114 protein-coding genes, 2 tRNA genes, 1 other RNA gene, 2 pseudogenes and 3 other annotated features (1 of these 122 only partly in view) are annotated in these 115,343 nt (G+C 35.8%); of the genes and pseudogenes, 91 read left to right on the top strand and 28 right to left on the bottom strand.

The features are described 5' to 3' along the window. Window positions 1-106: 106 nt before the first annotated feature. Window positions 107-400: a hypothetical protein gene (locus IGJ02_RS11980; RefSeq protein ID WP_430602132.1), complete on the top strand. Its 294-nt coding sequence runs from the start codon at window positions 107-109 to the stop codon at window positions 398-400. Window positions 401-650: 250 nt separating this feature from the next. Here IGJ02_RS11980 and IGJ02_RS11975 read toward each other — a convergent pair whose 3' ends face one another. Further along, entirely contained in the window at window positions 651-1,541 is an 891-nt protein-coding gene (locus IGJ02_RS11975; RefSeq protein WP_430602131.1) for an NlpC/P60 family protein, read from the bottom strand. 366 nt (window positions 1,542-1,907) lie between these two features. Between IGJ02_RS11975 and IGJ02_RS11970 the strand changes: the two genes are divergently transcribed. From IGJ02_RS11970 to IGJ02_RS11950, 5 genes are all read left to right on the top strand, one after another. Next, window positions 1,908-2,489, top strand: a complete 582-nt coding sequence (locus tag IGJ02_RS11970) for a TetR/AcrR family transcriptional regulator (RefSeq protein WP_430602130.1) — start codon at window positions 1,908-1,910, stop codon at window positions 2,487-2,489. Between the two features lie 143 nt (window positions 2,490-2,632). Continuing rightward, window positions 2,633-3,724: an ABC transporter permease gene (locus IGJ02_RS11965; protein WP_430602129.1), complete on the top strand. Its 1,092-nt coding sequence runs from the start codon at window positions 2,633-2,635 to the stop codon at window positions 3,722-3,724. Window positions 3,725-3,728: 4 nt separating this feature from the next. Further along, window positions 3,729-4,400, top strand: coding sequence for an ABC transporter ATP-binding protein (locus IGJ02_RS11960; protein WP_010762975.1), 672 nt, complete (start codon window positions 3,729-3,731; stop codon window positions 4,398-4,400). Window positions 4,401-4,579: 179 nt separating this feature from the next. Beyond that, a complete protein-coding gene (locus tag IGJ02_RS11955; protein WP_430602128.1) occupies window positions 4,580-4,870 on the top strand; it encodes a hypothetical protein in 291 nt (96 codons plus the stop codon). Between the two features lie 141 nt (window positions 4,871-5,011). Beyond that, window positions 5,012-5,980: a tetratricopeptide repeat protein gene (locus tag IGJ02_RS11950; protein WP_010762977.1), complete on the top strand. Its 969-nt coding sequence runs from the start codon at window positions 5,012-5,014 to the stop codon at window positions 5,978-5,980. Between the two features lie 559 nt (window positions 5,981-6,539). Here the strand turns inward: IGJ02_RS11950 and IGJ02_RS11945 are convergent. Further along, window positions 6,540-6,611: transfer RNA gene (locus tag IGJ02_RS11945), tRNA-Arg, on the bottom strand. A gap of 59 nt (window positions 6,612-6,670) precedes the next feature. Here IGJ02_RS11945 and rpoN point away from each other — a divergent pair. Next, entirely contained in the window at window positions 6,671-7,996 is a 1,326-nt protein-coding gene (rpoN, locus tag IGJ02_RS11940; protein WP_430602127.1) for an RNA polymerase factor sigma-54, read from the top strand. 60 nt (window positions 7,997-8,056) lie between these two features. Here the strand turns inward: rpoN and IGJ02_RS11935 are convergent, their stop codons facing one another. Both IGJ02_RS11935 and IGJ02_RS11930 read right to left on the bottom strand, forming a co-directional pair. Next, entirely contained in the window at window positions 8,057-8,551 is a 495-nt protein-coding gene (locus IGJ02_RS11935) for a GNAT family N-acetyltransferase (RefSeq protein ID WP_430602126.1), read from the bottom strand. An 85-nt stretch (window positions 8,552-8,636) separates the two neighbouring features. Continuing rightward, a tRNA-Thr gene (locus IGJ02_RS11930) sits at window positions 8,637-8,709 on the bottom strand. A gap of 193 nt (window positions 8,710-8,902) precedes the next feature. Between IGJ02_RS11930 and IGJ02_RS11925 the strand changes: the two genes are divergently transcribed. The 7 genes from IGJ02_RS11925 to IGJ02_RS11895 all read left to right on the top strand — a co-directional run bounded on the left by IGJ02_RS11925 (window position 8,903) and on the right by IGJ02_RS11895 (window position 16,738). Next, window positions 8,903-9,163, top strand: a complete 261-nt coding sequence (locus tag IGJ02_RS11925; RefSeq protein ID WP_430602125.1) for a zinc-ribbon domain-containing protein — start codon at window positions 8,903-8,905, stop codon at window positions 9,161-9,163. Between the two features lie 66 nt (window positions 9,164-9,229). Further along, window positions 9,230-9,464, top strand: a binding site (T-box leader). 93 nt (window positions 9,465-9,557) lie between these two features. Next, window positions 9,558-9,809: a binding site (T-box leader), on the top strand. A 67-nt stretch (window positions 9,810-9,876) separates the two neighbouring features. Next, entirely contained in the window at window positions 9,877-10,725 is an 849-nt protein-coding gene (locus tag IGJ02_RS11920) for a MetQ/NlpA family ABC transporter substrate-binding protein (RefSeq protein ID WP_010762981.1), read from the top strand. Continuing rightward, window positions 10,722-11,792, top strand: a complete 1,071-nt coding sequence (locus IGJ02_RS11915) for a methionine ABC transporter ATP-binding protein (RefSeq protein WP_430602124.1) — start codon at window positions 10,722-10,724, stop codon at window positions 11,790-11,792. Before IGJ02_RS11920 ends, IGJ02_RS11915 begins: the two co-directional genes overlap by 4 nt. A gap of 26 nt (window positions 11,793-11,818) precedes the next feature. Further along, the gene (locus tag IGJ02_RS11910; RefSeq protein ID WP_430602123.1) at window positions 11,819-12,499 is read left to right on the top strand and encodes a methionine ABC transporter permease; all 681 of its coding nucleotides are present in this window, start codon (window positions 11,819-11,821) and stop codon (window positions 12,497-12,499) included. Window positions 12,500-12,522: 23 nt separating this feature from the next. Further along, the gene (locus IGJ02_RS11905; protein ID WP_430602122.1) at window positions 12,523-13,356 is read left to right on the top strand and encodes a MetQ/NlpA family ABC transporter substrate-binding protein; all 834 of its coding nucleotides are present in this window, start codon (window positions 12,523-12,525) and stop codon (window positions 13,354-13,356) included. A gap of 15 nt (window positions 13,357-13,371) precedes the next feature. After that, window positions 13,372-14,568 (top strand): amidohydrolase, encoded by a 1,197-nt coding sequence (locus tag IGJ02_RS11900; protein ID WP_430602121.1) that lies wholly within the window; start codon window positions 13,372-13,374, stop codon window positions 14,566-14,568. Between the two features lie 631 nt (window positions 14,569-15,199). Next, a complete protein-coding gene (locus IGJ02_RS11895; protein ID WP_430602120.1) occupies window positions 15,200-16,738 on the top strand; it encodes an ABC-F family ATP-binding cassette domain-containing protein in 1,539 nt (512 codons plus the stop codon). Between the two features lie 44 nt (window positions 16,739-16,782). Here the strand turns inward: IGJ02_RS11895 and IGJ02_RS11890 are convergent, their stop codons facing one another. From IGJ02_RS11890 to IGJ02_RS11875, 4 genes are all read right to left on the bottom strand, one after another. Beyond that, window positions 16,783-17,712: a metal ABC transporter substrate-binding protein gene (locus tag IGJ02_RS11890; protein WP_430602119.1), complete on the bottom strand. Its 930-nt coding sequence runs from the start codon at window positions 17,710-17,712 to the stop codon at window positions 16,783-16,785. Beyond that, the gene (locus IGJ02_RS11885; protein WP_010762988.1) at window positions 17,709-18,566 is read right to left on the bottom strand and encodes a metal ABC transporter permease; all 858 of its coding nucleotides are present in this window, start codon (window positions 18,564-18,566) and stop codon (window positions 17,709-17,711) included. The genes IGJ02_RS11890 and IGJ02_RS11885 overlap by 4 nt, the downstream gene beginning before the upstream one ends. Next, window positions 18,563-19,318: a metal ABC transporter ATP-binding protein gene (locus tag IGJ02_RS11880; protein WP_010762989.1), complete on the bottom strand. Its 756-nt coding sequence runs from the start codon at window positions 19,316-19,318 to the stop codon at window positions 18,563-18,565. The genes IGJ02_RS11885 and IGJ02_RS11880 overlap by 4 nt, the downstream gene beginning before the upstream one ends. 145 nt (window positions 19,319-19,463) lie before the next feature. Next, window positions 19,464-20,648 (bottom strand): serine hydrolase domain-containing protein, encoded by a 1,185-nt coding sequence (locus IGJ02_RS11875; RefSeq protein ID WP_430602118.1) that lies wholly within the window; start codon window positions 20,646-20,648, stop codon window positions 19,464-19,466. Window positions 20,649-20,892: 244 nt separating this feature from the next. Between IGJ02_RS11875 and IGJ02_RS11870 the strand changes: the two genes are divergently transcribed. The 5 genes from IGJ02_RS11870 to mnmA all read left to right on the top strand — a co-directional run bounded on the left by IGJ02_RS11870 (window position 20,893) and on the right by mnmA (window position 25,869). Next, window positions 20,893-21,858, top strand: a complete 966-nt coding sequence (locus IGJ02_RS11870) for a ribose-phosphate diphosphokinase (RefSeq protein WP_010762991.1) — start codon at window positions 20,893-20,895, stop codon at window positions 21,856-21,858. A 132-nt stretch (window positions 21,859-21,990) separates the two neighbouring features. Continuing rightward, window positions 21,991-22,887, top strand: a complete 897-nt coding sequence (rarD, locus tag IGJ02_RS11865; protein ID WP_430602117.1) for an EamA family transporter RarD — start codon at window positions 21,991-21,993, stop codon at window positions 22,885-22,887. An 84-nt stretch (window positions 22,888-22,971) separates the two neighbouring features. After that, window positions 22,972-24,117: a cysteine desulfurase family protein gene (locus IGJ02_RS11860; protein ID WP_010762993.1), complete on the top strand. Its 1,146-nt coding sequence runs from the start codon at window positions 22,972-22,974 to the stop codon at window positions 24,115-24,117. A gap of 82 nt (window positions 24,118-24,199) precedes the next feature. Continuing rightward, on the top strand, window positions 24,200-24,541 hold the full coding sequence (locus IGJ02_RS11855; RefSeq protein ID WP_010762994.1) for a DUF1831 domain-containing protein: 342 nt from the start codon (window positions 24,200-24,202) through the stop codon (window positions 24,539-24,541). Between the two features lie 203 nt (window positions 24,542-24,744). Further along, window positions 24,745-25,869, top strand: coding sequence for a tRNA 2-thiouridine(34) synthase MnmA (gene mnmA, locus IGJ02_RS11850; RefSeq protein WP_010762995.1), 1,125 nt, complete (start codon window positions 24,745-24,747; stop codon window positions 25,867-25,869). A gap of 23 nt (window positions 25,870-25,892) precedes the next feature. Here mnmA and IGJ02_RS11845 read toward each other — a convergent pair whose 3' ends face one another. Next, the gene (locus IGJ02_RS11845) at window positions 25,893-26,288 is read right to left on the bottom strand and encodes a hypothetical protein (protein WP_430602116.1); all 396 of its coding nucleotides are present in this window, start codon (window positions 26,286-26,288) and stop codon (window positions 25,893-25,895) included. A gap of 222 nt (window positions 26,289-26,510) precedes the next feature. On the opposite strand from IGJ02_RS11845, the gene IGJ02_RS11840 reads away from it, so the two are divergent. Then, complete coding sequence (locus IGJ02_RS11840; RefSeq protein WP_010762997.1) at window positions 26,511-26,876, top strand: DUF1033 family protein; 366 nt, start codon at window positions 26,511-26,513, stop codon at window positions 26,874-26,876. A gap of 44 nt (window positions 26,877-26,920) precedes the next feature. On the opposite strand, the gene IGJ02_RS11835 is transcribed toward IGJ02_RS11840, so the two are convergent. The 3 genes from IGJ02_RS11835 to IGJ02_RS11825 form a co-directional block, all read right to left on the bottom strand. Next, complete coding sequence (locus IGJ02_RS11835; RefSeq protein WP_010762998.1) at window positions 26,921-27,298, bottom strand: hypothetical protein; 378 nt, start codon at window positions 27,296-27,298, stop codon at window positions 26,921-26,923. Then, complete coding sequence (locus IGJ02_RS11830) at window positions 27,295-27,504, bottom strand: helix-turn-helix transcriptional regulator (RefSeq protein WP_010762999.1); 210 nt, start codon at window positions 27,502-27,504, stop codon at window positions 27,295-27,297. Before IGJ02_RS11830 ends, IGJ02_RS11835 begins: the two co-directional genes overlap by 4 nt. Window positions 27,505-27,651: 147 nt before the next feature. Then, window positions 27,652-28,365 (bottom strand): DsbA family oxidoreductase, encoded by a 714-nt coding sequence (locus IGJ02_RS11825; protein ID WP_430602115.1) that lies wholly within the window; start codon window positions 28,363-28,365, stop codon window positions 27,652-27,654. A gap of 189 nt (window positions 28,366-28,554) precedes the next feature. Here IGJ02_RS11825 and IGJ02_RS11820 point away from each other — a divergent pair, with 189 nt between their 5' ends. From IGJ02_RS11820 to cydC, 8 genes are all read left to right on the top strand, one after another. Continuing rightward, window positions 28,555-30,636: a DNA topoisomerase III gene (locus IGJ02_RS11820; protein ID WP_430602114.1), complete on the top strand. Its 2,082-nt coding sequence runs from the start codon at window positions 28,555-28,557 to the stop codon at window positions 30,634-30,636. Window positions 30,637-30,767: 131 nt separating this feature from the next. Further along, entirely contained in the window at window positions 30,768-31,244 is a 477-nt protein-coding gene (locus IGJ02_RS11815; protein WP_430602113.1) for a nucleoside deaminase, read from the top strand. 26 nt (window positions 31,245-31,270) lie between these two features. Further along, window positions 31,271-31,570 carry a hypothetical protein gene (locus IGJ02_RS11810; RefSeq protein WP_010763003.1) on the top strand — a complete coding sequence of 100 codons (300 nt, stop codon included), beginning with the start codon at window positions 31,271-31,273 and terminating at the stop codon, window positions 31,568-31,570. A gap of 84 nt (window positions 31,571-31,654) precedes the next feature. Next, complete coding sequence (locus tag IGJ02_RS11805) at window positions 31,655-32,092, top strand: hypothetical protein (RefSeq protein ID WP_010763004.1); 438 nt, start codon at window positions 31,655-31,657, stop codon at window positions 32,090-32,092. Window positions 32,093-32,499: 407 nt separating this feature from the next. Continuing rightward, window positions 32,500-33,918, top strand: coding sequence for a cytochrome ubiquinol oxidase subunit I (locus tag IGJ02_RS11800; protein WP_010763005.1), 1,419 nt, complete (start codon window positions 32,500-32,502; stop codon window positions 33,916-33,918). Beyond that, window positions 33,915-34,940 (top strand): cytochrome d ubiquinol oxidase subunit II, encoded by a 1,026-nt coding sequence (gene cydB, locus IGJ02_RS11795; RefSeq protein WP_430602112.1) that lies wholly within the window; start codon window positions 33,915-33,917, stop codon window positions 34,938-34,940. The genes IGJ02_RS11800 and cydB overlap by 4 nt, the downstream gene beginning before the upstream one ends. Further along, a complete protein-coding gene (gene cydD / locus IGJ02_RS11790) occupies window positions 34,937-36,667 on the top strand; it encodes a thiol reductant ABC exporter subunit CydD (RefSeq protein WP_430602111.1) in 1,731 nt (576 codons plus the stop codon). The genes cydB and cydD overlap by 4 nt, the downstream gene beginning before the upstream one ends. Continuing rightward, window positions 36,667-38,427 (top strand): thiol reductant ABC exporter subunit CydC, encoded by a 1,761-nt coding sequence (gene cydC, locus IGJ02_RS11785; protein WP_430602110.1) that lies wholly within the window; start codon window positions 36,667-36,669, stop codon window positions 38,425-38,427. The genes cydD and cydC overlap by 1 nt, the downstream gene beginning before the upstream one ends. An 86-nt stretch (window positions 38,428-38,513) precedes the next feature. Here the strand turns inward: cydC and IGJ02_RS11780 are convergent, their stop codons facing one another. Beyond that, entirely contained in the window at window positions 38,514-39,494 is a 981-nt protein-coding gene (locus IGJ02_RS11780) for a polyprenyl synthetase family protein (RefSeq protein ID WP_010763009.1), read from the bottom strand. 118 nt (window positions 39,495-39,612) lie between these two features. On the opposite strand from IGJ02_RS11780, the gene IGJ02_RS11775 reads away from it, so the two are divergent. The 7 genes from IGJ02_RS11775 to IGJ02_RS11745 all read left to right on the top strand — a co-directional run bounded on the left by IGJ02_RS11775 (window position 39,613) and on the right by IGJ02_RS11745 (window position 49,617). Further along, window positions 39,613-40,518, top strand: coding sequence for a prenyltransferase (locus IGJ02_RS11775; RefSeq protein WP_430602109.1), 906 nt, complete (start codon window positions 39,613-39,615; stop codon window positions 40,516-40,518). A gap of 31 nt (window positions 40,519-40,549) precedes the next feature. Next, complete coding sequence (locus IGJ02_RS11770) at window positions 40,550-41,761, top strand: NAD(P)/FAD-dependent oxidoreductase (protein WP_430602108.1); 1,212 nt, start codon at window positions 40,550-40,552, stop codon at window positions 41,759-41,761. Between the two features lie 334 nt (window positions 41,762-42,095). Further along, window positions 42,096-43,484: a Na+/H+ antiporter NhaC gene (nhaC, locus tag IGJ02_RS11765; protein ID WP_430602107.1), complete on the top strand. Its 1,389-nt coding sequence runs from the start codon at window positions 42,096-42,098 to the stop codon at window positions 43,482-43,484. A gap of 111 nt (window positions 43,485-43,595) precedes the next feature. Continuing rightward, window positions 43,596-45,965: a DNA translocase FtsK gene (locus IGJ02_RS11760; RefSeq protein WP_010763013.1), complete on the top strand. Its 2,370-nt coding sequence runs from the start codon at window positions 43,596-43,598 to the stop codon at window positions 45,963-45,965. Between the two features lie 279 nt (window positions 45,966-46,244). Then, complete coding sequence (locus IGJ02_RS11755) at window positions 46,245-46,946, top strand: GntR family transcriptional regulator (RefSeq protein WP_430602106.1); 702 nt, start codon at window positions 46,245-46,247, stop codon at window positions 46,944-46,946. Window positions 46,947-47,054: 108 nt separating this feature from the next. Then, complete coding sequence (locus tag IGJ02_RS11750) at window positions 47,055-47,804, top strand: ABC transporter ATP-binding protein (protein ID WP_430602105.1); 750 nt, start codon at window positions 47,055-47,057, stop codon at window positions 47,802-47,804. Next, window positions 47,794-49,617 carry an FtsX-like permease family protein gene (locus tag IGJ02_RS11745; protein WP_430602104.1) on the top strand — a complete coding sequence of 608 codons (1,824 nt, stop codon included), beginning with the start codon at window positions 47,794-47,796 and terminating at the stop codon, window positions 49,615-49,617. Before IGJ02_RS11750 ends, IGJ02_RS11745 begins: the two co-directional genes overlap by 11 nt. 191 nt (window positions 49,618-49,808) lie before the next feature. Here the strand turns inward: IGJ02_RS11745 and IGJ02_RS11740 are convergent, their stop codons facing one another. Beyond that, window positions 49,809-50,315 (bottom strand): nucleoside 2-deoxyribosyltransferase, encoded by a 507-nt coding sequence (locus tag IGJ02_RS11740; protein WP_430602103.1) that lies wholly within the window; start codon window positions 50,313-50,315, stop codon window positions 49,809-49,811. A 200-nt stretch (window positions 50,316-50,515) separates the two neighbouring features. Here IGJ02_RS11740 and rlmN point away from each other — a divergent pair, with 200 nt between their 5' ends. Then, a complete protein-coding gene (gene rlmN, locus IGJ02_RS11735) occupies window positions 50,516-51,586 on the top strand; it encodes a 23S rRNA (adenine(2503)-C(2))-methyltransferase RlmN (RefSeq protein WP_010763018.1) in 1,071 nt (356 codons plus the stop codon). 46 nt (window positions 51,587-51,632) lie between these two features. On the opposite strand, the gene IGJ02_RS11730 is transcribed toward rlmN, so the two are convergent. The 3 genes from IGJ02_RS11730 to IGJ02_RS11720 all read right to left on the bottom strand — a co-directional run bounded on the left by IGJ02_RS11730 (window position 51,633) and on the right by IGJ02_RS11720 (window position 54,303). Further along, window positions 51,633-52,562, bottom strand: coding sequence for a LysR family transcriptional regulator (locus IGJ02_RS11730; protein ID WP_430602102.1), 930 nt, complete (start codon window positions 52,560-52,562; stop codon window positions 51,633-51,635). A gap of 193 nt (window positions 52,563-52,755) precedes the next feature. Then, window positions 52,756-53,523, bottom strand: coding sequence for a DeoR/GlpR family DNA-binding transcription regulator (locus IGJ02_RS11725; protein WP_010763020.1), 768 nt, complete (start codon window positions 53,521-53,523; stop codon window positions 52,756-52,758). A gap of 15 nt (window positions 53,524-53,538) precedes the next feature. Continuing rightward, complete coding sequence (locus tag IGJ02_RS11720; RefSeq protein WP_010763021.1) at window positions 53,539-54,303, bottom strand: hypothetical protein; 765 nt, start codon at window positions 54,301-54,303, stop codon at window positions 53,539-53,541. Window positions 54,304-54,500: 197 nt separating this feature from the next. On the opposite strand from IGJ02_RS11720, the gene ulaG reads away from it, so the two are divergent. Beyond that, window positions 54,501-55,565, top strand: coding sequence for an L-ascorbate 6-phosphate lactonase (ulaG, locus tag IGJ02_RS11715; protein ID WP_430602101.1), 1,065 nt, complete (start codon window positions 54,501-54,503; stop codon window positions 55,563-55,565). A gap of 106 nt (window positions 55,566-55,671) precedes the next feature. Here ulaG and IGJ02_RS11710 read toward each other — a convergent pair whose 3' ends face one another. Continuing rightward, on the bottom strand, window positions 55,672-56,856 hold the full coding sequence (locus IGJ02_RS11710) for an IS110 family transposase (protein WP_430602100.1): 1,185 nt from the start codon (window positions 56,854-56,856) through the stop codon (window positions 55,672-55,674). A gap of 318 nt (window positions 56,857-57,174) precedes the next feature. On the opposite strand from IGJ02_RS11710, the gene IGJ02_RS11705 reads away from it, so the two are divergent. From IGJ02_RS11705 to IGJ02_RS11630, 16 genes are all read left to right on the top strand, one after another. Continuing rightward, a complete protein-coding gene (locus tag IGJ02_RS11705; protein ID WP_010763023.1) occupies window positions 57,175-57,633 on the top strand; it encodes a PTS sugar transporter subunit IIA in 459 nt (152 codons plus the stop codon). Window positions 57,634-57,648: 15 nt separating this feature from the next. After that, window positions 57,649-59,127 (top strand): PTS ascorbate transporter subunit IIC, encoded by a 1,479-nt coding sequence (locus tag IGJ02_RS11700; RefSeq protein WP_430602099.1) that lies wholly within the window; start codon window positions 57,649-57,651, stop codon window positions 59,125-59,127. A 190-nt stretch (window positions 59,128-59,317) separates the two neighbouring features. Next, window positions 59,318-59,617: a PTS sugar transporter subunit IIB gene (locus tag IGJ02_RS11695; protein ID WP_010763025.1), complete on the top strand. Its 300-nt coding sequence runs from the start codon at window positions 59,318-59,320 to the stop codon at window positions 59,615-59,617. A 75-nt stretch (window positions 59,618-59,692) separates the two neighbouring features. After that, window positions 59,693-60,331 carry a 3-keto-L-gulonate-6-phosphate decarboxylase UlaD gene (locus IGJ02_RS11690; RefSeq protein ID WP_010763026.1) on the top strand — a complete coding sequence of 213 codons (639 nt, stop codon included), beginning with the start codon at window positions 59,693-59,695 and terminating at the stop codon, window positions 60,329-60,331. 5 nt (window positions 60,332-60,336) lie between these two features. Further along, window positions 60,337-61,197, top strand: a complete 861-nt coding sequence (locus IGJ02_RS11685) for an L-ribulose-5-phosphate 3-epimerase (RefSeq protein ID WP_430602098.1) — start codon at window positions 60,337-60,339, stop codon at window positions 61,195-61,197. Between the two features lie 16 nt (window positions 61,198-61,213). Further along, on the top strand, window positions 61,214-61,897 hold the full coding sequence (locus tag IGJ02_RS11680) for an L-ribulose-5-phosphate 4-epimerase (RefSeq protein WP_430604108.1): 684 nt from the start codon (window positions 61,214-61,216) through the stop codon (window positions 61,895-61,897). Window positions 61,898-62,064: 167 nt separating this feature from the next. Continuing rightward, complete coding sequence (locus tag IGJ02_RS11675) at window positions 62,065-63,396, top strand: APC family permease (protein ID WP_010763029.1); 1,332 nt, start codon at window positions 62,065-62,067, stop codon at window positions 63,394-63,396. A gap of 552 nt (window positions 63,397-63,948) precedes the next feature. Next, on the top strand, window positions 63,949-64,911 hold the full coding sequence (gene comGA / locus IGJ02_RS11670; protein WP_010763030.1) for a competence type IV pilus ATPase ComGA: 963 nt from the start codon (window positions 63,949-63,951) through the stop codon (window positions 64,909-64,911). Next, a complete protein-coding gene (gene comGB / locus IGJ02_RS11665) occupies window positions 64,865-65,911 on the top strand; it encodes a competence type IV pilus assembly protein ComGB (protein ID WP_430602097.1) in 1,047 nt (348 codons plus the stop codon). The genes comGA and comGB overlap by 47 nt, the downstream gene beginning before the upstream one ends. Next, entirely contained in the window at window positions 65,908-66,192 is a 285-nt protein-coding gene (gene comGC / locus IGJ02_RS11660) for a competence type IV pilus major pilin ComGC (RefSeq protein ID WP_010763032.1), read from the top strand. The genes comGB and comGC overlap by 4 nt, the downstream gene beginning before the upstream one ends. A gap of 2 nt (window positions 66,193-66,194) precedes the next feature. Continuing rightward, the gene (gene comGD / locus IGJ02_RS11655; protein WP_034682620.1) at window positions 66,195-66,644 is read left to right on the top strand and encodes a competence type IV pilus minor pilin ComGD; all 450 of its coding nucleotides are present in this window, start codon (window positions 66,195-66,197) and stop codon (window positions 66,642-66,644) included. Window positions 66,645-66,690: 46 nt separating this feature from the next. Further along, on the top strand, window positions 66,691-66,942 hold the full coding sequence (locus IGJ02_RS11650; protein WP_244264858.1) for a type II secretion system protein: 252 nt from the start codon (window positions 66,691-66,693) through the stop codon (window positions 66,940-66,942). Then, window positions 66,908-67,381: a competence type IV pilus minor pilin ComGF gene (gene comGF, locus IGJ02_RS11645; protein WP_430602096.1), complete on the top strand. Its 474-nt coding sequence runs from the start codon at window positions 66,908-66,910 to the stop codon at window positions 67,379-67,381. Before IGJ02_RS11650 ends, comGF begins: the two co-directional genes overlap by 35 nt. Next, on the top strand, window positions 67,374-67,712 hold the full coding sequence (comGG, locus tag IGJ02_RS11640; RefSeq protein ID WP_010763036.1) for a competence type IV pilus minor pilin ComGG: 339 nt from the start codon (window positions 67,374-67,376) through the stop codon (window positions 67,710-67,712). The genes comGF and comGG overlap by 8 nt, the downstream gene beginning before the upstream one ends. A gap of 267 nt (window positions 67,713-67,979) precedes the next feature. Then, complete coding sequence (locus IGJ02_RS11635; RefSeq protein WP_430602095.1) at window positions 67,980-68,987, top strand: class I SAM-dependent methyltransferase; 1,008 nt, start codon at window positions 67,980-67,982, stop codon at window positions 68,985-68,987. Between the two features lie 25 nt (window positions 68,988-69,012). Then, on the top strand, window positions 69,013-70,200 hold the full coding sequence (locus IGJ02_RS11630; RefSeq protein ID WP_010763038.1) for an acetate kinase: 1,188 nt from the start codon (window positions 69,013-69,015) through the stop codon (window positions 70,198-70,200). 54 nt (window positions 70,201-70,254) lie between these two features. Here IGJ02_RS11630 and IGJ02_RS11625 read toward each other — a convergent pair whose 3' ends face one another. From IGJ02_RS11625 to IGJ02_RS11610, 4 genes are all read right to left on the bottom strand, one after another. Beyond that, a complete protein-coding gene (locus IGJ02_RS11625; protein WP_430602094.1) occupies window positions 70,255-70,731 on the bottom strand; it encodes a universal stress protein in 477 nt (158 codons plus the stop codon). 98 nt (window positions 70,732-70,829) lie between these two features. Further along, on the bottom strand, window positions 70,830-71,108 hold the full coding sequence (locus tag IGJ02_RS11620) for a hypothetical protein (protein WP_010763040.1): 279 nt from the start codon (window positions 71,106-71,108) through the stop codon (window positions 70,830-70,832). Between the two features lie 69 nt (window positions 71,109-71,177). Next, window positions 71,178-71,371, bottom strand: a non-coding RNA gene (gene ssrS / locus IGJ02_RS11615) — 6S RNA. Between the two features lie 62 nt (window positions 71,372-71,433). Then, window positions 71,434-72,723, bottom strand: coding sequence for a replication-associated recombination protein A (locus tag IGJ02_RS11610; protein ID WP_010763041.1), 1,290 nt, complete (start codon window positions 72,721-72,723; stop codon window positions 71,434-71,436). Between the two features lie 203 nt (window positions 72,724-72,926). Here IGJ02_RS11610 and IGJ02_RS11605 point away from each other — a divergent pair. The 8 genes and pseudogenes from IGJ02_RS11605 (at window position 72,927) to IGJ02_RS11570 (ending at window position 81,320) form a co-directional block, all read left to right on the top strand. After that, window positions 72,927-73,626 (top strand): annotated as a pseudogene (locus tag IGJ02_RS11605) (DNA-3-methyladenine glycosylase). After that, entirely contained in the window at window positions 73,562-74,047 is a 486-nt protein-coding gene (locus IGJ02_RS11600) for a DUF3013 family protein (protein WP_010763043.1), read from the top strand. The pseudogene IGJ02_RS11605 and the gene IGJ02_RS11600 overlap by 65 nt, the downstream one beginning before the upstream one ends. A 14-nt stretch (window positions 74,048-74,061) precedes the next feature. Beyond that, window positions 74,062-75,009 carry a 50S ribosomal protein L11 methyltransferase gene (gene prmA, locus IGJ02_RS11595; RefSeq protein ID WP_010763044.1) on the top strand — a complete coding sequence of 316 codons (948 nt, stop codon included), beginning with the start codon at window positions 74,062-74,064 and terminating at the stop codon, window positions 75,007-75,009. A gap of 1 nt (window position 75,010) precedes the next feature. Then, a complete protein-coding gene (locus IGJ02_RS11590; RefSeq protein ID WP_430602093.1) occupies window positions 75,011-75,760 on the top strand; it encodes a 16S rRNA (uracil(1498)-N(3))-methyltransferase in 750 nt (249 codons plus the stop codon). Between the two features lie 17 nt (window positions 75,761-75,777). Continuing rightward, entirely contained in the window at window positions 75,778-76,425 is a 648-nt protein-coding gene (locus IGJ02_RS11585) for a hypothetical protein (protein WP_010763046.1), read from the top strand. A 338-nt stretch (window positions 76,426-76,763) separates the two neighbouring features. Beyond that, the gene (locus tag IGJ02_RS11580; protein WP_010763047.1) at window positions 76,764-78,977 is read left to right on the top strand and encodes a RelA/SpoT family protein; all 2,214 of its coding nucleotides are present in this window, start codon (window positions 76,764-76,766) and stop codon (window positions 78,975-78,977) included. Window positions 78,978-78,988: 11 nt separating this feature from the next. After that, the gene (gene dtd / locus IGJ02_RS11575) at window positions 78,989-79,435 is read left to right on the top strand and encodes a D-aminoacyl-tRNA deacylase (protein ID WP_010763048.1); all 447 of its coding nucleotides are present in this window, start codon (window positions 78,989-78,991) and stop codon (window positions 79,433-79,435) included. Window positions 79,436-79,559: 124 nt separating this feature from the next. Continuing rightward, window positions 79,560-81,320, top strand: a complete 1,761-nt coding sequence (locus tag IGJ02_RS11570; protein WP_430602092.1) for a choline/carnitine O-acyltransferase — start codon at window positions 79,560-79,562, stop codon at window positions 81,318-81,320. Between the two features lie 64 nt (window positions 81,321-81,384). On the opposite strand, the gene IGJ02_RS11565 is transcribed toward IGJ02_RS11570, so the two are convergent. After that, complete coding sequence (locus IGJ02_RS11565) at window positions 81,385-82,317, bottom strand: aldo/keto reductase (RefSeq protein ID WP_430602091.1); 933 nt, start codon at window positions 82,315-82,317, stop codon at window positions 81,385-81,387. A gap of 193 nt (window positions 82,318-82,510) precedes the next feature. Here IGJ02_RS11565 and folB point away from each other — a divergent pair, with 193 nt between their 5' ends. The 7 genes from folB (at window position 82,511) to aspS (ending at window position 89,117) form a co-directional block, all read left to right on the top strand. Further along, the gene (gene folB, locus IGJ02_RS11560; protein ID WP_430602090.1) at window positions 82,511-82,876 is read left to right on the top strand and encodes a dihydroneopterin aldolase; all 366 of its coding nucleotides are present in this window, start codon (window positions 82,511-82,513) and stop codon (window positions 82,874-82,876) included. After that, on the top strand, window positions 82,873-83,361 hold the full coding sequence (folK, locus tag IGJ02_RS11555; protein WP_430602089.1) for a 2-amino-4-hydroxy-6-hydroxymethyldihydropteridine diphosphokinase: 489 nt from the start codon (window positions 82,873-82,875) through the stop codon (window positions 83,359-83,361). The genes folB and folK overlap by 4 nt, the downstream gene beginning before the upstream one ends. Before the next feature lie 4 nt (window positions 83,362-83,365). Next, window positions 83,366-83,932 carry a GTP cyclohydrolase I FolE gene (folE, locus tag IGJ02_RS11550; RefSeq protein ID WP_010763053.1) on the top strand — a complete coding sequence of 189 codons (567 nt, stop codon included), beginning with the start codon at window positions 83,366-83,368 and terminating at the stop codon, window positions 83,930-83,932. A gap of 3 nt (window positions 83,933-83,935) precedes the next feature. After that, window positions 83,936-84,532: a non-canonical purine NTP pyrophosphatase gene (locus tag IGJ02_RS11545; protein WP_430602088.1), complete on the top strand. Its 597-nt coding sequence runs from the start codon at window positions 83,936-83,938 to the stop codon at window positions 84,530-84,532. Between the two features lie 7 nt (window positions 84,533-84,539). After that, window positions 84,540-85,340 (top strand): dihydropteroate synthase, encoded by an 801-nt coding sequence (gene folP, locus IGJ02_RS11540; RefSeq protein WP_430602087.1) that lies wholly within the window; start codon window positions 84,540-84,542, stop codon window positions 85,338-85,340. A 93-nt stretch (window positions 85,341-85,433) separates the two neighbouring features. Continuing rightward, window positions 85,434-85,642, top strand: a binding site (T-box leader). A gap of 373 nt (window positions 85,643-86,015) precedes the next feature. Further along, complete coding sequence (gene hisS, locus IGJ02_RS11535) at window positions 86,016-87,314, top strand: histidine--tRNA ligase (protein ID WP_430602086.1); 1,299 nt, start codon at window positions 86,016-86,018, stop codon at window positions 87,312-87,314. Window positions 87,315-87,347: 33 nt separating this feature from the next. Continuing rightward, the gene (gene aspS, locus IGJ02_RS11530; protein WP_430602085.1) at window positions 87,348-89,117 is read left to right on the top strand and encodes an aspartate--tRNA ligase; all 1,770 of its coding nucleotides are present in this window, start codon (window positions 87,348-87,350) and stop codon (window positions 89,115-89,117) included. A gap of 184 nt (window positions 89,118-89,301) precedes the next feature. Here aspS and IGJ02_RS11525 read toward each other — a convergent pair whose 3' ends face one another. Beyond that, on the bottom strand, window positions 89,302-90,201 hold the full coding sequence (locus IGJ02_RS11525; RefSeq protein WP_430602084.1) for an ROK family protein: 900 nt from the start codon (window positions 90,199-90,201) through the stop codon (window positions 89,302-89,304). A gap of 111 nt (window positions 90,202-90,312) precedes the next feature. Between IGJ02_RS11525 and IGJ02_RS11520 the strand changes: the two genes are divergently transcribed. After that, complete coding sequence (locus tag IGJ02_RS11520; RefSeq protein WP_010763059.1) at window positions 90,313-91,050, top strand: MurR/RpiR family transcriptional regulator; 738 nt, start codon at window positions 90,313-90,315, stop codon at window positions 91,048-91,050. Window positions 91,051-91,138: 88 nt separating this feature from the next. Continuing rightward, window positions 91,139-91,930 carry an ankyrin repeat domain-containing protein gene (locus IGJ02_RS11515; protein WP_430602083.1) on the top strand — a complete coding sequence of 264 codons (792 nt, stop codon included), beginning with the start codon at window positions 91,139-91,141 and terminating at the stop codon, window positions 91,928-91,930. A 21-nt stretch (window positions 91,931-91,951) separates the two neighbouring features. Here IGJ02_RS11515 and IGJ02_RS11510 read toward each other — a convergent pair whose 3' ends face one another. Further along, a complete protein-coding gene (locus IGJ02_RS11510) occupies window positions 91,952-93,295 on the bottom strand; it encodes a PTS sugar transporter subunit IIC (protein ID WP_430602082.1) in 1,344 nt (447 codons plus the stop codon). Further along, window positions 93,295-94,749, bottom strand: a complete 1,455-nt coding sequence (locus IGJ02_RS11505; RefSeq protein ID WP_430602081.1) for a glycoside hydrolase family 1 protein — start codon at window positions 94,747-94,749, stop codon at window positions 93,295-93,297. Before IGJ02_RS11505 ends, IGJ02_RS11510 begins: the two co-directional genes overlap by 1 nt. A 229-nt stretch (window positions 94,750-94,978) precedes the next feature. Between IGJ02_RS11505 and IGJ02_RS11500 the strand changes: the two genes are divergently transcribed. The 8 genes from IGJ02_RS11500 to IGJ02_RS11465 all read left to right on the top strand — a co-directional run bounded on the left by IGJ02_RS11500 (window position 94,979) and on the right by IGJ02_RS11465 (window position 104,003). Then, entirely contained in the window at window positions 94,979-95,854 is an 876-nt protein-coding gene (locus tag IGJ02_RS11500) for a YitT family protein (protein WP_010763063.1), read from the top strand. A 333-nt stretch (window positions 95,855-96,187) separates the two neighbouring features. After that, entirely contained in the window at window positions 96,188-97,225 is a 1,038-nt protein-coding gene (locus IGJ02_RS11495) for a sugar-binding transcriptional regulator (RefSeq protein ID WP_430602080.1), read from the top strand. A gap of 40 nt (window positions 97,226-97,265) precedes the next feature. After that, window positions 97,266-98,267, top strand: a complete 1,002-nt coding sequence (gene gap, locus IGJ02_RS11490) for a type I glyceraldehyde-3-phosphate dehydrogenase (protein ID WP_010763065.1) — start codon at window positions 97,266-97,268, stop codon at window positions 98,265-98,267. A gap of 135 nt (window positions 98,268-98,402) precedes the next feature. After that, window positions 98,403-99,596, top strand: a complete 1,194-nt coding sequence (locus IGJ02_RS11485) for a phosphoglycerate kinase (protein WP_010763066.1) — start codon at window positions 98,403-98,405, stop codon at window positions 99,594-99,596. Between the two features lie 171 nt (window positions 99,597-99,767). After that, complete coding sequence (tpiA, locus tag IGJ02_RS11480; RefSeq protein WP_010763067.1) at window positions 99,768-100,523, top strand: triose-phosphate isomerase; 756 nt, start codon at window positions 99,768-99,770, stop codon at window positions 100,521-100,523. 158 nt (window positions 100,524-100,681) lie between these two features. Continuing rightward, window positions 100,682-101,980 carry a phosphopyruvate hydratase gene (gene eno / locus IGJ02_RS11475; RefSeq protein WP_010763068.1) on the top strand — a complete coding sequence of 433 codons (1,299 nt, stop codon included), beginning with the start codon at window positions 100,682-100,684 and terminating at the stop codon, window positions 101,978-101,980. A 165-nt stretch (window positions 101,981-102,145) separates the two neighbouring features. Then, window positions 102,146-102,544 (top strand): hypothetical protein, encoded by a 399-nt coding sequence (locus IGJ02_RS11470; RefSeq protein ID WP_430602079.1) that lies wholly within the window; start codon window positions 102,146-102,148, stop codon window positions 102,542-102,544. 73 nt (window positions 102,545-102,617) lie between these two features. Next, on the top strand, window positions 102,618-104,003 hold the full coding sequence (locus IGJ02_RS11465; protein ID WP_430602078.1) for an aldehyde dehydrogenase family protein: 1,386 nt from the start codon (window positions 102,618-102,620) through the stop codon (window positions 104,001-104,003). A gap of 56 nt (window positions 104,004-104,059) precedes the next feature. Here IGJ02_RS11465 and IGJ02_RS11460 read toward each other — a convergent pair whose 3' ends face one another. After that, a complete protein-coding gene (locus IGJ02_RS11460; RefSeq protein WP_430602077.1) occupies window positions 104,060-104,551 on the bottom strand; it encodes a DUF3955 domain-containing protein in 492 nt (163 codons plus the stop codon). Window positions 104,552-104,894: 343 nt separating this feature from the next. Here IGJ02_RS11460 and IGJ02_RS11455 point away from each other — a divergent pair, with 343 nt between their 5' ends. From IGJ02_RS11455 to IGJ02_RS11395, 13 genes and pseudogenes are all read left to right on the top strand, one after another. Continuing rightward, a complete protein-coding gene (locus IGJ02_RS11455) occupies window positions 104,895-105,602 on the top strand; it encodes a DUF975 family protein (RefSeq protein WP_010763072.1) in 708 nt (235 codons plus the stop codon). A 185-nt stretch (window positions 105,603-105,787) separates the two neighbouring features. After that, window positions 105,788-106,747, top strand: coding sequence for a DUF4822 domain-containing protein (locus tag IGJ02_RS11450; RefSeq protein WP_010763073.1), 960 nt, complete (start codon window positions 105,788-105,790; stop codon window positions 106,745-106,747). A gap of 78 nt (window positions 106,748-106,825) precedes the next feature. Further along, the gene (locus IGJ02_RS11445; RefSeq protein WP_430602076.1) at window positions 106,826-108,289 is read left to right on the top strand and encodes a sensor histidine kinase; all 1,464 of its coding nucleotides are present in this window, start codon (window positions 106,826-106,828) and stop codon (window positions 108,287-108,289) included. A 13-nt stretch (window positions 108,290-108,302) separates the two neighbouring features. Continuing rightward, window positions 108,303-109,004: a response regulator transcription factor gene (locus IGJ02_RS11440; protein ID WP_010763075.1), complete on the top strand. Its 702-nt coding sequence runs from the start codon at window positions 108,303-108,305 to the stop codon at window positions 109,002-109,004. Between the two features lie 24 nt (window positions 109,005-109,028). Next, the gene (locus IGJ02_RS11435; protein WP_430602075.1) at window positions 109,029-110,075 is read left to right on the top strand and encodes a hypothetical protein; all 1,047 of its coding nucleotides are present in this window, start codon (window positions 109,029-109,031) and stop codon (window positions 110,073-110,075) included. Between the two features lie 74 nt (window positions 110,076-110,149). Continuing rightward, complete coding sequence (locus IGJ02_RS11430) at window positions 110,150-110,434, top strand: SHOCT domain-containing protein (protein WP_430602074.1); 285 nt, start codon at window positions 110,150-110,152, stop codon at window positions 110,432-110,434. Window positions 110,435-110,678: 244 nt separating this feature from the next. Next, on the top strand, window positions 110,679-111,878 hold the full coding sequence (locus tag IGJ02_RS11425) for an MFS transporter (protein ID WP_430602073.1): 1,200 nt from the start codon (window positions 110,679-110,681) through the stop codon (window positions 111,876-111,878). A 60-nt stretch (window positions 111,879-111,938) separates the two neighbouring features. Beyond that, window positions 111,939-113,108, top strand: a complete 1,170-nt coding sequence (locus IGJ02_RS11420; RefSeq protein WP_430602072.1) for a M20 metallopeptidase family protein — start codon at window positions 111,939-111,941, stop codon at window positions 113,106-113,108. Window positions 113,109-113,374: 266 nt separating this feature from the next. Next, window positions 113,375-113,671, top strand: coding sequence for a DUF3784 domain-containing protein (locus tag IGJ02_RS11415; RefSeq protein WP_430602071.1), 297 nt, complete (start codon window positions 113,375-113,377; stop codon window positions 113,669-113,671). 23 nt (window positions 113,672-113,694) lie between these two features. Further along, entirely contained in the window at window positions 113,695-113,949 is a 255-nt protein-coding gene (locus IGJ02_RS11410) for a hypothetical protein (protein ID WP_010763081.1), read from the top strand. Between the two features lie 99 nt (window positions 113,950-114,048). Then, the gene (locus IGJ02_RS11405; protein ID WP_430602070.1) at window positions 114,049-114,405 is read left to right on the top strand and encodes a DUF2200 domain-containing protein; all 357 of its coding nucleotides are present in this window, start codon (window positions 114,049-114,051) and stop codon (window positions 114,403-114,405) included. 309 nt (window positions 114,406-114,714) lie between these two features. After that, window positions 114,715-114,798, top strand: a pseudogene (locus IGJ02_RS11400) (hypothetical protein); the annotation flags it as partial. Between the two features lie 92 nt (window positions 114,799-114,890). Then, entirely contained in the window at window positions 114,891-115,130 is a 240-nt protein-coding gene (locus IGJ02_RS11395) for a helix-turn-helix transcriptional regulator (protein ID WP_010763083.1), read from the top strand. 100 nt (window positions 115,131-115,230) lie between these two features. Here IGJ02_RS11395 and galE read toward each other — a convergent pair whose 3' ends face one another. Further along, on the bottom strand, window positions 115,231-115,343 hold the end of the coding sequence (gene galE / locus IGJ02_RS11390; protein ID WP_430602069.1) for a UDP-glucose 4-epimerase GalE. Its footprint extends 853 nt past the window's final position; 113 of the gene's 966 nt are visible here — the last part of the coding sequence; its start codon lies off the right edge, out of view; the stop codon is at window positions 115,231-115,233.

Here is a 115,343-nt window from a genome sequence, read left to right as displayed (position 1 = left end):
AAAGATAAAATCTGATTGTGGCAAAGAGCGCCACCTTTCTATTTTCTTATTTTTCTGTCAGAGCTGTACGAGCCTGATCAGCTTTAAAATTAGGAGGAATCAAGAAATGAAAAAGATAATTAGTGGATTATTTGTAGCAGTGTTTGTAGGAGGATTAAGTTTTGTTACTGTTAGTGAGGCAGTTAAAAGTCCAAATTCTAACCATAGGTATGATAAAAAAATTGAACTAGAGCAGGAAATGGATGCAGATGAATTGAAGAAAAAAGAAGAGAACGAAATTAAAAAAAATAAAGAGGAATCTAGGGAATATTTATATAGTAGAAAAGAAAATCATCGTGGAAATTATAGGGGAGAGATGAGACAAAGACATCATGGTGAAATGAATAATTCTTGTTGGTAAGACGTGAAAAAGTGCTGAATAAAAAAATATTCCCCTATCTGAGAGATAGAGGGAACACAAATCAAATTACACACAATAATAAAATACCATACTTTCTCATAATTCTCAACAATTTCGATTTTTAGATAAAAAAATGAGAGATTTTAGATAGGAAAGATATTTTAGTAATGAGATTCTGTTTTCCTTTAAAATAGTTAGAAAAAATCATTGCTTTCGAAAAAGAAGCAATGATTTTTTCAGTAGTTCTATTTTATAAAACTTTTACAGCAAAGTCAGGAGAATAAGAAGCAATTGTTGCGACTTGTACAACATCGCCTGGAACAGGTGCATGAATGTATGAACCATCACCAGTCGAAATCCCTACGTGGTAAGTTCCGCCATGACTGCCCCAAAAAACTAAATCCCCAGCTTGGGCTTCTGCTACTGAAATTGTAACCCCAGCTGTTTCTTGGTCAACAGTGGTTCGACCGATAGTACGTCCAGCAGAGGCAAAAGCGACTTGAACTAAGCCTGAGCAATCAAATGCGTCAGGACCTGCAGCGCCGTAAACATATGGTTTACCTAAATGCGTTTTTGCTGCAGCGACAATAGCTGAACGTGTATCTAGTTGTTTTACTTGCTCTGTTTTTTGTTTACTGACTTGAGCGATTTTTTCAGATAGCTGAGTTTCTTGTTTAGCTGTTTCTGACTCTTGCTTTGAAATACTTTTGCTGTCTGATTCGAGTGAAAGTCGTTTTTGCTTTAATTCCGTTAATTGTGATTTTTTCTCGGTTGCGGAATTTTCTTTGACAGTTAGCGGTGAAAAGTGTGCCTTAAGTATCACGGTATGGTCATTATCAGGTTCTGATGTTTCAGAAATCGTACCAATTGGTTCAAGTTTCTCTAATTGATCAAGGTCGACTTGGATTTTTTGGATTTTTTTCTCTACGGTAGAAAGCTGATTATTATTCTCGATTTTTTGTTCTGATAATTTCTGTTTGGTTTCTTTTAATTGCGCTAATTTTTGTGAAGATTCGGTAATCATGTTTTCTTGCTCGGATGCTTCCGTAGACGTTGCAAAAGCATGGTCACTGAGTAATAAACAAGCAGAAAGCGTTAAACAGCCGAGAAATAATTTGGTTATGAATTTATTTTTTTTCAAAAAAACTCTCCTTATGTATTCAATTTTTATATTAATTCGTCAAGATTACTTAAAATATTCTTTTACTATTTTAAGACCAGTTAACATTTAAACATAATAAGCATAAAAAGTATGTAAAAGGTGGGTTAAATGTTTGTTTCCTGATTTACAAAAAAAGTACTTTTATTTCAATTAGGCAGATTGCTGTAATATAAGTAAGATTAGATTTCAATAATGTCTGTTTTTGAAATTTTATACTGCTGAAAACCAATTTCTTTATGTGGTAACACACGCTTCTTTTTTATTGACTATCTTTTTTCCTGATTTTGATTTAAAATAGTTCATACAGTAAAAGAGCATGAACATGTGGAAAATGGGGGCAGGGCAATGAAAAAGGAAACAGTGTTTGAAATCACGCATCAATCGATTTTAGAAACCGCTAAGGAGCTTTTTTTAACAAACGGGTATAAAAATACGTCTACTCGTGACATTGCTAAGGCTGTAAATATCACACAGCCGGCTTTGTACTATCATTTTTCAAATAAAGAAGTTTTGTTTATTGAAATCAACAAACAAATTGGCAGTCAGCTGAAACATGAAATGGGACAAATACAAGATGAGCCTGATTCACTTGAAAACAAATTGATAAAATGTACGAATGCATTGCTGAATGTTTACCATAGAGATATTTTTTCGTTTATCCATCAAAGCGCCGCTGAGATGGAACAAGAAAATAAACAGCAATTGTTTTATATACTGAATGACTATTATTTAAAACCATTACAAGCTATTTTCGAAACTAGTCAAACACCCTTAAACACTATGGTATCATCGAAAAAGGCCGCCCAGTTTTATCTTATGAGCCTGTCGTTATTATTTTCAACGATCCACCAAATTTCTACAGAAAAAGAGCGTTCAGAACAGATTGCTGAACTGATGAGTATGGTTTTGCATGGTGTTTTATCTTAAAGAATTAAAATGTTTTTTATCAAGTGATAAAAAAATATTGTTTAATTCTTTTTTTCATGGTAGAATTTTTATCAAGTGATAAAAATGTTTGTTTTATTTTTTTAAGCATTTTTTTATCAACTGATAAAAAAGAGGTGGAGTCAATGTTTTTGGGTTTAGAAGAGATGAAGTATTTTAAGCTTAGGTACACATTAGTGATAGGTGTCATTGTATTGGTCGCGTATGTGGCTTTTATGCTTTCTGGTTTAGCCAATGGGCTTGCTCAAGGTGTGAGACAAGGCGTTGATCAGTGGGATGCAACGAGTATTATTTTATCTGAAGATGCGAATAAGAGTTTGAATGCTTCAAGTTTGGTTATGGATGATTTAAATCAGGTGGAAGCAGATAAAAAAGAACCACTTGGACAATACGCAGGTGCTTTAAATAAAGTCGGTCAAAACAAAGATGTGGATAAGATCAATATTTCTCTTTTTGGTGTGACTGAAAATAGTTCAATCAAACCTAAATTAGTTGAAGGACGATATTTTAAGAATTCGGGTGAAATCATCATTCCACAAAACTTGGTGGACAAAGGAATTAAGCTAGGAGATAACGTAAAAATCGGAAAGCTAGATAAAGAGTTAAAAGTTGTTGGTATCACGAAACAAAACAGCTTTAGTATCGTACCATTGATTTATACATCGTTAAATCAATGGCAAGAGCTTAAATTTGGCAAAATCATTGAAGGAACTAAAGCCCCTATCAATGGAATTGTTGTCCGTTCTACTAAAACAAATGATATCAAGTTGCAAGATACAGACGATCATTTGGCAAAATATGAAATTAACGCATTTATCGAAAAATTACCTGGCTATAGTGAGCAAAACCTTACATTAAACGCGATGATCTATTTCCTATTTGTGATTACTGCAGCAATCATTGGAATTTTTATCTACGTGATGACTTTACAAAAAACAAGTTTATTCGGCGTAATGAAAGCGCAGGGAATCTCTAATGGGTATATTATCAAATCGATCATAGCTCAGACGTTCATTTTAGGCGTGATCGGTGTCTTGATTGGTGTGGTCTTGACCTTGCTGACAAACATTGTTTTACCTTCTGCGATGCCGTTTGAATTAGATAGTATGAATTTACTGGTTTATAGTATAGTGTTGATTATCGTTGCTGTACTAGGCGGTGTTTTCTCGATCCGCACAGTGACTCACGTTGATCCAATGAAAGCGATAGGAGGGTAAGAAAATGACTGATATTTTATTAATGGATGATATTCGTAAAGATTTTGGTAAAGGCCATGCAAAAGTTGAAGCATTAAAAGGAATTGATTTAAACGTTAAAGCTGGAGAATTTGTCAGTATCATTGGCCCATCAGGTTCTGGTAAAAGTACCTTTTTGACAATTGCAGGTGGCTTACAAACACCTACGTCTGGAACTATTATGATCAACGGCAAAGATTTTACCCATTTAAATGAAAAAAAACGCTCGCGATTACGTTTTGAGGAAATAGGGTTTATTTTACAAACGTCTAATCTAATCCCGTTTTTAACGGTAGAAAATCAATTTAAATTAGTCGACAAAATTGAAAAGAAAAAGACTGAAACAAAGCGAATCAATGATTTATTAACCTCTTTAGATATTGCTGATTTAATTCACAAATTTCCAAGAGACTTGTCGGGAGGAGAACGACAACGTGTGGCTATTGCTCGCGCATTGTTCAATGAACCAAGTTTGATTTTAGCAGATGAACCAACAGCGAGTCTAGATACGGAACATGCATATGAAGTTGTAAAAATTTTGGCAAAAGAAGCACATGAAAAACAAAAAGCAACGATCATGGTCACTCATGACCCTAGAATGATCGAATGGAGCGACAATGTTTATCGTATTGAAGATGGTGAACTGACAAAAGAGTAGTAAAACAGTAGAAAAGAAGGGAAATAAACAAAAAAAGTTTATTTCCCTTCTTTTTAAATTTAAGTGTTATAAAATTTGATTTTAGGTTATGATGATAGTGGAGAAAAGTAAGTGGTTGAATATACATGTAATTGGTATAATAAAACACAGAGTCAAATAACAGAAAGTGAGGCAGCACAATGGATAATCGAGTAGAAGTAATGACATTTTCACAATTAAAAAAACGTGTGGAAGAATTGGAAGCCAATAGCGCGATTAATGATAATACCAAAGTATTTATCGATACTGGTTGGGATAGTGTTCAAGAAGTTGAGCCAAATGCTTTTCATGTAGAAGACGTTGTGGAATTCAAAGTACAAGATGAGTTGACAAAAGAATTCTATGTTGGCTATACGTTGGTAGAAAAGGCAGAACGAATGCAAGCAGAAGGTCAAGCTGAAGTAGCTGTCATTATTAGAAATTTATATTAGAATTTTCGTGATTTTTAGTATATTTCGTTTCAAGCAAAATTTTTTCCTTTTTAAGGGATACACACTATTTCCCATTTACTATCATTTATTTCGGTAAGTGTTAAAATATGGGAAATAATCATTAGGAAGGTGGCGTTTCTTTTGACGAATCAAATTCCATTTCCAAAAAACTATGAACGGTTTATTGAGCTGGGACAAGAAGCAGTAAAACAAGATAATTTGATTGAAGCAGTTGATTATTATGAACAAGCTTACGCAATACGACAGGACTTTCCGTTGAATTTAGTGTTGGTAAACATGTATTTAGAAATAGGTGAAAACGAGCAAGCTTTATCGTTAGCTTCAGAAATGAAAGAAAAATATTTTGCTTATTTAGATTATTTGGAGATTTATATCCAAATTTTGATTCAAAATAATATGTTTATCCAAGCACATAGCATTATTAATGAACGAATTTTAATGGAACAAAGCGGAGAAATGAGAAAATTGATTTCTTTAAAAAAGAAAATTCGTCATGTTGAATTGATGTATCAGCAATTTGAAGTTGGCAAAATCAAAGAATTAAAAGAAGAATTGAATCATTTGAACAGGCATAATTACTATGAACAATTAGCAATAGTAAAAAAAGCTGGACAGTTGCCGCATGATGAATTTATTGTGATCGGGAAAAAAATCTTGTTAGATGAGCAAGTACATAATTTAGTTCGATCGTGGATACTGGAAGAACTTGTAAGCCTACACGTAAAAGAAGAAGTTGAATTTTTATGGAGGGATAACAAAAAATATACAGTTATTCCAGCAGCTGTAGGTGGACCGCTGGATTGCGCAGCCTATCAAAGAATTCTTCTTTTTTTAGAAAAAGAACTAATCAATGATAATCCAATTTTATTGGTGGATATCATGGAAGAAATACGGCTGCATTTTGCACTACTTTATCCGTTAGCAGATAAAATCATTGAGGACCCGAGGCTATGGGCTATAAGTTATATCATCTCGTATAATCATTCTATTGCCCAGAAATATCAAGTTGATAAAGACGGATCAGAAATCGAAAAAATTCAGATGATTCAAAGCAAGATTCGTTTTGAACTTGAAACGATGGTTTTATAAAGATAAAAAGAAAAGAGTAAAGGGCGACTCCAAGCCCATTTACTCTTTTTTAGATAGAAATCCAGCTGCCTATTTATTTTCTAGAGCTATAACTAATAAATAATAGCAGTAAAAATGAGAGCAGAAAATATAAAATTATACCACCTTGAATAAAGGTGATGATTAAAAATAAGAGCTGATAATCAATAGCTGTAAATTGATTAAAATAACGGTTCAAAATAAATTCTGTGAGTGCTAAAAGAAGTGAAATAACTAATAGCCTTGTATGATGCTGACTCAATCCTATTCACTACCTAACTATGATATTTATCAAAGAACCATAATAACACAAAAAAATAGTCTTTTTTTATCAGATTTTAAATGGATTCAATAGATAAATGAGAGAATATAAAAAAATGTCCATAATTTGAATCTTATTGTTAAGTAGAGATTGTGACAAATAAAAAAACACTATTCACTTGTAGTGTTCAGGGGGATGTTATCTTGTTTATAGCGACATCTGATTTTAAATTATGCTATAATTCTACATGTAGCAGTAAATCAATGGTTCAAAAAATGACGCGCCCTGAGGGAATCGAACCCCCGTCTCAAGAACCGGAATCTTACGTGATATCCACTACACTAAGGGCGCAAGCACGTTTACTAGTTTAGCTGATATTTTGATAAATTACAAGGGGGAGGACAAAAATAATGAAATTTGAGCAACATCAATCACAACAACAAAAACAAGTCCAAAAACTTGCAATGACCCAACAATTACAACAATCGATTCAGATTTTACAATACAATTCAGAAGAACTTTATGCCTACATAGAAGCCAAGTCGCTAGAAAATCCTTTGATCGACATTCAAACCGAGACAAATTATGGAGATTTCCCCAGCTCTAACAGCCGAACTTATACTAATGAAGAAAACAATTACTTAAATCAAATTCCTGATAACCACATGTCGCTTTTTGAATATTTGATTGATCAAATCCATTTAAATTATCGGGATACCTATCTACGAACACTGGTTTTATTTTTAGTTGAATATATTGATTTAAATGGCTATTTGATGATTGATCTAGAGGAAGCGTCTCTAAAAACAGGAGCCAAAGCAATCGAAATGTTGGATGCTTTGACATTGATTCAGCAATTAGATCCAGCAGGAGTTGGTGCAAGAGATTTACGAGAATGTTTGTTACTGCAGGTAGAACGTGATGATACAGCGCCAGACCTAGCTTATATTGTAATTGAAGAAGAGTTTGATCATTTGGCTAATCGTAAGTGGGGATTGATCGCTAAAAAATTTGATGTAGAGCTGTCAGAGATTCAAACGATTTTTGATTACATTCAGACCTTGACCCCAGCCCCTGGAAGTATGTTTGAATCAACTTCTGGCTTATATATACGCCCAGATTTAACATTACGAATCAAGGAGAATCAATTAAAGGTTCTTTCCAATAAAACAGGTACGCCAACAATCCAGTTCCAACAAGCTTATTTTGAACGAATGGAAGCAACAGATGATAAAGAAGTTCAAGAGTACATCAAGGAAAAGAAAAACGAATTTGAATGGTTAGAAAAAACGATCTTTCAACGTGGTGATACTATTTTAAAAGTGGGCACAGAAATTGTCCAACGCCAACAGCAATTCTTTTTTAAAGAAGATCGTCCGCTAAAACCGATGACCTTAAAAGAAATTGCAGAATCATTGAAAATTCATGAATCAACCGTTAGCCGAGCAGTCAATGGCAAATATTTAGAAACAGAATTTGGTGTTTTTGAACTTCGCTCATTTTTTTCGCATGGCTTATCAAATGAAACCACAGGAGAAGAAACCTCAACAAGCAGCATCAAAAAACAATTGCAAGCTTTAGTTGATAATGAAAATAAAGCAAAACCACTTTCAGATCAGAAATTGGTAGATTTGTTGAAAAAACAAGAAATCGAAATTTCTCGTCGTACTGTAACCAAGTATCGGGAGGCTTTGGGAATCCCAGCTTCATCTAAACGAAAACGATATGATGATTAAAAAAAGCATCTAACTTTTGAGGATAGCTCAAAGAGTTAGGCGCTTTTCTTTTATCATAGATTAAGGTTGCCAAACCAAATGTTCAGAAGGTAATCCATCTTCGATTCCTTGCCAAACAGAAACGAAATGATATTTTTCTAAAAGATGCTTTGATGCACCATTTTTTGGATCGATAATGGCATAAATCGTAGCAGCAGACAATGTTTTCGATTGTTCTATAAAGTCCAATAATATCGCAATTACTTGTGTGGCATAACCTTTGCCCCAGTGTTCTGGCAACAACATATAACCGATTTCTATTTTATTTTCCTCATCCCAAGACAATTTACCAAAACCAATATAGGTTTCTTGATCAAAAATTTTGTAGTAACCAGTCTGGTCATTATGCGCTTTATTATAAGCTAAAATCTTTTTGAAATTTTCAATGGCTTCATTTTCAGGTTCTGCTTTTTCAGTGATATAACGCATGACACGAATATCTTTTGTGAGAAGGGAGTAAAGTTGTTGATCGTTTTCTTGATAGAAATCGAATGTTAAATCTTTATGATTGGTCATTCTTTTCACCTATTTTCTTTGGATTTTTATCTAATCAATATAATAAAAAAACTATATCCAATAATATTGGGTACAGTTTTCAGTAAGCCACCTGACGGATTCGAACCGTCGACCCCCACCTTACCATGGTGGTGCTCTACCAGCTGAGCTAAGGCGGCAATAATAGTAATACAGATAACAGATTACCGTAGATAGTAAGGTTTGTCAATCAATTTCCACATCCAATAGCAGATCAAGATTTTTTCCAAAATTTGTTATATAACGAAAGCACAATTTGAGTCTATATTTAATTATCTTATTGACACAATTAAGCCCCTATTGATAAACTGAAACAAAGGGGAGAAAATAAATATGTTTATTGTTTGGGGTAGCAAAGGATTTGAAAGAGATTTAGGGGATACAGTGATTCAATGTGACTGTAGTCATTGTAGCAACGAAGTAATCATGCAGGGAAAACAAATTGGACGAAAATTTACGTTATTTTGGATCCCAATTTTTAACACATCATCAAGTCATTACTTACTATGTCCAATTTGTGGATATGGAAAAGAAATGTCTAAAGATGTCTTGGAGCAGTACCTAGTTAGTCCTAGAGAAACAATTACTGAGTAAATAATAAAAAAAAGATTTGACATGTAATTTATTTTCCAGTAGAATACAACGTAACAACAAATGAATAACAGTCCGTTGAAGAGAAGAGTAAATTTGGACGTGCTTTTGTAGAGAGTCTCGGTTGGTGAAAAGAGATAAGCGCATAAGAGTTGAAGATGGTCTCAGGAGGATAAGCTGTTGATATGTAAGCAGCTTCGGGAAAGCATCCGTTATCAAAGCGACAAGTTATAAGACTTGGTCTAAGAAAAGTAATCATGATTACTTTAAAACAAAGGTGGTACCGCGATTATTCGCCCTTTACTAGCAGCAGCTGGTAGAGGGCTATTTTTATGTTCATCAAGATTAAAAGTATAAGATTAACGGAGAAAATATTGATTCTTCAAACAACTAAATAATTAAAGCAATGAGATGGAAAGTACAGATAAGACGATATCTAACAGAGAGCTTGGGTAGCTGAAAACAAGCGGTAAACGAAATCTGGAAAATGGCCATTGAGCAGCGCTTCGAGTGAGAAATTCATAAGACAGCGACGGATGCACCCGTTAATGTGCTAGAGTATAATCGATCATTGATCGACGTACTTGATGAGGATATCTATGTGAGTGGATATCAAATAGAGGTGGTAGCACGCAAAAGCGTCCTCAAATGTATAATTTTTTACATTTGAGGATGCTTTTTTCTTTTTATAAATAACAATAATGGAGGAACGATGCATGAGGAAAAAGTTTTTGAATATAGTGTTGATTTTGACGGGACTAGTCGCAATTACGGCATGCGGTCATGATGGAAATTCTGCTGTAAACAAAGAAAAAGAAGCAAAAATCATTCGAGTTGGGACTTCACCCGGTCCGTATAGCGAATTATTTTTAGAAGCAGTCAAACCCATCTTAGAAAAGGAGGGTTATCGGATAGAGCAAACCGAATTTACAGAACTAATCCAAGCAGATGTAGCCTTAACAGAGGGAGCAATTGATGTAAATGTTGACCAACATACTGCTTATCTGAATAACTTCAATGAGAACAAAGGAACTCATTTGGTTGGAATTACAGCGATTCCTACTGTTCCAGCAGGGGTGTTTCCGGGGAAAAGGGATACGTTAGATGAAGTAGAAGAAGGCGATAAAATAGGTATTCCTGATGATGCGTCAAATACTGCACGAGCCTTCAATCTTTTGCAAAAAGCAGGTTGGATCAAATTGAGAACAGGAATTGATCCAGTCAAGGCAACGAAAGAAGATATTGTTAATAATCCTAAGAATCTAGAACTGATTCAAATGTCATCGGCTCAAATTCCTAGAAGTTTAGCAGATTTAGATTTTGCGGTGATTCCAGGAAGCATTGTCTATAGTGCCAAGCTTGATCCAAAAGACAGTCTACTTTCAGAAGATGTGTTAAAAGACTATGAGTTAGTCGCAACGGTCGATGAAAAAAATTCAGAGAGCGTTTGGGCACAAGCTGTGGTGAAAGCCTATCATTCAGACGAGTTCAAAAAATACTTGAACGAACATAACCAAGGAAATTATTGGTTTATACCGAAAGAATTACAGGAGGAACAAAAATGATTGAATTAAAAAATATTAATGTCACCTTTTTTCAGAAAAAACAACAAATCGATGCAGTGAAAAATGTCTCCCTAACGATTGAAAAAGAAGATGTATTCGGCATTGTTGGCTATTCAGGGGCAGGAAAAAGTACCTTGGTTCGAGTAATCAATTTACTTCAAAGGCCAAGCTCAGGCGAAGTCATTATCAACAATAAAAATATTCTTAGTTTTTCACCTAAAGAACTAAGAGCGCAGCGTAAAAATATCGGCATGATTTTCCAGCATTTTAATTTGATGAAGGAACGAACAATTTTTGCCAATGTTGATTTTTCTCTAAAGTATTCTGGCCTTTCAAAAGAACAACGAAAAGAAAAAATTGAACGATTGCTTGAACTAGTAGGACTTTCAGAGAAAAAAGACGCTTATCCTAGCCAATTATCAGGCGGGCAAAAACAACGGGTTGCCATTGCTAGAGCATTAGCCAATGATCCGGAAATATTATTGTGTGATGAAGCAACTAGCGCATTAGATCCTAAAACAACGATTCAAATTTTAGACTTATTAAAGAAGTTAAACAAAGAGTTAGGTTTGACGATTGTTCTGATCACGCATGAAATGCAAGTTGTGAAAGAAATTTGCAACAAAGTCGCTGTGATGGAAGATGGACAGGTGATCGAAGAAAATGATATTGTGTCGATTTTCAGTCAACCTAAAGAAGCCTTGACGAAGGACTTTATCCGAACGGCAACACATATCGATCAAGCGCTAGAAACAATTATACAGCATCCAAGTTTGACAAATCTGAGTGAAAATGAAGTGTTGGTAGAATTTTCTTATGTAGGGGAGCAAACAAGCGAACCGCTGATTGCTCAACTTTATAGCAAATATCATGTGGTTACGAATATTTTATATGGAAATGTAGAAATCTTGCAGCAAGTACCAATTGGCAATTTGATCGTCATTCTTTCGGGAGAAGAACACCAACGAGAAAAAGCATTGGACTTTTTACAAAAACAAGGTGTAAAAATCAAAGTGTTGAAAAAGAAAGAACCAGAAGAAAACATCATACCTTTACATGTTATCTAAATTAAATATAAAAAGGAGCGAATTATATGAAAGACGTTTTACAAAATTATTTTCCTAATGTCTTATTACTAAAACAAGAATTTATTGATAGCACGATCGAAACACTATACATGGTTTTTTGGACAGCGATCATTGCTGGAATTTTAGGAACGCTACTTGGTGTTGTACTTGTTGCAACAGGGCCAGAAGGCATTTTAAAGAATAATGTTCTTTATAATATTTTAGAAAAAATTATCAACATCTGTAGATCCATTCCCTTTATCATCATGTTGGCATTGATCCAGCCGATCACTCGTTTTTTAACAGGAACAACGATTGGAACAACGGCTGCTTTAGTCCCGTTGGTGATAGGGGTGATTCCATTTTTTGCACGTCAAATCGAAAACGCCTTATTAGAAGTTGATCCAGGTGTGATCGAAGCAGCGGAATCAATGGGAACAAGTCCTTTGGGAATTATTTTTAGAGTTTATTTAATTGAAGGCTTACCAAGTATTATCCGCGTTTCATCTGTTACAGTCATCAATTTAATTGGTTTAACCGCAATGGCTGGCGCAATTGGCGCTGGTGGGTTAGGCAACTTAGCAATTACCAGAGGTTACAACCGATTCCAAACGGATGTGACAGTTGTCGCAACATTGATTATCTTAGTTTTAGTATTTGCCAGTCAGTTTATAAGTAACACATTGATTAAGAAAACATCACATTAAAAAAATGAAAAGAGGAAATTTAAATGAAAAAAACAATTAAAATTATTGGATTAGCTTTAACAGTTGGGTTTGTATTAGTAGGATGTTCTGCGGGGAGTGCCAAAAGTGAAAAGAATGAAGTCGTAAAATTAGGTGTTGTTGGTGCGAATAATGAAGTATTAGAATCAGTAAAGGAACGTTTGAAAGAGGATGGAATCGACCTTCAGCTTGTTGAATTTTCTGATTATACGCAACCAAATGCTGCATTAGCGGAGAAAGAAATTGATTTGAACTCATTCCAGCATCAGATTTTCTTAGATAACTATAATGCAGAACACAAAACAGAGCTTGTGTCGATCGGTAATACGGTTAGTGCGCCATTAGGTATTTATTCTTCTAAAATTAAAGATGTCAAAGAGTTAAAAAAGGGTGCTGAAATCGCAATTCCAAATGATGCGACAAATGGCGGTCGAGCGTTATTGTTATTACAAAGTGCTGGGCTAATTAAAGTGGATCCTGCGAAGAAGCAAACACCAACCGTAAGTGATGTTACAGAAAATAAATTAGATTTAAAAATAACAGAATTAGATGCATCACAAACGGCTAGAGCACTTCAAGATATCGATGCATCGGTGATCAATAGTGGAATGGCTGTAGATGCTGGTTTTGTCCCAACAAAAGATGCGATTTTCTTAGAACCTGTGGATGAAACATCAAAACCTTATGTCAATATCATTGTTGCACGTAAAGCAGATAAAGAAAATAAAACATACAATAAAGTAGTCGACACCTATCAACAAGAAGAAACAAAAAAAGTCATCGAAGAAACATCAAAAGGGTCAAGTATTCCAGCATGGGAAACATTCGGCAGAAAATAAGAGGAGGACGCTAAAATGACTATAGTAACGAAACAATCGATCAAAGAAGAAATTCAGCAAAATGCAGATGAAGTGATCGCTTTAAGACGTCATTTCCATCAATATCCGGAAGCTAGTTTAAAGGAATTTGAAACAATCAAACGAATCAAAGAAGAACTGAACAAGCTGTCTATTCCATTCGAAGAAGTAGGAGAAACTGGAGTACTTGGAACAATCGTCGGAGGAAAAGCTGGTAAAACAATCATTTTAAGAGCTGATATTGATGCTTTAGAATTAGAAGATGCAACAGGGAAAAAATACCAATCTAAAAATCCTGGGTTAAATCATGCATGTGGTCATGATGGTCACGCTGCAGCATTGTTAGGCGCCGCAAAAGTTTTGAAAAACCATAAAGACGAGTTTGCTGGAACAATTAAATTAGCCTTTCAACCAGCAGAAGAAATTGGTGCTGGCGCTTGTCAATTTGTCGATGGTGGTTTTGTAGAAAATATCGATCAAGTTTTTGGTATCCATTTAGATTCAAGTGTTCCTGTGGGGAAATTAGTCGCGACTAAAGGAGCCACTAATGCTTCTTGTGATATATTTAAAATTGAAGTTGAAGGCTTAAGCAGTCATGTGGCGCAACCAAATGTTGGACGGGATGCTGTATTAGCAGCGGCAAGTATTGTCGTAGAACTACAGAAAATAGCTGCAAGAGAAGTTAGTCCGTTAGATCCTATTGTCGTTGGAATCGGCGTACTTGATGCTGGAACTAGATATAATATTGTGGCCAACCATGCTAAAATAGAAGGAACAGTCCGAGCATTTAGTCATGAGACACGTGCATTTGTTTTAAAACGTGTGGAAGAGATTGCAAATCAAATTGCGGAAGCCCATCGAACAAAAATTTCGTCTTTTACTATTCATGATGCAGCAGGACCTTTGATCAACGATGATGCTGCAACTGAATTAGCACAAAAAGTAGCAGCAGGAATAGTTGGAAATGAGAATGTCGTTACAGATCATACTAAGAGTTTAGGTGCAGATGATTTTGCTGATTTTTTACTCAAAGCACCTGGCGTTTATGGTCGAGTAGGAACACGAAATTTAGACAATCCGGATACACAATATGGCCATCATCATGAAAAATTTGATATCGATGAAGCTGGATTGGCGTTAGCAACAGAATTTCATGTGCGTTATGCACTGACGTATTTAAATTCAATCGGATAGTAACATGTAAAAGCATAATTATTGAAGTATTATAGACTTTAATAATTATGTTTTTTATTGCACTTGGAAAAAAGAAACGTCTAAAGATAAAAATAAAACGATTCAGCACATTGTACAAAGAGGATAGAAGATATAGCAACATTCTTGCTTTTCAAAACAATTATGTTAAACTATTTTTTGTAAAGAAAGGTGATTAAGAATGTTTTTTCTTTCAGATAAATTTGTGAAAAGAAGTAGCTCCCGACAAATGAATGTGATGAAGCATTGTTGTGGAGCCTAATAAAATGAATGCTTCATCGTCTAAATAAATACTGAATTTTTGAGACTAAGTTGTAGTCTTATTTAGTGTTGCTTTTGACGATGATCTTGATTTTTATAGTGCTAATCAAAGGACAACGTGTTTCGTGCGTTGTCCTTTGTTGATACTGACAAGGGATAGATAGGTGGGGCCTATTCGATCGCTTGTTTTTTTGATTTGATAAATAAATGACCTTTCAGCTAAACGTACGAAATCGATGTTTAAGCAGCTTTAACTATTGAATAGATAAAACAGATATTTACTATGATTTACAACGAATGAACAGCAAAGAGATCAAAAAAATCTTTGTGAAAACGGAAAAGAGGAAAAATTATGAATCTATTAACAATCGAACACTTAACACAACGATTTGGTGAAAAAATTCTTTATGAAGACGCATCGCTTCGCGTCAATAGAGGAGACCATATGGGGTTAACAGGTCAAAATGGTGTAGGAAAATCAACCTTAGTCAAGATTTTAACAGGTGAAATTTTGGCAGACGATGGAACGATCGTATGGCAAAATAATACAAAAATTGGTTACTTGGATCAATATGTTGAAGTCATTGGGAACAGTTCAATCAATGAATTTCTACATCAAGCATACAAACCGTTATACGAAATCGAAAGCAAAATCAATGAACTATACACTGAATATGGCGAAACTGGTGCAGAGAAATTATTAGAACGAGCTGGGAATTTACAAACACAGCTAGATGAAAGTGATTTTTATCAAATCGATACAATCATCAATGATCTTGCCAATGGTCTGGGAATTGAAGCAATTGGATTAGACCGTCCAATGAATGAATTAAGTGGTGGGCAACGATCTAAAGTTATTTTAGCGAAGCTACTCTTAGAAGAACCAGATGTTTTACTATTAGATGAACCGACAAATTATTTAGATGATACTCATATTCAGTGGCTAATCAATTATTTAAATGGTTTTGATGGAACCTTTATTTTAGTTTCTCATGATTTTCATTTTTTAAATGCTGTGACAAATTGCATCTGTGACATTGAATTTGGCAAATTAACGAAATATACAGGAAATGTGGAAAAATCATTTGCTCAAAAAGAACAAAACAAAGAAAGCTATTTAAAACAATACCATGCCCAACAAGCAAAAATAGAAAAGGCGGAGGCTTATATTCGAAAATACAAAGCAGGGAATCGTGCAACCATGGCGAAAAGTCGTCAAAAGCAATTAGACCGAGTGGAGCGTATGGCACCACCAGGTAGTTTAGTAAAACCACAAATTCAGTTTCCCTATCAACCGATCGTGGCAAGTTTAGCATTGATCACAGATGAATTAGTGATTGGGTATGCTGAACCTTTATTAGCACCGATCAATCTATCTGTTCACAGTGGAGAAAAAGTGGCAATCAAGGGTTTTAATGGGATTGGTAAATCAACCTTGATCAAAACATTAACGGGTAAAATCAACGCAATCAGTGGTGAATACCAATATCCATCAAATACAAAGGTTGCTTACTTCTCACAAGATTTGACGTGGGAAAATGATTATTTGACCCCTTTAGCTTATTTAAGTGATCGATTTCCTAAAAAAACAGTGAAAGAAATTCGCACATACTTAGCAAAATGTGGACTACCAGATAAGTTAGTAAATCAGCAATTGCGTTTATTAAGTGGCGGAGAGCAGACGAAAGTAAAACTAAGTGAATTGACGATGGATACAAGTAACATTATTTTCTTAGATGAACCAACGAATCATATCGATGCAGCAGCAAAAGAGAGTTTACGTCAAGCAATTCAACAATTTCAGGGAACGGTCATTATCGTTTCCCATGAAGAAGAATTTTATGCAGATATTACAGATCGTGTAATCAATATCGAAGAATTGATACAATGAAAAAAACTGCTTCTGACCTTTTAAACAAGGTTAGAAGCAGTTTTTTATTTCATCAATCCATCATGAATTTTATCTAAATTCCATTTCATCATAGCGTAATAACTATCGCCATCTTCGCCTTTTTTAGCAATGGAATCAGTGAAAATCGTACTGTAAATTGGTAAATCTGTTTCTTTTGACACACGTTCCATGCTACGTTTGTCTACACTTGTTTCAACAAACAAAGCAGGGACTTTTGTTTTGTGGATTTGATCGATGATTTGTTTCATTTGATCAGGTGTTCCTTGGCTTTCTGTATTGATTTCCCAAATATAGGCAGCTGTTAATCCGTATGCTTTAGAGAAATATTTAAAGGCACCTTCACTTGTAACCAGTAGTTTTTTATTTTCTGGAATATCTGCGAACTTTTCTTTTGCTTCTTTGTCTAAAGCAGCTAGTTTTTCAATGTATTCCTTCGCATTTTTTTCATAGGTTTCTTTATTTTTAGGGTCTTTTTCACATAATGTGTCCCTGATTGATTCCACATAAGAAATACCGTTTTGGATATCTAACCAAGCATGTGGATCTTGCTCGTTTTCTTGTCCAGCACTGGTTAAATACATTGGTTCGACTTGTTTACTTACGGAGAAAAAGTCTTGATCTTCTTTTTTCTTAGCTGTTTCCATCAGCTTGTTGAACCAACCATTTCCGCCTGTTTCTAAGTTAAGTCCGTTGAAGAATAAAACGTCTGCTTCAGAGGCTTTGGCAACATCTTCTGGCAATGGTTCATATTCATGCGGGTCTGTTCCAACAGGCACAATACTGTGTAGATTGACTAAATCTTTTCCAACATTATCGACCATATCGGCAAGAATCGAGTTCGTTGCAACAACATTGATTTTTTCTTTGTCTGAGGTATCTGCAGACTTAGACTGACAAGCAGCTAGTAAAAATAAACTAGCGAGTGCTGTGATAAAAAGTATTTTTTTTCTCATAAAGTTGGTTCCTCCGTTTTTAGTTTATTGACAAAAAATAGTCCTTTTTTAGGTGAAAATAGAAACGCGATAACGAAAAATGCTGCAGCGGTTAAAACGATTGTCGCACCTGATGCTAAGTTATACGAATAACTAAAGAATAAGCCGATGATTGAACTTAGAATTCCAAAAAGTGAAGCTAAGGTAATCATTGTAGGCAGGTGGTTGGTCAGCAAGTAGGCAGTAGCAGCAGGTGTGATCAACATGGCGATCACTAAAATTGTTCCAACTGTTTGTAAAGAAGAAACAGCAACTAATGTTAATAAAAACATCAGAGCGTAATGGAAAAATTGAACATTTAATCCGTATGCTTGTGCCATTGTTGGATCAAAAGAAGTAATTTGCAATTCTTTATAGAATAATCCAACAAAAATCAACACGATGATCCCAACAATTGCGGTAATCAAAATATCAGAATCTCGAACCGCTAAAACATTTCCAAAGAGAATGTGATAAAGATCAGTCGAGCTTTTTGCGAAAGAGATCATAATGATTCCTAAAGCAAAAAATGAACTGAAAACGACACCGATCGCTGTATCATTTTTCAATTGACTTTTTTGCGTAATAAACCCAATCAATAAAGCAGCTAAAATACCAAAGATCGAAGCGCCAAAGATATAATTGACACCAAACATATAAGAAGCCGCTACCCCAGGAAGTACAGCATGTGAAATTGCATCCCCCATCAAGGACATTCCTCGTAAAACAATAAATGAGCCAATGATTCCTGAAACCAATCCAACAATGATCGAAGTGATCAAAGCGTTTTGTAGAAATTGGTAACGAACCAACCCATCAATAAAATTTGCTATCATGCGTCAGCCACTCCTTTGATAATAATATCGCCCATTGTGTCACCGTATGCTAATTGAATGTTTTTATTGGTAAAAGTTGTTACAACGGGGCCATTTGCGATTAGTTTTTTCTTCAAAATGATTACATCGTCAAAATAATGAGCCACTTTATGAAGGTCATGATGTACGATCAAAATGGTTTTTCCAGCTTCTTTTAATTGTTTTAAAATATCCATGATGACTTTTTCACTCGTCATATCAATGCCTACAAATGGTTCATCTAAAATAATGATATCTGCTTTTTGTGCAAGTACTCGAGCGATGAATACTCGCTGTAATTGTCCACCAGATAATTCACCAATCTGACGCTTAGCAAATTCTTCTAATTGAACTGTTTTTAGTGACGCTAAAGCCTCTTCTTTTTCTTTTTTCCCAGGACGCTTCATGATTCCAAGTTTTGGATAAGTTCCTAAAAGAACGACCTCTAATACATTGATAGGGAAAGACAAATCTAATGCACTACGTTGTTCGACGTAAGCGATTCTTTTCTTTTGAGTATTAAGAGGTTGGTCTCCTATAAATACCGTTCTAGAATCTGCCTTAAGCAATCCTAGCATGCCTTTTAGAAAAGTAGATTTTCCTGCACCATTTGGACCGATGATTCCAGTGATTTTCCCAGCAGGAACTTGTAAAGAAATATCGACTAAGGCTTTTTGACCTTGATAACTAACTGTTAAATGTTCGATTGTAAGATTATTATTATTTATAGACATAAAAAAACCTCCTTTTTAGGTTTGCCTTAAAATAAGTATATGATAAACTTAAATTAAAATCAATCCATTTTTTAGGTTTGCCTAAAAACGATACGAAAAAAGCTAGGAAACAAGTATTGTCTCCCAGCTTTTTTCAGATCATTGACTAATTATAAGGTCCTAATAAGTTAAAACTAGTACTCGCTAATTCTCCTTGATTTTTACCTTTAGAGGGTTGGTTTGAAAGGAGAATCACTGCATTTTTTCGATCTTTTGAAATCATTGCGGTTGATTCAAAACCTTCTTCTGCTCCATGTCCTTTGATATAATTAGGGTAATTATAAATACCGCCCATATATTTTTTTAATGTATCAGAAGTCCAGAGTTGATCTATCGTTTTTTGATCAATAAACGTTCCTTCAAGCAAGTTTGAGTAGAATAAGTAGAGATCGCCAACACTCATCCCGATATTTCCTGTACCAACTTCTTGGTCAAACAGCAAAGGGTCGTCGCTAATCTCAGATGTAACACCTGTTTCATCTGGTTTTTTATAGGCGTACGTTCGGTTTAGTGAGTTTAGGAAATCATCATAAAAAAATGTATTTCGCAACTGTAAATTCTTGATAAAGGTTTGCTCAAAAAGTGTGCGATAAGATATATTGGTTAATATTTCTAAAATCCCAGCTAAAATTCGATAATTGACTGCCTCGTATTTGTATTTCCCATAAATACCCATTGCAGCATTTGAAATCGAAAAGCGAAGGAATTCATCATCAGACATTCGAACTTTAGGTTGTTCTTTTTGATACAATCCAGAACACATAGAAAGTAACTGACGGATTGTTATTTTGAAACTATCTGCTATATCAGGATAGAATTTGTCTAGGGTATCATCAAGAGATAGTTTTCCTGCTTGAACTTGCTGTAAAATTAAAACAGCAGTCATACCTTTTTGAATTGAACCAATTTGAAAATTCGATTGATACGTGTTTGGTAATTTTTTCGCTATATTTGCATCTCCAAATCCTTTTTGTAAAATAATTTGCCCGTTGTGAATAATTAGAGCAGACCCAACAAATTGATTTTCTGTTAACTTTTGATCAATCCCTTTAGCCAAATCTGAATCAGGGCGTACCTCTTGATTGAAGTTTTCTGCTTGTTGGGCATCTTTAGTGAGTATAGCCGATGATTGCGTGGTTTTGCTTGTCGACTCATTTGTAGATTTAGTAGGACTAGTATGATTTTGAAAAAATAAAAGATATACTTCTAAGCCGACAAGAAAAATTAAAATAAATAAAACGATTGTTGGTATCAAGAGATTACTTTTTTTGCGATGTTTGTTTTGATGCATGAGTCGATCACCTCCGAGTATTCTTTATTTTTGCTCATTGACTATAGAAAATCAAGGTGATCCTAAGCGATTTGACGAACAGTTTTGTAAGCACGAAATTTCTTCGTTTAATCGTCGAATTTTTTTCAACTATTTGTCACAAGTTAGAAAAAGATCCATGATTTTTTTTAGAATCAGTGGTAAAATAGAATATGAAGTTTCAAATTAGTAAGAATAGAAAAATATCTAGATCACGGAGGAAATCATGACCCAAAAATACCAGGATAAAACATTACGAATCTTTAGTTTGAATGCCAATCGTCCTTTAGCAGAGAAAATTGCTGAAGTTGTCGGGACTGAACTGGGAAAAAGCACGGTACGCCAATTTAGTGATGGAGAGATTCAAATCAATATTGAAGAGAGTATTCGTGGGGACCATGTTTTTCTTGTTCAGTCGACCAATCTTCCAGTCAATGATAATTTGATGGAATTGTTGATCATGATTGATGCATTAAAACGAGCAAGTGCTAAAACAATTAATGTGGTGTTACCTTATTATGGATATGCCAGACAGGACCGAACAGCTAAACCAAGAGAACCGATCACAGCGAAATTAGTTGCTAATCTATTGGAAGAAGCTGGAGCTACACGAGTGCTGACATTGGATTTACATACAGTTCAAGTCCAAGGATTCTTCGATATTCCAGTAGATAATTTATTTACGATGCCGCTATTTGCGCATAATTATCGCCAGCAACAATTGACAGGTGAGGACATCGTAGTCGTTTCACCTAAAAATAGTGGTGTACAGCGTGCCCGAAGTTTATCTGAGTATTTAGATGCAACACTAGCGATCATTGACCAAGATGAAGTTGATGGTGTGCGCTCAGGATATGTTATTGGAGAGGTCAAAGGCAAGACGTGTATTTTAGTTGATGATATTTTAAATTCAGGTAGTACGATGACAACTGCCGCTGAGATTTTAAAAGAGAATGGCGCAAAATGCATTTACGCCTGTGCTTCTCATGGTTTATTGTCTAAAGGTGCTAAAGAGACGTTAGATGCTTCACCAATTGAACAAATTTGTGTGACTGATTCTGTATTTATCTCTGAAGACCGTAAACCAGAAGCCTTGAATATCGTTTCTTGTGCTGAACTGATGGGTGAAGCAGTAAAAAGAATTCATGAAAATACACCAATGAGTCCGCTATTTCGTTTAGAAGAAAAATAATAATAATAATCTGTTTAAACCAAGAAAGAAGTTCAGCTATTGCTTTAGACTGAACTTCTTTTTAGTATTTATTTTGATTGATTAAAACGTACTTATGACAAATGTTACGAGTAAAAGAAAGGGACTAAACATATGAACGAACAGAAAAAGGGTATTTTGTTAGGATTTATCGCTTATGTATTTTGGGGGATCATTCCAATTTATTGGAAGTTGCTGCCAACGGTTGATCCTTTAGATATCTTATGTTATCGGATTGTCTGGTCATTTTTATTTATGATCGTTTATATTTTGATTACAAAAAAATGGGCATTATTTTTAGCCGAAGTCAAAATTGTATTACAGGATAAGAAAAAATTATTTGCTATTATTTGTGCAGCTATATTGATTTCAGTGAATTGGTTTACTTTCATTTACACAGTTAGTCAAGGACATGTTACTCAAGCTAGTTTGGGGTATTATATGAATCCTCTAGTGAATGTTTTGCTAGCAACATTGATTTTGAAAGAAAAATTGAGTCGTTCAGGAATGATCGCTTGTGGACTAGCTTTGGCAGGTGTTCTTTTATTAACGATCCAAACGGGAGAAATTCCTATTGCCCCCTTAGTTATGGCTGTAACGTTTAGTTTTTATGGCTTGATCAAAAAAGGCGTGACGGTAAGCTCATATACCGGTTTGACGATTGAGACCTTTGTCATTTTTCCAGTTGCTCTGATTTATCTAGTTTTCTTTTCACGACAAGGGTTTATGAATTATGACGTATCCACTAATGTATTGTTGATGGGAGCAGGTATCGTTACAGCGATTCCGTTATTACTTTTCGCACAAGCGGCAAAACAAATTTCTTATATTATTCTAGGATTCATTCAATATGTAGGGCCAACATTAATGTTGATATCTGCACTATTTCTATACCACGAGCCTTATTCAGCAGATCAATTTATCGCATTTGGTTTTATTTGGGCAGGGATAGCAGTCTTTACGTATGGCAATATTTATACGTATCGCAAGGAAAAATGCTTCATCAAGTAAGTGGCATAAGAATCAACCTTTGAGGAACAGTGTGAGGTATGTTAAAATAATTCCAATTAAAAGGATTCAGAAAGGACGAGTTCAGTGGAACCCATTTATTTAGATCACGCAGCAACAACTCCAACACATCCAGCAGTTATTGAGATAATGGCCAGTGAATTGGCCAATACGTTTGGTAATCCGTCTAGTATCCATACATTTGGCAGAAAGGCGCATCGTGCATTAGAAGATATCCGGCAAGTGATTGCAACAAGCCTTAAAGTCAAACCTCATGAAATCATCTTTAATAGCGGTGGTACTGAAGGAGATAATACAGCAATCATTGAAACAGCACTTTCTAGAAAAGCGCAAGGAATGCACCTGATCACAACGGCAATTGAGCACCCAGCTGTTTTGGAAACAATGAAGTATTTGGAAGGTTTAGGATTTGAAGTAACCTATCTGCCTGTTGATGAGCATGGAGAATTGGCAATGACAGATCTTGAAAATGCGTTACGAGAAGATACAACATTGGTTTCTGTGATGTACGGCAATAATGAAATTGGCAATTTGTTACCAATCAAAGAAATTGGAGAATTACTAAAAATTCATCCAGCAGTTTTTCATACAGATGCTGTCCAAGCATATGGTTCTGAACTGATTTCACCTCATGAACTTGGGGTCGATTTGTTAAGTATTGCGGCTCATAAAATCAATGGGCCAAAGGGTGTCGGTTTCTTATTTAAAAATGATGCTATTTCATTGCCTTCATTTTTACATGGTGGGGAGCAGGAAGAAAAACGTCGAGCTGGAACAGAAAATTTAGCTGGTATTGCAGGGATGGGCAAGGCGGTTGAGCTTTTGACTGAAAGTGAAAAACAACGACGACATGAAAAATATGCTGAGTTTGAACGTATTATTTTAACACAATTAGATAAAGCGCAAATTTCTTATCAAATCAATGGTAATCCTGAAAATAAGCTAGCTCATATTCTGAATTTACGATTTCTAGATGTTCCAAGTGATTTATTATTGATGCACTTAGATCTTCAAGGTGTAGCAATCTCGACAGGTTCAGCTTGTACTGCTGGAACAGTAGATCCTTCTCATGTTTTAGAAGCGATGTATGGTAAGAATCATCCTGCAATCAAGGAATCTGTTCGAATCAGTTTTGGATTAGGCAATGATGAAGAGCAAATTCAACGATTCACAGCAATATTAATTGAAACAATTCAAAAAATTAAGCAGTAATTTAAGAAAAATAGGATTAGAACTAGTAAAAAGAAAGCGTACCAACTATAATAAAAGAGACAATAAATAAAGAGGTGGAGAAATGGCGTTTAAAGAAAAAGCAACAGTAGAAGGATGTACGGTATTTTATAAGGTAAATGAACAAGCAAAAAAATACACATTAAAAGATAATGGTTTCACTGAAACGAATTCAGGAAATTTTCAGTTGATTCGTCCCTTGGATGCAACACCCCAAAGTAAAGAAGGCTTTAAATTAAAAATTACGATCGCTGAAGATTTGAAAACACTGAAAATGTCAGTGACAACGGCAAATGGCTTGAAATCTATGAATATCTTCAAGAGCGACTCTCATGAAATGAGTCAGGAAAAGTTTTATTTCTTGATGGATGGTATGATTAGCCGTGATGTTTTGGAAAAAGCTTGAATTTTGAAAATAAGACAAGATCGAAAAAGATCGAGTCTTATTTTTTTGCTTTCAAAATGAAGAAAATTTTTGAAAAGAAGAAAGTTGTTCACTCTTAATGCCTTTACTTCTTCTAAAATACTAGTATAATAAGTATCACTGAAAAGTTACGACCTTCAAATCGTAGATGCATTCAGAATCTAAATTGAAATGATGGTGATCAAATGACAGATAACAGCAAAACTCGTGTCGTTGTTGGCATGAGCGGAGGTGTAGATTCTTCTGTTACGGCGTTGCTTTTAAAAGAGCAAGGCTATGACGTCGTGGGTATCTTTATGAAAAACTGGGATGACACGGATGAAAATGGTGTGTGTACAGCCACCGAAGACTACAAAGATGTAGCGAAAGTTGCCGATCAAATCGGTATTCCTTATTATTCAGTTAACTTTGAAAAGGAATATTGGGATCGTGTATTTGAATATTTCCTTAAAGAATATCGATTGGGACGGACGCCAAATCCTGATGTAATGTGTAATAAGGAAATCAAATTTAAGGCCTTCTTGGAGTACGCGATGCAATTAGGCGCAGATTATGTAGCAACTGGACATTACGCCCAAGTCGAAAGAAAAGAAGACGGCACCGTACGTATGTTACGCGGTGTAGATAATAATAAAGACCAAACTTATTTCTTGAGTCAATTATCTCAAGCGCAATTAGCTAAAACGATGTTCCCATTAGGCGGCATGGAAAAATCAGAGGTTCGAGCAATTGCAGAACGCGCTGATTTAGCAACAGCGAAGAAAAAAGATTCAACAGGTATCTGTTTTATTGGAGAAAAGAACTTTAAACAATTTTTAAGTACCTATTTACCTGCTAATAAAGGAAATATGGTTACTTTAGATGGGGAAATCAAAGGACAACACGATGGTTTGATGTATTATACGATCGGTCAACGCCAAGGCCTAGGTATTGGTGGTGGCAAGGGCTCACAGGAACCTTGGTTTGTAGTCGGGAAAGATCTAGCAACGAATACATTATATGTTGGACAAGGGTTTCATCATGAACAATTATATGCAACGCATTTAGATGCAAGTGAAATTCATTTCACTGTTGATACGGAAATGCCAAAAGAATTTGAATGTACGGCGAAATTCCGCTATCGTCAAGATGATATACCCGTTAAAGTTGTCCTAACTGGTGATGGAACGACAGCCAAAGTAATCTTTTCTGAACCTGTTCGTGCAATTACGCCAGGTCAAGCTGTTGTCTTTTATGACGGTATGGAATGTCTTGGTGGGGGATTGATTGATCAAGCCTACCAAGAAGAAAAAGTATTACAATATATCTAAAAAAAAACGAGTAGAGAGAATTCCTACTCGTTTTTTTGATTGGAATATTGTACATAAGCTCTAGATTCTGGTGAAACAACCAGATAAATCATCGAAACGAATTCAACCACACGAAATGCTAACATGATCATTTTAGGAAACATGCTGACCATCATCGGAGGGTAAAAGTACATGAGAAAGATGAATGGGATAAAGAGTATTGAGGCTATATATCCTTTTTTACCACCAGTCATTAATCCGGCAATCACAATAATATAAATGAGAAAAACAAAAATCTGATACCAAACATCCGCTCCAAAAGTTCCATTTCCTTCAACCACAGCTTTTAACGCCATGATCAATGAAATGACAAGCAAAATATTATTATATAAAAGTAAATAAATCGCAATCGAGTTCCAAAATACAGGTTTTTTCATCATAAGAAACGTTCCTTTCTGTTCTTTCCATATTTTAGCAAATGCTATTTCTATTCGCAATCAAATAAAAGAAAAACAACGTTTATTCTTTCGCTTAGAATAACTTATGGTAAAATTAAAATAATGAACGTTTAAACAAAAAACTATTTCACAAGCACTTAAGTTGAAAATTTTATACTAAGTGACTAGAATAGCTCTTGTAGAAAGAATTGGAGTGATCAAACAATGTACCAAGTTGTTACAATGTACGGCGATAATGAGCCTTGGTGGTTTTTTGAAGACTGGAAGGAAGATATCGAAGAAAATAAAACATTTAATTGTTTAGAAGATGCGGAACGTTACTACATAAAAAAATGGCAAGAACTTTCTTCAACATATGAGTACATAAATACAAAAGTTAATTATTTAGCAGCTTTTTGGAGTGAAGGTGACGAACGTTGGTGTGAAGAATGCGATGAAGATCTTCAACAATATAAGGGATTGGCTTTGCTGAAAGATTTGCAAGCTGTGACATTTGAAAGTGGCGATGATTTTCATGAGCGCCATAATGATTGTGCAAAACCGAAATGTTGTAAATCTAGTCTTGTTTAGAACGCTGAGAGAAAAGTAAGAGATTAAGATACTAGAATAGTATCTTAATCTCTATATTTTCGTTTTCTGAAAAAATAAATGATTGAAAAAATCAAGAAGTCGAAAAAGAGCGCTTCGAAATGCCAAGGGGAATTTCCCATGACTTCCCTAAAAGGTAGTCCACCAGAAATAATTGGGTAGTAATGGAATTGACTATCTGGCATAAAATTGACTATCATTCCTAAAATAAATTGAATCAAATGCAAAAACAACAGAACGAACATAGTATAGACTAATGAATCTGAAACAGTTTTTTTCTCTAATTCATCTAGGTTTCCTTTTTTTACCTGAAGCAGTACACTGATAGCATTAAAAACAGATGCTATCGCAAATAATGCGGCAACTATAAAAATAATCATTATAAGTATTTGTATATATATCATTTATTTTCCTCCTCTAACTGAAAAATTTTTTCGACAGGCATATCAAAATATTTTGCTATTTTTAAAGACAATGCCAAACTTGGGTTATACTTCGTTTTTTCAATAGCATTCATTGTTTGTCTAGACACGCCTAAATCAGTGGCCATCTGAATTTGGGGTATCTTTTTACTTTCACGTATTTCTTTAATCTTATTATGAACGTTCATGATTATAAGCTCCTAATTTATGTAAAGATATCTTTACTTAATTGTAGCAGAGTCGAATTGAAGAGTAAAGATATCTTTACTTGTTTATCAAAAAAGAAAAGCAACAAAGATTCTTTAGAAAGTTGCTTTTCTTTATGTTGGTATAAATCAATCTTCACAAACCCATTTTCCATCTTCCATATTACAAGAGCCATTTCTTGAGTCATTATTTTCGATCACTTCAATGATCGGAGCTTCTTTTTCTTTGATTGACTGAATCGCTTGGATGATTTGCTCTATTGGCTGGGCACCGCTGATCAAGTATTTTCCATTAACAATCAAGGCGGGGACGCCTGTAAGTTGGTAAGCATTTGCTAAACGAAAATCGTCTTCAACTAAAGCTAAAGTTGTGGGATCAGTAAAAGCTTGTTGCCATTTTTCAAAATCAATCGAACTATCTTTAACAATCGATTCAATCACAGTAATATCATCAATATTTTGACTATTAACGAATAAACCTGTTTGCAATGCATCAAAAATAGCCCAATAACCAGTTTCCCCGCCAACGACACCCGCTGCCTTTGCAGCAAGTAAACCGTTCATAGAAGTTGGAAAAAGAAAATCAGCTTCTTGCATTCCTTCAATATTAAACCGATGAAGATCATCATTTTGATTAGCATGAACCCAATGCGATAAAATCTCGCTTTTCGCATTTTCTCTAGAACCAAACATTCGCTCATGGTCTTCTTCATTTCTAGCTAAAGCAAAAGAGCGGTGAATAATCTTTATTTCGGGCATCTCTTTTTGGACTTGTCTCATTCTATAGGACATGGGAAAACAAAAACTGCAGATAACGTCGTGAAAAAATTCAATTGTGATCATAGTTTCTCCTTGATAATCATTATTTTTTTATACTTACAATTAGTAAGTATAAAGTTCTTCTATTTACATTTCAATTAAAAAGCTTAAATTAGAGGCGAAAAGAATATACAGAGTGTGGTAAAATCAACGTATTGACATTTTTGAGATGAATACAATTTACATAAGGAATACAGAAGGTGAGTGAACGAAATGGCAAACAAACAACTAATTATTGCTGAAAAACCTAGTGTTGCCAAAGATTTAAGTAAAGTACTAGGCGCAAATCAAAAAAATAAAAGTTATTATGAAGGACCTAATGTGATTGTGACTTGGGCATTAGGACACCTGTTAGGCTTAAAAATGCCAGAAGATATCAACAAAGAATGGCAATCTTGGCAAATGGAAACTTTACCAATGGTGCCAAAAAATCTAGGAATCAAACCATTACCAAAAACTGGCCATCAATTAAAAGCAATCAAACAATTAGCGAATAGAAAAGATGTTACAGAAGCGGTTATTGCAACAGATGCAGGACGTGAAGGAGAACTCGTCGCACGTTGGATCTTAGAGTATGTTCATTTTAATAAACCAGTCAAACGTTTATGGATCTCTTCTCAAACAGACAAAGCAATCAAAGATGGTTTTAAAAAATTAAGACCAGCTAAAGAATATGATAATCTGTACTATTCAGCTTTGGCTCGGGCAAAAGCTGACTGGTTAGTTGGATTGAACGTGACTAGAGCATTAACAGTGAAATACCAAGATAGCTTATCGGCAGGACGTGTACAAACACCGACATTATCTTTAGTTCGTCAACAAGAAAAGAAAATCGAAAGCTTTAGACCACAAGCTTATTTTTCAGTGGATTTGCAAGTCCAAAAAGAAAAAGCTAAACTGGTTCAAAGTAACCCATACGCATTTAAAGAGCGAAACGATGTAGAAGCCTTTGTAAAAAAATTAAGTGAAGGCAAAGGAAAAGTAACGGATATTCAAGAAAAGAGTAAATCAGAACAAGCACCCCTCCCTTATGATTTAACTGAAATCCAAAGAGAAGCCAATCAACGTTACCAATTTTCAGCGAAGAAAACATTATCGCTCGTTCAAAGTCTCTACGAATTCCATAAAATCGTGACTTACCCAAGAACGGATAGTAAATATTTAACGACAGATATGAAAGCAACGATGAAGGAACGATTGCAAGCAGTCAGCGATTTTGCGCCAGAAGTAAAAACGTATATCAAAGATGGCGGTCAAGTCAAACTAACTAAAGTATTCCAAAACGACAAAGTCACAGATCACCATGCCTTGATTCCAACAGAACAACGCCCACGTTATGAAAAATTAAGTGGCGATGAACAAAAAATCTATAATATGATTGTCACGCGTTTCTTAGGAATGTTTGCTGAATCCCATCGTACAAAACAAACAAAAGTAACCGTAAGCTTTGGCAAAGAACAATTTATCTTCCGTCAAAGTAAAGTTGAAGTTGCTGGTTGGAAACAAGAAAAAGAAGAGGTTGTTCCATCTGTTGACTGGACATTAGGAATGGTGATTCCACCAAATTTCACTATCAATAAAGAACTAACTGCACCACCAAAACCATTGACTGAAGGAACTCTTTTAGGGTTGATGGAAAAACACAGCTTGGGAACTCCAGCTACACGAGCTGAAATCATTGAAAAACTGATTAAATCAGAATTAATGGAGCGCAATACCAACGGTTTAAATGTGTCACCAAAAGGTAAGCAACTACTTGAACTAGTCAACCCATCATTAGTAACCCCAGAGCTAACAGAAAAATGGGAAAAAACATTAGAAGCTATCGCTAAAGGAAAACAAAGCAGTACGGTTTTCTTAAAAGAAATCGAGCAAGACACTAAAAAGCTTGTCAATGAGATTAAACAAAGCGAAAGCAAATACCAAGATTTTTCTATCACGCAAAAGAAATGTCCAGATTGTGGTTCAAACTTACGTGAGAAAAATACGAAAGACGGTAAAATCTATGTTTGTTCTAATAAAGATTGTAACTATCGCCGTAGAAAAGACCCAAAAGTTTCGAATCACCGTTGCTCACAGTGTCACCGAAAAATGGAAATCATCGATGGAAAAAATGGTTCATATTTCAAATGTAAATACTGCTCAATTACTGAAAAAATGCAAGACAAAAAAGAACGCAACAAGAAGCTTACAAAACATGAAGAACGTAAGTTGATGAAGAAATATTCACAAAAAGAAGAGCCAGAAGAAAGTGCATTGGCACAAGCATTGAAAGCGGCAATGAAGCAAGATTGATTTTCAATTTGAAAACACTAGTCATCAATAAATTTGGTGATTGGTGTTTTTAATTTAGTAGCAATCATGAAACCGCTTGAGTTCATGTTATAATTTAGAAAAAATACTAATCAGAGAAGAGTGAAAAGATCATGGTTATTAATACTGAACAAGAAAAACGAGATGCTAAATTCATGAAACAAGCACTGGAACTTGCCAAAGAAGCGGCAAAAAATGGAAACGAACCATTTGGTGCATTACTTGTAAAGGACAATAAAGTAGTTTTGGTTGGAGAAAATCAAATTCACACTAAAAGTGATCCAACATTTCATGCCGAGCTAGGTATTATTCGCGATTTTTGTTCAAGCCAAAAGATAACAGATTTATCTGAATACACACTTTATACAAGTTGTGAACCGTGTTGTATGTGTGCAGGAGCGATGGTTTGGAGCTGTTTAGGAAGGATGGTCTATAGTTTAGCACACGATGAATTAGCTGAGATTGCAGGATTTAATATTATGATCGGCAGCGAAGAGATTTTTTCAAAAAGCCCAAATAGACCAGAAGTTGCTACGGGTGTGTTAAAAGAAGAGGCAGTGCCGGTTTATGTCGATTATTTTCAAAAATAACGATAAGAAGAGGAAGGAACATAAACATGAGAAAAAATGAATATCTAACCCTAGTTGCGATGGAAGAGTGTGCAGAAATCCAGCAAGCATTGTCAAAGGCAATCAGATTCGGTTTTGACGATCATCATCCATCCAGAGCAGATGAAACCAATGAAGAACAAATGTTGACAGAATTCTATCAATTGACTGCGATGATCGAAGAAATGCAGAATAAGGGAATTATTGCAGACTTTCCTCAGGAAAAAATAAAGAAAGTGAAGCAAGATAAGATTGAAAAAGTTTATAAATATCTGGATTATTCTGAGAAAAAAGGGTTGTTAGAATAAAGGATAAATTTTAACTCAATAATAGTAGGAATGAAACAAAAAAAACAGTTTTATTGTAATAATAGTTGCATTGGAGTGTTGTTGGTGGAAAAGAAAGTATGGATTGGTTTATTGTTGATTCTTATTATTGTCTATAGTATGTCCATAAGTGGTAAAAAAGGATCAATTGAAAATGCTGTTATGACAGTTGAGAAGTCTGAAAAATTTAAAACTACTGAAATTGAAACGGCGATTGCTCGTGTGGAGAAGGAGTTTAAAGGATTTACTAACTGTGAGATGACCAAACTCTATTATGATGAAGAAAAATCGAATATAGAAATCAACCATTACTTAATAGAGAATAAAAATGTAAAAAATGCAGACAAAAAAGATTTCATTGTTTTGTATTCTGATTTTGATGTTGGAGAAGAAAATGATCAAAATTCTGGTTTTATGCCAGGCTCTCATCACAAAGATTGGATGTGGTTATTAAAAAGAGATGAATTTTGGAAGTCCTGGGAAGTCGTATCTTTCGGAGTTTAAGCTAGTACTCATTCGATACATAATACTAATATGTGCGATAACGTATATATTTTTAATACAGTCCTAAACTAAAATTTTAAATTTAAGAAAAAACACTTTACTCAATGTGTTTTTCCATATTTCATCCACTAAACCCACATTTCTTATTTTTCCATCAGAATAAAGGAATATTTTAATGAAAAAAGGGCAGAAACATTTGTAATTTACAATAAAAGGAGTATACTCTAAATTGGAATCATTCTAAATTTATTAAAAAGAGTTTCCACACACATATTGTCTTTAGGTTTATTTTATTCTAGGTTTTGATTCATTTTGACAGCGCCAACCAACTGTGCAAATGAATAATTATTTTGAATGAAATCAGCTTATTCTTTTTGTGGAGACAGTAAAAACAAGGGGGATTATTGATGTTTGATATTGTAACATTAGCAAGATTCCAATTTGCAATGACGACAGTCTTTCATTACTTCTTCGTACCGTTTTCAATAGGATTAGCACTTGTAGTCGCAGTCATGGAAACGATGTATGTCGTGAAAAAAGATGAACGTTATCGCAAAATGGCGAAGTTTTGGGGCAACATTTTTCTATTAAGTTTTGCAGTCGGAGTCGTAACAGGAATTATTCAAGAGTTTCAGTTCGGGATGAACTGGTCAGATTATTCACGCTTTGTTGGAGATATTTTTGGTGCTCCACTTGCGATTGAAGCGTTACTTGCATTCTTTTTAGAATCAACGTTCTTAGGTTTATGGATTTTTACTTGGGATAAAGTAAGTCCTAAATTACATTTAACATTTATTTGGTTGGTTGTATTTGGTTCAATGATGTCAGCTTTCTGGATCTTAGCGGCAAATAGTTTTATGCAACATCCAGTTGGTTACACATTAAACAATGGTCGTGCAGAGTTAATTGACTTTGGTGCCGTAATTGGGAATCCAAAAGTTTGGTATGAGTTTACCCACGTGCTATCCGGTGCGATTGTAATGGGCGGAATGATTGTTGCAGGTCTTGCAGCGTTCCAAATTTTGAAAAAACGTGATATGAATTTCCACAAAACGTCTATGCGTATTGGTTTATGGATTGCTTTATTTGGATCATTATCTGTTTTATTCACAGGTGACTTACAAATGAAAGCTTTAATCAATGATCAACCAATGAAATTTGCAGCAATGGAAGGCGATTATGAAGATTCTGGTGATCCGGCCGCTTGGACATTGATTGCGTGGGCAGACGAAGCCCAACATAAACAAGTATTTGGGATTCAAATTCCTTATATGCTAAGTATTCTTTCTTATAACAGTTTATCTGGCTCCGTTGATGGAATGGACACAGTGAATGAACGTTTGAAAGAACAATATGGTGATGATAAAAACTATTATCCACCAGTAAACACATTATTTTGGAGCTTTAGAGTCATGGCTGGATTTGGCGCATTGATGCTTCTAGTTTCAGCGTTAGGTTTATTCTTTAGTCGTAAGAAAAAACCATCACTTTATGAAAAACGCTGGATGGTTTGGATCGTGGCATTATGTACGTTTGCACCATTCTTGGCAAATACAACAGGTTGGTTGATCACTGAACTTGGTCGTTATCCTTGGACTGTTTATGGTCTATTTACGATTGAAGATAGTGTCTCACCAAACGTATCAGTGGCTTCATTATTAACATCAAACATTATTTACTTTATTCTTTTTGCAGGTCTAGGCTCAGTAATGGTTTACTTGATTACTGTAGAACTTAAAAAAGGCCCAGATTATGAAGAAAAGAAATTAGCAGAGGCGAACTCTACTGATGTAGATCCATTTGATAAGGAGGTCTTTGGCGAATGAGTACGTTGCAATTACTTTGGTTTGTATTGATTGGTATTTTATTCTCAGGCTTCTTCTTCTTAGAAGGTTTTGACTTTGGCGTGGGTATGTCGGTTCAAACGTTAGCGCACGATGAAGAAGAAAAAGAACAAATCATCCAAACGATTGGACCGGTTTGGGATGGTAATGAAGTATGGCTATTAACAGCAGGTGGAGCAATGTTTGCATCTTTTCCATACTGGTATGCTTCATTGTTTAGCGGATTTTACTTGATTTTATTTATTATTTTAGTTGGTTTGATCATTCGTGGTGTTTCATTTGAATTCCGTCACCGTATGCCAGACGGCAAACGTCGTAGAATGTGGAACTGGACATTATCGATAGGTAGTTTTATTGTTCCATTTTTCTTTGGGGTTTTATTCATTGATTTAGTTCAAGGAATGCCGCTTGATGTTGATGGGAATATGATGGCATCATTTACAGATTATATTAATGTATTTTCTGTGGTTGGTGGCGTTGCGTTGACTTTATTATGCTATTTACATGGTTTAAACTATATTGCTTTAAAAACAGAAGGACCCGTTAGAGAACGTGCACGTAACTATGCATCATTCTTCTATTGGATTTTATATGTAGGCTTAGTTGTGTTTGCAGCATTGTTGTACTTCAAAACAGATTTCTTTGATAATAACTTCTTAGTGACGTTATTATTAGTTTTAGGAATTGTAGTATTGACGGTTGTTGCCAATGTGAGTGTCTTTAGGAAAAAAGAAATGGTGGCGTTTCTTGCTAGTGGCTTAACATTGATTCTTTTAGTGGCGTTATTATTTAGTGGTTTATTCCCACGCGTCATGATTGGTAGCGAGGGGTACTATGATATCTTGATCAAAGATGCTTCAAGTTCTCCATATACTTTGAAAACAATGACATGGTTATCATTAACGATTTTACCATTTGTATTAGCCTATACAGGTTGGTCTTATTATGTCTTTAGAAAACGTATCAAACATCCAGCGATTGCTGCTGTGGGGTATGAAGGATGATCGATAAAGCCATCTTAAAAATGCCGAAAATCAAAAAAATTATGATCTTGCTTGCAGGTTTTTCTTTCCTGCAAGCAGTATTTATTATAGGACAAGCATTTTATTTAGCGAAAGCCGTTGTTGGGTTGTGGGAAGGTGGTCAATTAAGTGACCAGCTGTTGAATATTTTGGTGTTCTTTTTGTTTTATACTGGCAGACATGTGGTGACCTATCTTCGTGAGAAAATGTTGGATACCTTTAGTTATGATCGCTCTCGTGAGTTGAGAGAAGCGTTACTCCAAAAGGTTTTTCGTTTAGGACCAACTGTTGTTCAAAAAAATGGAACAGGGAATATGATCACGATGGCGCTAGAAGGAATTAGCCAGACAGAAAATTATTTGCATTTGATCTTAATGAAAATTATGAATATGATGATCATTCCGTGGATCATTTTGATATTTGTGTTCACCTTGGATGTTCGTTCTGGAATTGTTTTACTGGTTGTTTTTCCAATGATTATTATTTTTATGATTATTTTAGGTTATGCAGCTCAAAGTAAAGCGGACAAACAATACAAAGCCTTTCAAATTTTATCTAATCACTTTATTGATTCATTACGAGGATTAGATACATTGAAATTATTTGGATTAAGTAAAAAATACGCAGGCAGTATTTATAATACGAGTGAACGTTTTAGAGAAGCAACGATGAGTACGTTGAAGATTGCGATCTTATCTACATTTGCATTAGACTTCTTTACAACATTGTCTGTGGCTGTTGTGGCAGTGTTTCTAGGATTAAGCTTATTGGAAGGCGGAATTTTATTATTTCCTGCGTTGACAACATTGATTTTAGCACCAGAATTCTTTTTGCCTGTTCGTGATTTTGCGAGTGATTATCATGCGACATTAGATGGTAAAAATTCATTCCAGGCAATTCAAGCTGTGTTGGATTTACCAGAAATGACTGAAACGGATCGACTTTCTTTAGGAGATTGGACAGCTTTGAGTGAATTATCTGTTGAAAAATTGACTTTCCAATATGAAGAAGCTACTCAACCAGCTTTAAAAGGATTAGACTTTGCTGCAAAAGGGTATCAAAAAATTGGGATCATCGGTGCTAGCGGTTCTGGAAAATCAACCTTGATCAATGTGCTGAGTGGATTTTTAGCACCTGATGCTGAAACGACAAAAATCGAAGTCGATGGACAATCGATCCCACATTTTCTGCAAAAAGATTGGCAAAAGCAAGTACTTTATATTCCGCAGTCGCCTTATATTTTCCAAGATACATTAGCGAACAATGTTCGTTTTTACACGCCTGAAGCGACAGATGAGCAAATAATAGCTGCTGTTCAGTTGGTAGGATTAGAAACGCTTGTAGCAGAGCTTACAGACGGTTTAAACACGGTGATTGGTGAAAGTGGGAGAATGTTAAGCGGCGGTCAAGCACAGCGTGTAGCGCTTGCTAGAGCCTTTTTAGACAAAACGCGCCGAATTCTATTATTTGATGAACCAACTGCTCACTTAGATATCGAAACAGAAGTGGAGTTAAAAGAAAGAATGCTACCGTTGATGGAAGATCATCTTGTCTTTTTTGCTACTCATCGATTACACTGGATGGCAGAAATGGATTATATTTTAGTGATGGATAAAGGGCAACTGGTTGAAGCAGGAACATTAGCTGAATTGACCGAGAAAAATGGTTACTATGTGAAATTAGTTAATCAAATGAGGGGGACAGAATAATGGAAAATACCCCAACAAATAAAGAATTATATGAAAAGGATCAATGGGTCAAACCATTCTTGAAAAAGTATAAAGGTTTATTGTACTTAGCATTGATTTTAGGTTTTTTAACCTTTTTTAGTGCAGGAGCCTTAATGTTTAATTCAGGTTATTTAATTAGCCGAGCAGCGTCACTGCCAGAAAATATTTTGATGATTTATATTCCAATCGTATTAACGCGTGCCTTTGGAATTAGTCGTCCAGTTTTCCGATATATTGAGCGTCTAGTTAGTCATAATTGGGTTTTGAAAATGACGTCCGACTTGCGTTTGAAGCTTTATATGGTTTTAGAAAAAGATGCAATTTTCTTTAAATCAAAATACCAAACAGGGGATATTTTAGGTTTGTTGTCTGAAGATATCAATCACTTGCAGAATTTATATTTGCGTACGATTTTCCCAACAGTGATTGCTTGGTTATTATATATCTTTATTATTATTGGACTGGGCTTGTTTTCATGGTGGTTTGGTTTGTGCATGTTATTGATGTTAGGTGTAGTGATTTTTCTATTGCCTTTGATTTCAGTATTAGTGAATGGCGCCAGACAAGAAAAGCAAAAAGTCTCTAAAAATGAATTATATAAAACACTGACAGATAACATTTTAGGTGTTTCTGATTGGGTGTTTAGCCAACGGGGACAGGAATTTGTTCATTCTTATGAAAAAGAAGAAGCGAAGTTACGCCAGCTGGATGAACAAATCAAACGTTTTAATCGTTTTCGTGATTTTGTGTTGCAGGTTGCATTTGGTGTGATCACTGTCGCGATTTTAGCTTGGACCAGTGTTCGTTTTCCTGGTAATCATGGTGGGGCAGCTAACTGGATCGCTGCATTTACGTTGACGGTATTCCCGTTGATCGATGCTTTTGCACCGCTACCTGATGCGGCACAAGAAACAAATATCTATAAAGATTCAATCAAGCGTTTAAATGATTTACCTGAAGTGGAAGAAGTAAAGAGTGTGTCAAAAGATCTAACGATCACAGATTCAGAAATTAGAATCAGTAATATGTCCTTTTCTTATGAGGGAACTTCAAAGCTCGTTTTGGAAGACTTGAATTTGACGATTCACTCAAAAGAAAAATTGGCAATTTTAGGACGTAGCGGTTCTGGGAAAAGTACTTTAGCAACATTGATTCGTGGTGATTTACAACCTGATAAAGGAACGATCACGTTAGGCGGTATTAAAACTGCTGAGTTTGGCGATCAGATCACGAAATCAATCGGTGTGATTCATCAAACACCTTATCTATTCAGAACAACGATTTTAAATAATGTCCGAATCGGACGAGAAGAAGCCTCAGAAGAAGAGGTTTGGCAAGTGTTGGATAAGGTTGGGTTAAAAGAAATGATCGAGGAATTGCCAGAAGGATTATTAACGATGGTGGATGAAGCTGGTTTGCGTTTTTCTGGTGGTGAACGTCATCGTTTGGCATTAGCTCGTATTTTACTTCAAGATACGCCGGTGGTATTGCTAGATGAACCAACGACAGGTCTTGATCCAATTACGGAACAGCAATTACTAGATACATTCTTTGAGACATTAGCAGATAAAACCATCATTTGGATCACTCATCATTTGCAAGGTGTGCATATGATGGATCGAGTGATTTTCATTGAAGACGGACAATTGGAAATGAGCGGTTCACCGCAAGAACTATTAGCAACGAATCTTCATTATCAACAATTGTATGCAATCGATCGAGGAATGAACCAAAATTGATTGGTTAACGAAAGCATTTTAAAATAAAAAAGTTGAGGCAAAACTCTATGAGCTTTGCCTCAAGCTTTTAAAAGCTGAGTAATGGATTAGTATGAACGCTGTAGCAACATTTCTGTCAGTAAAGTTAGTTGCTCTTTGCCTAAACAATCAGGTAATTTTTCGATATCGGCCAATGCTTTTTGGGTGACACGTTTCGCAAATGATTTGGCGTCGTTAACACCGTCTAGCTCGTGAACCAGTTTGGCAGTTTCAGCAGCTTGTACGTCTGTGATATCAGCACCTTTATCTAGATAAACAGCGAATCGTTCTGGTGCTTTTTGCATCGCAAAAATCAGTGGTAACGTATAGACACCTTGCGCTAGATCTTCCAGAATAGGTTTTTTCAGAGTTTTTACGTCTGCGGTATAATCTAAGATGTCATCATAGACTTGAAAGGCAATACCAATGTGGCGACCAATCCGTTTTGCTAAGCGTTGAACCTCAGAGGAAGTATGACCGAAATGAGCACCTTCCAGACAGCTTAAAGAAAATAACTCAGCTGTTTTTCCATTAACGCTGCGCAAGTAATCAGAGATGGACATATCCTTTTTATAGCGTGTATGCATTTGATCTAATTCACCAAGAAGTAATCGTTTCATCGCAGAAGCGTTTGTATGTAGAAAATCTGAACCATTCATCGTTTCAGCAAGTAATTCAAAGAATTCTGTGAATAATAAATCTCCTGTGTAGACGGCAATATCTTTACCATAGCGGGATTGGATCGTGATAGCTCCTCTGCGAAGAGGGGAATCATCGATGATATCATCGTGTATCAGTGTTGCCATATGCAGAATTTCGATCGAAGCGGCGATTTTGATCAATTGTGTGTGATCTTGTTTTTGTTCATCACCGATTTGAGCAAATAAAAAAAAGAAAGCAGGACGTAGTAATTTGCCGCCGGAACTTGTTAATTCGATCAAAGCTGCTTCAATTTCTTTGTTTCTTATTTTAACTTGGTGTTTGATCAATACACAAGTTTCATTTAATTGTTGTTGGATAATAGGAAATTCTTTCCAAAAATCATTCATAACCAATATTCCTTTCAGTAATTCAATACTATTGATTGTATACGATGTTGGTAAAGAAATACAAGCAAATTATTCTGTGAGCATAAAACTAAATATTGTTAGGAGAGAAGAGTATAATTTGAATAAAGAAGTTTTTTTTGAATTAGTTGAACTAAAAGCAAAGACAGCCAGTGTTTTACCCTTTCTTTTAGGAATTTGTTTTAGTTGGTATCATTATGGAAGTTTACATTTAGGTTATGTTCTTATTTATTTTATTGCGATGTTTATTTTTAATATGGCTGTTGATATTTTAGATAACTATAATGACTACCATCATGCCAAAGAAGGGCATGATTATAAAGAGAAGACAAATATTATTGGGCGGGAAAATTTATCCTTACCGATGATCCGTCGCTGGATTATTTGGATGGTGGCAATTTCTGCATTGATGGGTATTGGCTTGTCTCAGATTGTCGGCTGGCCATTATTGTGGTTAGGGCTTTATTGCTACTTGATCGGAATCTTTTATTCTTCTGGGCCTAAACCATTATCAAGTTTGCCGTTGGGGGAATTCTTTTCAGGATTTACGATGGGATTTATGATTATGTTGATTTGTGTCTATATCAACACATTTGATTCTTTTCAGTGGACAGTGAGTAATATTGGCAGTATCTTTTTAGTGTCGTTACCTAACACTTGTTTGATTGCTAATTTAATGTTAGCCAATAATATTTGTGATTTAGAAGAAGATGAAATGAATCATCGCTTTACCTTAGTTCACTATTTAGGGAAGAAAGCATCGATTGGTTTGTTTGTCGGATTGATCGTGATTGCATTTACTTCGATCATTTTGAGTGTTGCTTTAGGTTTAACGCCGATTACGATGTTATTGACGTTACTTGTTTTGCCATTTATTTGGAAGCAAACGAAGTTATTTTTAAAGGAGCAAGTCAAAACAAAGACATTTATTTGCGCTGTTAGAATTTTAGCAGTCGGAGCACTTGCACAAGTTGTATTTTTTGCCATAGGATTGTGGCTTAAATAATAAATAAAAAGGTTAAGAGGGGATTTTAAAAATGAGTAAGCACGTCGTTATTTTAGGCGCTGGCTATGCCGGTTTAAGAGCGTTACATGAATTACAAAAAGGCAACAATGATCTAAAAATCACATTGGTTGATCAAAATGATTACCACTTTGAAGCAACAGATATCCACGAAGTTGCAGCAGGAATCCAAACGTCAGAAAGAATTACTTATCCAATCAAAGATGTTGTAAAATCAGCATGTACGACGTTTGTACAAGGTAGAGTGGAAAAAATCGATAGTGAAAACCAACTGGTTCATTTGAAAGATCAAGAAGCGATTTCTTACGATTATTTGATCGTAGCATTAGGGTATGAATCAGAATCATTCGGCATACCTGGTGTTGAAGAGTTTTCATTAAAAATGGTTGATATCCCAACTTCAGAAAAAGTGTATCAACATTTAACTGAGCAAATGGAAGCTTATAAAGAAACCAAAGACGAAAATTGTTTGAAAATCGTTGTCTGCGGTGCTGGTTTTACTGGGATCGAATTATTAGGTTCATTACATGAAGGGAAGAAAAAACTAGCTGAAATTGCTGGTGTTGATCCTGAGAAAATCCAATTATATTGTGTTGAAGCGGTCACTCGTTTATTACCAATGTTTAGTGAGAAACTTGGCGGCTATGGTATCGATCACTTGAAAAAATGGGGTGTCAATTTCTTAGTTGGAAAACCAATCAAAGAAATCAAACAAGATACTGTTGTTTATTTAGATAACGCAGAAACAAATGAACTAAATGAACTGAACGCTAAAACAATCATTTGGACGACAGGTGTTAGTGGAAGTCACGTTGTGGGTGATTCTGGTTTTGCAGCCAAACGTGGACGTGTGATGGTTAATCCTGATTTAACAGATGCAGGTCACAACAACGTTTATATCATTGGTGACTGTTCTGCTGTTATGGATAAAGAGTCAAATCGTCCTTATCCAACAACTGCACAAATTTCACTTAAAATGGGTGAGCATGCAGGGAAAAACATCAAAGCACAATTAAAAGGGGAACCAACGAAAGAATTTACCTTTAAATCATTAGGTTCAGTTGCTTCTATCGGTAACAGCCACGCTTTTGGTGAAGTTGGAAAAATGGAAGTTAAAGGCTATCCTGCTTCTGTGATCAAAAAAGTAATCATGGATCGTTCATTATTTGAAACAGGCGGTATTAAAGAAATGTTGGCTAAAGGCCGTTTTGATTTTTATCGTTAAAAATTAAGAATACAAATAAAAGCTATGAAAGATTCGCAGTAGAGAGTTGTTTTGAAATGACAGAAAGTCAACGGCTGATGGAAGTTGACCAAAATAACGACTTGAATTACAAATCTGGAGCGAAATATTCTATTCGGGTGAGATCCGTTAGCGTCTTTTGAGTGGAAATTATTTTTAATTTCAACTATGGGTGGTACCGCGTGTATGTATGCGTATGAGACAAAATAAAATGTTTGTTTCCAACGTTTATTCGTCCCTGACAGTCTTTTTCAGATTGTCAGGGACTTTTTTTATGTTCAATAAATTAAATTTATAAGAAAAATGAGGAAAGTAAATGAAGAAAGAATTAAGTGTAAAAGAAGCTTTAATTGTATTTGTGTCATTATTGTTGATTATTAGTATTTGTGTGATCGGTGTTGGAATGAGCCCGATTTTTCCAGTATTATGTGCGCTAGGTTTATTGATTGGCTGGAGTAAATGGCGGGGAGCCTCTTGGGATAAAATCCATGAAGGCATCATCGAAGGGGTGAAAACCGGTATCGTACCGATGGTTATTTTCATATTGATCGGTGCTTTGATTGCAGTTTGGATTGCAAGTGGTGTAATCCCTACGATGATGTATGCAGGATTTTCAGTTATCAGTACTAAGATATTTTTGCCTTCTGCTTTTGTTAGTTGTGCGTTAGTCGGAATTTCAATAGGTAGTGCATTTACAACCGTTTCAACGATTGGTTTAGCTTTGATGGGAATGGGGATATCGATGGGATTCAACTCTGCTATCTTGGCAGGCGCAATTATTTCAGGCGCAGTTTTTGGGGATAAAATGTCGCCACTTTCTGATACGACTAATTTAGCGTCGGCTGTTGCAGGTTCAGATCTCTTTAAACATATTAGAAATATGATGTGGACAACCGTTCCAGCTTTTGTTATTTCCTTTATTTTATACGCAGTCATTGGCTTTCAAACAAAGATTGGACAAACTGAATTGGAAACAAAACAGTTTTTAGAAGTGCTGCAAGATAACTTTGCCATTAGTTGGTGGGCAATTTTACCGATTCTATTACTTGTTTTATGTTCAATCAAACGTGTGCCAGCAATCGCTTCATTGTTGGTTACGATATTAGTTTCTAGTGTGATGTATATGTTCCAAATAAAAAATGTTGATTTGAAACAATTAAGTACAATTTTAGAAAATGGCTTTGTTTCAAAAACAGGGATGGAACAAATTGATGCTTTGCTAACTAGAGGTGGCATCCAAAGTATGATGTGGTCGGTATCGTTGATTCTTTTAACCTTGTCATTAGGTGGTTTGTTAATGAAAATGGATGTGATCAGCGTCCTAATGACGCCACTTGCTCATAAACTGAAATCAACAGGCAGTTTGGTTGCGGCAACAGTGTTTAGTGGAGCACTGGCTAATTTGATGATTGGAGAGCAGTATCTATCGATCATATTGCCAGGTCGTGCGTTTAAAGAAAGTTATGATAAAGCCGGTCTTGCACCAGAAGTTCTTTCCAGAGCCTTGGAAGATTCTGGAACTGTCTTAAATTCACTGATTCCTTGGGGCGTAAGTGGTGTGTTTATGGCGAGTACGTTACAAGTTTCTACGTTGGATTATGCACCATTTAGTTTCTTTATTTTACTGTGCCCGATACTGTCGATTCTTTCTGGTATCACTGGAATTGGGATTAATAGATTGGCATCAAATGAAAAAGTCAATTAACATAGAGAAAGCAGGTCAAAATCATTAAAATTTTAAGAGAAACAATGGGGGTACTTTTGTTCGGCTCGTTTTTTAGGTATAATGGATACTGATTGAAAAGAGGGATGTTACATGGCACAAAAACGGAAAAGTGCAAAAAAGAAAAAGACAAAAAAACAACAACAACAGCAAGAACATCTTAATTTCATTTTTCTTGGTATCTTTTTTATCTTCTTTGGATTATTTGGACTCTTAAAATTAGGATTTCTTGGCACCTTGATTGCCAATGGGTTACGCGTAGTTATAGGAAATACTTTTCCAGTAGCAGCTATTTTACTGATGCTTTATGGACTTTCTCTAGTTATTTTTGGGAAAGAATTTCCGATTAAAAAGAGTCGACCGATGATTGGTGGAGTATTCATTTATTTGGGTGTTTTATTATTGCTACAAGCTTATATGTTTCGAAATGTCGGTACCCAGACACCTGATATCATGGGAACTACATGGGAGTTTCTTAGAATGGATCTAAAGGCGAGCACGGTAGCACAAAACGTCGGTGGCGGAATGATTGGTGCTGCGTTATATAGTCTAACGTTCTTTTTGGTTGCTCAATTTGGTAGTTATTTGATTTCAGCTTTACTGATAGCGATCGGTGTATTTTTGATAAGTATGCTGGATTTTCAGCAAGTGATGAATGGATTACAGATTATTCGGGAAAAACTTGGTAGCTTAACTGCTAAAAGTGCGCAACGGCAAGCCGATAAAGAAGCGAAACGGGCCGAAAAACGTGCAGCTAAACAAGCCGAAATGGAGAAACTCGCTCAAGAACGACTGAAAAATGATGTGAGAGAATTAACGCCTGGTGAAAAGTTAGCGCAAGAGGCAAGGGAGCAAGAAGAAAAAGAAATACAAGAACCAGAACAGTTAACGTTGGTTCCAATCGATAGTTTCCAAAGCCAAGCTGAAGTGCAACCTATACAGCAAAAAGTAGCTGCTGAACCTGAAATGGATGAAGGCGGCGAGTTGGACTTTGAAATTTCAGAAGAAGCAGAAGATCGTGATTATGAGTTGCCACCATCAACTTTATTAGATTCGATTCCATCTGCAGATCAAAGCGGAGAATACCAAAAAATCGAAAAAAATATTGGTGTCTTGGAGCAAACCTTCAAAAGTTTTGGGGTTGATGCAAAAGTTGTGAAAGCAAGTCTTGGACCTGCTGTAACGAAGTTTGAAATTCAACCTGCTGTTGGTGTCAAAGTAAGTAAAATCGTTAGCTTGACTGATGACATTGCCTTAGCACTCGCTGCAAAAGATGTGCGAATGGAAGCTCCGATTCCAGGGAAATCATTGATTGGGATCGAAGTGCCAAATAGCACTGTAAGTACCGTTTCATTTAGAGATATTATTGAGGCACAACCAAGTCATCCGGATAAATTATTGGAAGTACCGCTTGGTCGAGATATTTCAGGCATGGTTCAATCAGCTGACTTAGCTAAAATGCCTCATTTACTGATTGCTGGTTCAACAGGTAGTGGTAAATCTGTTGCAATCAATGGGATTATCTCAAGCCTTTTAATGAGAGCAAAACCACATGAAGTAAAACTAATGATGATCGATCCAAAAATGGTAGAATTGAATGTTTATAATGGTATTCCTCATCTATTGACACCCGTCGTGACAAATCCGCGGAAAGCAGCACAAGCGTTACAAAAAGTGGTTCAAGAAATGGAATTCCGTTATGAGAAATTTGCAGCAACTGGAGTTCGAAATATTTCTGGATATAATGAATTAGTGATTCAAAAGAATTTAGAAGATGGCGAAAATCGTCCGATTTTACCGTTTATTGTAGTAATTGTAGATGAGTTAGCAGACTTGATGATGGTTGCCAGTAATGAAGTGGAAGATGCGATCATTCGTTTAGCGCAAATGGCCCGAGCAGCTGGAATCCACATGATTTTAGCAACACAGCGTCCTAGTGTGGATGTTATTACAGGAATCATCAAAGCAAATGTTCCATCTCGTATGGCTTTCGCTGTTTCAAGTGGAACGGATTCAAGGACTATTATTGATAGTAATGGGGCGGAGAAGCTTTTAGGTCGAGGAGATATGTTGTTCCTGCCAATGGGTGAAAACAAACCGATTCGAGTGCAAGGAGCCTTTATTTCCGATCATGAAGTTGAACGAATCGTTTCTTTTGTAACAGAACAACAAGAAGCAGATTATCAGGAAAGTATGATGCCAACAGAAGAAACAACAGGTAGCAGTAATGAAGCATCTCAAGACGAACTATATGAAGAAGCAAAATCTTTAGTTGTAGAGATGCAGACTGCAAGTATTTCCTTATTGCAAAGACGATTTAGAATCGGTTATAATCGAGCAGCACGCTTAGTGGATGAATTAGAAGATCATGGGGTTATTGGCCCATCAGAAGGAAGTAAACCAAGAAAAGTTTTTCTTGAACCTATAGCGGATGAAGAACCGATAGATCATGGAACTGAATAAGATATCAAAAAAATGGGGTCAGCTTAGAAGCTGGCTCCATTTTTTTTGATTGATTGAACAAGTGTTACTTAGAAGTAGAAAATAAAATTGGATACAAGACTTTATCAAAGAGGTTTTCCATAAATGCAATCTTTGGTATAATGTATGAAATACTATCTGAAAATCGGATGACTAGTTGAATTAAATCATAAATACGATTAGAATTAGAGTAATCTAAACCAATAACAAATAAATTGAAATGAAACGATAAACTAAATAAAGATCATAAGGATGGATAATATGAGAAGAAAAAGCGTATTGTATTTAGATGTCGCAGAACAAATCAAAGCAGATATTATGAATGGGACATATCCTGTCGGTTCATTATTACCAACAGAAGCCGAACTTGAACAGTTATTTGATGTCAGTAAAATCACAGTTCGTCGTGCAATCGAATTATTATCATCAGAAGAATTAGTAGAGAAAAAAAGCGGAAAAGGAACGACTGTCTTAAGCAATCGTCCCTATAATAAATTGTCCAAAGCAGGCACGTTTACAGAGTATTTAAATGATTCAGGTCAAAAAGTTTCAAAAAAGATTTTGAATTTAGAAAAAATGACATTTACACCTGATTCTCCTGTTTATCAAAACTTAGGCGAAAAAGGTGTGAAAGTTTCTCGTTTATACACACTAGATGACCAACCGTACATCTATTTTAACTATTTTCTACCTGTCAGCCTGAGTGATGTGCCATTAGAGGCGTTTGAAAAAGAATCGTTATATCGCCTGATGGATCAGCATGGAATCGAGATCATAAAGTTTGAAGATAGTTTTCAAATAGTGGAATTGACCGCAGAGCAGCAAAAAATTCTAGCTACTTCTGAAAAAAGCGGACTAAAAAGAATTCGTAAATCAATTGGTCTTTCTGGAAAAATTGTTGAGTTCTCTGAAGCAATCTATAATACAGCTCTTCATCCTTATGTGATTGAATATGAAGCTTAAAAAAATAACAGGTTACTTACAAAAGTGTAAGCAATCTGTTATTTTTTTCTATGGTACGTTTTGTAAAATTGGAATAGACTATTAAAGTAGAGAAAAGGAGCGATAAACATGTTACAAGTAGAAAATTTATCCAAAACGTACGGACAAGAAATTAAATATGAAGCCTTAAAAGAGTTGAATTTAACCGTTAATGACAGTGAATTTATTGGAATCATGGGACCTTCCGGAAGTGGGAAAAGTACTTTTTTGAACCTTTTAGCAACGATCGATCAACCCACATATGGGCATATATTAATGAATGGAAAAGATCCGAATCAGCTGAATCAAGAAGAAATCGCTAAATTCAGACGAAGAGAGTTAGGATTTATTTTTCAGAGCTTTAACTTAATGCCGACTTTAACTGTAGAAGAAAATATTGTTTTGCCGTTAACGTTGGATGGTGAAAAAATTTCCGTGATGAAAAAAAAGCTCAATCTTTTAGCTGATCGTTTAGGAATTGCGAGTTTGTTAAAAAAACGAATCGCAGAAATTTCTGGTGGTCAAGCACAACGTGTCGCCGTAGCTCGTGCAATGATCCATCAACCGCAATTATTATTGGCGGACGAACCAACAGGAAACTTAGATACAAAATCGTCAAAAGATGTAATGCAGTTATTGCAACAATTAAATGAAGAAGAAAAAGCAACGATTTTAATGGTGACCCACGATCCTTTAGCAGCAAGTTATTGTAAACGAATCGTGTTTATTAAAGATGGTGAATTGATCGATGAAATCCATCATAATGGAAATCAAAAGATGTTTTACGATGAAATCATGGTGAAACTATCTGAGATTGAAGGTGTCGATAATGAGTTTTAGTCAATTTGTTATTCGAAACACCTTACGAAATAAGCATCTGTATATGGCTTATTTCCTAAGTACGCTATTTTCAGTAATGGTATTTTTCACGTTTACAGTATTTGCCTTTCACCCAGCATTGTCTAATGGATTAAATCAAAAAGCTCAAATCGGTATGCTAGCAGCAGCGATCATTATTTACGGCTTTGCTTTTTTCTTTGTCCTGTACTCGATGGATGTCTTTATTCAATCTAGGAAAAAAGAATTTGGTTTGTTAATGATACAAGGGATGAGTCCAAAGCAACTTAAAAAAATGGTTTTTATTGAAAATTTAGTGATTGGTTTTTTTGCTACAATTATCGGAAGTATTGCTGGAATCGGTTTTTCACAAGTGATTTTATGGTTAAGTAATAAATTGATGCATGTGGATTTTGGATTCTATTTCCCAGCACAAGCACTTGCATTAACGATGGTTTCATTTGCAGTTCTCTTTTTAGCTATTTCTTTTTTCATTCAATTCCGTTTACCGAAGTTAACCTTACAGGAATTACTAAAAGCAGGCGATCTTGGAAAAGGGACAATCAAAAGCTCACATATTAAAACGATCTTAGCTATCTTATTGATTGGCGTAGGTTATGCTGTGGCATTGTTAGTTAAAGGGATGCTAGTACCATTTGTTATGATTCCTGTGATTTTCTTAGTTGTGGTAGGTACACGTTTTTTATTCAATCAGTTAAGTGTTACAGTTATTGAACGTTTAAAGAAGAAAGAAACGATTTTTTGGAAAAAAACGAATATGGTCGTTTTCTCTGATTTAGCTTTCCGAATGAAGGATAATGCGCGATCGTTCTTCTTAGTATCCATTATTTCAACTGTAGCTTTTGCTGCTATTGGTACGCTATATGGTTTTCAAAATATGATTTTAGATGGTATGAAGCAAATTCCTTATGAGTTCCAAATATCTGGAAAAGCAGAAGACACAGACTCTATAAAACAGAACTTTACTCAATTGTTGGCCGATAAAGGGATTCAAGTGGATGAAGGTCAATTAACGACATATACAAATGCAGATCAAATTAGTTTTATTAAAGAATCTGAGTATAATCATCTCGCAGAATTGATTAAAAAACCAACGATTCAAACGCAAGGTAAAGCTGTTCAATTACTACCTACGAGTGTTATGGGCGTAAAAGAAGGTACAATAAATGAAGTGAAACTTCCAGATGAAGAGACATTATCTGTCGCTAAAACAGAAAAAACGAATGTTGTCTCAGCTTATGGCACAACAGTAGTCGTACCAGATGCTACTAATCTACAAAATTTGGAAAGTTCGACAATGACTGTTTGGCAGCCTAAAAATGCTAGCTACGAGAAGCTAGTTTCTGTTGGTAAATTTCAAGATAAGAACATGCTTTTAATGGCAAAAAGTTATTCGCAACAAATGATTACAAATGAATATGCACCTATTTTATTCGTGGGTATCTTTATCGGAATCGTCTTCTTTGTTTCAGCTGGAAGCTTCTTATATTTCAGATTGTATAGTGATATGGATGTCGATGTAGAGAAATTTAAGATGATTTATAAGATGGGATTAGCGAAGAAAGAATTGAAAAAAATGATTTATCAGCAAGTTGGAATTCTGTTCTTTACACCAATCATTGTTTCTGTGATTCACGGAGCAGTAGCATTAACCGCGATGTATCATATGTTCAATCAAGGAATGCAACTGGCAGGTTGGCAAGTATTAGGTGTGTTTATTCTGATTCAAATCGTTTATTATCTTATTGCTCGTATGTTCTATTTCAATAAAGTTTACCGTTTAGTACAGGCATAATGAAGAGAAGAGCGTGGGACAAAACTAAAAAACAGTTTTGTTTCGCGCTCTAAATCCGAATAAACGGCGAGAAAAAAGCAGCTCCTTCGGAAATAAGCTGAAATTCACAAAAATTTGAAAAGCAATTTTCGTGAATTCCCTCTTATTTCTCGGAGCTAAACGCTTTTGTCTCGGCCTCCTTCTCCGATTAATTAAGGCTCCACGATTCCTTGGTCGTCAATTCGCCCAGAAATTTCAACATCATTTTCAGCGTAAAATGATAACGGTGTATCAAGAGTTTCGGGAGACTTTACAGCTTCCAACATATCTTTTTTGAACTGATTTATACCCTCGTCAGTTGTCGTATCATATAAGACCGTGGCATGGCCTAAATCAAATGGCAAAGAATCGAGATGGCTGTTTTGGAGTTGGATTACTTTTTTATTCAGCGCTTTAGCATAACCTAATTCATAATAGATATTTGGATCGTGACTAGATAAATCAATAATAACCAAGTTCGCTTTTTCTAAACCATCATGAATGTTTTGCTCAATTTGATGGTGATCTTTACTCATTTCAACTTTTAGCAAGTTAAATCCTAGTTGATTTTTGGCAAAAGTATCTTGGATATAACCAAAGAGTAGATCATCATGACCTTTAAAATTGCTGGTATTTTCATTGATTGGTGTCGCGAAAAAACATACGTGAGTTTTCATCATAAAAAACCTCTTTTCTTAATTTTAATTATAGCAACGATATGAGTGTAGAACAAACAATAGGAATGAATGCTGCTGAAAGTGGAATCAGGGAGATAAGAAATGTCTAATTGTACTGACTAACCTAGATAACATATAGACAAATCGGGTACAATAAGTTATAGTATGAAGCGAATGTTTAGAAGAAATGAGGCAGAAAACTAGTGGAAAAAGCATCCATTTATGGTTTAACAAAAGAAGAACTAATCGCATGGTTCATTGAACATGACGAGAGAAAGTTCCGGGCCACTCAGGTTTGGGAATGGCTTTATATCAAACGTGTCATGGCATTTAGCGACATGACGAATTTATCAAAAGATGTCATTGAATTATTAGAAGAAAACTTTATTATCAATCCATTGCGCCAAGTAATCATCCAAGAAGCAAAAGATGGCACAGTGAAATATCTTTTTGAATTACCGGATAAAAACATGATTGAAACAGTCTTGATGCGCCAAGAATATGGTATGTCTGTTTGTGTGACAACGCAAGTGGGTTGTAATATTGGCTGTACCTTCTGTGCAAGTGGTTTGCTTAAAAAGCAACGTGATTTAACTGCCGGTGAAATCGTCGCTCAGATCATGCTCGTGCAACATTATTTTGATGAACGTGGTGAAGGTGAGCGTGTAAGTCATATTGTGGTGATGGGAATCGGTGAGCCGTTTGATAACTACGATAATTTAATGAACTTCCTACATACGATCAATGATCCAAAAGGGTTGGCAATTGGTGCTCGCCACATTACTGTGTCAACAAGTGGCTTAGTTCCTAAAATCAAAGAGTTTGCTAATAATGGACTGCAAGTCAACTTAGCGATTTCTCTGCATGCACCAAATAATGACGTTCGAACATCGATCATGCGAATCAACCGTAGTTTCCCGATTGAAAAATTAATGGAGGCTGTTGATGAGTATTTGGAAAAAACGAATCGTAGAATCACGTTTGAATATATCATGTTGAGTCATGTGAACGATCTACCTGAACATGCACAACAATTAGCTGATTTATTGAAGGATAAGAAGAAATTAACTTTTGTTAACTTGATTCCGTATAATCCAGTTAGTGAACATGATCAATATAGCCGCAGTGAAAAAGCGGATGTGTTGAAATTCTATGATATTTTGAAGAAAAACGGTGTGAACTGTGTTATTAGAAAAGAATATGGTACAGATATCGATGCAGCTTGTGGACAATTGAGAAGTAAACAAATCAAAAAAGCTGATAAAGTTAGATAAGCGTAAAAAATCCTGATAAACCAAAATGGTTTTATCAGGATTTTTTTTAGGCTTCATCTAAAATAGTAAACCCGTAATCAATAATATGTTCTTTTAAATAGCGTAAATATTCTTCCCCCATTAGAGATAAAGACATCTGAGCAGGATGAATCCAGCCAATCTCCATTGTTTCATCAACTTCAAGAGGCAGTGCAACGATATTCTCGTCGTTCAATTCTCGACTTAATACACCTGAACTAATCGTATAACCATCAAGGCCAATCAAAAAATTGAACAAGGTTGCTCGATCGCTGACACGGATACTTTTCTTATGATAGCGTGTGCTTAAAATTTCTTCTGAAAAATGAAAGGAATTAAATTGTCCTTGTTCAAATGAAAGATAAGGATAATCCTCTAAATCTGCTAAAGTTACTGATTTCTTTCCAACTAAAGGGTTCTTTTTACTAATAAAAACATGCGGGTGAGCTGTAAATAAAGGATGAAAGATCAGTTTTTTCTCTTTTAATAATTTGCGAATCACTTTTTCGTTAAATGTATTCAAGTATAAAATGCCTAACTCACTTTGAAACGTACTGACATCCTCAATAATATTATTTGTTTGCGTTTCTCGAAAAGTAAATTCATATTCATTTTTTTCATAGGATCTAATCAATTGTACAAACGCATGAACGGCAAAAGCATAGTGTTGAGCTGAGACAGAAAATAATCTGCGGCGAGTTTCCATTCCTTTATATTTCTCTTCCATCAAATCGACTTGCTCCAATATCTGGCGGGCGTATGATAAAAACTCAGTTCCTTCAGTTGTTAGAACCATTCCTTTTTGTGTCCGTTGGAAAATTTGAATATTCATTTCTTGTTCTAGTTCTTTGATGGCAGTTGAAAGGCTTGGCTGAGTGATAAAGAGATGTTTGGCCGCTTCATTAACTGAACCCAATTCAACGACTTTCACGATGTAATCCAACTGTTTGATTCGCATGAAACCAATCCTCCTTCTACTAAAAAAACGGTACTAATTTTCCTAGCTTTAACAATAAAAAATTGTAATTTATTTCTAACTGAAGTATATCATACATCATAAATGTTTATAAAATAAAAAACTATGAAAAAAAGAACTATTTTTTCATAGTAGAATATCGATTTTTTGAACTTAACTGAATGAACTATTTACGTTAAAATTCAACTTGAATCACTTGTACGCCTTGCTTTTCGATTTCTCGAATCACTTCAGGAGAAGCAAACGTGTCCGTTATCAAGTAATTGATATCTTTGATTTTCCCGCTGGTAAAGTTAGAAGAAAAACCAATTTTACGATAGTCTGCAACAACGATTACTAAACCATTTGTTCGTTCAATAATCAGCGAATTTATTTTAGATTCATGTAAGACAGGTGTCGTGATACCATTTTCAATACTGAGTCCAGAACACCCAATAATTGAAATATCAGAAGACATTTTTGAAAAGGAGTCGATGGCAATATCACCAACCAATGCTTCTTTAGGAAAACGAATTTCACCACCAGATAAAATCACCGTTGAATTTGGATTATGATCAAGATTAGCGACTTTAACATTGTTAGTAACGATTGTCACACGTTTATCTTCTAAATTTTTTAAAGAAGACAATGCAGTTGACCCAGTATTAATAAATAAGGTATCGCCGTCTTTTACAAATTCAGCGGCTTTTTTTGCGATTGCGCTTTTTAAAATTTCGATTTCTTCATTGTAATCTTCCGTTCCAGTTTTTTGAACGATTTGAGCCTTCCCATGGGCGCGACGGACTAACCCCATTTTTTCTAAAGCAGTTAGATCACGACGGACCGTTATCTCTGATACTGCAAGATTTTGGCTTATTTCTTTTACGAGTAGACTTGTCTCGTTCTTTAATAATTCAAGCAGATCATCTCGGCGAGCTTTGATCGTTTTGTGCGAACTTTTCATTTAAAATCCTCCTTTCTAAATCCTTTGTACAATTGCAAGTGTATTTCCTAGTGCTTTTGCTTCTTTTAATAAACGATAACCTTCAGATGTTTCATTGAGTTTAAGTAGACATTGTCCTTTTAGGTGTAAAAGATAAGTCAGTTCTCGATTATTTAGTCGATTTTTATCAATTAATTCCAATTCACTTAAACATTTTATATTTCTATTTTGATGGAAATAGTTCATTCCTGCAATTTCGTTCCATGAAAATAAACCACGCATTTGTTTCTTTTTAACATTTTTTAACTTGAACAAGTTTTTCAAGCAATTATTTAAATTTTCTTCGTCTTTTAAAAAAGAATAGCAATACAATTGCGTATGATAATAAATGAAGAGGTAATCCAATGTGGAATGAAAGAACTTCTGATTATTATCTAAATGGTTCAAACAACGTTTATAATTTCCTTCGTCCAATAAGAGTAAGCTATCAAAAATAATAATAGACTGTTTGAAGCCATTAAACAAATCTTTTTTTTGTAGAGTCTCTTTTAAAGCGGCAGCTTTATTTAGGTCACAGTCAACAGTTAAAGCATAAATCATTTTTTCATAGATACTTTTTAAATACTCAAAGAGAATAACAATGATTAGCACAATCCCTCCTAAGCAGCCGAAAATAAGCTTAGAACCTAATTCTTGAGAACTAGTGACTAGATAGTAAATATAGATGGCAAATAACAAGTAAATAACCCATAAAAATATTTTTTTTCCAAAGTAAATGCTTTTCCAAACTAAATTCTTCATATTCTTCACCTCATCGAAACTATATCATAAAAAAAGTGATATGAACATAAAAAAAGACGTTATGATCTATAATAAATGCATTTTTTATGAAAACGTTCTTAAAACGAATTAAACGATCTTATAAATAGATTGAAAACGGTTTAAAATATTGTAGAATGAAAAGTGTAATTGAGATTGAAACAATATGGAGGGATCATATGGCAACAATTCATGATGTAACAAAAGAAAGTTGGATTTTAAGTACTTTTCCTGAATGGGGAACCTATTTAAATGAGGAGATTGAACAAGAAAAAGTCGAGGTAGGAACGGTTTCTATGTGGTGGTTAGGTTGTACCGGAATTTGGTTGAAATCACATGAAGAAACGAACATTTTATGTGATCTATGGTGTGGAACTGGAAAAAGAGCGCATGGAAATGGAAAAATGAAAAAAGGCCATCAGATGATGCGGATGAGTGGATGCGAAAATATGCAGCCAAACCTCAGAACACAGCCTTTTGTTATCGACCCATTTGAAGTTAAAGACGTGGATGCTTTGGTGGTTACCCATATCCATTCAGATCATTTGGATATTAATACAGCTGCGGCAGTTCATCAAAATTGCCCAAATGCACGTTTTATTGGTCCAAAAGAAGTTGTTGATACTTGGTTAAGGTGGGGAATTCCAGAAGAGAAAACGACAATTGTAAAACCTGGTGATCGTGTTTCAATCAAGGATGTAGACATCGTAGCATTAGAAGCTTTTGACAGAACGGCCTTAGTAACTTGTGAAGATCCGGAAATAACATTAAAAGGAAAATTACCTCAAGATATGGATGAAATTGCTGTTAATTATTTATTTGAAACAAGTGGCGGTAATATTTATCATGCTGGGGATTCTCATTATTCCAATATGTTTGCTAAACATGGTAATGAACACAAAATCGATGTTTGTCTAGGAGCTTATGGAGAAAATCCACGAGGAATTACTGACAAAGTGACGTCAGTCGACATGTTGCGTATGGCGGAATCATTAAATGCGAACGTTGTTATCCCAGTTCATTACGATATTTGGGCAAACTTTATGGCTGATCCAAAAGAAATAACGGAAATCTGGAAATTCAAAAAAGATCGTTTGAATTATCAATTTAAACCTTTTATCTGGCAGGCTGGTGGCAAATTCACCTATCCAAACGATAAAGATAAATTAGAATTTAACTTTTATCGTGGGTTTGATGATGTCTTTACAATAGATAATGATACACCGTTCCCATCATTTTTATAAGAAAGACTAACTATAAGAAGTCAAGTAAAGAATAAAAGAATTAGTCCAAAATTTAATAACAAAAAAGTGCATAACAAATAAGAGAAAGCAAAGGTATTTTTTTGAGTTACATTCGTATTTCGTAAGGTTCGTTCTTTTTGAGAATCGCATGAACGATGTAACATAACTTTCTGGAAACTGCTCCAAGAGCTGTGAGGTGGTGTTTCCCTTCAGAACGTTTCTTTTCGTAGAAGGCTTTAAGAACAGGATCATGTTGTACTGCAATTAAAGCAGCTGAAAATAAGGCTTTTCTAAGATAAGGGGAACCACGTTTACTCATAACGTTATGTGTTGCTTGATATTGACCAGACTGAGAAACAGTCGCGTCTAGACCAGCGTATGCGACTAATTTTGTAGGATTGGAAAATTTACTAATGTCTCCAATTTCCCCAAGAATAGTAGCGCCATTGATTGGTCCGATTCCTGGGATCGTTTCAATGACAGAATGCAGAATAACCATGATTTTTTTGATTTCAGTTTCAGTATCTTTAATTTGGGCTTCCAGAAATTTAAGTTGTTCAATCATTGATCGTAATTGGAAAGTAAAGGTCTCTTGAGCAAAAGTAATACCAAAAGATCGACTCGCAGCACTTTTTAAGGCATTGGCTTTATCTATCCCTAAACGATTGTGACTCGCTTCTTTAAGTAGTTTCGCAAGAGTATTCGCAGAGATATCATGGAGTGTTTCAGGAGAACTAAATTCAAGTAAAATTTCTTTGGATGCTTTACCAAAAACACCTGATTTACCGAATACTGAGTCATACTCAGGGAAAACTTGGTCTAATACGGCAATGATTTTACGTTTAAAGTCACTCGCTGTCCCAACTAGATAAGTACGATAACGGGAAAGCTGTTTAAGAGAAAAAATATTTTCATCAGAGAGTGTCGTTTCAACAAAGGAACCGAAGCGAATCAGATCTGCAATTAAAACTGAATCAATAATATCATTCTTACGTTTACGAATTTCTGTCCCTTTACGCCACCCATCCGTTTGGATGGGGTTAAGAACATGAATTAAAAACTCTTTTTCATGTAAGTATGAAAAAACCGTTAACCAATAATGACCGGTAGCTTCCATACCTACAGTAAAATCATCTGATGAAGAAGAAAAATCATGAATTTTTCCAAGTAATTTTTCTCCACCTTCAATGGTATTCGGAAAAGAAAATCCTTTAAGAACAACCTTTCCTTCATCATTCATGATTGAAGCAACATGGGAACGTTTCCCAATATCAATTCCAATGTAGAACATAATTATACCGCCTTCATAAGGATTTGGATTGAAATCCACTCAACTGAAAAGCGTTACTACCTTGTTCTAGATACGGAGTAAAGCCAGAAGGCTTTCAACATCTAACTCATTCGTAAACAGCTAAACAGAGAGAGGTGTCAGTCTTTCGATGACGAGTTCATAGACTCAAGGAGAAAACGACATAGCCTCTCAATCCAGTAATTATATTATCTCAAATTTATTGAGTTAATACCTAATGAAAAATAACAATGGTTCATAAGGTTATCCACTAAAATCGGAAGATTAAAACCTTAAATATAATATACAAGGAGAAAACGAATGCTAAAGTATTTTTATGATAATGATTTGATTCGGTTTTGTGATAAAACACCTGATAATTGGGAAGATGCTGTGATGCTTAGTTGCCAGACATTGCTGGAAAAAGAAGTTATTACACAGCAGTATGTAGATGAAATCGTGGCGTGTGTTCAAAAATATGGACCTTATATCGTGATAGTTCCAGGTGTCGCTATGCCACATTCTTCAGAAGATAGCCAAGGTGTTTTAGGAACAGCCATTTCATTTACAAAAATGAGTCATGATGTAATTTTTGAAGAAGGAAATAGTGAAAAAAATGCACGTCTGTTTTTCACATTAGCAGCTAAAAACAGTGAAGAGCATGTAGAAAATATTTCAAAGTTATCAGAAATGTTGATGACTGACGGGTTGATCGAAGCATTGATGACAGTAAATACAATGGAGGATTATCAAAACGTAATGGCAACTTTTGATCTATAGAAAGAAGGGGAGTAAATGACACAAGTATTAGATTTTCTAATGGGAATTTGGGATTATTTTGCGGCGAATATTTTGACACAGCCAGCATTTTTAATTGGTTTTATTGTTCTATTAGGGTATGTTTTACTCAAAAAACCATTGTATGAAAGTATTGCTGGTTTCTTAAAAGCAACTGTCGGCTATTTGATCTTAACTGTTGGTTCAGGTGGTTTAGTGAATAATTTTCGGCCAATTCTAGTGGGATTAAAGGAACGCTTTAATTTAGATGCGATGGTCATTGACCCTTACTTTGGTCAAAATGCTGTAACCGCAGGAATTGAAGAGACCTTTGGACGAACGTTTAGTGACACGATGATTTTATTATTGATTGCATTTGTCATGAATATTTTATTAGTTCGTTTCAAAAAATATACAAAATTGCGTGCGGTTTTTACAACGGGAAATGTTCAAATTCAACAGGCGGCAACAGCATTTTGGATTTTATTATTTTGTTTTCCTAATTTAGGACAAATTCAAATACTATTGATCATGGGACTTATTTTGGGCTGTTATTGGGCAGTTGGATCGAATTTAACAGTTGACATTACACAAGATTTGACTGAAGGTGCGGGCTTTGCGATTGCTCATCAACAGATGTTTGGTGTTTATATCTTTGCTCGATTAGCTGAAAAAATGAAAAAAGATAAAAATAATCGAAAGCTGGAAGATGTCCAATTACCTGGTTTCTTATCGATTTTCAATGAAAACATGGTTGCAACGTCAATTCTGATGCTATTTTTCTTTGGAATTATTTTAGTTGTGTTAGGCCCCGCTTATTTAATTGAGGCAGGATTCATGGTGGAAGGACAAAGTTTCTTATTTTACATTTTACAAACAGCGTTATACTTTGCCGTTTATCTGGCCATTTTACAATTAGGGGTTCGGACATTCGTTTCAGAGTTAACAGAATCATTCCAAGGAATTTCAAATACATTATTACCAGGTGCAGTGCCTGGAATAGATGTTGCTGCAACTTTTGGTTTTGGTTCACCGAATGCTGTGACGATTGGGTTCTTATTCGGTGCTTTAGGACAATTCATAACGATTGGCTTATTGATTCTATTTAAATCACCAGTGATTGTCATTGCAGGATTTATTCCATTATTCTTTGATAATGCGGTGATCGCTGTTTATGCGAATAATCGTGGCGGATTCAAAGCAGCATGTATTTTCCCATTTATTTCTGGTGTGATTCAAGTACTAGGATCTGCTTTAATAGCGGCATTTATCGGGTTATCACAGTATGGTGGATATATTGGTATGTTTGATTGGGCAACTGTTTGGCCTGTGATGACATTATTAATGAAATATTTAGGTTATTTTGGTGTTGCACTAGTGGTGATTGCACTGCTAGCAATTCCACAATTACAGTACCGAGCAAATCCAGAAGGATATTTCTTGATTGCTGAAGATTATGATGAATACGTAAAAAAAATGACAGCAAAAAAAGCTTAATATTAGTTAGTTTCAAGAGCTAGCACTGTGCCTTGCTTCGAGCGTATCAGTTCAAGTTTTAAGGATCGAGTGGTTTGAGAAAAATAGAAAAAATAAATGAGATAACGAACGCCGGGGTCATTTATTCTATTTTCCTTTCAAGGCTGAATCAGCTCTTTAAGTTTTGAAATTATATGAGGAGGAAATTAAGATGAGAGTATTAGTATCTTGTGCAAATGGATCAGGAACCAGTTTAATGATGAAAAAAAGTGTGGAAAAGGCGTTGAAAGAATTAGGATTTAATATTACCAATATTCACCATTGTGCCATTTCTGAAGGAAAAAGTACGGCAGGACAATATGATGTTGTATTTTGTCCAATGAATTTTTTGAATATGTTTGATGATGCTAAGAAAAAAGGGATTACAGTTGTTGGTGTAAGAAATGTCATGTCTGCTAAAGAAATCAGTGAGCGTGTGCAAGAAACTGAGTTAGCTGCGAAATTTAAATAGGGATAGTAAAGATGAGGCTGGGGAACATTATAATGTCCTAGCCTCTTGAAAAATGAAAGTAAGGAGAGCGAAAAAATGAGTAGACCTAATTTACAAGTGGCGTTAGATCATTCTGATTTACCTAGTGCAATCAAAGATGTGGTTGCAGTTGGCGAAATTGTAGATATCGTAGAAGTCGGGACGATTCTTTGCTTGCAGGCAGGAGCAGAAGCAGTACGCTGTATTCGTGCATTATACCCTGATAAAAAAGTAGTTGCAGATACAAAATGTGCAGATGCTGGTGGAACTGTTGCAAAAAATTGCCGAGAATCTGGGGCAGATTGGATGACGGTCATTTGTTGTGCAACGATACCAACAATGAAAGCTGCTGCAAAAGAAGTAGAAGAAATCCAAGTTGAATTATATGGAGATTGGACATATGAGCAAGCACAAAAGTGGTTGGATGCAGGGATTTCTCAAGCTATTTATCATCAAAGCAGAGATGCACTTTTAGCAGGTGAAACTTGGGGAGACAAAGATTTGACCAAAGTAAGAAAATTGATTGAGATGGGATTTAGAGTTTCGGTTACGGGTGGATTGGATATAGAAACATTAAAACTATTCAAAGATCTCGATGTCTATACGTTTATTACTGGTCGAGGGATCACAGCTTCTGAAAATCCTAAAAAAGCTGCACAAGATTTTCAAGCAGAAATCAAACGTATTTGGGGGTAAAGTTTATGACTACAATAGGAATCTATGAAAAAGCACTCCCTAAAGATATTGACTGGAAAGAACGTTTACTATTAGCAAAAAAATTAGAGTTTGATTTTGTTGAAATGTCGATCGATGAAACAGATGAACGTCTTCAAAGGCTAGACTGGACAAAAGAAGAGCGAAAAGAAGTAAGAGAGGCAATTCATGAGACTGGGGTAAAGATATTATCGATTTGTTTAAGTGGACATCGACGTTTTCCCTTTGGTTCTGAGGATCGGAGCAAACGAATTGAAGCGATGAACTTAATGGGAAAAGCAATAGACTTGGCTTCCGACTTAGGTGTTCGCACCATTCAACTTGCTGGTTATGATGTTTATTATGAAAAGAAAACGTTAAAATCCAGAGAGTATTTCATTGAAAATTTAAAAAAAGCAGTTGCAATGGCAGCAGCAAAAGAAATTGTGCTTTCAATAGAAATTATGGATGATCCATTCATAAATTCTATTTCTAAATTTTTGAAAATCAAAGATCAAATTCGCTCACCTTATCTACAAGTGTATCCTGATGTTGGCAATTTATCGGCTTGGCCGGAAAATGATGTTGGTTATGAATTAGAAATCGGAATTGATCAGATTTCTGCAATTCATTTGAAAGATACTCTGGCTGTAACGGAACAGTTTCCTGGTAAATTTAAAGAAGTTCCCTTTGGAAATGGATGTGTAGATTTTTTAGGGTGTCTTAAAACCTTAAAGCGTTTGGAATATAATGGGCCGTTCCTAATTGAAATGTGGAGTGAAAATAGTGAAACACCCGAAAAAGAAATCGAACAAGCAAAGGCATTTTTATTTCCTTATTTGAAGGAGGCTGGGTATCGTGACAAATAAATTACTAGTAGATGAGATGAAAGAAAGAGTTTTTGCTGCAAATCTAACGTTACCTAAAGTAGGTTTGGTAAAACTTACGTGGGGAAATGTTAGTGAAATCAATCGGGAAGCAGGCTTGATTGTAATCAAGCCAAGCGGTGTTTCATACCAAACCATGCAAATGAAGGACATGGTTGTAACTGATCTAAATGGAGAAGTGTTAGAAAAAGGAATGAAGCCTTCATCAGATCTCGCTACACACGTTGAATTATATAAAGCTTTTAAAGAAATCAACTCAGTAGTACACACTCATTCAAAACATGCAGTAATGTGGGCACAAGCTGGTCGAGAGATACCGGCTTATGGTACTACTCATGCAGATACTTTTTATGGGGTTGTTCCTTGTACACGTCAACTATCCTCAGAAGAAGTAACCTCTGCCTATGAAGAGGAAACAGGAAAAGTAATTGTTGAAACCTTTAATGAAAAAAAAATTGATCCTTCGGCAGTTCCTGGAGTACTAGTTTATGGACACGGACCGTTTACTTGGGGGAAAACGCCACAACAGGCTGTAGAAAATAGTATTGTTTTAGATGAGATAGCTGAAATGGCTTGTGCAACGGAAGTTGTAAATGATTCAGTAATGCCGATTCCTCAATACCTTTTAGATAAACATTTTTTTAGAAAACATGGTAAAAATGCATACTATGGGCAATCTTAAAACATAGATTCTTTTTGATTAGTAGTGTAGATAAGTCTGATAAGGACCTTGTCTGCACTTTTTTGTTTTTTTAAAGAAATGATAGTTTGAATTTTATGTAGTACTTGAATTTAAATTTAGAAAAGCTATACTAGAAAAATAACTTAAAAGAGAGAAAGAGGATGAGTATGGGGGAGAATCAATTAAAACGTGAAATTTCACTATTTGGCGCTTTTTCAACAGTTATGGGAACTGTTATTGGTGCAGGGGTCTTTTTTAAAACAGCAAGTGTAGTTAGCTTCGCTCATTCACCAAGTTTAACGATTTTTGCTTGGGTATTAGGTGGTGTTTTAACTTTATGTGCAGGTTTAACAAGTGCTGAATTAGCTACAGCTATTCCAAAAACAGGAGGAGCTGTTAAATATATTGAATATACATATGGAAAGTTGCCAGGCTTTTTGCTAGGGTGGGCACAAAGTGTAATTTATTTTCCAGCTAACATTGCGGCCTTATCGATTATTTTCAGTACACAATTTATACACTTATTTCATTTATCAAATAATCTTTTGTTACCAATCGCGCTTGGAACAGGCGCAAGCGTCACCATAGTTAATTTATTAGGTACTAAAAGTGCAGCAAATTTACAGTCTTTTACATTAGTAATCAAGATGATCCCAATCGCTTTGATCGTGCTAGTAGGATTTTTTATGCCAGCCAATGTAGAAGTTTCATTATTTCCTATTAAAGCTGGTGGAGATAGCAACTTTATTCAAGCACTTAGCGGCTCATTACTAGCAACGATGTTCGCCTATGATGGTTGGTTGGGTGTTGGCGCTGTAGCAGGTGAAATGAAACGACCAGAAAAAGATTTACCAAAGGCAATATTTTTTGGCTTGACGTTTATCACGATTGTTTACGTTTTAATTAATTTTGTTTTTCTTAAAACATTGCCAATCGAACAGCTTTCTGGAAATTTGAATGCAGCGTCAGAAGCATCAAATCAAATTTTTGGTTCAATTGGCGGTAAGGTAGTGACGATTGGGATTTTGATTTCTGTTTATGGTGCATTAAATGGGTACACGATGACGGGAATTCGAGTTCCTTATGCTTTAGCATTAGAAGAAATGATCCCTTTTAGCAAACAGTTTCAAAAGCTGTCTAAAAAATATGTTGTTCCTTATGTAGCAGGTATTTTTCAGTTTGGTATCGCAGCCGTCATGATGTTTTTTGGTAGCTTTGATTTGTTAACAGATATGTTAGTGTTTGTTATGTGGCTATTTAGTCTTTTGATATTTTTTGCAGTATTTATTTTAAGAAAAAAAGAGCCTGAACTGAATCGCCCCTACAAAGTTCCTTTTTATCCAGTAATTCCTATTATAGCAATTATTGGCGGATTGTTTATTTTAATCACTACACTGTTTACACAAACGATATTAGCCAGTATTGGTATTGGAGTGACCTTATTAGGAGTTCCTATTTATCTGTTAAATCAAAAGTCAAAAGCGGTAAAAAGTAAATAACTTTCATTTAATGTCAAGAATTTATCGCTTTTTAATAAGAGTTTGATAAAATTGGCCAAAATTATTTGGTATAATGATCTTGATCTAAGTCTTTGTCATCAGATAAAGCATGACTCTTGCTTAACCCTTTTAGGCAGGAGTTCATTTTTCTCAAAAATTTTAATAAAATTAACAATTTCTGAAAGACATTCTAGTCAAATTTTTAGTATAATGGATATATCAAAACGATAAACTATTTTGGGGAAGATAGTGCATCAGAACTCTTGGTAAAGCTATAAATGTTGAAATATCAACATTTATAGCTTTATTTTTTTACTTTTAAAACGAAGGATTAGTATGGGGATGGGAAAATGGAACGCTTTATCTAACTATTTGTTAAAGTAATTCGAAATAAATAAGGTGTTAGAGGTTAACAAGGTAAGCAAAAAAGATAAAATTTGTGGATACGATTTAATTATCATGAAACCAGAACAAAACTTAAGATGTTTTGTTCTGGTTTTTTTGCAATAATATTTAGTTTAATTGCGTATATTATTTTAAGGAGGGAAGTAGATGGATATTAAAGAGTTTTCATTGAGCTTGATTGAATGGGGAATGACAGAATGTATTCAGGATATCTATGTTTTACCTGTTGAGAATAAGGTTCAGGTATTTGCTAGGAGAGGCAAAAGCCGAGTTATCTTTAAAGAACTAAACGAAAGTGAGGGAGAAAAATTAATTTTTCATTTTAAATTTATCGGCAGCATGGATGTAGGTGAAAAAAGGAAGGCGCAAGTTGGTTCAGCGACATATGCAATCAATCAAAATATTGTTCGCTTACGATTATCAACAGTTGGTGATTTTAGACAAAGGGAGAGTCTAGTTATTCGCTTTTTGCATATTTTTGGAACTAGTCGGGAAAACTATTTTTTGCCCCAGCAATTAACCATTATTAGAGGACAAGTTAAACGCCGTGGGTTACATTTATTTTGCGGACCTGTTGGCTCAGGTAAAACGACGTTAATGTACAAATTAGCGAAAGAGACAGATCAATTTCAACAAGTAATCACAATAGAAGATCCTGTTGAAATCGAAGAAAAAGCTTTTTTACAGTTGCAGACTAATACTAAGATTGATTTAACTTACGATGTATTGATCAAAGCCTGTTTACGTCATCGTCCTGATATTTTGATTATTGGAGAGATTAGAGATGGACTTACCGCCCAAGCTGCAATTAGAGCCGCACTTACAGGACATACGGTATTTGCAACGATTCACGCAAGAAGTATCACTGGAGTATATGAACGGCTCATTGAACTAGGCGTTCAGCAAAGAGAGATTATTGAATGTGTGGCAGGTATTATTTACCAACGACTATTACCTTTTCGGACTACTACTGAAGAAGAAGTCAGTGGGTTACTTATGGACTATGATTTTTCCGGAAAAAAAACCTCTAACTGGTTGAAAGAGTTAAGAAAGGTTTGGGCATATGGATTTATTGATAATCAAACATTTGAAGAAGAAAAAGAGCATTAAACTATCAAAACAACAACAGCAGTTGTTTATTCAATTATTGGCTGATTTGTTAAGTAATGGATTTACAATTCAGGAAAGTTTAGCATTTATGAAAAAATCCCGCTCAATTTCAAAATCAGCAATTGATTATTTGATTAACGTTATGGAACGCGGAGATCCGCTACATAGCGATTTAGCTGAATTGGGATTTAAGACGACCGTCATTACGCAAATTGAATTTGCTCAAACGCATGGAGATGTAGCTGGAACATTAAAAAAAATCAAAGAACATATGAAAATTGTTGATAAACAACAGCAAAATTTCTATAAGGTTATTAGCTATCCTGTGTTACTTTTACTTTTTTTAACAGTTGTTTTGATTAGCATTCGTCAAGTTTTATTGCCTCAACTAATGGCAAACGGAACGATTCAGGTAGAGAATATAGGGATTCAATTTATTCAGAAAAGTCCTTATTATATTGTGACATTTTTAGTTAGTTTAGTAATTTTGAGCCTTTTGGTTCGTGGTTATTTGAGCAAAAAAACTTTTTTTCAAAGAGCTTGGCTTGTTTCGAAGATCCCTTTTTTAGGAAATCTTTATAGAGAATATAATTCAGCATTTTTCGCACTTGAATGGGGAAAATTATTTTCTCAAGGATTAGAAATCAAAGCGGTCATTCAATTGATGCAAGTGACGGAACAACGATCCTTAATTAGTGAACTTGCTGAAATGATCGAAGAGCAATCAATGTTAGGGCATACGTTTTATGAGCAATTACCAAAATTTTCCTTCTTTTCTCCAGAGTTGTCTTTGATTATTCAACAAGGTCAGGTCAAAGGGAACTTAGGAAAAGAATTGATTTTGTATAGCGAACTATGCTGGCAACGTTTTTTTAAACGAATGGAAAAATTGATTCAGTGGATTCAACCGGTTATTTTCTTAGTGGTAGCATTGTTAGTTGTGAGTATCTATGCAGCGATGTTGTTACCAATTTATGGTGGAATGGAGGAATTTTTATGAAAAAGAAAAAACAACGAATAAATTACAAAGGGTTTACCTTGTTAGAAATGCTTGTTGTGCTACTAATAATTTCTGTCTTAATTTTATTATTCGTTCCGAATCTTTCAAAACATAAAGAAGGAGTAGATAAGAAAGGCAATGAAGCGATTGTTAAAATAATAGAAACACAAATGGATCTTTATGTTATGGAAAAAAATCAAACGCCAACACTAGAGCAGCTTTTAAAAGATGAATATATTACGCAAGAACAATTTGAGAAATATCAAGCAAACAAGAAATGATCATGAATAATATGAAAGGTTTTACTTTAATAGAATCGTTGATCGTTGTGTTTATTTGTACTATTTTTATGTTGCTTCCAACACTCGCTATAAAAAAATGGAAACAAGTGTTAGAAGTCGATCAATTTTTATCCTCATTTGAAAAGAAATTGCTTTTCACACAACAAATGTCTGTTGTCAATACAATAGACACTCAGATTGTATTTTTTGAGCAGAGTCAGCAAATCCATTTCTTGATTCCAAAAAGCGAGCATACATTGGAAACAGAAATATTGGAAATACCAGTGACGTTAATAGCTAATGGGCCTGATAAAATCACTTTTAAAAAGGGATCAGGTAATAACGGGAAGTTATCAAAATTTTCTTTTTCATGGACACAAAGAAAACAATTAATTGAATTCCAATTTCAGTTAGGAAGTGGTCGCTATCTTAAAAAAATCAAACAACTATAGCGGATATATATTACTAGAAAGTTTAGTTGCACTTGGATTATTATGCTTGATAACGGGAAGTTATATATCAATCAATACATTTCTACTAAAGAAAAATAAGCAAGCAACGAATCAATTACAGCTTCACAGAGTTTTGTATGAAGAAATGAAGCGTTATGAAAATCATGGTGGGCTGTTGACTCAAGACATACATTTAGAAAATAGTCACTATCAACTAAAACTTTATAATACTGAGAATAAGTTGATAGAAGTGGAGATTACAGATGGAAAAGAGAGCTTTACACTTAAAAAAGAGTGATACACAGAATAATTTTTTAGGTTTTACCTTAATTGAATGTTTACTTGCGTTGTTTTTATTATCGATTATTTGTATGCTTTTTTCAGCTTCAATTAAAAATGCTAGCTTGGTGACTAGCTATTTAAAAAGTGAACAGAAAAAAGAATGGCATATATTTGTGATCCAATTAGAAAACGAGTTAAAAAATTGTCGCTATGAGAAAACGCAGGCAAATAAAATTATTCTAAAAAATAAAAAGAACAGTAAAACGGTGTGGATCGAATATAAGTTAGGTAAGATTGTAAAGGTAGAAAATGGCGGTTATCAGCCACTTCTGATGGAAGTTAAACGAGCGAATTTTATAGAGGTTGATAAAGCCATTGCGATGAAAGTGCTCTTTGAGAATAATTTGCAGGTCGAAGCAAAATGGATCATCACAAAGGAACATGAAAATGAATAAGCGATACAAAGGCGGAGTTTTACTGACGACATTACTGTTGGTCTTTTTATTTAGTTTTATTTTTATGTTAGTTTTAGAAGACTTTCAGCTGACACAGAAATTTACAAAAAATACCAAAGATTACTATGTGGCCAAAACCATGGTAAGTATGTTTCTTTACGATATTAAGCAGGAGCAAGCATCACTTGAAAAAGAAGGACAGCAAAGATTTTCTTCTGGTATATTGGAGTACAGATATGATCAAACAACGATAAAGTTTATCATTCATATAAACCAAACCACGTATGAATTTCAAGAAGAGTATCGGGTAATGAAAAAAGAGTCATCTTGAAGTAAAATAACGTCACTTGAATTTTAAAAATAAGAGTAATTGAAAATTTGTGAAACGTGTATCAAAGAAATAATAAAAATAACTAATACAGAGGTGAGTTTTTAAATGAAATTATATTAGAATCTATTTAATATTTTTGTAAAAATAAGACTAGTTCGCTGATTTACAAATATTATTAGGAAATTGATTGATTATTGTCTGGTTTTTCGTTAAAATAGAACAGGTATGAAAATTGTTATATTATAGATGGAAATTGAGGTGTTTCTTTTGTTCCCTGAGAAAATAGAAAAGGCTTTCGGTTTAATGGAACAGGCCATCGGAATACTTAAACGATCTTTAGATACTTCTTTTTTGGATGCCTACACTGAAAATGGTGAAAATATCATTGATAATTATCAAGTACGTGTAGTAGATGGGGTCCCCGATGAGCAGACTGTTCAAAAACTTAAAACCATTTATGACCAACTACAAGCAATCGAATTGGAACCAGAAGAAATTAGACGTTTGTCTCAGTTGATTTTACTTAAAGGGAATAAAGCAGAGTCCTTACAGGCAAATCATCAACTAACACCGGATAGTATTGGTTTCTTGTTTGTTTATTTGATTGAACAACTTTACAGTCCTGATCAATCACTAAAAATACTGGATATTGCAACAGGGATGGGTAATCTTCTTTTGACGACGGTTCTTAACTTGAACTTAGTGAACTATACAGTTCAAGGCTTTGGTGTGGACATCGATGATACGTTACTTTCAGTTTCAGCTACCAATAATGAGTGGACACAGGCTACGATTCAACTATTCCATCAAGACGGATTGCAGGACTTACTTGTTGATCCTGTCGATGTAGCAATCAGTGACTTACCGATTGGCTATTATCCAAATGATGAAAAAGCCAAAGAGTTTGATTCAGCGGCAGATGAAGGTCACAGTTACGCTCATCACTTATTGATGGAACAAGCGATGAAATTTGTTAAACCTAATGGCTATGGACTGTTTTTGATCCCAACGAATATTTTAGAAACAGAACAGAGTTCATTTTTCAAAAACTGGCTGCAAAAAAATGTTTATCTGCAAGGGATGATTCAGTTACCAGATGAGCTTTTCAAATCTGAACAGTCAAGAAAAAGCATTTTGTTTGTGCAAAATAAAGGTGAACATAGTGAACAAGTAAAAGAAGTGCTTGTAGCAAAATTAGGTTCGTTAAAAGATCCTACAAAAGTTACACAATTTTTTCAACAATTTGAGGCTTGGAAGTCTTCAAATTTAAAATAAAACAACTGATAAAGAGGAGAGTATTATGTCTAAAACAATTGCAATTAATGCTGGAAGTTCAAGTTTAAAATGGCAGCTATACCAAATGCCAAATGAAGAAGTTATCGCTAAAGGAATCGTTGAACGAATTGGTTTAAATGATTCTATCTTTACAATCAAATATGGCAATGACGAAAAATATGAAGAAATCATTGACATCAACGATCATGATGTTGCAGTTAAAATGTTATTGGATAAATTAACTGAATTAAAAATTTTGGCTTCTTATGATGAAATTACAGGTGTTGGACACCGTGTAGTTGCAGGTGGAGAAGACTTTAAAGATTCTGTAGTTATCGACGATGAAGTTTTAGCCAAAATCGAAAAATTAGCAGAACTTGCACCTTTACACAATCCAGCGAATGCAATGGGAATCAAAGCATTCAAAAAAATCTTACCTGAAATTATCAGTGTTGCTGTTTTTGATACATCTTTCCATACAACAATGCCAAAACACAATTTCTTATACAGTATTCCAACTGAATACTATGAAAAATTTGCTGCTCGTAAATATGGTGCGCATGGAACAAGCCATAAATTTGTTGCTGAACGTGCAGCGGAAATGCTTGGCCGTCCAATCGAAGAATTAAAAATCATTACTTGTCACTTAGGTAACGGTGCGTCAATCACAGCGGTTGATGGTGGTAAATCAGTAGATACATCAATGGGCTTCACACCACTTGCAGGTGTAACAATGGGGACTCGTTCTGGAGATATTGATCCTTCTTTATTAGCTTACCTAATGGAAAAACTTGAATTGACTGATATCAAAGACATGATCGATATTTTAAATAAAAAATCAGGTTTACTTGGTTTGACTGGTATCTCTAGTGATATGCGTGATTTAGAAGCAAACATGGATAAAGAAGCTGTTCAAGTAGCGTACGATATTTTCACAGACCGTATCCGTAAATACATTGGTAGTTATGTAACTGTATTAAACGGTGTTGATGCAATTGTCTTTACTGCTGGAATTGGTGAAAATGATTCACACGTTCGTAGTGAAGTAATCAAAGGCATGACTTGGTTCGGTTGTGAATTAGATGATGAGAAAAACAATGTTCGTGGAAAAGAATCAGTGATTTCTACAGAGGATTCTAAAGTTAAAGTATTATTGATTCCAACAGACGAAGAATTGATGATTGCTCGTGATGTTGAGCGTCTAAGAAAATAATATTCACAAAAAAAGCAACTCGACAAAAATCGAGTTGCTTTTTTATTTAAAAAATTATTCTTCGTCTTGTTGAACTGGAATTTTATTGTCTAAATCGGTTCTGACCACAAGTACATCACAAGCGGCGTTTCGAATAACATATTCAGAAACAGAGCCAATAAATAAACGTTCAACAGCATTTAAACCTGTTGCCCCCAACATAATCAAGTCAACTTCCTGATCTTGAGGCAGTTGTTTGGCGATCAAAGGTTTTGGAGCACCATATTCAATGACACTAGATACTTTTTCACATCCATGTTCTTTTGCCTGTTTTTTGTATCCTTCAAGTGTTTGCTTGGCCATCTCTGTTGCTTGTTCAGCTAAGACACCATCAAATGAAGAAACAGATTGAAATGCTCGTGTATCAATCACATGAGCTAATAGTAACTCTGCATCATTTCTCATAGCCACATTCATTGCTTTTTGAAAAGCTAATTCCGCTTCTGATGATCCATCAACAGCAACCATGATTTTACGATAATTTTGTAACATTGTGATCACTCCTTTTCAAATAGTTTAAAATAGATAGTTCTTTATACTCTAATTGTAGAACAAAACCGCGAAAAAGGAAAATAAAAAAGAAGATACTATTATAGAATCTTCTTGGCAAACATAACACTGAAAACAGCTGAAATTACAAGCAAGCTAAAAATATAGAACAACGAGAAAAACTTTAGGTTAAAGATTCCAACCAAGATACCCATAGCAGCTAAAATCAGATAGAAAACACCAAACTGATGTAAAAACTGCTTATTTTCGTCAGGTTCACCGTTGTGCATCAATGGTAAAAAAACAGTTGCTTTTTTTAATAAATAAATACCGATAATAACTAATAACGCTACAGATACAAAAATAAGTACGCGAATCATGCATTGAACCTCCATCAAATAAAAAACAATTTGCACTTCGCAAATTGTTCGGTAATCAAAATAAAAAAGGTAAAATCCGTCGATGCCGTTATTCGTCCTATAGTATTGAACCCGCAAACAAAGCAGGTGGGTTCCACGACTGACAGCTTCGAACTACCAAATGATAAGGCATGTTACCAGCTTAGGTACCAGAAGGATCCCTAGATATCAATAAAATGTTCGGTCAACACACAAAAAAGACAACGCGTACATCACAGATTTACCATCTTTATAATAGCACAATATAGCACAAACAGCAATGAGGGTGCTTGAAATTGGAAGCGGATTATTTTTTGTATTTATTTTCCTTTTTCCAATTTTGGATCCGCTGATACTGAAGGTTTAGTGCTTGCTCGTACTTTCCAGTATCGATTGGTTCATAATAATGAGCATTTTTTATTTTATCTGGAAGATACTGCTGATCTACCCATGCATTCTCAAAGTTGTGTGGATATTGGTAACCAATTCCTCGGTTCAAATCTTTAGCACCAGAATAATGGCTATCGCGTAAATGATCTGGAACATCTCCAGCTTTTCCGTCGCGTATATCGGCCAAAGCAGCATCAATTGCGCTGAGAGCAGAATTAGATTTGGGTGATAGGCATAAATCAATCACAACACTGGCAAGAGGAATGCGTGCTTCGGGGAAACCAAGTTTCTCTGCAGCTTGAACAGCAGTGATTGTACGTGCAGCAGCCGGTGGATTTCCTAAACCAACATCTTCATACGCAATGACCATCAAACGGCGGCAAATAATTGGTAAGTCGCCAGCTTCAACTAACCTGCCCAGATAATGAAGAGCAGCATCAACGTCACTGCCCCGAATCGATTTTTGAAACGCGGAAATAACGTCATAATGAGCATCACCATTTTTATCGTGCGTCAAGGCTTTGCGTTGTACACATTCTTCAATGACAGAAAGAGTGATTTCAATTTTGTTATCTTCATTTTCAGGTGTTGATTTTACAGCTAATTCTAGCCCATTTAAAGCACTACGCAAGTCACCATTCGTTGCGCGAGATAAATGCTGCAGCGCTTTTTCTTCTAAAACTACTGGAAATTCTCCTAAACCACGTTCTGAGTCAGTCAATGCTTCTTTTACAGCTTTTTGAATATCTAATTCAGTTAATGGCTTGACTTCAAAGATTTGTGTCCGACTTCGAATGGCTGGATTGATTGTAATGTATGGATTCTCCGTTGTTGCTCCAATCATAATAATTCGGCCGCTCTCAAGGTGAGGCAACAAAAAATCTTGTTTTGTTTTATCTAAACGATGGACTTCATCTAGTAATAAGATCACAGTACCGCTCATCTTTGCTTCTTCTGCGACGATTTGTAGATCTTTTTTTGTGTCAGTTGCAGCATTCAATAGGCGGAAAGCATAATTTGTAGAACCTGCAATCGCACTGGCAATACTAGTTTTACCTGTACCTGGTGGACCGTATAAAATCATGGATGAAAGCATGCGAGCTTCGACCATTCTCCGGATGATTTTTCCAGGTCCAACAAGTTGTTGCTGACCAACAACTTCATCTAAATTACGTGGGCGCATGCGGTAAGCTAATGGTTTTTGCATCGTTGAACCTCCTTATTTTAAAGCTGAAAGGCTAGCTAATAAATTCTTTATCTATACATTATACCATAAAGAACATACGTTTGTGAAAGAGCCTGTTTTATTCATTAAAACAAGAGAAAAATCAGAATTTATCTTACTAATCGTTTGTTATTTCAATGGATAATAGGCCTAGATTCGTGTATGATAGGAAGTGGTGAAAAATAATGAATGACACAATAAATTTTTTTAATACAAAGTCAACAGAAGAAATTGCTCAGTTTTTATTAGGAATGTACTTAGAACATGAGACTGAATCTGGTATACTCGCAGGTTATATAGTTGATACGGAAGCTTATTTAGGTCCGGAAGACGAAGCAGCTCACAGTTATGGATTGCGTAATACGCCGCGGTTAAAAGCCATGTATGAAAAACCTGGAACGATTTATTTATATACAATGCATACGCATTTGATTTTAAATATGGTGACACAAGAAAAAGGGAACCCCCAAGGAGTCATGATTCGTGCTATCGAGCCCATTGACGGAATTGAAAAAATGGAAAAGAATCGCAAGGGACGTAAAGGAATCGAGTTGACTAATGGACCTGGAAAGCTAGTCGCGGCCTTAGGAATTGGCAGAGAATTATATGGCCAATCGATCTTTGACAGTCCATTACGGATCGTTCCAGAAAAAAGAAAAGCACCAAAAAAAATCATTCCGCTTCCTCGAATTGGAATTCCTAATAAAGGAATTTGGACAGATTTGCCGTTAAGGTATGTTGTTTCAGGAAACCCTTATATCTCAAAACAAAAAAGAAGTGATATCGATCAAAAGGCCTTTGGCTGGAAGGAAGAAAATAAATGAAAAAAGAAACGATGTTAACCTATTTAGATCAACAAATTACCAAGAAAATCACAGAATATGATGTAGCTCTCGATTGGAACAGCAAAAACCATACAATTGAGGTTGTTTTTCGTTTGTTTGCTGAAAATACGGAGCATGAACAAATCGATGATGCACAAGGAACAGTTTCAGAGGAAGAAATCATTGAATTTGAAGACGGTATTTTGTTTTATAATCCTGACAAATCTTCTTTGGCTGAGGAAGAATTTCTAGCGATCATTCCTTATGAGGGCAAAAAAGGAATTAAACAGTCTGTCCTGGATGGTTTTGTCGATTATTTAAATGATGTTTTGACAGAAGGACAAAGTGATTTGTTAGACTTTTTAACGGATGAAGGGCAAGTCGTATTTGAGTTGAAATGGTCAGAAGAAGCCTTTGAAGAAGCTGTTCAAAAGTATCAAAAAGCAGAAGGCGATACATATATCGCTTATCCAAGCTATTAAAAAGAGGTGATCGTATGAAATGGACAGAAGTAAAAGTTGAAACAGCCAGCGAAGCGGTTGAAGCAATCTCAAATATTATGATGGAAGCTGGGGCCAGTGGAGTTGCTATTGAAGATTCTTTAGACGTAGAAAATTTTCAAAGCGATCTTTACGGAGAATTACTAGACAAAGAACAATTCACACATATCAAAGACGGTGCTTTGGTAATGGCTTATTTCCCTGAAACGACTTTTTTGCCAGAGATCCTTCCTTTTATTAAAGAAAGTATTACTCGTTTACCGGAATTTGGACTTGCAATTGGTAAAAATGAAGTCAGCGTTAGTGAAGTAGCTGAAAGTGATTGGGCAACAGCCTGGAAAAAATATTATCATCCAGTACGTGTGACCCGTTTTCTAACGATCGTTCCAAGTTGGGAAAAATATGAAGCCCAAGATGAGTTTGAAAAAATAATTACCTTGGATCCGGGAATGGCTTTTGGGACAGGGACGCATCCAACAACGCGTTTAACATTACAAGCTTTGGAAACAGTGTTGCGTGGGGGCGAAACGCTTCTGGATGTTGGAACTGGTTCAGGTGTATTGAGTATTGCGAGTAAATATTTAGGTGCAAAAGAAATTCATGCCTATGATCTTGATGAAGTAGCTGTGACTGCGGCAAAAGAAAATATGGACATGAATCCGATCGCAAGCGATGTTCATGTTTCAGCTAATGACTTGTTGAAAGATGTAACGATTGAAGCTGATGTGATCGTAGCGAATATTTTAGCGGATATCATAACATTGATGATCGAAGATGCATGGCGTTTATTGAAAAGTGATGGAACGTTGATTGTTTCTGGAATCATTCATGAGAAAAAAGCGATGATTATAGAAAAAATGACAGCAGCAGGTTTTCTTGTGGATCAGATTTTCCAACAAGGAGATTGGTATGCGATTATTTTAAAGAAAACAGAGGAAGAGTAAGATGCAGCGTTACTTTCTAACTGAACCTTATAGTGTTAAAGAGTACTATACGATCACAGGCGATAATTATCATCATATCGTTCGAGTAATGAGGATGGAGCCTGGGCAACAAGTTTTTTTGGCGTTTAGCGATTGTTTGGCAATCATTGCTGAAATCACCGAGATTACGGAAGAGGTAGTTTGTTTAAAAGAAATTTGTAAAGAACAATCAGAAAAGGAACTACCTGTCAATGTTACGATTGCTTGTGGTTATCCTAAAGGAGATAAACTAGAGTGGGTCGTTCAAAAAGGCACTGAACTTGGCAGCCATAAATTTATTGGATTTCCTGCTAAAACTTCAGTTGTAAAGTGGGACCATAAAAAACTGGCAAAAAAAACAGAGCGGCTGAAAAAAATAGCGACGGAAGCTGCTGAGCAATCGCATCGCCAGTTTGCACCAGATATTGTATTATTAGAGCGAGAACAAGAGTTGTTAGATGTTTTTTCTGGTTATGACAAAGTCTTGATCGCTTACGAAGAATCTGCCAAAATTGGGGAACGCAGTCGCTTTGCAACAGCACTTTCTGAATTAGCTATTGGAGAGTCAGTTTTGATTATTTTTGGTCCAGAAGGTGGCTTTTCACCTGCTGAAGTAGATTTATTTCAGGAGTATGGCGGTATTATTTGTGGATTAGGTCCGCGTATTTTACGTGCAGAAACAGCACCATTGTACGTTTTGAGTGCTATCAGTTATCAATTTGAATTAGTGTAAGGTATAGGGGGTAATTTATGGAGTTAGAGTTGCAACGACTTTCAATTATGTTAATAGATCCATCGTTTACAGATCAGCAGTTCACAGAAGAGATTCTCTTTCTAAAGGATTTTCCTGTTCGTTCGATTTTTGTTTTACCTTATAATGTTGCAAGGGCAAAACAATTATTAGCAGGAACGATGATTCAAGTAAGTAGTTTTGCTGACTATCCGCTTGGTAGCGGAACTTTAGCGAAAAAAGCCTTTGAAACAGGACAATTGTATAGAGACGGTGCTTCGAATGTATTTGTAACTATGCCATCAGAGCAACTGGCGATGTATGGGAATCAGAGTTATCAAGCATTAGAACAGTTATCATTTGGACGAAAAGCTCTGGGGTTCTTTTTTGACAGTGGTCATTTAACAGATAATCAAAAACAGCTACTAACGATGGACCTTGCAGAATTAAGGGTCAGTGCTATTTCTCTTGGGGTTAATTTAACGATGGAACAAGCGATCTATGATATGAGTATTTTCCGAACCACCCGGAACAAGCGAATGACCTTTCAGGTAAATGTAAAAGCACCCACATTACTTGAAATTGAGCTTCTGTTTCAAGCTGGTGCATCGTATATTGGTATTAGTAACGGTCGTGAGATTTTGCCTTTGATTTCAAAATGGAATTAAAGATTTGAGGAATTGAAAATCCCGTAAAATGTTAGTATAATAAAAGATGTTGGAAGTGCTACTGTTTCAAGTGGTGCTTTTCTTTTTTTTAAAGATCAAATATCTATATAAATTAAGGTCATTAAACCTATGGTAAAAAGAGTGCCACTATTCTAGGAAGCAAAGCTGACGTAGAGATAGAGGACATCGGACCAATAAGTAAAAGGAGTGCCACTATTCTAGGAAGCAAAGCTGACGTAGAGATAGAGGACATCGGACCAATAAGTAAAAAGAGTGCCTTTATTCTAGGAAGTAAAGCTGAAGTAGAGATAGAGGACAAAGTAAAAGGAGTGAGAACCATGCCAAAAGAGGAAATTATGACAGGACCTGGCGTCATTAAACTCGTGTCAAAATATATGGAGCCTCAACATGTTGCTTTTGTTCAAAGAGCATGTGATTATGCTGAAAAAGCGCATGAGGGCCAAGTTAGACAGTCAGGTGAACCTTATTTTATTCATCCGATTCAAGTGGCAGGGATTTTAGCTGAATTAAGGATGGACCCACATACTGTTGCAACAGGTTTTTTGCATGATGTAGTTGAAGATACTGATGTAACGCTTGAAGATTTAGCAAATGAATTTGGTGCAGACGTGGCAATGTTAGTTGACGGCGTGACCAAACTTGGAAAAATAAAATATAAATCTCACGAAGAACAATTAGCTGAAAATCACCGAAAAATGCTATTGGCAATGGCCCAAGATTTACGCGTGATCATGGTGAAATTAGCTGACCGTTTACATAATATGCGTACGCTGAAGCATTTACGTGAAGATAAGCAGCGCCGAATTGCACAAGAAACGATCGAAATCTATGCACCTCTTGCTCATCGCTTAGGGATCAGCCGTATTAAATGGGAGCTAGAAGATACTGCGTTGCGCTATATCAATCCAAATCAGTATTATAGAATCGTTAATCTAATGCAAAGTAAAAGAGATGAACGTGAAGCCTATGTTGAAGAAGCAGTGGAAGACATTCGTTTAGCTACAGAAGATTTAGATATTTATGCTGAAATCTATGGACGACCAAAACATATTTACTCAATTTATCGCAAAATGAAAGATCAGAAAAAACAATTCAATGAAATTTACGATTTATTGGCGATTCGTGTAATCGTTGATTCAATCAAAGATTGTTATGCTGTACTAGGAGCAATTCATACTAAATGGACACCAATGCCGGGAAGGTTTAAAGATTATATTGCGATGCCTAAAGCAAATATGTATCAATCTATTCATACAACGGTCATTGGGCCAAAGGGCAATCCAGTAGAAGTACAGATCAGAACCCATGAAATGCATCAAATTGCTGAATTTGGGGTAGCAGCTCATTGGGCCTACAAAGAAGGTAAGACGGAAAAAGTTGATGAAGATACTGATACAAAACAATTAAGTTGGTTTCGTGAAATTCTTGAATTACAAGATGAAAGCTATGATGCTTCTGAGTTTATGGAAAGCGTCAAAGGAGATATTTTCAGTGATAAGGTATATGTTTTCACGCCAACTGGTGAAGTAACAGAATTGCCTAAAGGATCTGGACCTCTGGATTTTGCGTACAGTGTACATACCGAAATCGGGAATAAAACCACGGGTGCTAAAGTGAATGGCAAAATGGTTCAGTTAGATTATACACTAAAAAATGGTGATATCATTGAAGTCTTGACCTCACCAAATTCATTTGGACCAAGCCGCGACTGGTTAAAAATGGTAGCCACAAGTAAGGCACGAAACAAAATCAAACGTTTCTTTAAAGTCCAAGATCGAGAAGTCAATATTATCAAAGGACACGATGCCATCAGTAAATACTTGATTGAACATGGGTTTTCACCAAAAGAATTTTTAGGAAAAGCCAAAATGGCGGAAGCGTTGGATCGTTTTAATTTCCAAACTGAAGACGATCTATATGCGGCTGTTGGTTATGGTGAAATCAGCGCTCAAGTGGTCTTTAATCGCTTAACTGAAAAAGAGCGTAAAGAACAAGAAATAGAACGTCAAAAACAAGAAGCCGAAGAATTGATGACGCAACCAGTCAAAAAAGAATCGGATAAAATGAAGGTTCGTCATGAAGGCGGAATTGTGATTCAAGGAGTTGAAAATTTACTTGTTCGGATTAGTCGTTGTTGTAATCCAGTACCTGGAGACGAGATCGTCGGCTATATCACGAAAGGCCGCGGCGTTTCAATTCATAGAGCAGATTGTCCGAACGTTCAGCACCAAGAAGAACTTGCACAACGCTTGATTGAAGTAGAATGGGAAGATACGGATAATTCCAATAAAGAATATGATGCTGATTTAGAAATTTACGGGTATAATCGTAGTGGATTATTGAATGATGTCTTGCAAGTTATTAGTTCAATGACCAAAAATTTAGTTAGCGTGGAAGCAAAACCAACGAAAAATAAAATGGCGATGATCCATGTGACGGTGAAAATTCAAAATCTAGCTCATTTAAAGACAATTGTAGACAAAATCAAAAACATACCGGACGTTTACAACGTTCGCCGAACCAATGGCTAGGAGGTACAAATATGAGAGCAGTCATTCAGCGTGTGACGCAAGCTGAAGTGGTGATTGAGCAACAAAGTGTTGGAAAAATTGGGGAAGGGTTCATGATTCTACTTGGAATCCATGAATCAGACACTGAAGAAGATGTTGCTTATTTAGTTCGCAAAATCAGTAAACTTCGAGTATTTGAAGATGAGAAAGGGAAAATGAATCTTGGTATTCAAGAGATTCAGGGAAGCATTTTGAGTGTTTCTCAATTTACCTTGTATGCAGAGACTAAAAAAGGGAACCGTCCGAGCTTTATAGCGGCAGCTCGACCAGAAGTGGCCATTCCTTTATATGAACAATTTAACAAACAATTGAAAGAGTTAGCTATCCCTGTAGAAACTGGCGAATTTGGCGCTGATATGAAAGTGTCGTTAGTCAACGATGGACCAGTAACGATCATTATCGATACAAAAGATAGATAATAAAAGCATCATTCCTGAAGATATCGTAGCAGGGATGATGTTTTTTTATAAGTTATAGGGAAAAATCACATTAAGAAAGAAATGCTTGGTATAATGAAGTATCAAGCGATCGTTGAGGTGTAAGATGACAAAATATAAAGAACAATTACGGCCCACATTAAAAAAGCTTCCAGTACCAGAATTACATGAAACCTTAGCTACATTAAATGAATGGATTTGCCCTCTAGTTACGGTAGAAGAATTAGCGGCTTTTCAAGAACAAGCTAAAGCATTTAGTCTTTTCGAAGGGGAAGGTTTACAAACAAGCTTAGTTGATTATATGGAACAAACTACTGGCAGCTGGCTAGCGCCATTATGGGAAAAGAGCTATTTAGAAAGTCGTGGTCCCTTACAAAGTGAATCAAATTTTGCTTTGATGATCAACGAGGAATATTACGAGAAAATAGCATCAAAAGAAGCACGAGCTGCTCAATTAATTTATCAAATGACTAAACTATATCTAAGTTTAGCTGACGAGACCTATCCCATTGAATACACTAAAAAGAATCAACATGTCGATATGTCTTTTTACTTAAATTTTTTCAAAAGCTGTCGGATACCTGGTACTAAACAGGATTCTTTTTACAGAGGAGAAATACAAAAAGCTGGGAATTATATTATGATTTTTCTAAATGGTGTTTATTTTCGTTTAAATGTGACCGATGAGTCAGGAGGCATTTATCCTTTAAATCAGTTATACGAAAACCTGAATTATATTCACTCCCTAAACAGTGTCCCAAAACAAGGAGAAGCGTTGATTTCTTATATGACTGGTACAGAAAGAGAGCACTCAAATTTGATTTATAAAGGGCTCAAAAAAGAAAAACTGAACCGTCAGAATCTGCAACAACTCGAAGACGCATTGTTTATTTTAAGCTTTTCAAGTGGGAAAGATGCGTTAAAAGAGGAACGCATTACCGAAGTTTTATTGAATACAAATCATCAATTTCTGTCAAAAACAACCCAAGCTGTGATTACTCAAAATGGGCACATCGGGTTCAATATGGAACACACAGCAATCGATGGTGTGCCAACCTTGAATTTGCTTACTCAACTATTTGAACCATTTCATGATGTTCCTATAAAAACAACTACAAAATGTTCTGCTGATCTTATTCAAAAATTGGAGTGGACGCTGACGAGCCAAATGATCGATAGCCTCGAAGAAGCACGTGATTTTGTAGAACAAGAAAATAGTTCCTATATCATCAAACATCAAGTCGTTTCAGCAGTTGGCAAAGAACGAATGAAACAAGCGCAAGTAAGTCCAGATGCTTTTTTTCATATTGCATTAGCATTGGCGCAGCAAAAGGTTTTTGGAAAGCTACGATCTGTTTATGAACCAGTCGCAATGCGCATGTATTATGAAGGGCGAACAGAATCAGCTCGCTCAATCAGTCAAGAGAAAAAATCCTTTGCAGAAGCCTTCTATAATAAATCTGAACCAAAGAGCCAAGAAGCGTTAGTTGTCCTATTTACTAATGCTGCTCAAGCTCATTCGAAGCGCATTGCCCAATGTCAAAGTGGTAAAGGGGTTGAGCGTCATCTGTTTGGCTTGCAAAAAATGATCCAAAGTTCTGAGGAAAAAACACCTCTTTTCACAGCAGAAGCTTTGAAGATTTTAGGTGATGATTTTATCTCTACAACTGGCATCCCGTATGATATCTTGGAATCGTTTAGCTTTGGTCCCACCAATAAAAGTGGTTTCGGACTTTATTATGGGATTTTAGATGAAGAAGTGATTTTGACATTATCCGCAAAAAAAGTGAATGAAAATACAGCAGAGCGAATGCTAGCAGCAATAGAAACGGCGCTAATGGAGTTAACAGAACTTTTAGCTATTTAAACTGCATAATTTTGGGTAAAAAAAAGAAATGAAGGCGAAAAAGTCTTCATTTCTCTTTTTTTATTCACCGAAATAATTGATCTATTCGGTGATAATCTTCTGCGGTTAAATGTATGTCTAAAGCTTTGACATTACTAGTTACTTGTTCTGGTCTTTTTGCACCAGGAATGACAACATCCACAAACGGATTTTTAATATACCAAGCTAACACGATTGCTGCAACACTTGCATTATAATCAGCGGCAATCAATTTTAGTTGGCTAACTTTATCGATAATAGCCTTAAATTGTTCCCCTTGAAAATCGGTTTTTTTACTACGTAAATCTTCAGGTGGGAACGTAACATTTCGTTCATATTTTCCTGTTAATAAACCAGAAGCCAAAGGAAAATAAGGAACAAACGAAATTTGCTGTTCTTTTAGATAAGGAAACAGTTCATTTTCAGCTTCACGATGAATCAAGCTGTATTCATCTTCGATGATATCTACATAACCATCTTGGTTGGCTTCTTTAATTTGTTCTAGCGTAAAGTTGGAGACACCGATTGCGTTGATTTTTCCAGCTTCTTTTAGCGTTTGCAAAGCTGCTACTGCCTCATTCTTTGGCGTTGTCTCATCGGGGAAATGAATATAAAAAATATCGATATAATCTGTTTGGAGTCGTTTAAGCGCCTCATCAACGGAACGAATCAAAAATTCTGGTGTATTGTTGAAGGCACCACCGTTAGCTGGATCATGTGCTGCTTTTGTTGCGATAGTGATTTGATTACGGTCAAACTCTTGTAGCACTTCACCAATCAATTCTTCAGAGCGTCCCATTCCATAAGCAAAAGCAGTATCCAACAATGTAATGCCGCTTGCCAAAGCTGTTCGGACAATTTCTTTTCCAGTATCATCCTTTAAGTTTGGAAACAAATTATGACCACCAACAGCATTTGCTCCTAAACCAAGAGGGGGTGAATAAACCTCTGTTTTACCAATTCGAACGTTTTGTGTCATAATGACGCCTCCTTACTTTCTTATTATAAGTGTAGTTGATTCAAGTAAAAGAAGAAAGTTTTTCCACTTATGATCGGAATTTTTGTAACAAAATGTCTTAAAAAGCAGAAAGCTAAAGTTTTTTAGCGTTTCTATAGTATAATAATTGCAACTGAGTTGATCAGTCATAAAACAGATGAAGGATGAGAGCCAATTGGGAAAAATCAGAATCAATAATATGAAGTTTTACACTAAAAATGGTGTTTTACCAGAAGAACGAATTTTAGGGCAACAATTGGAAGTGGATGTTGAATTAAGATTGTCATTAGATCAAGCTGGAAAAACAGATGATGTGAAGGACACCGTTAGTTATGCTGAAGTGAATGATCAAATTGCAAAACGGTTAACCACTCATTCTTATAACTTAATAGAAGCTGTCGCTTCAGCAATTTTAGATGATATTGAAGCAGAACATGGCAAAAAGTTAGAAGGTGCGCTTGTTCGGATTAGAAAATATAGTGTACCAATGCCTGGAGTGTTTGATAATATTGAAATTGAAATGGAAAGAGACTTCATATGACGATTAGTTATTTAGCGTTGGGGAGTAACTTGGGTGATCGTTTAGGAACCTTGCAAAAAGCAGTTGAACTGCTTGATCAAGATGACGATATTCAAGTGATAAAAAAATCAAAATTGTATGAAACATTACCATATGGCGATGTTCCGCAAGAAAATTATTATAATGCTGTAATTCAAATCAGCACATCCTATGAACCTATGCAATTATTAGATAAAACACAAGCGATTGAAAAAACATTAGGCCGAAAACGATTGATTCATTGGGGACCGCGAACCTTAGATATCGATATTTTGCTGATGGATAATAACGCAATAGCAACAGAGCGTTTGAACATTCCACATAAAGAAATGCTGAAACGATCTTTTGTATTAGTCCCGTTAAAAGATGTTTATCCTGATACTGCATTACAAGGAGAATCCTTTGAAGCATTGATCGAAAAAACTGGGAATCAAGGGGAAGTTTGGCTTAGTAAAGAAAGTTGGTAATTAGATGAATGAAGAACAATTAGTGACGATCGAGCAGGCAGTGAAACAAATTTTAACTGCGATTGGGGAAGACCCTGATCGAGCTGGTGTCCAAGATACACCCAAACGTGTAGCAAAAATGTATAATGAAGTATTTTCTTCTTTAAGAGAGCCAGAATTTAACGATTATGCCTTGTTTGATAGTCTTAATGAAGAGGATATGGTTTTAGTGAAAGACATTCAATTTTACTCTATGTGTGAGCATCATTTATTGCCATTTTATGGGAAAGTACATGTGGCCTACATTCCTGATAAGCGCAAGGTTTTAGGATTAAGTAAATTGCCGCGTTTGGTAGAATATTGTGCTAAACGTCCTAGCGTGCAAGAGGATCTAACGATTATGATCGCAAACAAATTAGTTGAGCATGTACCGGTTAAAGGTGTAGCTGTAGCAATCGAAGCAGAGCATATGTGTATGACGATGCGAGGTGTTAAATCACCCAGTAGCCTGACGAAAACATTTCATTATCAAGGAATATTCAAAACGAATAAGGAATGTAAAGATGACTTTTTAAGAGGGATCAAGGCATAAAACATGAATAAAATGACGATAATCGTTGGCACAAATAACCGAGGCAAGCTACAAGAAATGCAGTCAGTCCATCCTAAAGAGCAGATTACCTTTGTTTCATATACGAACTATACGAATCAAGCCTATGAGATAGCAGAAACAGGTACGACATATACTGAAAATGCGCTGATCAAAGCTCGATTTTATGCAAAAACAATTGGAAAACCAGTATTAGCAGATGATGGTGGACTAGAACTGGAAACTTTTCCAGACCTCTTAGGTGTTGAGACAGCACGATTTTTTAAACCTGATATGACAGACACTCAAAAAAATGTACAGCTTTTTCATTTATTTGACGGACAAGAGACCGCATCGCGAGTGATAAACCTGCACGCTGTGTTAGTGTACGCTTGGCCGAATGGCGAGTATCTTCTTTCAGCAAAAACGCTCAAAGGAAAACTAACAACAAAGGAAATCGGTGAACAGGGCTATGGTTTTGATAAAATTTTTTATCTACCAGAAAAGGATAAAACCCTTGCTCAATTGCCGAAAGAGCAACGAAATAAATTAAGCCCAAGAGTATCAGCATTGAAGGAATTGATCGAAAAATTAAAGGAGTAGCAAAAGGATGAAAGAGGGATACTTTACTAAAAAAGAACCCCAAATCATGGGGATTTTAAATGTTACACCTGATTCATTTTCAGATGGTGGTCAATTTAATGAACTAGATAAAGCCATGCTTCATTGTGAAGAAATGTTATCGGCAAATGTTGATATCATAGACATCGGGGGACAATCGACGCGTCCAAACTATCAAGAGATTTCAGCAAGAGAAGAAAAAGAACGAATTTTGCCGATTATAAAAGCAGTCAGAACAAAAACAGATAAACCGATTTCAATCGATACGTATTTTCCAGAAGTAGCGGATGCAGCTTTAGCTGCAGGTGCTAACATCATTAATGATATCAAAGGATTGGATACGAACGGGATGATCGAAATTGCACAAAAGTATCCTGATTGTGGGTTGGTAATCATGCATTCACGTCCCCGACGAACTGAATTATCAGTAGTGGAAGATATACAAGCGTTTTATCAAGAAAAAATAGAAACGTGTCAAAAGGCTGGTATTGATTCGATGCGAATTTGTTTTGATCCAGGCATTGGTTTTGGCAAAACACAGGAAGAAAATATAGCAATACTAAAACATCCTGAAGCATTTCGCTATCAAGAATATCCAGTGCTATACGGAGTATCAAGAAAAAGGACGATTGCTGCATTGACCAATGAAACTGACCCTTCAAAACGTGATTTTGGTTCAATTGCTGCTTCATTATTTGCTATAACTAAAGGGGTAGAAATTGTTCGAGTTCATCAGGTTAAAGGAATGCGGGATACGTTAAATGTCTGGCAAACGCTCAATAAAAACTAATACCTATTGGTTTTACTTGGCAGGATGATTGTAAAACCAATTGAAATTCTACTTGACTTTATTTCCAATCTCTAGTAATTTATAGATACTATAAAAAAATCGATGAAAGAACGAGTAGATTTTAATCTGATTGTAGAAGAGAAAGTTGCCCCTGGCTGAAAGCAACTTCGTTAGAGAGATCGAAAGACATTCTGGAGATGAGCGGATGAAAAGCCGTTCCGTTACGAGCGTTAATCGTTGGAGGAAAGAGCAATCTTTCGAACTTAGGTGGTACCGCGTGTGTCTATTCACTCGCCCTTGTATTTATACAAGGGCGAGTTTTTGTTGTGAATCACCACGACTGGCTTTGCCAGAGTGGATGATGAACAATACTTGGCGAACGAAGAGAGAGAAGTTACCGTACTAGGAATCACCAAAAGCCTAAGCTTAAAAAAGGTGGAGAATGGAACTGTAGATCACTTTAGCTCCTAAATCACCACGACTGGCTTTGCCAGAATGGATGATGAACAACACCTAGCAACCACCGGGAGAGAAGTTACCATATATCATAATCGAAATAAACGGTAGGACGATTGTTAAAAAAATCCAACCAGCTCTAAGCCAGTTTAAACCAACCAATCTTTATTTTTACTAAAATAAATTACAAATAATGAACACTAAATAGGAGATGAAACAATGAGTTATCAAAAACCAAAAGGAACCAATGACTTATTACCAGGAACTTCTGAAAAATGGCAGTTTGTTGAAGAAACAGCACGTTTGATTTTTCGAGACTACCAATATGAAGAAATCCGCACGCCAATTTTTGAACACTATGAAGTAATTTCTCGCAGCGTAGGAGATACAACAGATATCGTGTCAAAAGAAATGTATGATTTTTATGATAAAGGGGACCGCCATGTAACCTTACGTCCAGAAGGAACAGCACCAATTGTTCGTTCATTTGTTGAAAATAAACTATTTGGACCAGAATTTGCAAAACCGTATAAAATGTACTACATGGGACCAATGTTTCGTTATGAACGACCACAAGCAGGACGTTTAAGACAATTCCACCAAATCGGAGCAGAAGCATTTGGTAGTGTGAATCCAGCTGTGGATGTTGAAAGTATGGCGATGGCGTTAGACTTTTTCAAACAATTAGGCATCCAAAAAATTCGATTAGTGATTAATTCTTTAGGTGATAAAGAGACAAGAGCCACATATCGTCAAGCTTTGATCGACTATTTAGAACCAAAATCGGCTGATTTAAGTGAAGATTCAAAACGTCGTTTGCACGAGAATCCATTAAGGGTTTTAGATAGCAAAGATAAAAAAGACAAAGTGATTGTAGCAGATGCTCCTTCAATTCTAGATTATCTAAGCGAGTCATCTAAAGAACATTTTGAAACAGTTAAAACGATGCTAAACGAATTGAATATTCCGTTTGAAGTGGATAGCAATATGGTTCGTGGGCTAGACTATTACACAGATACAATTTTTGAAGTAATGAGTGAAGCACCTGGCATGGGCGCACAAGCAACAATTTGTGCTGGCGGGCGTTATGATGGATTAGTTGAAGAATTAGGCGGCCCTGCAACTCCTGGTTTTGGTTTTGCGATGGGAATCGAGCGTGTTTTGATTACGATGGAGGCAGAAGGGGTTGCAGTTCCTGTAATCAATGAAATCGATGCTTATGTAGTTGGAATCGGTGAGCAAACCAATATTACATCGCTAAAACTAGTTCAAGCGATTCGTAATTTCGGTTTTTCAGCTGATCGTGATTTTATGGATCGTAAAGCCAAAGCCCAATTTAAAACAGCCGCTAAAGTCAATGCTAAACTTGCTTTGACTTTAGGTGAAACGGAATTAGCAGAAGGCGTTGTAAATGTAAAATCAATGGCCAATCGTAATGAAAAAGCATTTCCACTCTCAGATATTTATGAAAGATTTGATGAAGTCTATGATGAAATGATGACAGTGATGTTTGATTAATAAATAGTAAAAAATGAAGAGGAGCAAAAATCAATGGCAAAAAGAACAGTATACTGTGGAGAAGTTTCTGCAGATTTAGTAGGACAAGTTATTACCTTAAAAGGTTGGGTGCAAAAGCGCCGTGACTTAGGTGGCGTTATTTTTATCGATTTACGTGACCGTGAAGGCATTGCACAAGTAGTATTCAATCCGGCACACTCAAAAGAAGCATGGGAAATCGCAGATAAATGCCGTAGCGAATATGTAATTGAAATTACTGGAGAGTTGACGTATCGTGATAAAGAAGCGATCAACCCTAAAATGAAAACTGGTGAATTTGAAGTGATGGCAACAGATATCACGATTTTAAATACAGCAAAAACACCACCGTTTCTAATTGAAGATGAGAACAATGTCGGTGATGAAATTCGCATGAAATACCGTTACTTAGACTTGCGTCGCCCACAAATGACAGCAAATCTAAAATTACGTCATGAAGTAACAAAATCGATTCGTCATTATTTAGACGATACTGATTTTATCGATATCGAAACACCTTATTTTGGTAAATCAACACCAGAAGGCGCACGTGACTACTTAGTTCCTTCACGTGTCCATGCAGGTCATTTTTATGCGTTACCACAATCACCACAAATTTTTAAACAATTGTTGATGAATGCAGGTTTCGATCGCTATTATCAAATCGTTCGTTGTTTCCGTGATGAAGATTTACGTGGTGACCGTCAACCAGAATTTACTCAAGTCGATTTAGAGACAACGTTCTTGTCTCCAGAAGAGATTCAAACAATGACTGAAGAAATGTTAGCGAAAGTAATGCGTGAAACAAAAGGGATCGAAGTGACGTTACCATTCCCTCGTATCAGTTATGATGAAGCAATGGCACGTTACGGAAGCGACAAACCAGATACACGTTTCGATATGGAATTGATTGATATCGCGGATGTGGTCAAAGATGTTGACTTCAAAGTGTTCCAAATGGCGCTTGAAAATGGCGGACATGTTAAAGCGTTGAACGCTAAAGGTGCAGCAGATAAATATTCTAGAAAAGATATGGACAATCTTGGAACATATGTAAGCCAATTTGGTGCCAAAGGACTTGCTTGGTTAAAAGTAGAAGAAGATGGACTAAAAGGACCAATTGCAAAATTCCTAACAGAGGTTTCAGATGACTTGATCAAAGCAACAAATGCTGAGGTCGGCGATATTTTAATGTTTGGTGCAGATAAACCGGAAATCGTTGCGGCTGCTTTAGGCGCGGTTCGTTCTCGTTTAGGGAAAGAATTAGGTCTGATCGATGAGTCTAAATTCAACTTCCTTTGGGTCGTTGATTGGCCATTATTTGAATACGATGAAGAAGCTGGTCGTTACGTTTCTGCTCACCATCCATTCACGCAACCAAAAGAATCTGATATTGAATTACTTTCAACAGATCCAGCGAAAGTTTACGCGGAAGCGTATGATATCGTCTTAAATGGGTATGAATTAGGTGGTGGTTCACTACGTATCCATAAACGTGACCTACAAGAAAAAATGTTTGAAACACTAGGATTTACGAAAGAATCAGCACAAGAACAGTTTGGATTCTTGCTAGATGCTTTAGACTATGGTTTCCCTCCACACGGTGGAATCGCGTTAGGCTTAGATCGTTTAGTAATGTTGTTGGCTGGAGAAAATAATATTCGTGAAGTGATCGCTTTCCCTAAAAACGGAAAAGCAGCTGATCCAATGACAAGTGCTCCAAGTGTTGTTTCACCATTACAATTATTTGAATTGAATATCGATGTAACTGCGATAGATGAATAAATCTTGACTTAGTTAGAGAATAACAAGCTTTCAATAAACTACCTTCGTTTATTGGAAGCTTTTTTTTATCTCACAAGCGAAAATAGCCCTTTCAATAAAAGAGTGGTTCTTTTATAGACGAAATAAAAAATGGGAGAGTGGATAAAGATACTGCTCCCATTTTTTTTATTTCGTCTATTTACAATCATTCGCCATGTCTTTGGATAAAATGAAAATAAGCACCAATCAAATTTGCATTGTTTCCAACTGCACTTAACACAACAGAAGGAGAAATGAGTGGAGTCAGTGGGCTGATAGAAAGACTATCTAAGATTTTTTTCAGCTCTTGGTTTAAATAATCCAGTAAAATAGTTTGACTACTGATACCGCCACCGATAACGATATTTTCTGGATCTAGGATCGTTTGAAGGTTCCAGATCTGAAGTGCTAAAGAATTGCAATAAGTATGTAAAATACGTTGTGCATCCTGATTCCCATATTTTACTGCTTCAAAAAATAATTCCCCATTAACTTCATTGGTTTGTTTATTGATTGATTTAGCAAAAGGTTTTAATAGGCTGTAGACACTATTCTTTATAGCAAAAAAATCGGCCATTCCCATTGATGAATTGGTTTGAACAAACGACAACTCTCCTGCAGATTGATGAGCGCCTCTAACGATTTGACCATTTACAAGCAAACCACCGCCAACACCTGTACCAAGTACGATCATAATCGCATTGTTTACGCCTTGTAGCTGACCTAAATTGATTTCGCCGATAATGGCGCATCGTGCATCATTCTCTACAGCGATAGGACAGTCAAAAATGGATTGATAAAAGGCAAGCATATTCATTTGTCCAACAAACTCAAGTGAGCCGCCATGAACAGCGAAACCTGTATCGGCATTGATGATTCCTGGCATAGAAATGGAAACGCCGTTGATTGGTTCTGTCTGTTCATTGTATAGCTGTTTTAAACAAGTTTTAAACGCATCACTTGTTTTAGGGGTTGCCGTTTTTTGAACAAGCCCTAATGATCCATCAGTCATTAAGCCATATTTGATGAATGTACCACCAATATCTAACACAAGAATTTTTTTCATCCGTGTTCCCTCCTAAATGTTTAAATGAACAAATTGAATTCGCTTCCTTTACTTATACCAAAAGCTTTACTATAATGTACACATAAATTTTAATATAAGTAGGGTAAGCGAATGCTAGAAAAAATATCATCAGTCAAACAGTTGTCTGATGCCGATGAAGTGCTACAAAATTATATTTTTAGAAATCTAGAAACTGTTTTTACACGTTCTGCTCGAGAAATTGCAGCACAAATTCCATGTTCTCCGTCAACCGTTACCCGTTTTGTAAGAAAGTGCGGCTTTGATTCCTATCACGATTTTCAACGTTATGTCAAAAATGAAGTAAGCCAACTTGCGGGTAAAGGCATGACTGATACGATTTCACTTGAACAGATCTTTGTGAATCAAGTTTTTGCTGAAAATGTACTTGAACAAGTAGAGACAGCCAGTGTTTTATTAAAACAATCAAGTTTCATTTACTGCGTAGGAATGGGTTCTTCTGGTATTATGGCCAGTTATGCGGCTCGGAAATTTAATACAATTGGGTTCAAAGCGATGTATTCAAATGAGCCCTACGCACCATTTCTGTCTACTCAAATGAAAGAAAACAATAGTGTCATCATTATTTTTTCTAGTTCAGGCGAGACGGCAGAAATCATCGAAATGGTTCAACTTTTAAAATCTAGCAGCAACCAAATTATCAGTATAACCAATACTCATAATAATACTTTAGCTAGACTTTCAACAATCAATATTCCATATTATATTGAGCATCAACGGTTGCCATATAATTTTGATTTATCCTCTCAGATACCAACAGTCGCTTTAATTGAATACTTGGTGGCTTTTTGTTTTAACAAGAAAAAATAGTTCATCGTTCACTTAGCGGACAACGTTTATAATTTGTTTATATCTATCCTTTATACTAAGTGTAAACGTAGTTAAAAGGAGGAGCGCTATGACTAAAATACTATTCCAAAAGATATCAGTCCTGTTTTTTACTTTAATTCTTTTTTCGGCGTGCCAACCTAAAACAGCTGATACAAAACAATCGGTAAAGGAGAGTACAAGTATGACAACGGAAAAAAGTAGTACAGGTCAAACAAATGAATTAGAAACAGTTTCAACGAGTAGTACACAACAAGCTAATCAAACTTTTCCAGCTGGAACATTGATTCAAGCAGTGAGAGAAAATGATGCTGCCAAAGTAGCAACAATACTTCAAGACAAAAACTACGTGATCGATGAAGTGAATGATAAAGGTGAGACGCCGCTATTGATCGCAACACATGAAAACTTTATCGACATCGCCAAACAACTGATCGATGCAGGTGCTGATATCAATGTTCAGGATCAAATTTCGGATAGTCCATATCTTTATGCTGGAGCCCAAGGGAAAACAGAAATTTTAGCATACATGTTGGACAAACAAGTGCCAGATCAACAAAAAGTGAATCGCTTTGGTGGGAACGCTTTGATTCCAGCAGCTGAAAAAGGTCATCTTGAAAATGTGAAATTGCTTTTAAAGGATGGTCGAGCAGATATCAATCATCAAAATAATTATGGGTATACAGCGTTGATCGAAGCAGTTGCTTTAAAAGACGGATCTGAAATTTATCAACAAATCGTCAAAGTTTTGTTAGAAGGTGGAGCCGATAAGACATTGAAAGATAACACTGGACGAACAGCTGAAGACTATGCTAGAAGTTTAGGCTATACAGAAATGTTGAATACCCTTCGTTCATATTAATAGTGACAAAACAGCAGAGGCTTAACCCTCTGCTGTTTTTGAATTTTCTTGTTCCAGTAAGTATTCCTTTTTATCGGCCATCTTGAAGAATGGATACCATACAAGTACATTGACGATCAATAAAACGATGAAAATCAATAAGTAGTTAAATCCACCTTTTAGTGCCATTGCAATAGGTGCCGGCGTTGTCCAAGGTAAAGCAATCAACGGATTATACTTGGAAAAATCTAAAATGGATAACATCCCCCAAGCAATACCGCCCATCAATAAAGGAGAGGCAACCATTGGAACAAAGAAGAACGGATTTAACATCAGTGGCATCCCGAAAATAAGTGGTTCATTTACATTGAAAATAACTGGTGGACCAGCTAATTTAAATAAAGATTTGTATCGCTCAGATTTTGCTGTAAACATAGAAATCACTAAACCATACGTACTGCCTTGACCACCAAATGAATTGCCGCAAACATATGATACAACAGCCATCGCAAGATAAGGTAGTTCTTGATGTTGTTGGTATGCCGTCATATTAGCCAACATATTTGCTGTCATGACAGGCATGACAACACCATAAACCATATTTGGATGAATTCCGAAAAACCATAACATATTTGCCAAAGTAAAGATAAGGATAATTGCAATAGGTGAACCGGTTAACGATTGTAATGGAGCCTGGATCAAGGTTGTGATAAAAGCGAAAATATTATCAAATGGTGTGAAGGAGAAAAGGATTCTGATAATAAAAAAGAAAGCCAGAATAACACCAGATAAAATAGCAGGACTCAATGACTCAGAAACGTTTGAAGGCACTGTATCTGGCATTTTGATTGTTAGATTTTTTCTGATCAAAAAACCATATAAAACAGCGGTGAAGTAGCCAACAATAATTGCCACAAATAATCCAGTACCGCCTGTATATTGACTGGCAAACGCTTCGACGTTATTACTTGCTGTAACGACCGTTTGGGCAGGGAATTTTGTAACGGCTTGTTCCAAGGTATAAGTTTGGATCATTTGCGGCATCAAAATGAAGAAGGAGCCAATAGCTAAGAGACCAGCAGGTAGTGGGTCATGACCTTCTTTTTTAGAATAGATATAGGCGAAGTTAAATGTTACATAAACTGAAAGCAAATTGATAGTAGCACCTAATGCTGCATTAAAATGTGCTGTCATACCTGTTTTCGCTAAAAATTCGATCCATTGAGGAATTGGGAAGTTCCCGATGATCATCAATAAGGCTACACCTAATGTGATCGGTGTTGTTCGCATAAAGGCTTCGGCTAACGCGCTAAAAAATTTACTCCCATTCATTTTTTGAGCAATCGGACCAATAAACTTGTTCAGAAATTTTTCTAAAGCGTCCATTATTCATTCCCCTTTTCGTTTAAGTTTTCCCCGTTTGTTTCAATCACTTTTTGATACCAATAGAAGCTATCTTTTTTATAACGATTCAAAGTTCCCTTAGAAGTTTCGTCACGATCAACATAAACAAAACCATATCGTTTTTGATACCCATTTAACCAGCTGAGTAAATCAGTAAAACTCCAAGTGCAGTACCCTAAAACGTGTACACCATCTGTGATTGCTTCTTGGATCTCTTGTAAGTGCTTTTGTAGGTATTCGATTCGATAAGGATCGTGGATTTCTCCATTTTCTAATTTGTCATATTCTCCTAGACCATTTTCAGTGATCAGTACTGGCAACTGATAACGGCTTTCAATCGTTCTTAACGCTATACGAATGCCGACAGGATCGATCGTCCAATCCCAATTCGTTTGTTCAAGATAAGGGTTTTTAACAAATTTACTGACTCTAGGAATTTCCAGTTCTTTACTGGTTCCTTTTTTACCAGAGTTGTTCATACTCATATCACCTGAGAAAGAATCTGAGGTACTCGCTTTAACGGTTGCGGTTTGATAATAATTCAGTCCAATAAAATCAGGAATACCACTTGCTAATAATTGTTGATCAGCTGTTGTTATAACAGGTGCTAATTGTAGTTTTTCTAATTGCTTGATAACAGTTCGCGGGTATTTACCTGTTGCGTAGACATCCAACCAGAAAAAGCCCATCAATTCTTCAGTATCAATTTTGGCTAAGACATTCAATGGATCGCTATCAAAAGCATAAGCAGGGCCATAATTGAAACTAGGACCGATCTGACCTGAATAGCCACCTTCTTTAAACGCTTTGATCACCGATGCATTGGCAAGATTGGCAATGTGATTCGCTGCAAACATTCGTTTAATATCACGAACTGCAGGTGGGTGAGTCCCTAGCAAGTAGCCATGAGTAATAAAGACATTTTGCTCATTCAAACTTACCCAATAGTTTACCCGATCAGAAAAAGCATCAAATAAAACTTTTGCATAATTCGTAAAATCTTCAATAATCTGACGTGACTCCCAGCCACCATACTCATCTTGTAGTGTTTGAGGAAGGTCCCAGTGGTAAATTGTCACGATGGGTTCAATGTTGTATTTCAAAAGTTCATCGATCAGTTGACTGTAAAAATCTAAGCCTGCATGATTAAGTTGACCTTTACCTTTTGGGAAAATACGCGACCAAGCGATGGAAAAACGATAAGCTTTCAACCCAAGTTCTGCCATCAAAGCAATATCTTCTTTAAAACGATGATAATGATCTACCGCAACATCTCCATTTGTATCTTTAAATGTTGTACCAGGTTGTTTGACAAATGTATCCCAAACAGAAATACCTTTTCCATCATCTTGATAAGCTCCTTCAACTTGATAAGCAGCGGAAGCACTACCCCATAGAAACGTTTCAGGAAATTGTTCTAACTCTTTATGACGCATAATCATTCCTCATTTCAATATAGTTTGTATAACTAGATCATAGCTGAAAAAAAATAGTTTGTAAGCGTTTTTCTTGTATGTGCAACGCGTTGCAAGATTATGAAACACCAAAACAAAAATAAAAAAATAACCATACTTTTCCTCTAATTAAACGATTGTGCTTTTTTTCCTACCCTAAAGCACGTATAATGAGAATCAAATGAATCAAGTAAAGTGAGGCTGCTTCTACATGAAAAAATTCTTTGAAAGTTTACCTGTCCACGATTACACGACAAAACTTTCAGTGTCGATCGTCTATGCGATCTTGGCATCTGTTGCGATGAACTTCTTTTATCAACCAGGAAACATTTATTCTAGCGGGATTACTGGATTGGCCCAAATTTTAACCACTTTATCAACAAAGGTTGTAGGATTCAAAGTGCCGGTCTCCATTACGTTATATGCGTTGAATATTCCGTTATTTTTCGTAGCTTGGCTCAAAATTGGTAAAAAATTTACGATCTTTACTTTTTTGACCGTTACATTGACATCGATTTTTATGCAAATCGTGCCGCAAACAAGTCTATCTAACGATCCAATCATTTGTGCGATTTTCGGTGGAGCGGTGATGGGATCTGGAATTGGATTTGCGTTAAAAAATGGCCTTTCTTCTGGAGGGTTGGATATTTTTAGCATTACAATCCGTAAGAAAACTGGCCGCTCAGTGGGGTCGATTTCGATGTATTTTAATGGATTGATTATTTTTGTAGCTGGTTACTTATTTGGTTGGCAGTATATGTTTTACAGTGCGCTATCTATTTTTGTGAGTGGAAAAGTGACAGATGCAGTTTATACGAAACAAAAAAAGATGCAGGTCATGATTATTACAAAAAATCCAGATGCGGTTATTGATGGGATTCAGCAAAAAATGAGACGAGGTATCACGATCATTCATGAAGCAGAAGGTGCTTATCGGCATGATAAACAGACGCTTTTATTAACCGTTGTAACGCGCTTTGAACTGCCGTCTTTAGAAGCGGCCATGAAAGAATCTGATCCGTCTGCATTTGTGAGTATTTCGGATAATGTAAAAATACTTGGTCGTTTTTATGAAGAGGATTTATAGAAGTTATAGGAAGTTAAGAAATCCAGATATTACTCTGGATTTTTTTGTTTGATGTAAATTATGGGACAAAGTTTTTAATGCACAGGTTCTTTTAAAGAGACGTAACCAATAATTAATTTAAAAGTAGAGATGGCTAATTTCAAAAAAATAATCTCTTTTTCTTGAAAAGAGAAGTGAAAACTGTTAAACTAAGTTTGTAAGATTGAGGGGCGCTTTTAAGACTGTTAATAGAATTTAACAATGTGAAAGAAGAACGTCAATCCTATTTTTTTAAAGTTCATAGGTCGTTTTAAGTCTTACTTGGACGTTTTTAGACCAACGAAGGAGCGCATCATGCTAGATGAATTAAAAATGATTGAAGCAGTTGCTCCAGATTTGCTCGATGTAATGCAGGAAAGGTTTCATATTCTTCGTAATATTTACTGGATGCAGCCTATTGGACGTAGAAGTCTATCTGATAGTATGGGGATTACAGAACGGGTTTTGAGAACTGAGACCGATTTTCTGAAAAACTTACAACTGATAGAAACTTCTAAAAGCGGAATGGCATTAACTGAAAAAGGCTTAGGAGTTTATCAAGGATTAGAGTCAGTAATGAATCAATTACTTGGTATGCATCAAGTCGAAAAAGAAATCAGCCAATATTTTGGAATCAAGCGTTGTATCGTTGTAGCAGGCAATAGTGACAATCAGGAGAAAGTACTTTATGAGTTTGGCGATATTTTGACCGATTCATTGGATTTACTCTTACCTGAGGGTGATAATATTGTTGCCGTTATGGGCGGCACGACAATGGCTTTGACCGCAGAACATATGGGGACACTAGAAACGGAAAAACGACATAATTTGTTTGTTCCAGCTAGAGGCGGAATCGGTGAAGCAATGACGGTTCAAGCTAATTCAGTAAGTGCTGTAATGGCAAGTAAAACTGGCGGCCACCATAGAGCATTATATGTACCAGAGCAATTAAGCTTAGAAACATATAACTCGCTGCTACAAGAACCATCGATTCAAGAAGTATTGACACTGATCGAACAAAGCAATTGTGTTGTTCATAGTATTGGACGCGCGTTGCATATGGCCGCTCGCCGTAAAATGTCGGATGATGAGATGGTCATGTTAAAGCAAAATAATGCTGTAGCAGAATCTTTCGGTTATTTCTTTGATGAAGAGGGCGAAGTCGTATACAAAATCCCTCGAATCGGACTTCAGTTAAAAGACGTACAAAAAATTTCGAATGTCGTTGCAATTGCAGGTGGGAAATCTAAAGCCAAAGCAATCCGCGCTTACATGAAAAATGCACCAAAACAAACGTGGCTCATCACAGATGAAGCTGCTGCAAATGAGATTTTAAAAGGGGTAACCCTTTAAAATAAAAAAATTTTTGATTTTCATAAGGAGGAAATCTTTAATGACAGTTAAAGTAGGTATTAATGGATTTGGACGTATCGGACGCTTAGCATTCCGTCGTATCCAAGATGTAGCAGGAATCGAAGTAGTAGCAATCAACGATTTAACAGATGCTAAAATGTTGGCTCACTTGTTAAAATATGACACAACTCAAGGACGTTTCAACGGAACTGTTGAAGTTCATGATGGATCTTTCAACGTTAACGGTAAAGAAGTTAAAGTTCTTGCTAACCGCAACCCAGAAGAATTACCATGGGGCGAATTAGGCGTAGATATCGTTCTTGAATGTACTGGATTCTTTACTTCAAAAGAAAAAGCTGAATTACACTTAAAAGCTGGTGCTAAACGTGTTGTTATCTCTGCTCCAGGCGGAAATGACGTACCAACAATCGTTTACAACACTAACCACGATATCTTAACAGGTAAAGAAACAGTTATCTCAGGTGCTTCATGTACGACTAACTGTTTAGCTCCTATGGCTAAAGCTTTACAAGATAACTTTGGTGTTGTTGAAGGTCTTATGACTACAATCCACGCTTACACAGGTGACCAAATGACTCTTGATGGACCACACCCTGGTGGAGACTTCCGTCGTGCACGTGCTGCAGCAGAAAACATCGTACCTAACACTACTGGTGCTGCTAAAGCAATCGGTCTAGTTATCCCTGAATTAAATGGTAAATTAGACGGAGCTGCTCAACGTGTTCCTGTAGCAACTGGTTCATTAACTGAATTAGTAACAGTTCTTGACAAAAACGTAACAGTTGAAGAAGTAAACGAAGTGATGGCTAAAGCAGCTAACGAATCTTACGGATACAACGAAGATCAAATCGTATCTTCTGATATCGTAGGTATGACTTTCGGTTCATTATTCGATGCTACTCAAACTAAAGTAATGACTGTTGGCGACAAACAATTAGTGAAAACTGTTGCTTGGTATGACAACGAAATGTCTTATACTGCACAATTAGTTCGTACTTTAGAGTACTTCGCTAACTTATAAGATTCGTTCTTATCATTAGTGAAATTTGAACAACTGTGAAATAATAAGCGGGGAAGCATCGCGCTTCCTCGCTTTTTTTATAAGGTTAAGAAAATCATTCTTTTCAAAAATAAAATTAGATAGGAGTAACTTTTAATGGCTAAAAAGACTATCAAAGATGTAGACTTAAAAGACAAAAAAGTTCTTGTACGTGTTGACTTTAACGTCCCTTTGAAAGATGGCGTGATCACAAACGATAACCGTATCGTTGCAGCACTTCCAACAATCAAATACGTAATCGAAAATGGTGGAAAAGCAATTTTATTCTCTCATTTAGGTCGTGTGAAAACAGAAGAAGATAAAGCTGGCAAATCATTAAAACCAGTAGCTGAACGTTTAGGCGAATTATTGGGCAAACCAGTAACTTTCGTTCCTGAAACTCGCGGAACTGAATTAGAAACAGCTGTTAACAACATGAAAGACGGCGACGTTTTAGTGTTTGAAAACACTCGTTTTGAAGATATCGATGGTAAAAAAGAAAGCGGAAATGATGCTGAATTAGGTAAATATTGGGCTTCTTTAGGCGATGTATTTGTGAATGATGCATTTGGTACGGCACACCGTGCGCACGCTTCAAACGTAGGAATCGCTTCAACTGGTATTCCAACAGTTGCTGGATTCTTAATGGAAAAAGAAATCAAATTCGTTGGTGAAGCAGTAACTGCACCAAAACGTCCGTTTGTTGCGATCTTAGGTGGCGCAAAAGTTTCAGACAAAATCGGTGTGATCGAAAACTTGATTTCTAAAGCAGATAAAATTCTTATCGGCGGCGGAATGACTTACACATTCTACAAAGCAAAAGGAATCGAAATCGGTAACTCACTTGTTGAAGAAGATAAAGTTGCTTTAGCAAAAGAATTGATCGAAAAAGCTGGTGACAAACTAGTATTACCAATCGATTCAGTATGTGCTAATGAATTCAGCAATGATGTTGAAACAGTCATCACTGATGGCGAAGCTGTACCAGAAGGTTACATGGGCTTAGACATTGGACCTAAATCAATTGAATTGTTCACTAAAGAATTAGAAGGTGCAAAAACAGTTGTTTGGAATGGACCAATGGGCGTATTCGAAATGAGTAACTTTGCTAAAGGGACAATCGGTGTTTGTGAAGCAATCGCTAACTTAGCAGACGCAACAACAATCATCGGCGGCGGCGATTCAGCTGCAGCAGCAATCCAATTAGGCTTTGCTGACAAATTCACTCACATTTCAACAGGTGGGGGCGCAAGCTTAGAATTACTAGAAGGTAAAGAATTACCAGGATTAGCGGCAATCAACGATAAATAAAAAAAGTTGAACAAGCAGTTTAGACCTTGAGCGTTAATGGAAAAAAATATAGCGATGTTTTTCATCGCGAATTTTAGTCCATTAATGCCGATAGGTCTAGCTTGTGAAACTGGATTGGTATAACCAATCCAAACTATGTCATATCATAATAAGAAAAGGATGTGCTTTTCCATGCGTAAACCAATTATCGCTGGTAACTGGAAAATGAACAAAACTGCTTCAGAAGCGAAAGCTTTTGCAGAAGCAGTAAAAACAAAAATTCCTGCTAATAGTGCGGTTGATTCAGTAATCGGTTCTCCTGCTTTATTCTTACAAGAATTAGTAGAAGCGGCTAAAGGAACTGAATTAAAAATATCTGCACAAAACTGCTACTGGGAAAACTCAGGTGCATTCACTGGTGAAACATCTCCAGCGGCTCTTGCAGATTTAGGTGTTGACTATGTCATCATCGGTCACTCTGAACGTCGTGAGTATTTCCACGAAACAGACGAAGACATCAACAAAAAAGCCAAAGCAATTTTTGCAAACAACATGACACCAATCTTCTGTTGTGGTGAATCTTTAGAAACATACGAAGCAGGCAAAACTGCTGAGTGGATCGAAGGCCAAATCACAAATGGTTTAGTTGGTTTATCAAATGAGCAAGTATCTTCAATGGTCATTGCTTATGAACCAATCTGGGCAATCGGAACTGGTAAATCTGCTGATGCAAACATCGCGGATGAAATCTGTGGCGTTGTACGTTCAACTGTTGAAAAATTATACGGTAAAGAAGTATCAGAAGCTGTACGTATTCAATACGGCGGTTCTGTAAAACCTGAAAACATTGCTGAATATATGGCAAAAGAAAACGTTGATGGTGCTTTAGTTGGCGGAGCAAGCCTTGAAGCTGATTCATTCTTAGCATTATTAGATGCAGTTAAATAATCACGTCTTATAACAATATACGCAATTAATCGAAGTTTCATTGAATAATCTATGAATTATGCAAAAAATGTTTGCATAGCGCGCGTTTATTCACTACAATCATAATTAAGGGAATCGAATCCCCTTAGTATAAAACAAACTCAAAGGAGAGACAAAACATGTCAATTATTACTGATGTTTATGCACGCGAAGTCTTAGACTCACGCGGTAACCCAACAATCGAAGTAGAAGTATACACTGAAAGCGGAGCTTTTGGTCGTGGAATGGTTCCATCTGGAGCTTCAACTGGTGAATACGAAGCAGTTGAATTACGTGATGGCGACAAATCTCGTTACTTAGGTAAAGGGGTTGTTAAAGCAGTTGACAACGTGAATAACATCATCGCTGAAGCAATCATTGGCTACGATGTACGTGACCAAATGGCAATTGATAAAGCAATGATCGATTTAGATGGAACTCCTAACAAAGGTAAATTAGGCGCAAATGCTATTCTTGGTGTTTCAATCGCTGTAGCTCGTGCTGCTGCTGATTACCTAGAAGTACCTTTATACCACTACTTAGGCGGATTCAATACTAAAGTATTGCCAACTCCAATGATGAACATCATCAATGGTGGATCTCATGCTGACAACAGTATCGACTTCCAAGAATTCATGATCATGCCTGTAGGCGCTCCTACATTCAAAGAAGCTTTACGCTACGGTGCTGAAGTATTCCACGCATTAGCTGGAATCTTAAAAGCTCGCGGATTAGCTACTTCTGTAGGTGACGAAGGTGGATTTGCTCCTAACCTTGGTTCTAACGAAGAAGGTTTTGAAGTAATCATCGAAGCAATCGAAAAAGCTGGCTATGTACCTGGTAAAGATATCGTTCTTGCTATGGATGCTGCTTCTTCTGAATTCTACGATAAAGAAAAAGGCGTTTACGTTTTAGCTGATTCAGGCGAAGGCGAAAAAACAACTGAAGAAATGATCGCATTCTACGAAGAATTATGTGCGAAATACCCAATCATCTCAATCGAAGATGGATTAGACGAAAATGACTGGGATGGTTTCAAAAAATTAACTGTTGCATTAGGCGACAAAGTTCAATTAGTTGGTGACGATTTATTCGTTACAAACACAACTAAATTAGCTGAAGGTATTGAAAAAGGAATCGCAAACTCAATCCTTATCAAAGTGAACCAAATCGGTACTTTAACTGAAACATTTGAAGCAATCGAAATGGCGAAAGAAGCTGGCTACACTGCAGTTGTATCTCACCGTTCAGGTGAAACAGAAGATTCAACAATCTCTGATATCGCTGTTGCAACAAACGCTGGTCAAATCAAAACTGGTTCTCTATCACGTACTGACCGTATTGCAAAATACAACCAATTATTACGTATCGAAGACCAATTAGGCGAAGTTGCTGAATACAAAGGCTTGAAATCTTTCTACAACTTAAAAAACAAATAATTTTTAATTGATCATAAAGCAAAAAGGGACAACTGATTTTTTCATCTTTTCTCCTTATACTCATACGTAAAACACCTCTTGTTTTAACAAGAGGTGTTTTTTTGTCTCTTTTTTCAGTTATACTGATAGTAATTCAATCGCCATTTTAAAGGAGAGGATAACGAAATGGAAAAGTTTTTAAGGGGTATATTTATAATCGGTCTTTCAATTATCTTAACGGCCTGTTCCTCCAATAAGAAAGTCGAAAAAGTTGCTAAAAAAGCTGTAGACAAACGATTGGTACATAAATTAGCAGGTTCTTGGCTAGCAGATAGTTATGATTATGGAAACTATAAAATAGTCTACGAAGAAAATAGGTTGATTTTCAATTCAACCGAATTAGAGATTGACTATACAAAAGAGAATAAAGTTTTTACACATAAACAAAAAGATAAAACAGTTCATTACATTTTTGAAGTAAAAGAAGATGAACTGATTGTTTATCCTAGCTATGAAATTGAGCAAAATAGTGACGAACTAATGGTGGGTGGAGATTTAGCACCAATCCAGCTGAAAAAGACATGAACGATATATGAGGAATGATTATCAAAAAGAAAAAATCGGTGCTATACTTAAAAGAAAAAGAGGAGGACCTATCATGAATCAATCAGATCTCCAAGCAATTATGAAAAAGCAACGCACTTTTTTTAACACAAACCAAACAAAATCGATTTCGTATAGAAAAGAACAACTTGAGCGGCTGCTAGAAAATGTTAAAAAACACGAAGAAGATTTCTATTGGGCTTTTGAAAAGGATCTTAAAAAACCTAAAGCAGAAGTATACGCTACCGAATTAGGTCTAGTTCTTTCTGCCATTAACGATATGCTCAAAAATCTGGATAAATGGACGAAACCTGTAAACAAACCAAGAGCAATTTCATCTTTATTAAACAAAAATACGGTTTTCTTAGAACCTTTCGGAACGGTTTATATTATCGGCCCTTTTAATTATCCCTTACAATTGACATTAGTTCCGTTGATCGGTGCTCTCGCTGCGGGCAATTGTGCTATTGTAAAACCATCTTCAAAAACACCGAATGTAGCAGCAGTGATCGGAGCAGTTCTTGGAGAAACATTTGATGAGGAATATGTCAAAGTGCTATCGCCCAATTCTATTGATAATGCGTCAGTTTTAAAAGAGCCTATGGATTTCATCTTTTTTACAGGAAGTACTAAAGTCGGGAAAATTGTGATGGAAGCTGCGGCCAAACACTTGACGCCAGTTGTCTTAGAACTTGGAGGAAAAAGTCCAGCGATCGTAACGGAACAGGCTGACATAGAAATTGCAGCTGAACGAATCATTTGGAGTAAATTATTGAATACTGGTCAAACATGCATTGCAACAGATTATGTCTTAGTGGATGAAAAAGTCAAAAACCAATTCATCAAAGCCTTGAAAGAAAAAATTATCGAATTCTACGGTCAATCGATTCAAGAAAATCCAGATTATGGTCGTATCGTTCAGGGCTCAGCGATTGATAAGTTTATCCAATTAATCGAGGAAAATCGTCACTCACTTATTTATGGAGGAGAGTATGATCAGAAAACAAGATTTGTTGCGCCAAGTCTATTTGATATTGGCTTGACTCGTGAGAATAGTTTGATGGAAGAAGAATTATTTGGCCCTTTATTGCCAATCTGCACATATAGTCAATTAAGTGAGGCCATTCAATTTGTTAAAGAAGGGGAGAAACCTTTAGCAGTATATTTATTCTCAGATGATAGAACAAGTCAAAAACAGATTTTACATGAGCTTTCTTTTGGTGGTGGTGGAATCAATCAAACGATTCTTCATGTAGCCAACGATGATTTACCTTTTGGAGGAGTTGGTGCTTCTGGAATGGGGAATTATCACGGGAAATATAGTATTGAAACATTCTCTCATAAGAAATCGGTTGTTTTTGGTAGAAAAGACTCAATGGCAAAATTGATTTATCCGCCTTATGATCAGAAGAAATTCGATTGGATCAAACGTTTATTGTAAATAGAATAGAATAAAGCTTAAAGCGCAGATTATTTAAACTTGCGCTTTAAGCTTATTTAGTTTGTTTTCTCTGCCTTTATACGGACAATCTCTATGATAAATCTAATCCCCGTTACTAAAAAGACAATTATTCCCGCAAAAAGGAAAAGAAAACCAATCGGTAAAAGGTAAAAATTTTCGTGTAAAATACCTGTTGCATCAATATATTCTACTGAATTCATTTTGATGAAAAAACAGGCAAAACCAAAAAACAGCAGAAAACTCCCAATCAATGTGGTGATCATATTTAGTTTTGCTCGTCTTGTCTTGCTACCATCCTTGATTAGCTTTTCAGTCATATTATTCACATTACTTCCTCCTAGAATCAATTCATCAAGCGAAATATGAAAAATACTAGAAATCAGGATCAATAATTCAAGATCGGGAAGATTCCGGTTATTTTCCCAGTTTGAGACCGCTTGTCGGGTCACATTCAAACGGATCGCAAATTGTTCTTGTGTTAACTGATTTGTTGTTCTTAACTCTTTAATCTTGTCTCCAAATTCCATCGTCTAAATTCCTTTCGTTAATGTACCTTAAGCATAAAGAGATATCTTGTTATATTCAAGAAAGCATAGCTTGCAGCCTGAATAATATAGAAGGAAAGAGTTGCTTGCATCGCCAGTTTAGCTGTGAAAATGCAGTTTTGGTGCTTATTAGATCCAGTCGAAGTAGCAAATTTTTTCGTATAAATAAATTATAGCATCTCTAATTTATAATAGGTTGAATAAGGTAATTTAATTAAAAATGGAATAATGTGTACCAAATAAAAAATGGTAAAATGCATATGTTTTCTTTTAAGATGCTTTGTTTGTTATACTAAAATTAATGAAACGAAAGGAGGAAAATTTTATGAAAACAAGAGCTGAACTAAAAAGTGAAGCGAAAGACGTTTTACGTGGACGTTGGAAAGATAGTTTGTTGATGTGTTTGGTACCAACATTAGTTTCAATTGCGATCGGACTACTTATATTTTTTCTACTATTATTACCAACCATCACATTCGTTCAAAACAACCCTGATTTTGTAAACGGCACTTCAAGCTACGAAGGTAGTTCTGGTGGCGGCGGTGGAGGTTTCTTTGGGAGCATTATAGGTGCGTTGTTTAGTGCTGGTATTTCTTGGACATTCCTTGATCTTTTAAGAGGAAAAAAACAAAAAATCACCCCTTTTTCAGATGCATTCCGCGGTTTCGCAGGACCTGTGATTTTAGGTGTCATTTGTATTAGTCTATTAACACTTGTCTTTGTTACACTTTGGTCACTACTATTGATTATCCCAGGAATCATCAAAGGGTATTCGTATTCACAAGCATATTTTGTATATTATGATGGCTATGAAGAAACGGGCGTACGTCCAGGATTTTTAGACTCGATCACTCGCAGTAGAAAGCTTATGAAAGGCTATAAAGGACAATTGTTCTTATTAGACCTAAGCTTTATCGGTTGGCATATCCTAGCAATGTTGACATTGGGAATCGGTTATTTATGGTTAACGCCATACATCACTGCAACCAAAGCAGCATTTTATGAAAACTTACCAAAAACAATAGCAGTTTAAACAAGTGAAAGTATAAGTAAAACTAGTTTTTAGTTTTGCTTATACTTTTTTATTTTGCCTTAAAAAGGAATGGAGGATTGTTTATAATTTGTTTATTTTCTTGTTAGCACCTGTTTATTTGTACCCTTTATACTAAAGATAAGCAATAAGAAGTTATAGCTAATTACAGGAGGGAGCAAGAAATCATGAACAATAAAAAAATCATTGTAGGAGTATCAAGTTTAGTCTTATTATTAGCAGGATGTAGCGTTGGTGCACAAGAAACGTTAGGGACAAAAGGAAGCAGTCAACAGCAAACAGAACAAACAAAAAAAGGAAACAACAAAACCAAAGGGGACAAATTAAACCACATTTTAGGGAAAACGAATTGGCAAGGTACGAAAGTTTATGACAAAGACAACAATGACCTGACTGCTGAAAATGCTAACTTTATTGGTTTAGCTAAATACGATGCTGAAACAGGACGCTATGAATTTTTCGATGCGCAAACTGGTGAAAGCCGAGGCGATCGTGGTACGTTTTTTATCACAAATGATGGAACTAAAAGAATCTTGATTTCAGAAACAATGAATTATCAAGCGGTCGTCGGCCTGACTGAACTGACAAATAAAAAATTCACCTACACAAGAAAAGGCAAAGACAAAGCTGGAAATGAAGTAGATGTATTTGTGGAACATATCCCGTATAATAAAGAGAAGTTAAGTTTTACTGAAGACGAAAAACCTCTGAATACAACGACTGGAAAAATTGACACCAAAAAAGATGGCGCTAAAATTTTAGGCAAAACATTATGGAATGGGACAAAAGTCTTGGATGAAGCGGGTTCTGATGTTACTGAGAGCAATAAAAATTTTATCAGCTTAGCGAAATTCGATGCTGATACAAACAAATATGAATTTTTCAATTTAGATACAGGCATTAGTCGTGGTGATTTTGGTTACTTCGATGTTTTGAATCATAATAAAATTCGCGCACATGTCTCAATCGGTCAAAATAAATATGGTGCAGCACTTGAACTGACAGAGCTTAACGATAAGAAATTCACCTATAAACGAATGGGGAAAGACAAATCTGGCAATGACATTACAGTGTTTGTCGAACATGAACCATATGCTGGGCAATTCAAACCAGCATTTAGTTTTTAAGAAAACATCCAATAAAAATGCAGGTGTTTGATTTGATTGCATCAATTGTTTTAGCGTGAATAAGTAAAGGAGAATAACATGACTATAAAAAAACGTTTCCTTATTTCATATATTGGCGGTATTGCGATTGCTTGCGTATCATTAGTTTCAATCATCTGCATTGTTTTTTATGTAACCACAGGAAAAATTCCCAGTCCTGGAACGCTTTATAAAACATTTACGCAGCAGCGTTCATTAAGCCCAGAAGAAGAACTTGCTTATATCAAATTACGCGGCATAGCCAAATCAGATCCTGATCAGCTACTAACACCAAGTGGCGAGTTAAAAGATACGATCCAGAAATTTGAAGCTGAGTCATTAGGTGTTGTTGTGCGTAAACAAGAAACGATTGCTTATTATTCGCAAGAGTTAGTTGAAAAGTCATTGGTCGTTCATTTTCCTAAATTTGATGCGAATAATATAGAAACAAGAGGAACGATCGACAATGCCGGACGCTTGTACCGGTATATGAAGTTTGATTTTTATTTTAGCGACAAAATACCAGGTAGTTTATTGGTTTTAAAGAAAGAGAATAATTTTCTGGAATTCATGACCAAGTGGGGCGTGTGGGTCATTGTCGGGATCGTCCTCATTGCGATTGCAGGCTTACTATTTTTAAATCATTTATTAAAACAAACAATCATTCGTCCGTTGGAAAATTTAGGTGCAGGAATGTCTGAAATCAGGAAGGGTCATTTGGAAATCTCGATGACTGATTCTACGAAGGAAACAGCATCGGAAGTGAAACAATTAACAGATGATTTTGAAAAAATGCGGGAAGCCTTGATTCATTCAACTGAGGAGCAAGACAAACTTGAAAATAATCGCAAAGAGCTCGTCGCAAGTATTTCACATGACTTAAAAACACCCATCACATCGATCATCGGTTATGTGGAAGGGTTGTTAGACGGAGTCGCTGACACACCAGAAAAACAAGCAAAATATTTACAAACGATCCATACAAAAGCCATCTCATTGAACGAGTTGATCGAAGAATTATTTCTGTATTCAAAATTAGATGCTGCGGCCATTCCTTTTCATTTTGAAAAAATCAATATCAACGAATTCTTACAGCATATTATTGAGGAATTCCAGTTGCAGGATAATCAGGTTTCACTACGATTATCTAATCATCAAGAAATCGCGTATTATGTCTTAGCTGATCGGATGCAGTTGAATCGAGTATTTATTAATTTAATTGAAAATAGTTTGAAATTTAAAGCTAAGGACCGCCCGCTTGCAATTCAACTCGACATTTTTGAAACGGAACAAAGCGTGGCCATTCAACTAGCAGATAATGGTCAAGGGATTTCAAGAGAGCAGTTGCTGTATGTTTTTGACCATTTTTATCGAGGAGAAGAAGCTAGACCAACAAATACGGGAGGTAGTGGTTTGGGACTGGCCATCGTCAAACAGATTATTGAGATACATGAAGGAGAAGTTGAGATTGAAAGCGAACTTCACCAAGGAACAACGGTTACGATTTTATTGAAAAAAGTCTGAGGAGGACAGCCAAATGTCAAAGGAGATAGCACATATTTTATTGATCGAAGATGACGCAAGTATTGCCGAATTACAAAAGGACTATCTAGAAATCAACCATATGAAAGCTGAAATTGCAAGTGATGGATTGGCTGGACTAAACCGGGCTTTAAATGAACCGTTCGATTTGATTGTGATCGACATCATGTTACCATCGATGGATGGATTTGAAATTTGCCGTCGAATCAGAGAAAAGAAAAATATTCCTTTGATGATTGTTTCTGCGAAAAAAGAAGATATTGATAAGGTCAGAGGACTTGGTCTTGGGGCTGATGATTATATGACGAAACCATTTAGTCCAAGTGAGCTTGTCGCTCGTGTTCAGGCTCATATCAAACGATATCAATTATTGACAGGGACGGATCAAGTCAATGATAAGATAGAAAGCGGTCAAATTATGATCGATAAAAATGCTCGCAGAGTTTTCGTTTTGGGAAGAGAACTTATTTTTACTACAAAAGAATTTGATCTGCTGCTCTTTTTTATGGAGCACCCGAATCGAGTTTGGATGAAAGAACAATTATTTCGTCAAGTTTGGGATATGGATGATCTTGATAGTGATATTTATACCGTCGTCGTCCATATAGGGCGTATCAGAGAGAAATTGAAAAAAGGAAAATTATCAGAGATTCCTATTGAAACTATTTGGGGCAGTGGTTATCGATTTAATGCCTAATAAGTCAATCAAAGGAGGAAATTCATGAAAAAACAGCACTTGCTTGCTAGTGTCCTTTTGTTTACCATTGTCAGTTTAACAGCTTGTAAACCAGATCAACAAAAAGGGACAAAAAAAACGAGTGAAACATCAAAAGAGGTTCTCTTTATCCCTTCCTCATCAGAGGTTGACGCATCGAGTGAAGAAGGAAAAGAAAAATCTGCAAATGATCTGTCCTTTGAAAATACCTCATATAATTATGATGTTGTAACAGGGGCAACGCAAACAACATTTGGTTCCAATCCAAAACCTCTTTATTCTTATGAGGAAAAATTAAAGAAAATGTTCTGGTCAAATCAGCCGCCACTTGGGTTGATGGAAGGAAATTATTATACGAATGAAGGCTACTTTGATGTTGGAAATAAAGGCATCGTCGAAATTATCACCGATGATACAAGTAAGATTATCAATGTTGAATTTAATGAATACGCTGCTGAAAATTATTACGCATCAAACTATTCAGGTGCGAACAAACGATTATCAGATTATGCATTCTTTCAAGCTCAAAATCCTAGAACAGATACAACTTTGGTAACCGTCGTTAATGGCATTACGTTTGTAGAAAAGCAAATGCGTGAAGAAAATCGGATCGAAGGCAATTTTGAAACGGTTAAAGGTTCTTCAACAACGGCCAGACAAGGCTTAATGGCGATAGCTTCTGAGTTAAAAGATCAAATCAGGCAGCCGTCTAAGACTAAATATATCGGTTACGCAGAAGATTTTGGCGATGGGTTGATTGGCAGACTACAGTTGACTGTGACAGACGGTAAAATTGATAGTGCTCGTTATGATGAATATTTTGCAGATCAACCAGAAAAAATTGCTGTAGATCAGTTAAAGCAGTATTATCGTCAATCCAAATATTTCTCTTTGACCTATAATGAACAAACCAATAAGGATTTTGTGATTTTTTCTGATACCTTGACGAAGGAAATCATCGATAAGCAAAAGCTGACAATTGAAAATACTGAATTAACAAAGCACCCATCGTATGCGTCTTATCAAAAATTAGTGGAACACATCAAGCTGTAATCAACTGATTTACGACACACTTTTGACATATTTTTCTTTTATAATAAGAAAAAATAGGTTAGGAGAGATTATTCATGGGTCATTGTTCAGATATTTTTACAGGTGGTAGAGGAATGATGAGAGGTGGAATGCTTGGTATGGGCATTCTTTGGTGGATTTTTATTGTTATTGTAATTTTTGCTGTGGTTTATTTAATGAAAAATAAAACGAACCAACAATTAACCAACGATTTTCAGACGCAAAAACCAATAGAGCCAACCCCTTATCCTTCGGCACTTGAGATATTGGACCAAGAATTTGCGAAAGGCAATATCACAGAAGAAGAATATTTGCATAGAAAAGAACGATTGAAACAATAAGAATAAGCAAAAAGTTGATGCCTAATGGTCTGTCACCTTTTTGCTTTTTTAATTGTGTCTAGGACATATTTTTTATAAAGAGCATTATTAGACAGTTCTCTTTTTTAGATGATTTTTATTAATTAAAATTCATAATACTCTCATTTTAATCTTCATTTTAGCTGAATAATAGATTATACTAAAGGAGTAGCATTTATTTTATAAAGGCAAATAGGAATGTTGTTACCACTTATTAGGAGGGTTTATGGAAAGAAAAGAGACGAAGAAAAGAGGATTATTGTTAGTCGCGTTGTTTTTAGGTTATACCATGGTGTACATTGACAAGCTTTCAGTAGGGTATTCATTGATCCCGATTTCAACTGAATTTGGCTTAGAGCCAGCTGCTAAAGGAATGATCATGAGTGCTTTTTTCCTTGGTTATGCGATTATGCAGATTCCGATGGGGTTGGTCATTAATAAGGTAGGCTCGCGAGTTGTTTTGATTGGTTCGGTATTAGGGATGGGGTTATTTTCGTTCTTATTTGGTTTTGGAACGTCATTGATCATGTTTATGTCGCTGCGTTTTTTAACTGGATTGCTCGCACACTCAGGTTATGCATCATCAGCGAGTAAGGAAGTTACGATGAATTTCCCACCAGAGAAACGAACATTTGCTCAAGGGATTTTACTATCATCTTCAGGGGTAGCAGGCTTTATCGGGCCGTTGGCATTATCGCCGATCATTACAAATGCTGGATGGAAAAATGCCTATCTTATTTTAACTGTGTTGGCTGTTGCAATTGCTATTTTTTTAATTATTGCAATTCCAAGAAACGAAAAAGCGCAGGAAAAAGCAGAAGCCGTTGCAACAAAAACGGATAAGATTTCTATTTTAGTGATCTGGTCAGATATTCGCGTTTGGGTCTTGTTTCTAAGTTCCTTTTTCATCAACTGTTTATTATATGGACTTTCAAGCTGGGTGCCGAGTTTCTTAACTGGAGAACGTGGATTAGATTTAAATGGTGCAGCTGTGATCAGCAGTGTGGGTGGCTTGTTTATGCTGATAGGTTCGATTGGCGGTAGCTATGTTGTGGGTAGATTTTTTCAACACAAGGAAAAAGCTATTGTTGCAATTACAGCTGTCTTAGGTGCGATTTCAGCATTCGGTTCTTATTATATTGGTAATCTAGTTTTATTGTCGATCGTTATGGGCTTAGCAAATTTCTTTTTGATCATCTCATTTGTTACGATGATGAGTATTCCATTGAGAATTTTTGAAGGAGCGAAATTTGCACCAAGTTACGGAACACTTGCTACAGGAGGGATTCTCGGTGGTTTTGTTTCACCAACACTCATTGGGAAATTAGTCGAATTGTCAAATGGACAATATATTTCGACCTTTATCTTCTTTTTAGCTGTTGGGCTATTAACGGCTGTGACGATCATGTTTATCAAACAAAAATAGAACCATTATTTCATTAGTGTAAAGCATAAAAATAAGCTTAAATCAAAGGGAGGAATCACTATGACAAACATTCAAGAAAAAATGCCTCAAGCAGATATGATTAAATGGAGAAGACATTTACATCGTTATCCAGAACTATCATTTCATGAAGTTGAAACAGCCAAATACATCAAAAAGGTACTAGCTGATTTTCCTAATATAGAAGTTAGTTCATTGACAGAAAATAGTGTGATCGCAATTTTAAAAGGCAATCGACCAGGCAAAACAATTGCTTTAAGAGCAGATATCGATGCACTGCCGATTGTAGAAGAATCAGATGTTGACTTTCCATCCGAAAATCCAGGTGTAATGCATGCGTGTGGTCATGATACACATACAGCCATGCTGTTAGGTGCAATCAAAGTCTTGAGCGAAATGCAGGATAAAATTGCCGGCACTGTGAAATTTATTTTCCAACCAGCCGAAGAAGAACCACCAGGTGGTGCAAAATTATTAGTTGAAGCAGGTGTGATGGATGATGTAGATATGGTATTTGGTTTGCATATCGCACCAAATATTCCAGTTGGTATGGTAGGTACTAGAAAAGGCCCTGCTAGTGCAGCTTCAGATGTCTTCACGCTGAAGATCCAAGGAAAAGGTTCCCACGGTTCAACGCCAGATTTATCTGTTGATCCAATCATGATTGGTGTAGAGATCATCAATAATTTGAACAATATTGTTTCAAGAAATATTAGTCCTTTTGACAATGCAGTTATTTCAATTGGTGAATTTAATGCAGGAAAAACAGCGAATGTCATTCCAGATACAGCACAAATCCAAGGAACTGTGCGTACAAATGATAAAGAAATTCGACAGTTTATTAAAAAGCGTATAGAAGGAATCGTTGATAGCATTTGTAAGATGTACGATGCAACATATGACTTAGACTATTTATTAGGTTACAGTGAAGTCAATAATGATAGTGATGCAACAGATATTGTTATGGCTGCAGCTGAAAAAGTTGTTGGTAAAGAGCGGATGTTTGAAGCGCCTAAAATGATGGGCGGCGAAGATTTTTCTGCGTATACAGATGTTAAGCCAGGATCATTCTTTATTTTAGGCGGGGGAACAGCGGCAGAAGGTTGTGGTTATATGAATCATCATCCTAAATTTAAAATTATGGAAGACTGTTTCCCGGTAGGATCTGGAATGCATGCACAGCTTATCTTGGATATTTTAGGACAGGGATAGAAATTTTTGAAAGATCGTGGGGCAAAACCAAATATTAGTTTTGTTTTCCACTTTAAATCTAAATAAACGACGAGACAAAAGCAACTACTCCGCTAGGCTTCGATCACAACAAATTCTAAGTGCTAAAGCACTATGAGTTGAAGGCTTCGGAAATAAGCTGAACGCATTTGTCTCGTCTTCTTTTACATACAATAAAGCTAGTATTTAGCGGGAAACTTTGGCAAAATAGAAGATAAGAAGTTCTGAAAAATAGGAAGGTGAAAAAAATGGTTGATTTGATTATGATTCTTATTTTTATTATCTGTGGGGTGCAGCTTTGGCGGGGCAAGTGGTCATGGTTGATAGCTGGATATAACACCGCAAGTGAACAAGAAAAAGCGAAAACAAACGAATGGGCTTTAGGAAAAGTAATGAGCATCATTCTTATTATTTCTGCAATGTTGATTGGATTAGGAAGTTTATTTCTCCAACTTCAGTTAGTTATTGCAATCGCAATTACCATACTTGTAGGCGGAGCGATCGCTTATATCAATACATCACCACGATTCAAAAATGAGATCTAGCAATAATAAGGAGTTGAAACGTCATGTTTATACTAATAATAGCTATTTTACTGTTCTTTTGTGTATTTATACTAATAGATAAAGAGAAAAACAAACAAAACAGTCCAATACCTCAGAAAAAGAATCCAACAACAAAACTTTCCCTTGATCAAAAAATCAAATTAGAAAAGGCAGAAAGCATGCAACAAGTTACCTCAAAGATCAGACAAATTGAAAAACAAACAATCAAGAATCTTCTATCCGTTTTGAATCATCTAAAAGAAAATACGAAGAGTTAATTTTTGTAAATAGAACTGAAACACTAAAATTCAACAATGACTAAAATAAAGTTATAATAAGACAAAGCAAACAAAATACTTAATAGAGGATGGAAAAAAATGGAAGCGAAAAAACCAAAAATATTTGCGATGTCCTTTGCCAGCGTTTACCCGCTATATATCAAAAAAGTAGAAAAAAAAGGTCGAACAAAAGAAGAAGTAGACGAAATCATCATCTGGTTAACTGGCTATGATGAAGCTGCACTACAAAAGCAAATAGCTGAAAAAGTTGATTTTGAAACGTTTTTTGCAGAAGCACCACAAATAAATCCTAATGTATCATTGATCAAAGGTGTGATCTGTGGGTATCGCGTAGAAGAAATAGAAGATGAGTTAATGCAGAAAATTCGCTATATGGATAAACTAATCGATGAATTAGCGAAAGGAAAAGCAATGGAAAAAATATTAAGAAAATAGCCAATAATAATCAGGTACATAACAAAACAGTCTTGTCAGTTTGAGCTAGAAGGGAACCAGTCTGCTTAATCGATGGGATTGTTTTTTTGTGGATTTTTAGTACTAAGCTATTCACACCTCATAAACCTCAAAAATACTTCGGATTTCTAGAGATCAACTCCTTTAATCTTAAAGTTTCTTAAAGTACGCAAAAAATAACATATAATCGAAAAAAAATACCGATATCTTATGGATATAGTACAACGTAACATCAAAATTGCTTTTTAAATCAGTCTTAGTATGTGATATTTAAGATAACGCAGACAGGAGGGGACAAACATGAAGGAAAACATTTTTACGAATGTCGAGGGAATAGCTTCTTTGATGAAGGAAATGTCTCGGCAAATCACGTAATAGAATAAAATGACATCGTTACGTAGTTTTTTATGTGAATTTATAAGCTAGTGACAAGCATAAAAAATGTTTTGAAGGTAGGTTGACAGAATATGGAGATTGGAAAATTATTAAAAATCCGCAGAGAACAAAAAAATTTAACTCAGCAGCAAGTTGCTGCAAAATTTCATGTAACAAGACAAACCGTCTCACGTTGGGAAAATGAGAAATCGTACCCTAATATCGATACATTAGTTGAATTAAGTTTCTTTTTTGATTTTTCTCTAGATGAAATTTTAAAGGGAGATGATTTGATGGTTAGTGAAGAAAGTAAACGTGATGATGAACTTTAGAATATGGAGAGTCAGCTAATCGTTGAATAGTAATAGAAGAAGCCTATATGTAAGAGTTCTTGCTCTCACATATAAGCTTCTTCTATTTTAGGCTCATCTATCAGTCATTTTCATATCCAGTTGGATGATCAGTATGCCATCTCCAAGCACTATCAATAATCGACTCTAAATCAGTGTATTGAGGTTTCCAGCCTAAAATCGATTCGATTTTTT

The sequence above is a fragment of the Enterococcus sp. DIV0724b genome, assembly GCF_050531475.1.
Taxonomy (GTDB): Bacteria; Bacillota; Bacilli; order Lactobacillales; family Enterococcaceae; genus Enterococcus_L; species Enterococcus_L haemoperoxidus.
This window is presented reverse-complemented; position numbering and strand designations above follow the sequence as displayed.

What these genes read in the sequence shown, in the direction of transcription:
- IGJ02_RS11980 (WP_430602132.1), top strand. Translation starts at nt 107, where the DNA reads ATGAAAAAGATAATTAGTGGATTATTTGTAGCAGTGTTTGTAGGAGGA.
- IGJ02_RS11970 (WP_430602130.1), top strand. Translation starts at nt 1,908, where the DNA reads ATGAAAAAGGAAACAGTGTTTGAAATCACGCATCAATCGATTTTAGAA.
- IGJ02_RS11965 (WP_430602129.1), top strand. Translation starts at nt 2,633, where the DNA reads ATGTTTTTGGGTTTAGAAGAGATGAAGTATTTTAAGCTTAGGTACACA.
- IGJ02_RS11960 (WP_010762975.1), top strand. Translation starts at nt 3,729, where the DNA reads ATGACTGATATTTTATTAATGGATGATATTCGTAAAGATTTTGGTAAA.
- IGJ02_RS11955 (WP_430602128.1), top strand. Translation starts at nt 4,580, where the DNA reads ATGGATAATCGAGTAGAAGTAATGACATTTTCACAATTAAAAAAACGT.
- rpoN (WP_430602127.1), top strand. Translation starts at nt 6,671, where the DNA reads ATGAAATTTGAGCAACATCAATCACAACAACAAAAACAAGTCCAAAAA.
- IGJ02_RS11935 (WP_430602126.1), bottom strand. Translation starts at nt 8,551, where the DNA reads ATGACCAATCATAAAGATTTAACATTCGATTTCTATCAAGAAAACGAT.
- IGJ02_RS11925 (WP_430602125.1), top strand. Translation starts at nt 8,903, where the DNA reads ATGTTTATTGTTTGGGGTAGCAAAGGATTTGAAAGAGATTTAGGGGAT.
- IGJ02_RS11920 (WP_010762981.1), top strand. Translation starts at nt 9,877, where the DNA reads ATGAGGAAAAAGTTTTTGAATATAGTGTTGATTTTGACGGGACTAGTC.
- IGJ02_RS11915 (WP_430602124.1), top strand. Translation starts at nt 10,722, where the DNA reads ATGATTGAATTAAAAAATATTAATGTCACCTTTTTTCAGAAAAAACAA.
- IGJ02_RS11910 (WP_430602123.1), top strand. Translation starts at nt 11,819, where the DNA reads ATGAAAGACGTTTTACAAAATTATTTTCCTAATGTCTTATTACTAAAA.
- IGJ02_RS11905 (WP_430602122.1), top strand. Translation starts at nt 12,523, where the DNA reads ATGAAAAAAACAATTAAAATTATTGGATTAGCTTTAACAGTTGGGTTT.
- IGJ02_RS11900 (WP_430602121.1), top strand. Translation starts at nt 13,372, where the DNA reads ATGACTATAGTAACGAAACAATCGATCAAAGAAGAAATTCAGCAAAAT.
- IGJ02_RS11895 (WP_430602120.1), top strand. Translation starts at nt 15,200, where the DNA reads ATGAATCTATTAACAATCGAACACTTAACACAACGATTTGGTGAAAAA.
- IGJ02_RS11890 (WP_430602119.1), bottom strand. Translation starts at nt 17,712, where the DNA reads ATGAGAAAAAAAATACTTTTTATCACAGCACTCGCTAGTTTATTTTTA.
- IGJ02_RS11885 (WP_010762988.1), bottom strand. Translation starts at nt 18,566, where the DNA reads ATGATAGCAAATTTTATTGATGGGTTGGTTCGTTACCAATTTCTACAA.
- IGJ02_RS11880 (WP_010762989.1), bottom strand. Translation starts at nt 19,318, where the DNA reads ATGTCTATAAATAATAATAATCTTACAATCGAACATTTAACAGTTAGT.
- IGJ02_RS11875 (WP_430602118.1), bottom strand. Translation starts at nt 20,648, where the DNA reads ATGCATCAAAACAAACATCGCAAAAAAAGTAATCTCTTGATACCAACA.
- IGJ02_RS11870 (WP_010762991.1), top strand. Translation starts at nt 20,893, where the DNA reads ATGACCCAAAAATACCAGGATAAAACATTACGAATCTTTAGTTTGAAT.
- rarD (WP_430602117.1), top strand. Translation starts at nt 21,991, where the DNA reads ATGAACGAACAGAAAAAGGGTATTTTGTTAGGATTTATCGCTTATGTA.
- IGJ02_RS11855 (WP_010762994.1), top strand. Translation starts at nt 24,200, where the DNA reads ATGGCGTTTAAAGAAAAAGCAACAGTAGAAGGATGTACGGTATTTTAT.
- mnmA (WP_010762995.1), top strand. Translation starts at nt 24,745, where the DNA reads ATGACAGATAACAGCAAAACTCGTGTCGTTGTTGGCATGAGCGGAGGT.
- IGJ02_RS11845 (WP_430602116.1), bottom strand. Translation starts at nt 26,288, where the DNA reads ATGATGAAAAAACCTGTATTTTGGAACTCGATTGCGATTTATTTACTT.
- IGJ02_RS11840 (WP_010762997.1), top strand. Translation starts at nt 26,511, where the DNA reads ATGTACCAAGTTGTTACAATGTACGGCGATAATGAGCCTTGGTGGTTT.
- IGJ02_RS11835 (WP_010762998.1), bottom strand. Translation starts at nt 27,298, where the DNA reads ATGATATATATACAAATACTTATAATGATTATTTTTATAGTTGCCGCA.
- IGJ02_RS11830 (WP_010762999.1), bottom strand. Translation starts at nt 27,504, where the DNA reads ATGAACGTTCATAATAAGATTAAAGAAATACGTGAAAGTAAAAAGATA.
- IGJ02_RS11825 (WP_430602115.1), bottom strand. Translation starts at nt 28,365, where the DNA reads ATGATCACAATTGAATTTTTTCACGACGTTATCTGCAGTTTTTGTTTT.
- IGJ02_RS11820 (WP_430602114.1), top strand. Translation starts at nt 28,555, where the DNA reads ATGGCAAACAAACAACTAATTATTGCTGAAAAACCTAGTGTTGCCAAA.
- IGJ02_RS11815 (WP_430602113.1), top strand. Translation starts at nt 30,768, where the DNA reads ATGGTTATTAATACTGAACAAGAAAAACGAGATGCTAAATTCATGAAA.
- IGJ02_RS11810 (WP_010763003.1), top strand. Translation starts at nt 31,271, where the DNA reads ATGAGAAAAAATGAATATCTAACCCTAGTTGCGATGGAAGAGTGTGCA.
- IGJ02_RS11800 (WP_010763005.1), top strand. Translation starts at nt 32,500, where the DNA reads ATGTTTGATATTGTAACATTAGCAAGATTCCAATTTGCAATGACGACA.
- cydB (WP_430602112.1), top strand. Translation starts at nt 33,915, where the DNA reads ATGAGTACGTTGCAATTACTTTGGTTTGTATTGATTGGTATTTTATTC.
- cydD (WP_430602111.1), top strand. Translation starts at nt 34,937, where the DNA reads ATGATCGATAAAGCCATCTTAAAAATGCCGAAAATCAAAAAAATTATG.
- cydC (WP_430602110.1), top strand. Translation starts at nt 36,667, where the DNA reads ATGGAAAATACCCCAACAAATAAAGAATTATATGAAAAGGATCAATGG.
- IGJ02_RS11780 (WP_010763009.1), bottom strand. Translation starts at nt 39,494, where the DNA reads ATGAATGATTTTTGGAAAGAATTTCCTATTATCCAACAACAATTAAAT.
- IGJ02_RS11770 (WP_430602108.1), top strand. Translation starts at nt 40,550, where the DNA reads ATGAGTAAGCACGTCGTTATTTTAGGCGCTGGCTATGCCGGTTTAAGA.
- nhaC (WP_430602107.1), top strand. Translation starts at nt 42,096, where the DNA reads ATGAAGAAAGAATTAAGTGTAAAAGAAGCTTTAATTGTATTTGTGTCA.
- IGJ02_RS11760 (WP_010763013.1), top strand. Translation starts at nt 43,596, where the DNA reads ATGGCACAAAAACGGAAAAGTGCAAAAAAGAAAAAGACAAAAAAACAA.
- IGJ02_RS11755 (WP_430602106.1), top strand. Translation starts at nt 46,245, where the DNA reads ATGAGAAGAAAAAGCGTATTGTATTTAGATGTCGCAGAACAAATCAAA.
- IGJ02_RS11750 (WP_430602105.1), top strand. Translation starts at nt 47,055, where the DNA reads ATGTTACAAGTAGAAAATTTATCCAAAACGTACGGACAAGAAATTAAA.
- IGJ02_RS11745 (WP_430602104.1), top strand. Translation starts at nt 47,794, where the DNA reads ATGAGTTTTAGTCAATTTGTTATTCGAAACACCTTACGAAATAAGCAT.
- IGJ02_RS11740 (WP_430602103.1), bottom strand. Translation starts at nt 50,315, where the DNA reads ATGATGAAAACTCACGTATGTTTTTTCGCGACACCAATCAATGAAAAT.
- IGJ02_RS11730 (WP_430602102.1), bottom strand. Translation starts at nt 52,562, where the DNA reads ATGCGAATCAAACAGTTGGATTACATCGTGAAAGTCGTTGAATTGGGT.
- IGJ02_RS11725 (WP_010763020.1), bottom strand. Translation starts at nt 53,523, where the DNA reads ATGAAAAGTTCGCACAAAACGATCAAAGCTCGCCGAGATGATCTGCTT.
- IGJ02_RS11720 (WP_010763021.1), bottom strand. Translation starts at nt 54,303, where the DNA reads ATGAAGAATTTAGTTTGGAAAAGCATTTACTTTGGAAAAAAAATATTT.
- ulaG (WP_430602101.1), top strand. Translation starts at nt 54,501, where the DNA reads ATGGCAACAATTCATGATGTAACAAAAGAAAGTTGGATTTTAAGTACT.
- IGJ02_RS11710 (WP_430602100.1), bottom strand. Translation starts at nt 56,856, where the DNA reads ATGTTCTACATTGGAATTGATATTGGGAAACGTTCCCATGTTGCTTCA.
- IGJ02_RS11705 (WP_010763023.1), top strand. Translation starts at nt 57,175, where the DNA reads ATGCTAAAGTATTTTTATGATAATGATTTGATTCGGTTTTGTGATAAA.
- IGJ02_RS11700 (WP_430602099.1), top strand. Translation starts at nt 57,649, where the DNA reads ATGACACAAGTATTAGATTTTCTAATGGGAATTTGGGATTATTTTGCG.
- IGJ02_RS11695 (WP_010763025.1), top strand. Translation starts at nt 59,318, where the DNA reads ATGAGAGTATTAGTATCTTGTGCAAATGGATCAGGAACCAGTTTAATG.
- IGJ02_RS11690 (WP_010763026.1), top strand. Translation starts at nt 59,693, where the DNA reads ATGAGTAGACCTAATTTACAAGTGGCGTTAGATCATTCTGATTTACCT.
- IGJ02_RS11685 (WP_430602098.1), top strand. Translation starts at nt 60,337, where the DNA reads ATGACTACAATAGGAATCTATGAAAAAGCACTCCCTAAAGATATTGAC.
- IGJ02_RS11680 (WP_430604108.1), top strand. Translation starts at nt 61,214, where the DNA reads ATGAAAGAAAGAGTTTTTGCTGCAAATCTAACGTTACCTAAAGTAGGT.
- IGJ02_RS11675 (WP_010763029.1), top strand. Translation starts at nt 62,065, where the DNA reads ATGGGGGAGAATCAATTAAAACGTGAAATTTCACTATTTGGCGCTTTT.
- comGA (WP_010763030.1), top strand. Translation starts at nt 63,949, where the DNA reads ATGGATATTAAAGAGTTTTCATTGAGCTTGATTGAATGGGGAATGACA.
- comGB (WP_430602097.1), top strand. Translation starts at nt 64,865, where the DNA reads ATGGATTTATTGATAATCAAACATTTGAAGAAGAAAAAGAGCATTAAA.
- comGC (WP_010763032.1), top strand. Translation starts at nt 65,908, where the DNA reads ATGAAAAAGAAAAAACAACGAATAAATTACAAAGGGTTTACCTTGTTA.
- comGD (WP_034682620.1), top strand. Translation starts at nt 66,195, where the DNA reads ATGAATAATATGAAAGGTTTTACTTTAATAGAATCGTTGATCGTTGTG.
- comGF (WP_430602096.1), top strand. Translation starts at nt 66,908, where the DNA reads ATGGAAAAGAGAGCTTTACACTTAAAAAAGAGTGATACACAGAATAAT.
- comGG (WP_010763036.1), top strand. Translation starts at nt 67,374, where the DNA reads ATGAATAAGCGATACAAAGGCGGAGTTTTACTGACGACATTACTGTTG.
- IGJ02_RS11630 (WP_010763038.1), top strand. Translation starts at nt 69,013, where the DNA reads ATGTCTAAAACAATTGCAATTAATGCTGGAAGTTCAAGTTTAAAATGG.
- IGJ02_RS11625 (WP_430602094.1), bottom strand. Translation starts at nt 70,731, where the DNA reads ATGTTACAAAATTATCGTAAAATCATGGTTGCTGTTGATGGATCATCA.
- IGJ02_RS11620 (WP_010763040.1), bottom strand. Translation starts at nt 71,108, where the DNA reads ATGATTCGCGTACTTATTTTTGTATCTGTAGCGTTATTAGTTATTATC.
- IGJ02_RS11610 (WP_010763041.1), bottom strand. Translation starts at nt 72,723, where the DNA reads ATGCAAAAACCATTAGCTTACCGCATGCGCCCACGTAATTTAGATGAA.
- IGJ02_RS11600 (WP_010763043.1), top strand. Translation starts at nt 73,562, where the DNA reads ATGAAAAAAGAAACGATGTTAACCTATTTAGATCAACAAATTACCAAG.
- prmA (WP_010763044.1), top strand. Translation starts at nt 74,062, where the DNA reads ATGAAATGGACAGAAGTAAAAGTTGAAACAGCCAGCGAAGCGGTTGAA.
- IGJ02_RS11590 (WP_430602093.1), top strand. Translation starts at nt 75,011, where the DNA reads ATGCAGCGTTACTTTCTAACTGAACCTTATAGTGTTAAAGAGTACTAT.
- IGJ02_RS11585 (WP_010763046.1), top strand. Translation starts at nt 75,778, where the DNA reads ATGGAGTTAGAGTTGCAACGACTTTCAATTATGTTAATAGATCCATCG.
- IGJ02_RS11580 (WP_010763047.1), top strand. Translation starts at nt 76,764, where the DNA reads ATGCCAAAAGAGGAAATTATGACAGGACCTGGCGTCATTAAACTCGTG.
- dtd (WP_010763048.1), top strand. Translation starts at nt 78,989, where the DNA reads ATGAGAGCAGTCATTCAGCGTGTGACGCAAGCTGAAGTGGTGATTGAG.
- IGJ02_RS11570 (WP_430602092.1), top strand. Translation starts at nt 79,560, where the DNA reads ATGACAAAATATAAAGAACAATTACGGCCCACATTAAAAAAGCTTCCA.
- IGJ02_RS11565 (WP_430602091.1), bottom strand. Translation starts at nt 82,317, where the DNA reads ATGACACAAAACGTTCGAATTGGTAAAACAGAGGTTTATTCACCCCCT.
- folK (WP_430602089.1), top strand. Translation starts at nt 82,873, where the DNA reads ATGACGATTAGTTATTTAGCGTTGGGGAGTAACTTGGGTGATCGTTTA.
- folE (WP_010763053.1), top strand. Translation starts at nt 83,366, where the DNA reads ATGAATGAAGAACAATTAGTGACGATCGAGCAGGCAGTGAAACAAATT.
- IGJ02_RS11545 (WP_430602088.1), top strand. Translation starts at nt 83,936, where the DNA reads ATGAATAAAATGACGATAATCGTTGGCACAAATAACCGAGGCAAGCTA.
- folP (WP_430602087.1), top strand. Translation starts at nt 84,540, where the DNA reads ATGAAAGAGGGATACTTTACTAAAAAAGAACCCCAAATCATGGGGATT.
- hisS (WP_430602086.1), top strand. Translation starts at nt 86,016, where the DNA reads ATGAGTTATCAAAAACCAAAAGGAACCAATGACTTATTACCAGGAACT.
- aspS (WP_430602085.1), top strand. Translation starts at nt 87,348, where the DNA reads ATGGCAAAAAGAACAGTATACTGTGGAGAAGTTTCTGCAGATTTAGTA.
- IGJ02_RS11525 (WP_430602084.1), bottom strand. Translation starts at nt 90,201, where the DNA reads ATGAAAAAAATTCTTGTGTTAGATATTGGTGGTACATTCATCAAATAT.
- IGJ02_RS11520 (WP_010763059.1), top strand. Translation starts at nt 90,313, where the DNA reads ATGCTAGAAAAAATATCATCAGTCAAACAGTTGTCTGATGCCGATGAA.
- IGJ02_RS11515 (WP_430602083.1), top strand. Translation starts at nt 91,139, where the DNA reads ATGACTAAAATACTATTCCAAAAGATATCAGTCCTGTTTTTTACTTTA.
- IGJ02_RS11510 (WP_430602082.1), bottom strand. Translation starts at nt 93,295, where the DNA reads ATGGACGCTTTAGAAAAATTTCTGAACAAGTTTATTGGTCCGATTGCT.
- IGJ02_RS11505 (WP_430602081.1), bottom strand. Translation starts at nt 94,749, where the DNA reads ATGCGTCATAAAGAGTTAGAACAATTTCCTGAAACGTTTCTATGGGGT.
- IGJ02_RS11500 (WP_010763063.1), top strand. Translation starts at nt 94,979, where the DNA reads ATGAAAAAATTCTTTGAAAGTTTACCTGTCCACGATTACACGACAAAA.
- IGJ02_RS11495 (WP_430602080.1), top strand. Translation starts at nt 96,188, where the DNA reads ATGCTAGATGAATTAAAAATGATTGAAGCAGTTGCTCCAGATTTGCTC.
- gap (WP_010763065.1), top strand. Translation starts at nt 97,266, where the DNA reads ATGACAGTTAAAGTAGGTATTAATGGATTTGGACGTATCGGACGCTTA.
- IGJ02_RS11485 (WP_010763066.1), top strand. Translation starts at nt 98,403, where the DNA reads ATGGCTAAAAAGACTATCAAAGATGTAGACTTAAAAGACAAAAAAGTT.
- tpiA (WP_010763067.1), top strand. Translation starts at nt 99,768, where the DNA reads ATGCGTAAACCAATTATCGCTGGTAACTGGAAAATGAACAAAACTGCT.
- eno (WP_010763068.1), top strand. Translation starts at nt 100,682, where the DNA reads ATGTCAATTATTACTGATGTTTATGCACGCGAAGTCTTAGACTCACGC.
- IGJ02_RS11470 (WP_430602079.1), top strand. Translation starts at nt 102,146, where the DNA reads ATGGAAAAGTTTTTAAGGGGTATATTTATAATCGGTCTTTCAATTATC.
- IGJ02_RS11465 (WP_430602078.1), top strand. Translation starts at nt 102,618, where the DNA reads ATGAATCAATCAGATCTCCAAGCAATTATGAAAAAGCAACGCACTTTT.
- IGJ02_RS11460 (WP_430602077.1), bottom strand. Translation starts at nt 104,551, where the DNA reads ATGGAATTTGGAGACAAGATTAAAGAGTTAAGAACAACAAATCAGTTA.
- IGJ02_RS11455 (WP_010763072.1), top strand. Translation starts at nt 104,895, where the DNA reads ATGAAAACAAGAGCTGAACTAAAAAGTGAAGCGAAAGACGTTTTACGT.
- IGJ02_RS11450 (WP_010763073.1), top strand. Translation starts at nt 105,788, where the DNA reads ATGAACAATAAAAAAATCATTGTAGGAGTATCAAGTTTAGTCTTATTA.
- IGJ02_RS11445 (WP_430602076.1), top strand. Translation starts at nt 106,826, where the DNA reads ATGACTATAAAAAAACGTTTCCTTATTTCATATATTGGCGGTATTGCG.
- IGJ02_RS11440 (WP_010763075.1), top strand. Translation starts at nt 108,303, where the DNA reads ATGTCAAAGGAGATAGCACATATTTTATTGATCGAAGATGACGCAAGT.
- IGJ02_RS11435 (WP_430602075.1), top strand. Translation starts at nt 109,029, where the DNA reads ATGAAAAAACAGCACTTGCTTGCTAGTGTCCTTTTGTTTACCATTGTC.
- IGJ02_RS11430 (WP_430602074.1), top strand. Translation starts at nt 110,150, where the DNA reads ATGGGTCATTGTTCAGATATTTTTACAGGTGGTAGAGGAATGATGAGA.
- IGJ02_RS11425 (WP_430602073.1), top strand. Translation starts at nt 110,679, where the DNA reads ATGGAAAGAAAAGAGACGAAGAAAAGAGGATTATTGTTAGTCGCGTTG.
- IGJ02_RS11420 (WP_430602072.1), top strand. Translation starts at nt 111,939, where the DNA reads ATGACAAACATTCAAGAAAAAATGCCTCAAGCAGATATGATTAAATGG.
- IGJ02_RS11415 (WP_430602071.1), top strand. Translation starts at nt 113,375, where the DNA reads ATGGTTGATTTGATTATGATTCTTATTTTTATTATCTGTGGGGTGCAG.
- IGJ02_RS11410 (WP_010763081.1), top strand. Translation starts at nt 113,695, where the DNA reads ATGTTTATACTAATAATAGCTATTTTACTGTTCTTTTGTGTATTTATA.
- IGJ02_RS11405 (WP_430602070.1), top strand. Translation starts at nt 114,049, where the DNA reads ATGGAAGCGAAAAAACCAAAAATATTTGCGATGTCCTTTGCCAGCGTT.
- IGJ02_RS11395 (WP_010763083.1), top strand. Translation starts at nt 114,891, where the DNA reads ATGGAGATTGGAAAATTATTAAAAATCCGCAGAGAACAAAAAAATTTA.